At 73.8% G+C, this 112637-nt stretch carries 109 protein-coding genes, 6 tRNA genes, 1 pseudogene and 1 riboswitch (2 of these 117 cut by a window edge); of the genes and pseudogenes, 50 read left to right on the top strand and 66 right to left on the bottom strand.

The features are described 5' to 3' along the window. The 4 genes in view from QE405_RS01580 to QE405_RS01565 are tightly spaced (at most 35 nt apart) and all read left to right on the top strand, a layout consistent with a single transcriptional unit that may run on beyond the window. Positions 1-2038 carry the 3' portion of a hypothetical protein gene (locus tag QE405_RS01580; RefSeq protein ID WP_307198477.1) on the top strand. 482 nt of this gene lie to the left of the window's left edge, so 2038 of the gene's 2520 nt are visible here — the last part of the coding sequence; its start codon lies off the left edge, out of view; it ends in the stop codon at positions 2036-2038. 35 nt (positions 2039-2073) lie between these two features. Beyond that, positions 2074-3075, top strand: coding sequence for an AAA family ATPase (locus QE405_RS01575; protein ID WP_307198476.1), 1002 nt, complete (start codon positions 2074-2076; stop codon positions 3073-3075). A gap of 4 nt (positions 3076-3079) precedes the next feature. Beyond that, positions 3080-4306 carry a DUF58 domain-containing protein gene (locus tag QE405_RS01570; RefSeq protein WP_307198475.1) on the top strand — a complete coding sequence of 409 codons (1227 nt, stop codon included), beginning with the start codon at positions 3080-3082 and terminating at the stop codon, positions 4304-4306. Next, positions 4303-6459: a DUF3488 and transglutaminase-like domain-containing protein gene (locus QE405_RS01565; protein WP_307198474.1), complete on the top strand. Its 2157-nt coding sequence runs from the start codon at positions 4303-4305 to the stop codon at positions 6457-6459. The genes QE405_RS01570 and QE405_RS01565 overlap by 4 nt, the downstream gene beginning before the upstream one ends. Positions 6460-6486: 27 nt before the next feature. Here the strand turns inward: QE405_RS01565 and QE405_RS01560 are convergent, their stop codons facing one another. From QE405_RS01560 to QE405_RS01525, 8 genes are all read right to left on the bottom strand, one after another. Then, entirely contained in the window at positions 6487-8316 is a 1830-nt protein-coding gene (locus QE405_RS01560; protein ID WP_307198473.1) for a serine/threonine-protein kinase, read from the bottom strand. Between the two features lie 42 nt (positions 8317-8358). Further along, entirely contained in the window at positions 8359-9801 is a 1443-nt protein-coding gene (gene tig, locus QE405_RS01555; protein WP_307198471.1) for a trigger factor, read from the bottom strand. 48 nt (positions 9802-9849) lie between these two features. Then, positions 9850-9922 (bottom strand) — tRNA-Pro (locus QE405_RS01550). A 69-nt stretch (positions 9923-9991) separates the two neighbouring features. After that, positions 9992-10065, bottom strand: a tRNA-Gly gene (locus QE405_RS01545). Positions 10066-10162: 97 nt separating this feature from the next. After that, entirely contained in the window at positions 10163-11209 is a 1047-nt protein-coding gene (locus QE405_RS01540; protein WP_307198470.1) for a PP2C family protein-serine/threonine phosphatase, read from the bottom strand. 87 nt (positions 11210-11296) lie between these two features. Then, the gene (locus QE405_RS01535; protein WP_307198469.1) at positions 11297-12142 is read right to left on the bottom strand and encodes an Fpg/Nei family DNA glycosylase; all 846 of its coding nucleotides are present in this window, start codon (positions 12140-12142) and stop codon (positions 11297-11299) included. A 6-nt stretch (positions 12143-12148) separates the two neighbouring features. Beyond that, positions 12149-12667: a ribose-5-phosphate isomerase gene (locus QE405_RS01530; RefSeq protein ID WP_307198468.1), complete on the bottom strand. Its 519-nt coding sequence runs from the start codon at positions 12665-12667 to the stop codon at positions 12149-12151. 12 nt (positions 12668-12679) lie between these two features. Then, a complete protein-coding gene (locus tag QE405_RS01525; protein WP_307198467.1) occupies positions 12680-13564 on the bottom strand; it encodes an alpha/beta hydrolase in 885 nt (294 codons plus the stop codon). 242 nt (positions 13565-13806) lie between these two features. Here QE405_RS01525 and QE405_RS01520 point away from each other — a divergent pair, with 242 nt between their 5' ends. Next, complete coding sequence (locus tag QE405_RS01520; RefSeq protein WP_307198466.1) at positions 13807-14094, top strand: putative quinol monooxygenase; 288 nt, start codon at positions 13807-13809, stop codon at positions 14092-14094. Positions 14095-14181: 87 nt separating this feature from the next. Here the strand turns inward: QE405_RS01520 and metG are convergent, their stop codons facing one another. Together metG and QE405_RS01510 are read right to left on the bottom strand one after the other, a co-directional pair. Further along, the gene (gene metG / locus QE405_RS01515; protein WP_307198465.1) at positions 14182-15990 is read right to left on the bottom strand and encodes a methionine--tRNA ligase; all 1809 of its coding nucleotides are present in this window, start codon (positions 15988-15990) and stop codon (positions 14182-14184) included. Between the two features lie 52 nt (positions 15991-16042). Continuing rightward, positions 16043-17212, bottom strand: coding sequence for an N-acetylmuramoyl-L-alanine amidase (locus QE405_RS01510; RefSeq protein ID WP_307198464.1), 1170 nt, complete (start codon positions 17210-17212; stop codon positions 16043-16045). Between the two features lie 162 nt (positions 17213-17374). Here QE405_RS01510 and QE405_RS01505 point away from each other — a divergent pair, with 162 nt between their 5' ends. Genes QE405_RS01505 through QE405_RS01495 form a run of 3 tightly spaced genes read left to right on the top strand, consistent with a single transcriptional unit; the run spans position 17375 to position 20018 of the window. Further along, the gene (locus tag QE405_RS01505; RefSeq protein WP_307198463.1) at positions 17375-18427 is read left to right on the top strand and encodes an ABC transporter substrate-binding protein; all 1053 of its coding nucleotides are present in this window, start codon (positions 17375-17377) and stop codon (positions 18425-18427) included. Further along, positions 18424-19284, top strand: coding sequence for an ABC transporter permease (locus tag QE405_RS01500; RefSeq protein ID WP_307198462.1), 861 nt, complete (start codon positions 18424-18426; stop codon positions 19282-19284). The genes QE405_RS01505 and QE405_RS01500 overlap by 4 nt, the downstream gene beginning before the upstream one ends. Then, complete coding sequence (locus tag QE405_RS01495; RefSeq protein WP_307198461.1) at positions 19260-20018, top strand: ABC transporter ATP-binding protein; 759 nt, start codon at positions 19260-19262, stop codon at positions 20016-20018. The genes QE405_RS01500 and QE405_RS01495 overlap by 25 nt, the downstream gene beginning before the upstream one ends. A gap of 65 nt (positions 20019-20083) precedes the next feature. Here the strand turns inward: QE405_RS01495 and QE405_RS01490 are convergent, their stop codons facing one another. Continuing rightward, positions 20084-20710: a mycothiol-dependent nitroreductase Rv2466c family protein gene (locus QE405_RS01490; protein ID WP_307198460.1), complete on the bottom strand. Its 627-nt coding sequence runs from the start codon at positions 20708-20710 to the stop codon at positions 20084-20086. A 105-nt stretch (positions 20711-20815) separates the two neighbouring features. Here QE405_RS01490 and pepN point away from each other — a divergent pair, with 105 nt between their 5' ends. Continuing rightward, complete coding sequence (pepN, locus tag QE405_RS01485) at positions 20816-23386, top strand: aminopeptidase N (RefSeq protein WP_307198459.1); 2571 nt, start codon at positions 20816-20818, stop codon at positions 23384-23386. A gap of 78 nt (positions 23387-23464) precedes the next feature. Here pepN and QE405_RS01480 read toward each other — a convergent pair whose 3' ends face one another. After that, positions 23465-23842 carry a DUF5130 family protein gene (locus QE405_RS01480; RefSeq protein ID WP_307198458.1) on the bottom strand — a complete coding sequence of 126 codons (378 nt, stop codon included), beginning with the start codon at positions 23840-23842 and terminating at the stop codon, positions 23465-23467. Then, positions 23829-24215 carry a hypothetical protein gene (locus QE405_RS01475; RefSeq protein WP_307198457.1) on the bottom strand — a complete coding sequence of 129 codons (387 nt, stop codon included), beginning with the start codon at positions 24213-24215 and terminating at the stop codon, positions 23829-23831. Before QE405_RS01475 ends, QE405_RS01480 begins: the two co-directional genes overlap by 14 nt. 46 nt (positions 24216-24261) lie before the next feature. On the opposite strand from QE405_RS01475, the gene QE405_RS01470 reads away from it, so the two are divergent. After that, positions 24262-25233, top strand: coding sequence for a mechanosensitive ion channel family protein (locus tag QE405_RS01470; protein ID WP_307198456.1), 972 nt, complete (start codon positions 24262-24264; stop codon positions 25231-25233). A 46-nt stretch (positions 25234-25279) separates the two neighbouring features. Then, positions 25280-25687, top strand: a complete 408-nt coding sequence (locus QE405_RS01465) for a globin (RefSeq protein WP_307198455.1) — start codon at positions 25280-25282, stop codon at positions 25685-25687. Here the strand turns inward: QE405_RS01465 and QE405_RS01460 are convergent. Further along, positions 25641-27008, bottom strand: a complete 1368-nt coding sequence (locus tag QE405_RS01460; protein WP_307198454.1) for an aminotransferase class V-fold PLP-dependent enzyme — start codon at positions 27006-27008, stop codon at positions 25641-25643. The genes QE405_RS01465 and QE405_RS01460 overlap by 47 nt on opposite strands. Before the next feature lie 31 nt (positions 27009-27039). Beyond that, a riboswitch (SAM riboswitch) is annotated at positions 27040-27152 on the bottom strand. A 177-nt stretch (positions 27153-27329) separates the two neighbouring features. On the opposite strand from QE405_RS01460, the gene asnB reads away from it, so the two are divergent. Genes asnB through QE405_RS01405 form a run of 11 tightly spaced genes read left to right on the top strand, consistent with a single transcriptional unit; the run spans position 27330 to position 41470 of the window. Next, positions 27330-29183: an asparagine synthase (glutamine-hydrolyzing) gene (asnB, locus tag QE405_RS01455; RefSeq protein ID WP_307198452.1), complete on the top strand. Its 1854-nt coding sequence runs from the start codon at positions 27330-27332 to the stop codon at positions 29181-29183. Positions 29184-29216: 33 nt separating this feature from the next. Next, positions 29217-30650 (top strand): aspartate aminotransferase family protein, encoded by a 1434-nt coding sequence (locus QE405_RS01450; protein ID WP_307198451.1) that lies wholly within the window; start codon positions 29217-29219, stop codon positions 30648-30650. Positions 30651-30709: 59 nt separating this feature from the next. Further along, a complete protein-coding gene (locus tag QE405_RS01445; RefSeq protein ID WP_307198450.1) occupies positions 30710-31642 on the top strand; it encodes an ABC transporter permease in 933 nt (310 codons plus the stop codon). Further along, on the top strand, positions 31639-32442 hold the full coding sequence (locus tag QE405_RS01440; protein WP_307198449.1) for an ABC transporter permease: 804 nt from the start codon (positions 31639-31641) through the stop codon (positions 32440-32442). Before QE405_RS01445 ends, QE405_RS01440 begins: the two co-directional genes overlap by 4 nt. Further along, positions 32439-34064 (top strand): ABC transporter ATP-binding protein, encoded by a 1626-nt coding sequence (locus QE405_RS01435; RefSeq protein ID WP_307198448.1) that lies wholly within the window; start codon positions 32439-32441, stop codon positions 34062-34064. The genes QE405_RS01440 and QE405_RS01435 overlap by 4 nt, the downstream gene beginning before the upstream one ends. Positions 34065-34076: 12 nt before the next feature. Further along, entirely contained in the window at positions 34077-35663 is a 1587-nt protein-coding gene (locus tag QE405_RS01430; RefSeq protein ID WP_307198447.1) for an ABC transporter substrate-binding protein, read from the top strand. A 7-nt stretch (positions 35664-35670) separates the two neighbouring features. After that, positions 35671-36978: an LLM class flavin-dependent oxidoreductase gene (locus QE405_RS01425; protein WP_307198446.1), complete on the top strand. Its 1308-nt coding sequence runs from the start codon at positions 35671-35673 to the stop codon at positions 36976-36978. Next, entirely contained in the window at positions 36968-37663 is a 696-nt protein-coding gene (locus tag QE405_RS01420; protein WP_307198445.1) for a hypothetical protein, read from the top strand. The genes QE405_RS01425 and QE405_RS01420 overlap by 11 nt, the downstream gene beginning before the upstream one ends. Beyond that, positions 37660-38814: an AMP-binding protein gene (locus QE405_RS01415; RefSeq protein WP_307198444.1), complete on the top strand. Its 1155-nt coding sequence runs from the start codon at positions 37660-37662 to the stop codon at positions 38812-38814. The genes QE405_RS01420 and QE405_RS01415 overlap by 4 nt, the downstream gene beginning before the upstream one ends. Continuing rightward, positions 38814-40220, top strand: coding sequence for an aldehyde dehydrogenase family protein (locus QE405_RS01410; protein WP_307198443.1), 1407 nt, complete (start codon positions 38814-38816; stop codon positions 40218-40220). Before QE405_RS01415 ends, QE405_RS01410 begins: the two co-directional genes overlap by 1 nt. Next, positions 40217-41470: an MFS transporter gene (locus tag QE405_RS01405; protein WP_307198442.1), complete on the top strand. Its 1254-nt coding sequence runs from the start codon at positions 40217-40219 to the stop codon at positions 41468-41470. Before QE405_RS01410 ends, QE405_RS01405 begins: the two co-directional genes overlap by 4 nt. On the opposite strand, the gene QE405_RS01400 is transcribed toward QE405_RS01405, so the two are convergent. Further along, positions 41434-42312, bottom strand: coding sequence for an acyl-CoA thioesterase (locus QE405_RS01400; RefSeq protein WP_307198441.1), 879 nt, complete (start codon positions 42310-42312; stop codon positions 41434-41436). The genes QE405_RS01405 and QE405_RS01400 overlap by 37 nt on opposite strands. Positions 42313-42396: 84 nt before the next feature. Between QE405_RS01400 and QE405_RS01395 the strand changes: the two genes are divergently transcribed. Further along, a complete protein-coding gene (locus QE405_RS01395) occupies positions 42397-42879 on the top strand; it encodes a MarR family winged helix-turn-helix transcriptional regulator (RefSeq protein ID WP_307198440.1) in 483 nt (160 codons plus the stop codon). Positions 42880-43216: 337 nt separating this feature from the next. Here QE405_RS01395 and ettA read toward each other — a convergent pair whose 3' ends face one another. The 5 genes from ettA to QE405_RS01370 form a co-directional block, all read right to left on the bottom strand. Then, positions 43217-44899, bottom strand: coding sequence for an energy-dependent translational throttle protein EttA (ettA, locus tag QE405_RS01390; RefSeq protein WP_307198439.1), 1683 nt, complete (start codon positions 44897-44899; stop codon positions 43217-43219). A gap of 76 nt (positions 44900-44975) precedes the next feature. Then, a complete protein-coding gene (locus tag QE405_RS01385) occupies positions 44976-45515 on the bottom strand; it encodes a single-stranded DNA-binding protein (protein ID WP_307198438.1) in 540 nt (179 codons plus the stop codon). A gap of 495 nt (positions 45516-46010) precedes the next feature. Beyond that, a complete protein-coding gene (locus QE405_RS01380; protein WP_307198437.1) occupies positions 46011-47630 on the bottom strand; it encodes a GTPase family protein in 1620 nt (539 codons plus the stop codon). A 108-nt stretch (positions 47631-47738) separates the two neighbouring features. Continuing rightward, entirely contained in the window at positions 47739-49538 is a 1800-nt protein-coding gene (locus tag QE405_RS01375; protein WP_307198436.1) for a GTPase, read from the bottom strand. Next, positions 49535-50653, bottom strand: coding sequence for a PrsW family intramembrane metalloprotease (locus tag QE405_RS01370; RefSeq protein ID WP_307198435.1), 1119 nt, complete (start codon positions 50651-50653; stop codon positions 49535-49537). Before QE405_RS01370 ends, QE405_RS01375 begins: the two co-directional genes overlap by 4 nt. A 110-nt stretch (positions 50654-50763) precedes the next feature. On the opposite strand from QE405_RS01370, the gene QE405_RS01365 reads away from it, so the two are divergent. Continuing rightward, positions 50764-52200: an aminopeptidase P family protein gene (locus QE405_RS01365; protein WP_307198434.1), complete on the top strand. Its 1437-nt coding sequence runs from the start codon at positions 50764-50766 to the stop codon at positions 52198-52200. An 80-nt stretch (positions 52201-52280) separates the two neighbouring features. Here QE405_RS01365 and QE405_RS01360 read toward each other — a convergent pair whose 3' ends face one another. The 4 genes from QE405_RS01360 to QE405_RS01345 form a co-directional block, all read right to left on the bottom strand. Further along, entirely contained in the window at positions 52281-52598 is a 318-nt protein-coding gene (locus tag QE405_RS01360) for a hypothetical protein (RefSeq protein WP_307198433.1), read from the bottom strand. 30 nt (positions 52599-52628) lie between these two features. Further along, on the bottom strand, positions 52629-54071 hold the full coding sequence (locus tag QE405_RS01355) for an SDR family NAD(P)-dependent oxidoreductase (protein WP_307198432.1): 1443 nt from the start codon (positions 54069-54071) through the stop codon (positions 52629-52631). Between the two features lie 116 nt (positions 54072-54187). Then, positions 54188-54913 carry a septum formation family protein gene (locus tag QE405_RS01350; protein ID WP_307198431.1) on the bottom strand — a complete coding sequence of 242 codons (726 nt, stop codon included), beginning with the start codon at positions 54911-54913 and terminating at the stop codon, positions 54188-54190. A 1-nt stretch (position 54914) separates the two neighbouring features. After that, positions 54915-55844 (bottom strand): septum formation family protein, encoded by a 930-nt coding sequence (locus tag QE405_RS01345; protein WP_307198430.1) that lies wholly within the window; start codon positions 55842-55844, stop codon positions 54915-54917. 152 nt (positions 55845-55996) lie between these two features. Here QE405_RS01345 and QE405_RS01340 point away from each other — a divergent pair. From QE405_RS01340 to QE405_RS01320, 5 genes are all read left to right on the top strand, one after another. Further along, positions 55997-56070, top strand: a tRNA-Arg gene (locus QE405_RS01340). A gap of 14 nt (positions 56071-56084) precedes the next feature. Then, the gene (locus tag QE405_RS01335; protein WP_307198429.1) at positions 56085-56861 is read left to right on the top strand and encodes a hypothetical protein; all 777 of its coding nucleotides are present in this window, start codon (positions 56085-56087) and stop codon (positions 56859-56861) included. Positions 56862-56927: 66 nt separating this feature from the next. Further along, entirely contained in the window at positions 56928-57341 is a 414-nt protein-coding gene (locus tag QE405_RS01330; RefSeq protein ID WP_307198428.1) for a hypothetical protein, read from the top strand. Then, positions 57338-57757 carry a DoxX family membrane protein gene (locus QE405_RS01325; protein ID WP_307198427.1) on the top strand — a complete coding sequence of 140 codons (420 nt, stop codon included), beginning with the start codon at positions 57338-57340 and terminating at the stop codon, positions 57755-57757. The genes QE405_RS01330 and QE405_RS01325 overlap by 4 nt, the downstream gene beginning before the upstream one ends. A 269-nt stretch (positions 57758-58026) precedes the next feature. Further along, on the top strand, positions 58027-59487 hold the full coding sequence (locus QE405_RS01320) for an HNH endonuclease signature motif containing protein (protein WP_307198426.1): 1461 nt from the start codon (positions 58027-58029) through the stop codon (positions 59485-59487). Between the two features lie 169 nt (positions 59488-59656). Here QE405_RS01320 and QE405_RS01315 read toward each other — a convergent pair whose 3' ends face one another. The 3 genes from QE405_RS01315 to QE405_RS01305 form a co-directional block, all read right to left on the bottom strand. Continuing rightward, positions 59657-60022 carry a hypothetical protein gene (locus QE405_RS01315; RefSeq protein WP_307198425.1) on the bottom strand — a complete coding sequence of 122 codons (366 nt, stop codon included), beginning with the start codon at positions 60020-60022 and terminating at the stop codon, positions 59657-59659. Between the two features lie 205 nt (positions 60023-60227). Further along, positions 60228-60300, bottom strand: a tRNA-Lys gene (locus QE405_RS01310). Between the two features lie 54 nt (positions 60301-60354). Further along, positions 60355-61974 carry a phytoene desaturase family protein gene (locus QE405_RS01305; protein ID WP_307198424.1) on the bottom strand — a complete coding sequence of 540 codons (1620 nt, stop codon included), beginning with the start codon at positions 61972-61974 and terminating at the stop codon, positions 60355-60357. A 141-nt stretch (positions 61975-62115) separates the two neighbouring features. Between QE405_RS01305 and QE405_RS01300 the strand changes: the two genes are divergently transcribed. After that, complete coding sequence (locus tag QE405_RS01300) at positions 62116-64197, top strand: sensor histidine kinase (protein WP_307198423.1); 2082 nt, start codon at positions 62116-62118, stop codon at positions 64195-64197. A 79-nt stretch (positions 64198-64276) separates the two neighbouring features. On the opposite strand, the gene QE405_RS01295 is transcribed toward QE405_RS01300, so the two are convergent. Continuing rightward, a tRNA-His gene (locus tag QE405_RS01295) sits at positions 64277-64349 on the bottom strand. A 55-nt stretch (positions 64350-64404) separates the two neighbouring features. Beyond that, positions 64405-65058 (bottom strand): oligoribonuclease, encoded by a 654-nt coding sequence (gene orn, locus QE405_RS01290; protein WP_307198422.1) that lies wholly within the window; start codon positions 65056-65058, stop codon positions 64405-64407. A gap of 124 nt (positions 65059-65182) precedes the next feature. Between orn and QE405_RS01285 the strand changes: the two genes are divergently transcribed. Continuing rightward, positions 65183-66019 carry a DsbA family protein gene (locus QE405_RS01285; RefSeq protein ID WP_307198421.1) on the top strand — a complete coding sequence of 279 codons (837 nt, stop codon included), beginning with the start codon at positions 65183-65185 and terminating at the stop codon, positions 66017-66019. Positions 66020-66171: 152 nt separating this feature from the next. On the opposite strand, the gene QE405_RS01280 is transcribed toward QE405_RS01285, so the two are convergent. The 6 genes from QE405_RS01280 to QE405_RS01255 are packed head-to-tail and all read right to left on the bottom strand — an operon-like array spanning position 66172 to position 69769. After that, on the bottom strand, positions 66172-66645 hold the full coding sequence (locus QE405_RS01280) for an aminoacyl-tRNA deacylase (RefSeq protein ID WP_307198420.1): 474 nt from the start codon (positions 66643-66645) through the stop codon (positions 66172-66174). Further along, positions 66642-67079, bottom strand: coding sequence for a hypothetical protein (locus tag QE405_RS01275; protein ID WP_307198419.1), 438 nt, complete (start codon positions 67077-67079; stop codon positions 66642-66644). The genes QE405_RS01280 and QE405_RS01275 overlap by 4 nt, the downstream gene beginning before the upstream one ends. Then, positions 67063-67683, bottom strand: coding sequence for an LLM class flavin-dependent oxidoreductase (locus QE405_RS01270; RefSeq protein ID WP_307198418.1), 621 nt, complete (start codon positions 67681-67683; stop codon positions 67063-67065). The genes QE405_RS01275 and QE405_RS01270 overlap by 17 nt, the downstream gene beginning before the upstream one ends. Before the next feature lie 7 nt (positions 67684-67690). Further along, positions 67691-68554 carry an aldo/keto reductase gene (locus tag QE405_RS01265; RefSeq protein ID WP_307198417.1) on the bottom strand — a complete coding sequence of 288 codons (864 nt, stop codon included), beginning with the start codon at positions 68552-68554 and terminating at the stop codon, positions 67691-67693. A 22-nt stretch (positions 68555-68576) separates the two neighbouring features. Continuing rightward, entirely contained in the window at positions 68577-68912 is a 336-nt protein-coding gene (locus QE405_RS01260; RefSeq protein ID WP_307198416.1) for a hypothetical protein, read from the bottom strand. Then, entirely contained in the window at positions 68909-69769 is an 861-nt protein-coding gene (locus QE405_RS01255; protein WP_307198415.1) for a hypothetical protein, read from the bottom strand. The genes QE405_RS01260 and QE405_RS01255 overlap by 4 nt, the downstream gene beginning before the upstream one ends. 14 nt (positions 69770-69783) lie before the next feature. Between QE405_RS01255 and QE405_RS01250 the strand changes: the two genes are divergently transcribed. After that, positions 69784-70059, top strand: coding sequence for a PqqD family protein (locus QE405_RS01250; RefSeq protein WP_307198414.1), 276 nt, complete (start codon positions 69784-69786; stop codon positions 70057-70059). A 20-nt stretch (positions 70060-70079) separates the two neighbouring features. Here the strand turns inward: QE405_RS01250 and QE405_RS01245 are convergent, their stop codons facing one another. Continuing rightward, positions 70080-70712 carry an arsenate reductase/protein-tyrosine-phosphatase family protein gene (locus tag QE405_RS01245; RefSeq protein ID WP_307198413.1) on the bottom strand — a complete coding sequence of 211 codons (633 nt, stop codon included), beginning with the start codon at positions 70710-70712 and terminating at the stop codon, positions 70080-70082. An 86-nt stretch (positions 70713-70798) separates the two neighbouring features. Here QE405_RS01245 and QE405_RS01240 point away from each other — a divergent pair, with 86 nt between their 5' ends. Next, the gene (locus QE405_RS01240) at positions 70799-72280 is read left to right on the top strand and encodes a polysaccharide biosynthesis tyrosine autokinase (protein WP_307198412.1); all 1482 of its coding nucleotides are present in this window, start codon (positions 70799-70801) and stop codon (positions 72278-72280) included. Between the two features lie 25 nt (positions 72281-72305). Here QE405_RS01240 and QE405_RS01235 read toward each other — a convergent pair whose 3' ends face one another. From QE405_RS01235 to QE405_RS01210, 6 genes are read right to left on the bottom strand one after another with little or no spacing between them, the layout of a single operon-like run. Beyond that, entirely contained in the window at positions 72306-72605 is a 300-nt protein-coding gene (locus QE405_RS01235) for a GroES family chaperonin (RefSeq protein ID WP_307205429.1), read from the bottom strand. A 38-nt stretch (positions 72606-72643) separates the two neighbouring features. Beyond that, positions 72644-72892: a DUF3618 domain-containing protein gene (locus tag QE405_RS01230; protein ID WP_307198411.1), complete on the bottom strand. Its 249-nt coding sequence runs from the start codon at positions 72890-72892 to the stop codon at positions 72644-72646. 54 nt (positions 72893-72946) lie between these two features. Continuing rightward, a complete protein-coding gene (locus QE405_RS01225) occupies positions 72947-73717 on the bottom strand; it encodes an energy-coupling factor ABC transporter ATP-binding protein (RefSeq protein ID WP_307198410.1) in 771 nt (256 codons plus the stop codon). Further along, on the bottom strand, positions 73714-74427 hold the full coding sequence (gene cbiQ, locus QE405_RS01220) for a cobalt ECF transporter T component CbiQ (protein WP_307198409.1): 714 nt from the start codon (positions 74425-74427) through the stop codon (positions 73714-73716). Before cbiQ ends, QE405_RS01225 begins: the two co-directional genes overlap by 4 nt. Positions 74428-74431: 4 nt before the next feature. Continuing rightward, entirely contained in the window at positions 74432-74773 is a 342-nt protein-coding gene (locus QE405_RS01215; protein WP_307198408.1) for a PDGLE domain-containing protein, read from the bottom strand. Further along, a complete protein-coding gene (locus QE405_RS01210; protein WP_307198407.1) occupies positions 74770-75480 on the bottom strand; it encodes an energy-coupling factor ABC transporter permease in 711 nt (236 codons plus the stop codon). Before QE405_RS01210 ends, QE405_RS01215 begins: the two co-directional genes overlap by 4 nt. Before the next feature lie 121 nt (positions 75481-75601). Between QE405_RS01210 and bcp the strand changes: the two genes are divergently transcribed. Beyond that, positions 75602-76090: a thioredoxin-dependent thiol peroxidase gene (gene bcp / locus QE405_RS01205; protein WP_307198406.1), complete on the top strand. Its 489-nt coding sequence runs from the start codon at positions 75602-75604 to the stop codon at positions 76088-76090. A gap of 13 nt (positions 76091-76103) precedes the next feature. Next, positions 76104-76184, top strand: a tRNA-Leu gene (locus QE405_RS01200). A 185-nt stretch (positions 76185-76369) separates the two neighbouring features. On the opposite strand, the gene QE405_RS01195 is transcribed toward QE405_RS01200, so the two are convergent. Genes QE405_RS01195 through rph form a run of 3 tightly spaced genes read right to left on the bottom strand, consistent with a single transcriptional unit; the run spans position 76370 to position 78301 of the window. Then, complete coding sequence (locus tag QE405_RS01195) at positions 76370-76945, bottom strand: 1-acyl-sn-glycerol-3-phosphate acyltransferase (RefSeq protein WP_307198405.1); 576 nt, start codon at positions 76943-76945, stop codon at positions 76370-76372. Beyond that, positions 76942-77544, bottom strand: a complete 603-nt coding sequence (gene rdgB / locus QE405_RS01190) for an RdgB/HAM1 family non-canonical purine NTP pyrophosphatase (RefSeq protein WP_307198404.1) — start codon at positions 77542-77544, stop codon at positions 76942-76944. The genes QE405_RS01195 and rdgB overlap by 4 nt, the downstream gene beginning before the upstream one ends. Next, the gene (rph, locus tag QE405_RS01185) at positions 77537-78301 is read right to left on the bottom strand and encodes a ribonuclease PH (RefSeq protein WP_307198403.1); all 765 of its coding nucleotides are present in this window, start codon (positions 78299-78301) and stop codon (positions 77537-77539) included. Before rph ends, rdgB begins: the two co-directional genes overlap by 8 nt. Before the next feature lie 87 nt (positions 78302-78388). On the opposite strand from rph, the gene QE405_RS01180 reads away from it, so the two are divergent. After that, entirely contained in the window at positions 78389-78856 is a 468-nt protein-coding gene (locus QE405_RS01180) for a hypothetical protein (RefSeq protein ID WP_307198402.1), read from the top strand. Beyond that, positions 78853-79620: a type I methionyl aminopeptidase gene (gene map, locus QE405_RS01175; protein WP_307198401.1), complete on the top strand. Its 768-nt coding sequence runs from the start codon at positions 78853-78855 to the stop codon at positions 79618-79620. The genes QE405_RS01180 and map overlap by 4 nt, the downstream gene beginning before the upstream one ends. Here map and QE405_RS01170 read toward each other — a convergent pair. The 3 genes from QE405_RS01170 to QE405_RS01160 all read right to left on the bottom strand — a co-directional run bounded on the left by QE405_RS01170 (position 79534) and on the right by QE405_RS01160 (position 82327). Then, a complete protein-coding gene (locus QE405_RS01170) occupies positions 79534-80457 on the bottom strand; it encodes an SGNH/GDSL hydrolase family protein (RefSeq protein WP_307198400.1) in 924 nt (307 codons plus the stop codon). The genes map and QE405_RS01170 overlap by 87 nt on opposite strands. Positions 80458-80591: 134 nt before the next feature. Further along, positions 80592-81395 (bottom strand): ABC transporter permease, encoded by an 804-nt coding sequence (locus QE405_RS01165; RefSeq protein ID WP_307198399.1) that lies wholly within the window; start codon positions 81393-81395, stop codon positions 80592-80594. Then, a complete protein-coding gene (locus tag QE405_RS01160) occupies positions 81392-82327 on the bottom strand; it encodes an ABC transporter ATP-binding protein (RefSeq protein WP_307198398.1) in 936 nt (311 codons plus the stop codon). The genes QE405_RS01165 and QE405_RS01160 overlap by 4 nt, the downstream gene beginning before the upstream one ends. Before the next feature lie 129 nt (positions 82328-82456). On the opposite strand from QE405_RS01160, the gene QE405_RS01155 reads away from it, so the two are divergent. Then, a complete protein-coding gene (locus QE405_RS01155; RefSeq protein WP_307198397.1) occupies positions 82457-83611 on the top strand; it encodes a sensor histidine kinase in 1155 nt (384 codons plus the stop codon). Further along, the gene (locus QE405_RS01150; protein WP_307198395.1) at positions 83608-84288 is read left to right on the top strand and encodes a response regulator; all 681 of its coding nucleotides are present in this window, start codon (positions 83608-83610) and stop codon (positions 84286-84288) included. The genes QE405_RS01155 and QE405_RS01150 overlap by 4 nt, the downstream gene beginning before the upstream one ends. A gap of 205 nt (positions 84289-84493) precedes the next feature. On the opposite strand, the gene QE405_RS01145 is transcribed toward QE405_RS01150, so the two are convergent. The 9 genes from QE405_RS01145 to QE405_RS01105 all read right to left on the bottom strand — a co-directional run bounded on the left by QE405_RS01145 (position 84494) and on the right by QE405_RS01105 (position 90899). After that, entirely contained in the window at positions 84494-85495 is a 1002-nt protein-coding gene (locus QE405_RS01145) for a hypothetical protein (RefSeq protein ID WP_307198394.1), read from the bottom strand. A 386-nt stretch (positions 85496-85881) separates the two neighbouring features. Next, the gene (locus QE405_RS01140; RefSeq protein WP_307198393.1) at positions 85882-86055 is read right to left on the bottom strand and encodes an MBL fold metallo-hydrolase; all 174 of its coding nucleotides are present in this window, start codon (positions 86053-86055) and stop codon (positions 85882-85884) included. Positions 86056-86077: 22 nt separating this feature from the next. Further along, positions 86078-86686 carry an MBL fold metallo-hydrolase gene (locus tag QE405_RS01135; RefSeq protein ID WP_307198392.1) on the bottom strand — a complete coding sequence of 203 codons (609 nt, stop codon included), beginning with the start codon at positions 86684-86686 and terminating at the stop codon, positions 86078-86080. Then, on the bottom strand, positions 86683-87483 hold the full coding sequence (murI, locus tag QE405_RS01130; protein WP_307198391.1) for a glutamate racemase: 801 nt from the start codon (positions 87481-87483) through the stop codon (positions 86683-86685). The genes QE405_RS01135 and murI overlap by 4 nt, the downstream gene beginning before the upstream one ends. 85 nt (positions 87484-87568) lie before the next feature. After that, positions 87569-88456 carry a DUF3152 domain-containing protein gene (locus QE405_RS01125; RefSeq protein ID WP_307198390.1) on the bottom strand — a complete coding sequence of 296 codons (888 nt, stop codon included), beginning with the start codon at positions 88454-88456 and terminating at the stop codon, positions 87569-87571. After that, complete coding sequence (locus tag QE405_RS01120) at positions 88447-89394, bottom strand: PLP-dependent cysteine synthase family protein (RefSeq protein ID WP_307198389.1); 948 nt, start codon at positions 89392-89394, stop codon at positions 88447-88449. Before QE405_RS01120 ends, QE405_RS01125 begins: the two co-directional genes overlap by 10 nt. Positions 89395-89487: 93 nt before the next feature. Next, positions 89488-90117, bottom strand: coding sequence for an NYN domain-containing protein (locus tag QE405_RS01115; RefSeq protein ID WP_307198388.1), 630 nt, complete (start codon positions 90115-90117; stop codon positions 89488-89490). A 39-nt stretch (positions 90118-90156) separates the two neighbouring features. After that, positions 90157-90447: a MoaD/ThiS family protein gene (locus tag QE405_RS01110; RefSeq protein WP_163772271.1), complete on the bottom strand. Its 291-nt coding sequence runs from the start codon at positions 90445-90447 to the stop codon at positions 90157-90159. Beyond that, positions 90447-90899 (bottom strand): M67 family metallopeptidase, encoded by a 453-nt coding sequence (locus QE405_RS01105; protein WP_307198387.1) that lies wholly within the window; start codon positions 90897-90899, stop codon positions 90447-90449. The genes QE405_RS01110 and QE405_RS01105 overlap by 1 nt, the downstream gene beginning before the upstream one ends. Before the next feature lie 178 nt (positions 90900-91077). On the opposite strand from QE405_RS01105, the gene QE405_RS01100 reads away from it, so the two are divergent. The 4 genes and pseudogenes from QE405_RS01100 to QE405_RS01090 all read left to right on the top strand — a co-directional run bounded on the left by QE405_RS01100 (position 91078) and on the right by QE405_RS01090 (position 94067). After that, entirely contained in the window at positions 91078-91566 is a 489-nt protein-coding gene (locus tag QE405_RS01100) for an FMN-binding protein (protein ID WP_307198386.1), read from the top strand. 8 nt (positions 91567-91574) lie between these two features. Then, positions 91575-92027: pseudogene (locus QE405_RS20870) on the top strand (FAD:protein FMN transferase); the annotation flags it as partial. A gap of 100 nt (positions 92028-92127) precedes the next feature. Next, complete coding sequence (locus tag QE405_RS20865; protein WP_373459478.1) at positions 92128-92487, top strand: FAD:protein FMN transferase; 360 nt, start codon at positions 92128-92130, stop codon at positions 92485-92487. Next, positions 92484-94067 carry a ferredoxin--NADP reductase gene (locus tag QE405_RS01090; RefSeq protein WP_307198384.1) on the top strand — a complete coding sequence of 528 codons (1584 nt, stop codon included), beginning with the start codon at positions 92484-92486 and terminating at the stop codon, positions 94065-94067. The genes QE405_RS20865 and QE405_RS01090 overlap by 4 nt, the downstream gene beginning before the upstream one ends. A gap of 48 nt (positions 94068-94115) precedes the next feature. Here QE405_RS01090 and QE405_RS01085 read toward each other — a convergent pair whose 3' ends face one another. Next, positions 94116-95132: an AraC-like ligand-binding domain-containing protein gene (locus QE405_RS01085; protein ID WP_307198383.1), complete on the bottom strand. Its 1017-nt coding sequence runs from the start codon at positions 95130-95132 to the stop codon at positions 94116-94118. 232 nt (positions 95133-95364) lie between these two features. Here QE405_RS01085 and QE405_RS01080 point away from each other — a divergent pair, with 232 nt between their 5' ends. Continuing rightward, positions 95365-96627: an acyl-CoA dehydrogenase family protein gene (locus tag QE405_RS01080; protein ID WP_307198382.1), complete on the top strand. Its 1263-nt coding sequence runs from the start codon at positions 95365-95367 to the stop codon at positions 96625-96627. A gap of 16 nt (positions 96628-96643) precedes the next feature. Here QE405_RS01080 and QE405_RS01075 read toward each other — a convergent pair whose 3' ends face one another. Genes QE405_RS01075 through clpS form a run of 4 tightly spaced genes read right to left on the bottom strand, consistent with a single transcriptional unit; the run spans position 96644 to position 98637 of the window. Beyond that, positions 96644-97129, bottom strand: a complete 486-nt coding sequence (locus tag QE405_RS01075; protein ID WP_307198381.1) for an NUDIX hydrolase — start codon at positions 97127-97129, stop codon at positions 96644-96646. Then, entirely contained in the window at positions 97129-97716 is a 588-nt protein-coding gene (locus QE405_RS01070; protein WP_307198380.1) for a hypothetical protein, read from the bottom strand. Before QE405_RS01070 ends, QE405_RS01075 begins: the two co-directional genes overlap by 1 nt. Before the next feature lie 43 nt (positions 97717-97759). After that, complete coding sequence (locus QE405_RS01065; RefSeq protein ID WP_307198379.1) at positions 97760-98344, bottom strand: DUF2017 domain-containing protein; 585 nt, start codon at positions 98342-98344, stop codon at positions 97760-97762. After that, a complete protein-coding gene (clpS, locus tag QE405_RS01060; RefSeq protein ID WP_444939675.1) occupies positions 98341-98637 on the bottom strand; it encodes an ATP-dependent Clp protease adapter ClpS in 297 nt (98 codons plus the stop codon). Before clpS ends, QE405_RS01065 begins: the two co-directional genes overlap by 4 nt. 67 nt (positions 98638-98704) lie before the next feature. On the opposite strand from clpS, the gene QE405_RS01055 reads away from it, so the two are divergent. The 3 genes from QE405_RS01055 to QE405_RS01045 are packed head-to-tail and all read left to right on the top strand — an operon-like array spanning position 98705 to position 101401. Beyond that, positions 98705-100012 carry a nicotinate phosphoribosyltransferase gene (locus QE405_RS01055; RefSeq protein WP_307198378.1) on the top strand — a complete coding sequence of 436 codons (1308 nt, stop codon included), beginning with the start codon at positions 98705-98707 and terminating at the stop codon, positions 100010-100012. 44 nt (positions 100013-100056) lie between these two features. After that, positions 100057-100614 carry an isochorismatase family protein gene (locus QE405_RS01050; protein ID WP_307198377.1) on the top strand — a complete coding sequence of 186 codons (558 nt, stop codon included), beginning with the start codon at positions 100057-100059 and terminating at the stop codon, positions 100612-100614. Beyond that, positions 100604-101401, top strand: a complete 798-nt coding sequence (locus tag QE405_RS01045; RefSeq protein ID WP_307198376.1) for an enoyl-CoA hydratase-related protein — start codon at positions 100604-100606, stop codon at positions 101399-101401. Before QE405_RS01050 ends, QE405_RS01045 begins: the two co-directional genes overlap by 11 nt. A 345-nt stretch (positions 101402-101746) precedes the next feature. On the opposite strand, the gene QE405_RS01040 is transcribed toward QE405_RS01045, so the two are convergent. Continuing rightward, a complete protein-coding gene (locus QE405_RS01040) occupies positions 101747-106738 on the bottom strand; it encodes an NAD-glutamate dehydrogenase (protein ID WP_307198375.1) in 4992 nt (1663 codons plus the stop codon). Between the two features lie 103 nt (positions 106739-106841). Here QE405_RS01040 and QE405_RS01035 point away from each other — a divergent pair, with 103 nt between their 5' ends. Further along, positions 106842-107318, top strand: a complete 477-nt coding sequence (locus QE405_RS01035; RefSeq protein ID WP_307198374.1) for a DUF2505 domain-containing protein — start codon at positions 106842-106844, stop codon at positions 107316-107318. Positions 107319-107348: 30 nt separating this feature from the next. On the opposite strand, the gene pruA is transcribed toward QE405_RS01035, so the two are convergent. The 3 genes from pruA to QE405_RS01020 all read right to left on the bottom strand — a co-directional run bounded on the left by pruA (position 107349) and on the right by QE405_RS01020 (position 110984). Continuing rightward, on the bottom strand, positions 107349-108974 hold the full coding sequence (gene pruA, locus QE405_RS01030) for an L-glutamate gamma-semialdehyde dehydrogenase (RefSeq protein ID WP_307198373.1): 1626 nt from the start codon (positions 108972-108974) through the stop codon (positions 107349-107351). 61 nt (positions 108975-109035) lie between these two features. Further along, a complete protein-coding gene (locus QE405_RS01025) occupies positions 109036-109500 on the bottom strand; it encodes a DUF6912 family protein (RefSeq protein WP_307198372.1) in 465 nt (154 codons plus the stop codon). After that, complete coding sequence (locus QE405_RS01020; protein WP_373459435.1) at positions 109497-110984, bottom strand: wax ester/triacylglycerol synthase family O-acyltransferase; 1488 nt, start codon at positions 110982-110984, stop codon at positions 109497-109499. Before QE405_RS01020 ends, QE405_RS01025 begins: the two co-directional genes overlap by 4 nt. 151 nt (positions 110985-111135) lie before the next feature. On the opposite strand from QE405_RS01020, the gene QE405_RS01015 reads away from it, so the two are divergent. After that, positions 111136-111582 carry a hypothetical protein gene (locus QE405_RS01015; protein WP_307198370.1) on the top strand — a complete coding sequence of 149 codons (447 nt, stop codon included), beginning with the start codon at positions 111136-111138 and terminating at the stop codon, positions 111580-111582. Then, a protein-coding gene (locus QE405_RS01010) for a hypothetical protein (RefSeq protein ID WP_307198369.1) crosses the window boundary here: on the top strand, positions 111579-112637 show its 5' portion. The gene runs 333 nt beyond the window's last position; the window shows 1059 of its 1392 coding nt (coding positions 1-1059); the start codon lies at positions 111579-111581; its stop codon lies off the right edge, out of view. Before QE405_RS01015 ends, QE405_RS01010 begins: the two co-directional genes overlap by 4 nt.

The raw sequence follows: 112637 nt of genomic DNA, 5'->3' as shown, positions 1-112637 counted from the left end.
CGTCGACCGCTCGACCAGCTCGATCTCCCGCATCGACCCGTCGACCACCGACGCGATCGGCGAGCGCTGGGTCGCCACCGAGGGGCTCGCCGACGCGACCATCGACGGCCAGGGCCGGGTCTGGGCCATCGACGAGGTCGGTCGCCTGGTGGAGCTCCGCTGGTCCGACGCCGAGCGCCGCTTCGTCACGGAGAGCGAGGAGGACGTCGACTACGCGGGCGACGGCTCGGTGCTCGTCGGCCACGACCGCGGTGTCACCGTCTTCGGGCCCGACGCCGGCATCGTGGTGCAGGTGGGCACGGGCGACGACGTCGTCGGCGACGCGCCGTCCCTCGTCGGCAGCCTGCTGGCCCCGGCCTCCGCCCCGGACGACCTCGCGCCGGTCGCCTCCCCCGACACGGGCACGCTCGTGATCGTCGGCGCCGGCGAGCTCCGCGAGGTCGACCTCACGACGATCGACTGCGGCAAGCCGGGCCGGCCGGCCGTGCACCGCGACCTCGTCTACGTGCCCTGCGACGGCGCCGGCCGGATCGTCGTGCTCGACGGCTCCGGGCGCCGGGCCTCGGCCGACATCCCCGTGCCGGGTGAGCGCGACGCCGAGCTGGTCGTCGACGACGGCAACCTCATCGTCAACGTGCCCGGCTCCCAGGCCGGGCTCGTCGTGCGTCCCGACGGCCGCATCAGCGACCTCACGCGGTACGACGACCGGGTCACCCCCACGCGCCTGGCCGGCAGCCGCACACCGCCCACCCCGCAGCAGGTGCGCGACATCGCCGACGCCGACCGGCCCGACCCGGCGGACCTGCCGGACCCGCCGGCCACCACGCCCCCCACCGGGGCCACGACGCCCCCGTCGAACGGGACGCCACCGACGGGGGCCTCGGCGCCCACCGCACCGACGGCTCCGACGGTGCCGACGAGCCCGCCCACCGGCGGACCGACCGTGCCGCCCGTCGGCCCGCCAAGCACCGTCCCGCCCGGAGGTGGCGGCACCCCGCCCCCGAGCGACCCGGGCACTCCGGGCACGCCGGGCAACCCCACGAACCCGACCGAGCCACCGCCGAGCGAGCAGCCGGCGGAGCTCCAGGCCCCGACCGCCGTCACCGCGACGCTGGAGGGCACCACGGCCGTGGTCACCTGGCAGCACGCCGGCCCGGCCGCGACCGGCTTCGACATCACGGTGGTCGGCTCCGACAGCATCTACACGCGGTCGGGGCCGGCCGACCGGTCCGCCCGCCTCACCATCCCGGTAGGCCAGCCGGCGCAGTTCGTGGTGACCGCCGTCGACGGCGACCGTCGGGCCGCCTCGGCCCCCTCGGCCACCGTCACCGCCAGCACGCGGCCCGGCACGCCGGGCGGTCTCAGCGGCTCGGTCGGCACCGGTCCCCACACCGCCGGCATCGTCCCGGCCACCGCCTCGTGGCAGGCCGCGCCCGACAACGGCTCGCCCGTCACCGGCTACCGCGTCGTCTTCACCGGCGGCAACCCGCAGACCACCCAGACGCAGGACCTCCCGGCCGACGCCCGCACCGCTTCCTGGGCGGTCCCCTGCGCCGACACGGGCGGCGAGGAGTGCGACGCCGGCCGCACCACCGTGCGCGTGAGCGCCCTCAACGCCCAGGGCGAGGGGGACGCCGCCGATGCCGTCATCGGCGAGAGCGTGGCCAGCGCGCCCCGCCTCCCCGCGGCCGGCAACCAGCACGTGACCGGCGAGAGCGGCGGCAACCTCACCTACGAGGGGATCGGCGACGTCACCCTCACCCTCGCCCCGGCGGCGGACTGGGCGGCGTTCACCGGCACCTGCACCTACACGGCGGACTCCGAGAGCGGCACGATCCCGTGCGGGGAGACCTCGCTGACGCTCACCTACAGCGACGGCTACCAGTGGGTGAACTGCGACACGGGCACCAACCGCAACGTCACCCGCAACCGCTCCATCGTGTTCACCGCCGACAACGGCCGCACGTCGGTGCAGAGCCAGGTCTACACCTTCACCACCACGCAGACCGCGCTCTGCCAGGGCCAGCAGATCCCCTGACCCCCGACCCGAGCCGCTCCCCCGAGAGGACCCACGTGACCGCCATCGCCGACAGCCCCCGCGCCTCCGGCCCCGTCACCGAGACGGACGTCGCCGAGTTCCGTCGGCTCCACCAGCGGCTCGGCGACGCCGTCGAGGTGGCCGTGCACGGCAAGCGGGCGACGGTCGACCTCGTGCTCGTCGCGGCGATCGCCGGGGGCCACGTGCTGCTCGAGGACGTGCCGGGCACCGGCAAGACCACCCTCGCGCGGGCGGTCGCCCGCGCCCTCGGCGGCGAGATGCGCCGGGTCCAGTTCACGCCCGACCTCCTGCCGAGCGACGTCACGGGCACGACCGTCTTCGACCCGCGCAGCGGCGAGGTGCGCTTCCGCCCCGGCCCGGTGTTCGCGCACGTCGTGCTGGCCGACGAGATCAACCGGGCGGCGGCGAAGACCCAGTCCGCCCTGCTGGAGGTCATGGAGGAGCGCACGGTCACCGTCGACGGGTCGACCCGCGCCGTACCGGACCCGTTCGTCGTCATCGCCACCCAGAACCCCGTGGACCTCGACGGCACCTACCGCCTCCCCGAGGCCCAGCTCGACCGGTTCCTCGTGCGCACCGCGCTGGGCTACCCCGACGCCGAGCACGAGCTGGACGTGCTCCGGCCGGGCAGCCACGCCGGCCGGGTCGACGACGTGCCCGTGGTCTCGACGCCCGGCGTCGTGGCGGCCGCCGCCCAGCGGCTGACGATGCTCCACGTGGCCGATCCCCTGCTGCGCTACGTGCGCGAGATCGGGGTGGCGATCCGCACCGACCCGCGGGTGCGCCTGGGCGCCTCGACCCGGGGGCTGAAGGCGCTCGTGCGCTGCCTGCAGGTGTACGCCGCGTCGCAGGGCCGCCACTACGTGGTGCCCCACGACGTCCAGCGGCTGGCCGAGCCCGTCCTGGCCCACCGCACCGTCCTCACCCGCGACGCGCTGCTGGCGGGCCATCGTCCGGTCGACGTGGTGCACGAGGTGCTCGACACGGTGCACCCGCCGCAGCCCGACCAGTCCTGAGCCGGTGGCCACCACTCGGGCTCACGGGCCGTCCCGGGCGCTCGTCGCCTGGCGGGCCACCACGCCCCGCGGCCGCGGCGTCGCCGCGCTCGGTGTCGCGCTCCTCGTGCTCGGGCTGCTCGCCCGCTACCCGGTGGCCGCCGGGCTCGGGGCCTGCCTGCTCGCCCTCGTGGTCGTCGAGCTCGTCGCCGTGCTGCAGCCCGCCCGCGTCGCCCTGCAGCGCCGGGTCGAGCCCGCCGTCGTGGTGCGCCACGACCGCTGCCGGGCGACGCTGCGCTTCGCCGGCCACCGGCGGCGCGGCCTGGCCCGGCTCGAGGCCGCCGACCTCGTCGACGGCACCCTTCACCCCGTGCGGCTGCCCGACGTCCCGCAGGCCGAGGAGGTGGAGCTCGAGCACGACGTCCCGACCGTACGGCGCGGCCTCGTGACCGTCGGACCCCTCGTGCTGCGCCGGCACGGGCTGCTCGGGCTCGCGACCCACGCCGTCGAGCACGGCGACGTCGAGACCGTGCGCGTGCTGCCGCGGCGGATCCCCCTCCACGACATGGCGCGCGGCGTGCGACGTGCCGCGGCCGGGTCGACCGACTCCGTCGACGTCGGGGGCACCGACCTCGTCGGCCTCCACGAGTACACGCCCGGCGACGACCTGCGCCGCCTGCACTGGGCGACGAGCGCCCGCTGGGGCACGCTGATGGTCCGCGAGGACGCCGACCCGGCCGAGCCGCACGTCGGCGTGCTCCTCGACGACCGCGCCGCGAGCTACGTGCAGCGCGGCACCGACGAGCCGTTCGAGGACGCCGTCGAGCTCGCGGCCGCGCTCTGCCGCGTGGCCGTGGCGGGCGGCCACCCGTTGCGCTTCCGCGTGGTGAGCGGGCGCCACGCCGTCGACGTACCGGCGTCGCCGTCCGGGCTGCCCCACCCGGGTGGGGACGAGATCGAGCTGCTCCTCGCCGAGATCGGCACCGTCGGCGAGCACGGCGGGGTTCCCGGGGCTCCCGGGTCCCCCGGCGTCCACGGGCTCGGTGGGAGCGACGTGGTCGTCGCGGTCTCCGGCGCCGGCACGGAGGAGCGCGAGCTGGCGCCGCTGCTGGGCGGTGCCGCCCGCCGGGTCGTGCTCTCGCTCGACCCCCGCCCCCTCGTCGCGTCGGGCCAGCAGGGCGACCTGCTGGTGCTCCGCGGCGGCTCCTCGCTGGGGCTGGCCGCGCAGTGGGACCAGGCGTTGGCCGGGTGAGCACGACGACGACGGCACCGCCACGCACGACCGCCACCGGGCCGACGGTGCCCGGGGAGCCGCTGCCGGCGCCGCCGCGCCGTACCGCGGCCGCGGCCCTCGTGTGGGCCGCCAGCCTCCCGGCCGCCGGGGCGCTGTCGTTGGCGACGGCGTGGGGCGGGTGGCGCATGCCGCTCGTCGTCGTGGGCGCCGTGGTGCTCCCCTTCGTGCTCCTCACCCTCGTGCTGCTTCTCGGGGTGCCGCGGTGGCTGGCCGCGTCGGTGCTGTCGGGGTTGCTCGTCCTGGTGGGGTACGTGCTGGCGTCGGGGGCGGGCACGACGCTCGTCGGCACCGTCGGGGACGCCGTGCCCCGGCTCCTCACCGAGCCCCAGCCGTTGGCGTTCCGCGCCGACCTGCTCGTCGTGCCGGTGCTGCTCAGCGGCATCGTGGGGCTCCTGGTCGCGCTCCGCAGCCACCGCCCGACCCGGGTGGCACCGGTGGTGGGCGCGGTCGTGCTCTACGCGGCGGGAGCCCTGCTGACGCGCGGGGAGGGCGACCGCATCGGCCTCCTCGCAGCGCTCGTGCTCGTGCTCGCGGTGCTCGGCTGGGTGCTCCTCGACGAGACCGGCGAACCCCGGAAGCGACGGGCCGTCGTCGCCGGGCCGCTGCTCGTGGTCGCGATCGGTGTGGTGGCCTCCGCGAGCCTCGTGCCCACGCAGGAGCCGTTCGACCCGCGCTCCGTCGTGGACCCCCCGATGCTGCAGACGCAGGCATCGAGCCCGCTGCCCCAGCTCGCCGCGTGGTCGGCGAACCCCGACGTCGAGCTGTTCACCACCTCCGGCGACGTGGCGCCGCTGCGGCTCGTGGTGCTCGACGACTACGACGGGGCGCAGTGGCGGGCGGCGACGGAGTACGGCCCCCTGGGCATCGAGGCGACCGACGTCCTGCCGGTCGGCGACCAGCGGGCCCGGTTCACGACCGCCGTCCGCGTCGGCGACCTCGGCGGCAGCTGGCTGCCCTCCCCCGGCGACCCGACCGGCGTCTCGGGCACCGACGCCCTGGTCGACCCGCGCACCGGCACCCTGCTGCGTCCCGAGGGGACCGACGGGGTCGAGTACGAGGTCACCGCGCAGGTCGACGCCCCCGACCCCGCGACGCTGCCCGAGGCGGGGGTGCCGTCCCCCGACTCCCCGGACAGCGCGGACCTCCCGCTCGACCGCTACCTCCAGACCCCCGACCTGCCGTACGAGCTCGGGGTCTACGCCCAGGAGGTCGCCCGGGGCACGACGAAGCCCTACCAGCGGGCCCTCGCGATCGAGGACGCCGTCCGCGGGCAGCGCACGCTCAGCGAGCGCGCCATCTCCGGCTCGGCCCTGTGGCGGATCCAGGACTTCCTGCTCGGCACGCCCGGCACCTCCGGCGCCCAGGAGGGCACCTCCGAGCAGTTCGCGACCGCCTTCGCCCTGCTGGCGCGCCACACCGGCCTGCCCACGCGGATCGTGGTGGGCTTCCGCCCGGGCGACGAGCAGGGTGACGGCACGCGCGTCGTCCGCGGCGAGCACGCCCTCGCGTGGCCGGAGGTCTACTTCACCGACCTGGGCTGGGTGCCCTTCGACCCGACGCCGGAGCCCGGCCTCGTCGGCGAGCGGCCCACGGCGCCGCCCGAGGAGACCCCGGCCAGCGAGGAGCCCGTCACCCCGCCGACCGACCCGGACGCCCGCCCCCTCGACGACGAGCGACCCGGACCCGACGAGGGCTCCGGCCTGCCGGCGACCTTCTGGTACGCCGCGGGCGGCACCCTCCTGGTCGGGGTCCCGCTCGCCCTGCTCCTCGCCCGGTCCGTCCGCTCGTGGGCCCACCGACGCCGCGGCCCCCGCGGTGCCTGGGCGGAGGTGCTCGACGGGCTGGTGCTCGCCGGCGCCCCCGCCCGGGCCTCCGAGCCCGCGCCCAGCGTGGGCGACCGGGTGGCGATGGCCTACGGCGTGCCCGAGGCCACCACGCTCGCCCGGGCGGCGGACCGCTCCGCCTTCGCCCCCGACGACGACACCGGGGCCGGCGGGCTCGACGGGGCCCAGCGGGCCGCGCTCCGCGCCGTACGCCGCGGGTTGCGCCGCTCGCTGCCCTGGTGGCGACGACCGGCGTGGGCGCTCGACCCCCGGGTCTTCCGGCGCTGAGCGCCGGCGGTCACCCGTCGGCGGTGGTCACTCGTCGGCGGCAGGCGCGGTGATGCAGCGGACGTCGGAGACCCCGAACTCGCCCGTCGGCATGCGCAGGAGGATCGCGTAGCACTGCCGACCGCCGGCGGCGAGCGCGCCGGGCAGCACGTACTGGCGGGTGCCGGGCGGCAGCACCGCCTGGTAGTCGACGACCGTGCCCTCGGGGCCGGAGGTCTGCGCGACGTAGAACTCCGCCTCGCCCTCGCTGGGGTCGGTCCACGCCATCTCGATGTCGAGGCCGACGGCGTCGATGTCGGTGAAGAGCACGGCGAGGTCGGGGTTGGGCCGCGGCTCGAGGTCGGGCTCGGCGGGCGTCTCGGTCGCCGTGGGCACGCCACCGCCGGCCGTCGGGGTCGTGTCGGCCGGCGACGCCTCCCGGGGCTCGTCGTCGCCCCGCAGCGCGGAGCCGACGATGGTCAGCCCCATCCCCACGAGGAGCGCGACCACGGCGAGCAGGACCAGCAGGTTGCGGCGGCGCCGGCGCGCCGGGTCGGACGCCGGGTCGGGCGTCGGCTCGGCCGCGGGGACCGTGCCCGCCGGCGGCGCGGTGTCACGGGGCGGGCCCGCCGCGTCGGCGCCACCGGTGGGGCGGCCCGCCACGAGACCGCCCGTGCCGGTCGGGGCGGCGTCCGGCTCGTGCTGGACCGGCGCGTGGGCGAGCACCGACAGGGCGAGCGGCTCCGGGTCGGCCCCGGGCGCCCACGCGTCCTCGCGGGCGGGGGCAGCGGCGGGTACAGGTTGCTCGCGCGGCACCGGCTGCTCCTGCGGCGCCGGCTCGTCGACGGGGACCGGGGCGATCGCGGGTGCGGGCGACACCGGACGGGGGGCCGTGCCCTCGCCGCTCGCCGTCGACGGTGCTCCCGCGGACGTGGGCGTGGGCGACGGCGACGCGGGGGCGGTCTGGCCGCCGCCGGGCAGCCAGGCGCTCGTGCGGAGCGCCGCGAAGGCGTCGCGCAGCGAGGCCGCGTCGGGCCAGCGCTGCGCGGGGTCCTTCTGCAGGCAGCGGTCGATGACCTCGGCGACGCGCTCGGCGCCCTCGGCGGACAGCTGCCGGTGGGGCTCCGTCCGCGCCCGGCGGATGTAGGCGAGGGCCGAGTCCTCGTCGGGGTCGTCGCTGGCGAACGGCGGGCGGCCGTCGAGGAGGGTGAAGAGGGTGGAGCCGAGGGACCAGAGGTCGTCGGCCTGGGACGGCTTCTCGCCGTCGAGCACCTGGGGCGCCGCGTGGCGGTAGGTGAACGTCTCGACGGAGGCGGTGTGCTCGGACCCGGCGAGGCGGGCGATGCCGAAGTCGGCGAGCACCCAGGTGGTGGGGAGGACGAGCACGTTCTGGGGTTTCACGTCGCGGTGCAGCACCCCGCGCTCGTGGGCGAAGGCGAGGGCGTCGGCGAGGACGTAGCCGATCTCGAGGATCTCGTGCACGGGCAGCGGACCCTGCTGGCGCAGCCGGTCGTGCACGGTGCCGGCCTCGACGAAGTCCATCACCAGGAAGGGCCGCCCCGCTCCCGTGGTGCCGACGTCGAGGAGGTTGACGATGTGGGGGTGCTGGCGACCCAGCTCGATCGTGATGTCGACCTCGCGCCGGAAGCGGGCGACGCGACCGTCGTCGTCGGTGCCGAGCACCTTGATGGCGACGACCCGGTGCGGACTGACCTGTCGCGCCCGGTAGACCACCGAGTCACCGCCGCGGCCGACCTCGGTCAGCTCGACGTATCCCGGGACGTCCTCCGGCTCCCGACGCGGCGCGGCCGGCTCGGACGCAGCAGCGGGCGGGCGCCAGGCACCATCGGTGCTGTCGCCCGCCCGCTCGCGCGTCATCCGTGTCCCCCGCCGGACGTCAGCTCATCCCGGAGTGAGAGCTCACTTGGACTCGTCGGCCTGCTCGGCCTCGGCCGGGTCCGCCGACTCGACCGACTCGTCCGCCGACTCGACCGACTCGACCGCCGACTCGTCCGCCGACTCCGCCTCGGGCTCGCCGATGGAGCCGTCAGGGCGCAGGTTCTTGAGCTCGACGTGGTTGCCGGACGCGTCGGTCACGACGGCCGACTCGACGAGCGTCGCCAGCGCCTTGCCGCGCAGGATCTCCTGCACGAGCTCGGGGATGTGGTTGTGCTCGAACATGTGGTTCGCGAACTCCTGCGGGTCCTGACCGGACTGCTGGGCGCGACGCACGATGTGCTGGCTCAGGTCGTTCTGCTCGACGCCCAGCTCCTCGCGCTTGGCGATCTCGTCGAGGAGGAACTGCGCGGCGACGGCGTCACGCACCCGGCGCTCGAGGTCCGCCTCGAACTCCTCGATGGTCTGGCCCTCGTCCTCGAGGTACTTGTCCATCGTGATGCCGGCCATCGCGAGCTGCTGCTCGACGCCCTCGCGACGGGCGTTGAGCTCGTCGGTGACCATCGTCTCGGGCAGCGGCACGGAGACCTTCTCGAGCAGCGCCTCGAGCACCGCGTCGCGGGCCTCGGTCGCCTGCTCGAGGCGCTTGCCACGGGTGAGGCGCGTGCGCACGTCCTCCCGCAGCTCCTCGACGGTGTCGAACTCCGACGCGGTCTGCGCGAAGTCGTCGTCGAGCTCGGGGAGCTCCTGCTCCTGCACGCCGTTGACGGTGACCTTGACGGCGACGTCCTCGCCGACGAGGTCGCCACCGACGAGCTGCGAGGTGAACTCGGCCGACTCACCGGCGGAGAGGCCGGTGAGGGCCTCGTCGAGGCCGTCGAGCATGCCGCCGCGACCGACCTGGTAGGACATGCCCGCGACCTCGGCACCGGGGACGACCTCGCCGTCCTTGGTGGCCACGAGGTCGATGGAGACGAAGTCGCCGTCGGCGGCGGGGCGCTCGACGTCGGCGAGGGTGCCGAAGCGCTCGCGGAGGTTGTTGAGCTGGTCCTCGACGTCCTCGTCGGTGACCGTCAGGTCCTCGACCGTGGCCTCGAGGCCGTCGTACTCCGGCAGCTCGATCTCGGGCTTGACGTCGACCTCGGCGGTGAACTCGAGCAGCTCCTTGTCCTCGAGCCGCGTCACCTCGATCTCGGGCTGGGCCAGGGGCTCGAGCGAGTTCTCGCGCAGGGCCTCGACGTACACCTTCGGCAGCGCCTCGTTGATCGCCTGGTCGAGGACCGCGCCGCGGCCGACCTGACGGTCGATGACGGCCGGCGGGACCTTGCCGCGGCGGAAGCCGGGGACGTTGATCTGCTGGGCGATGGTCTTGTACGCCTTGTCGAGGCTCGGCTTGAGCTCGTCGAAGGGCACCTCAACGGTGAGCTTGGCCCGGGTGGGGCTCAAGGACTCGACGGCGCTCTTCACAGGTGGTTCTCCTCGTGGTCGGACTTCAGCGGTGCAGCTCGGTTGCGGTCGGGGCGACAGGACTCGAACCTGCGATCTCCTGCTCCCAAAGCAGGCGCGCTAGCCACTACGCTACGCCCCGCCAAGAGGGCCGGCGAAGGTCCACCGCACAGGCGCTGACCTGCACGAACGGGTCCACGTCGACCACACTTGGAGCGGATGACGGGAATCGAACCCGCGTAATCAGTTTGGAAGACTGAGGCTCTACCATTGAGCTACATCCGCGTGCGCGACAGCGCGCCCGGAGACCCCGGACGCACACACGCGAACGTCATCGTGCCACATGGCGCCCGGAGGCCCCCAACCCAGCCCCGGCGGGGGCTCACGCCGTCGGCGAGCGCCGCAGCACGAAGAGGGCGCAGTCGTCAGCGATCGGCCCGAGGTCGTCCAGCACCCGCTGCGCGAGGCCCTCCGTGCCGTCTCCCCGGTGCGCGAGCAGCAGGCTGCTGAGGCGGCTGATGCCGTCGTCCAGGTCCGTGCCCGCGTCCTCCACCACGCCGTCGGTGTAGACGACGACCGCGTCGCCGGGCTGCAGCTCGAAGGTCGCCGGCGGGTACGCCGCGTCGGGCACCACCCCGAGGAGCGGGCCCGAGAGGTCGACGCGCTGCACCTCGCCGCAGCTGCGCACCACGAGCGCCGGCGGGTGGCCCGCGGTGTGCACGGTCGTCGCGCCCGTCGCGAGGTCGACCGAGACGTGCACCGCCGTCGCGAAGCCCTCCGTCCACTCCTGGCGCAGGAGGAACTCGTTGGTCGCCGGCACCAGGCGGTCCGGGGTCACGGCGCCCACGAGGCCGCTCAGCGCGCTCGACAGCTGCAGCGAGCGCGTCCCCGCGCGCACCCCCTTGCCCGACACGTCGACGAGCACCGCCTCGAGGCTGCCGCGGGACTCCGACCGGGAGAAGCAGAAGAAGTCGCCGCTGAACGCCGTGCCGTCCGCCGTGCGCACGAGGGCGTCCGCCGACCAGCCCTCGGGCAGGCGGGGCAGTCGGCCCTGGGCCTGGATCCGCTCGCGGAGGTCGAGGAGCATCGCCTCCCCCTCCGCGCCGCCGAGGCCGAGCCGGACCCGCCGCAGGGAGATGACGAGCACGACCAGGCCGATGACGGTGTACGTCGCGACCGAGGCCCACAGCCGGGGCGTGAACTCCGGCTGCTGCGTGACCGCGAGGAAGAGGACGGCCATGGCGAAGCTGATGAAGCCGGCGAGCTGCCGCGGCCGGAGCACCAGCGCCGACAGGATCATCGGCACCGTCAGCACGTTGATCGGGACCCGGGTGGGCACGGTGGCGACGAGGACGCCCACGACCACGGTCGCGACGACGAGGAGCACCAGGGCGCGGTTGGCCGCGAGCTGGCGGCGCAGGTCACGCACCGTCCGCCTCCGCGGGGCCGGCGGTGGGAGCAGGCTCGACGGAGGCGCGTCGACCACCATCACGGCGACCTCCTCGTCTCGACCCCCTCACTGTACGGATCGGGACACGTGCGCGCGTTGGCATCGCGGACACCAGAAGAGGTTGCGGGCGACGAGCTCGGCGGTGCGCACGGCCGTGCCGCACACGAAGCACGGCTGGCCGGTGCGGCGGTAGACGTAGACCTCGCCCCCGTGGTCGTCACGTCGGGGCTCCCGACCCATGGCCTCGGGCGTGTGCTCGGGCCGCACGGTGTCGATGCGCCCCGTGCGCACGCCCTCGCGCATGAGGTCGACGAGGTCGGCCCAGACCGCGTCGTACTGGCGGCGGCGGAGGCTGGTGCCCGGACGGTACGGGTCGAGGCGGTGCCGGAACAGCACCTCTGCGCGGTAGACGTTGCCGCCGCCCGCCAGGACCTTCTGGTCCATGAGCAGCGCGGCGATCGGGGTGCGGCTGCGCTCGATGCGCGCCCAGGCGCGCGCCGGCTCGGCGTCGGCGCGCAACGGGTCGGGACCGAGGCGCGCGACGACCGCCGCCCGCCCCGCCCCCGTCACCAGCTCGCAGGCGGTGGCGCCGCGGAGGTCGGCGTACGCCGCGGGGCGGCCGTCACCGCCCGCCACCAGCCGCATGCGCACCTGGCCGACGGGCGGCGGGGCCTCGCCGGCGTGGACGTCGTGCTTGCCGTAGAGCCCCAGGTGGACGTGGACGTAGCGGTCCGCACCGAGGTCGCAGAACAGGTGCTTGCCCCACGCCTCCGCGCCCTCGAACGTGGCGCCGTCGAGGGCGGCCGCCTCCGTGGCGAACCGGCCCTGCGGGCTCGTCACGCGCACGACCCGGCCCCGGAACGCGTCGTCGAGCGCGCCGGCGAGACGGTGGAGGGTGTGCCCCTCGGGCACGGGGCGTCAGGCCCCGGTGTCGCTGCTGCCGCCGCCGAGCGCGGAGGCGGGCAGCGGGGGCAGCTCGCGGGTGACCTCGTAGTGGCCCAGCTGGGCGATCCGGCGAACGTGCCGCTCCTCGTCGCTGAACGGCGTCGAGAGGAAGACCTCGACGAAGCGCGTCATGTCCTCGAGGCTGTGCTGGCGGCCTCCGACCGAGATGACGTTGGCGTCGTTGTGCTCGCGGGCGAGCGTCGCCGTGGCCTCCGACCAGACGAGCGCGGCGCGGACGCCGATGACCTTGTTGGCGGCCATCTGCTCGCCGTTGCCGGAGCCGCCGATGACGACGCCGAGGCTGTCGGCACCCTCCGCCTGCTCGGCGGCCACCGCCTCCGCGGCCCGGAGGCAGAAGACGGGGTAGTCGTCGACGGCGTCGAAGACGAACGGGCCGTGGTCGACGGCCTCGTAGCCGTGGTCGGCGAGCCAGTTGAGGAGGTGGTCCTTGAGCTCGAGGCCGGCGTGGTCGGAACCGAGGTGAACGCGCATGGCGGGATCCTCTCAGGCGTGCTGGCGCAGGAAGCCCGCGACCTGCCACATGAGCGGCTCGGCCGCGTCGTACGCCGCGGTGTGGCGCCAGAAGCCGTGGAGCTGGCCGAGGTAGCGCGTCCCCACCACCGTCACGCCCTCCTCGGCGAGCCGGGCGGCGAGCTCCTCGCCCTCGTCGCGGAGCGGGTCGTGCTCGGCCGTCACCACGAGCGTCGGCGGCAGCGTGCCGAGCCGGTCGGAGCGCAGCGGGGCCAGGTCGGGGTGCTCGAGGTCGGCGGGGGTGGCGGCGTACTGCTCCCAGTACCAGGCCGCCTCCCGCGGGTCGAAGCCGTGGTTCTCGGTGCCGTAGCTCGCGAAGGAGGCCGTGGGGTCGAGGAACGGGTAGATCAGCACCGTCGCGGCGAACCGGCCCGGGTGGCGCAGCGCCGCGACGAGCGCGAGGTTGCCACCGGCCGAGTCGCCGTGGACGACCGTCGGACCGGCGAGACCCTCGGCCTCGGCGTGCGCGTCGAGCCATGCGACGACGGTGTCGACGTCGTCGGGCGCTGCGGGGAAGCGGTGCTCGGGCGGGCGTCGGTACTCCACGCTCAGCACCGCGATGCCCGCCCGGTTCGCGAACGTGCGCACGGCCGCGTCGTGCACGTCGACGTCGTTGAGGACGAACCCGCCGCCGTGGAGGTGGACCACCACGCCGGGCCGGGCGTCGGCGGGACGGTAGAGCCGGCACGGCACCCCGTCCGCGTCGACGTCGCGCACCTCGGCGACGTCCTCGCGCGGCTGGCGCAGCGCCTCGAGACGGGCCGCCTCGCGCACGTCGGCGATGTCGAAGGCAGGGTCGTGGACGGGGGTCTCGCCGGCGGCCGCCGCGAGAGCGGCCCGGGCCTGGGGATGCAGCACGGGTGGGAGCGTAGTGGAGCTCGCTGCTGCCCGGCCCGCCGTGGACGGGCCGGTCGCCAGCCCGCAGGAAAGTGCGCGCCGGGGAAAGAAAACGCGGACGAGTCCGGCCTGGACCTCGGCGTGTCGGGCGCCCGGGTCCGCGTTCTCTTTCCCGACCTCGGAGCCCGGTCCGCGTTTTCTTTCCCCGACCCACGAAATCGCGCCGCCGATGAGTCCCGGGCCGCCCCGCGGTCGACCCCGGCATGAGCAACCAGGTCGTGGTCATCGGACACCTGCGGGTCGCGGAGACCGACAGGGACGCCTACGTCGCCGACTGCCGCGAGGTCGTGCGCCGGGCCCGGGCAGCGCCGGGCTGCCTCGACTTCCTCGTCGCCGCCGACCCGCTCGAGCCCGACCGGGTCGCGATCGCCGAGCGCTGGGCGAGCCGGGCCGACCTCGAGGCCTTCCGCGGCAGCGGTCCGCCGGGCGACCAGCGGGCGCGGATCCGCGACGTACGGGTGGTGGAGCTCGACCTCCCCCAGGACGTGTAACGCGGTGTTCGGGTCACTATGGAAGTGGTCGACCACGTGCACAGTTGCCCGGACACCGCGTTACATCGGGAGAGGCCCCCGGCCCCCTCACCCCTCCAGCCGCGCGAGCTCCTCGTCGACGATCGCGGCGTCGAGCTTCACGAACACGGGCGTCGGCTTCTCGATCGTCGTGCCCACCTCGACCGGCCGGCGGCCCCAGGCCCGGACGTCGGTGTAGTCGCCCGTGATGATCGGGTAGCCGCGGCTGTCGTCGTCGAGGTCGGCGACGTCCTCGGCGCGGGGCATCGGCTGCAGGTCGCCCGCGCCGCCCAGCACCGCGTCGACGGCGTTCGCCGAGAACGGCAGGAACGGCGACAGGACCGTGTTGAGGTCGGCGACGGCCTGCACCATCACGTGCAGCACCGTGCCGAGGCGCTCGCGCTGGTCGTCGCCCTTGAGGGTCCACGGGGCGGTGTCGGTGACGTACTTGTTCACCTCGCCGACCGTCTTCATCGCCTCCGCGATCGCGGCCTTCTGGCGGTGACGCCCGATGAGGTCGCCGACGACGTCGAACGTCTCCTCGACCCGGGCCAGCAGGGCGACGTCGGCCTCCTCGAACGGACCGGCCGGCGGGATCGCGCCGAAGTTCTTCGCCACGAGCGTCGCGGTGCGGTTCACCAGGTTGCCCCAGCCGGCGACGAGCTCGTCGTTGGTGCGGCGCACGAACTCAGCCCACGTGAAGTCGCTGTCCTGGGTCTCCGGGCCCGCCGCCGCCACGAAGTAGCGGAACGCGTCGGGCTGGTAGCGGCTCAGCAGGTCCCGCACGTAGATGACGATCTTCTTCGACGACGAGAACTTCTTGCCCTCCATGGTCAGGAACTCGCTCGAGACCACCTCGGTCGGGAGCGTGAGCTCGCCGTACGGGCCGGGCGTCCCGCCCTTGTCGCCCTTCCCCGCGTAGGCCAGCATCTCCGCCGGCCAGATCTGGCTGTGGAAGGTGATGTTGTCCTTGCCCATGAAGTAGTAGGCGTCCTGCGCGGACCCGTCGGCCGGCGCGTTCCACCACTGCCGCCACGCCTCGGGGTCGCCCGAGCGCCGCGCCCACTCGATGGACGCCGACAGGTAGCCGATGACGGCGTCGAACCAGACGTACAGCTTCTTCGTCGGGTTGTCGCGCCACCCGTCGAGCGGCACCGGGATGCCCCAGTCGATGTCGCGCGTCATGGCACGGGGGCGGATCTCCTTAAGGATGTTCTTCGAGAAGCGGATGACGTTGGGGCGCCACAGGCCCGTCGCCTCGCGCTCGTCGAGCCACTCCCCCAGCGCCTCGGCCAGCGCCGGCAGGTCGAGGAAGAAGTGCTGCGTCTCGACGAACTCGGGCGTCTCGCCGTTGATCCGCGACACCGGGTCGATGAGGTCGGCCGGGTCGAGCTGGTTGCCGCACGCGTCGCACTGGTCGCCCCGGGCACCGGGCGTCTTGCAGATCGGGCACGTGCCCTCGATGTAGCGGTCGGGCAGCGTGCGGCCCGTCGAGGGCGAGATCGCGCCGTACGTCGTCTGCTCGACGAAGTAGCCGTTCTCGTGCACCCCGCGGAACATCTCCTGCACGACGGCGTAGTGGTTGCGCGTCGTCGTGCGGGTGTAGAGGTCGTAGGAGATGCCCAGGCCGACGAGGTCCTCGACGATGAGGCGGTGGTTGCGGTCGGCGAGCTCCTGCGCGGTCACGCCCGCCTCGTCGGCAGCGATGAGGATGGGGGTGCCGTGCTCGTCGGAGCCCGAGACCATGAGCACGTCGTGTCCGGCCATGCGCATGTAGCGCGAGAAGACGTCGGAGGGCACGCCGAAACCGGCCACGTGGCCGATGTGGCGGGGGCCGTTGGCGTAGGGCCAGGCGACGGCGGACAGCACGTGGGTCATGGGCCGATCCTAGGTTCTGCCCGGACCGCACCCGGACCGCGCCCCGACCCTCTCAGTAGTGGTCGATGCGTGCCTGCGTGCGCGTGCGGATGTCGTTCATCGCGGCGTACAGGTACTTGCCCGGGCAGGCCGTGTCGTTCGTGTCCCGGTGCGCGTCCATCGCCCACAGGTAGGCGACGGTGCCCTTGGGGTACTTGTCGCTGCCCTCCGACGCCGCGTGCAGCTTCCGCAGCGCCTTCTGCCCGCGCACGTCGAACTTGTACGCGGCCAGCGCCTCGAGCTGCTGCACCGCGGCTCCCGGCGGCTTGGCCGTCTCGTAGTTGCCCATCAGCGCGATGCCGCACGAGTTGTGGTTGAACCCGAGGGTGTGCGCGCCGCGGACGAGACGCTTGACGCCGCCGGCCCGTCCCTCGAAGGCCCGCCCGAAGCGGTCCACGAGCAGGTTGTAGCCGATGTCGGACCAGCCCAGGGTCTGCGTGTGGTACGCCAGCATCGACCGCAGGATCCGCGGGACGTCGTCGAGGGCGTAGCTGTTCGCCCCCGCCGTGTGGTGCACGTGGACCTGCTGGAACCCGGTGAGGTACGTCGGGTCCCCGGTCCGCAGCGACTCGTCGGCTCCCCACGTGGCCCGGTTGTAGACGCGCGACATCGGGGCGGAGCGGGCCGAGACGCCCGGCGGGGCGAGCTCGGTGGGGGTGGCGTCGAGCATCTCGACGCGCAGGTCCGACACCGGGCCGTCGGCGGCCACCTCGATCGCGTCGGCGTCGCCGACCCACGTGAGTCCGGTCGCCGAGGTGCGCCGCGCCGCTCGCCACTCCGCGGTGCCGACGCTCGGCCCGTCGTGGAGGTGGCCGATCGCCTGCCAGGGCTGCCAGACGCCGTCGAGGCTGCGCACCCGCACGGAGAGGGCCGGTGACCCCGCGCTCCAGGTGAGGGCCACGCTGGAGAAGGGGTCGCCCGCGACGGTGGCCGAGCGGCGTCCGCGGCCCGTCAGGCCGACGCGGACGGACGCGCGACGGAGCCCACCGTCACCGGCCGCCGCCATGTGCAGCGCGGCCGGACCCGCGGCCGGGCGGGGTGTCGTGAGGGCCGGCCCGCGGGCGACGGCGGGCGCGGCGGCTCCGGTTCCGGCGAGGCCGGTGCCGACGACGGCGCCCGCGACCAGGGCGCGGCGGGAGGGACGGGTGGTCCGGGTGGGACCCGAGAGATTGTCCGAGACCATCGCCCCATGGTGGGTCAGACGACGCGGCACGTCGACCCCCCGCGCGGGTGGGAGCACCGATGGCTCCGACCCCGGCCCACGTCTCGCTCCTCGAGAGGGCCGGGGTCCACGCGTTAAGTCAACTATGTTCATGGACTTAATGGCACCGACTCGGAGGTCACCATGAAGTCCCCCACCGCCCGTCCCCGCCGGCGCGCCCTCGCGGCCGTCGCCGGGCTGGCCCTCCTCCCGCTCGCCGCGTGCAGCGAGGAGGCGGGGCCCCACCTGGAGCTCACCGCCGCCCTGCCGGAGGACGTCCCCGACGACGTCGTGCTGCGCGTGGGCGACCCCACCACGCAGGTCGCGCTCGAGGAGTCCGGCCTCATCGACGAGCTCGACTTCGAGGTCGAGTGGGCCAACGTCTCCGGCGGCCCCCGCACGCTCGAGGCGTTCCGTGCGGACGCGCTCGACATCGGGGCAGTCGCCGACATCCCGCCCCTCTTCGCGCACTGGACCGGCACGGACGTCCGCATCGTCAGTGCCCGCACCACCGTCGACCCGCTGGAGCACCCGACCTACGAGCTCGGGATCAGCCCCGATGCCGACGTCACGAGCCTCGACGACCTCGCCGGCACGCGGATCGCCTACTCCCCCGGCCAGGCGCAGGGCGCCCTCGTGCTGCGCGTCCTGGAGAACGCGGGGCTGAGCCCGGACGACGTCGAGCTGGTCGAGATGACGAGCGTCGACGACACCTTCTCCAACGCGCTCGCGAGCGGGCAGGTCGACGTCGCCCCCCTGGGTGTCGCACAGTCGCGCACCTACCTGGCGAAGTACGAGCCCGACGGCGCCAGGACCATCCCGCCCGGCGTGCGCGACGACTTCTGGCACCTGTACACCCCCGTCGAGGTGCTCGAGGACGCGCACAAGGCCGCGGCCATCGCGCAGTACGTCGAGGTCTGGCAGCAGGCCGTCGCCTGGGTCAACGACCACCCCGAGGAGTTCGCGCAGGCCTACTACGTCGACCACGAGGGCCTCACGGCGGAGGACGCGGCGTACGTCGTCGACGCCCTCGGCACGTTCGAGGTGCCGCAGGAGTGGGCCACACTCGTGACGGAGCACCAGGCGACCGCCGACCTCGTCGCCGAGGCGCAGGGCCGGGACCAGATCGACGTCGACGGGCTCTACGACCACCGCTACGAGCCGGCGACGCTGGCGTCCGACGAGGCAGCCCGATGAGCGGCGGCACCCTCGTCCGCGTCCACACCGCCACGACCCCGCCCCGGTCCGGGACGACACCCGTCGACCGCCGCGTGCGCCGGCGCCGCCTGGGTCCCGGCCGGCGCGTGCCGTTCGCGATCCTGCTCGGGCCGCTCCTGCTGCTCGCCCTCTGGACCACCGGTTCCGCGACGGGCATCGTCGACCAGCGCGTCCTGACCGCCCCGTGGACCGTCGTCGAGACGGCGCGCGGCCTGCTGGAGTCGGGGCGTCTGACCGAGAGCCTGCAGGTCTCGCTCACCCGCGCCGGGCTGGGCCTGGCCATCGGTGTCGTCGTCGGCGCCGTCCTCGCCGTCGTCGCCGGCCTCTCCCGCCTGGGCGAGTCCGTCGTCGACGGCCCGGTGCAGGTCAAGCGCTCCATCCCCAACCTCGCGCTCATCCCCCTGCTCATCCTCTGGTTCGGGATCGGCGAGGAGATGAAGGTCATCACCATCGCGCTCGGCGTGCTCGTCCCCGTCTACATCCACACGCACAACGGGCTGCGCGGGATCGACCAGCGCTACGCGGAGCTGGCCGAGACGCTGGACCTCACCCGCGCGACGTTCCTGCGTCGCGTCGTCCTGCCGGGGGCGCTGCCCGGCTTCCTGCTGGGGCTGCGGTTCGCCGTCACCTCGGCCCTGCTGACCTTGGTCGTCATCGAGCAGATCAACGCGACCAGCGGCATCGGCCACATGATCACCCTGGCCTCCAGCTACGGCCAGACCGACGTCATCGTGGTCGGCCTCGTCGTCTACGCCGTGCTAGGACTGCTCGGCGACGGCGCGGTCCGGCTGCTCGAGAGGAGGGTGCTGTCGTGGCGACGCACGCTGGAGAGCTGACCCCCGCCGTACGGGTCCGGGGGCTGACCCGCTCGTTCGACGCGTCGCGCACCGTGCTCGACGGTGTCGACCTCGACATCGCGCCGGGCGAGTTCGTGGCGCTCCTGGGCCGCAGCGGCAGCGGGAAGAGCACGCTGCTCCGCGCGCTGGCGGGCCTCGACCGCGACGTGCGCGGCCACGGCGAGCTCGACGTGCCGGCCCGGGTGTCGGTGGTGTTCCAGGACTCCCGGCTACTGCCCTGGCAGCGGGTCGCGGCCAACGTGGCGGCCGGTCTGCCGCGACGTACGGCGCGTGCCCGGGTGGAGGAGGCGCTCGGGGAGGTGGGCCTGGCGGGCCGCGGCCGTGCGTGGCCCGGTGAGCTGTCCGGCGGCGAGCAGCAGCGCGTGGCGCTGGCCCGCTCGCTCGTGCGGACGCCCGAGCTGCTGCTGGCCGACGAGCCCTTCGGGGCTCTCGACGCGCTGACCCGGGTGCACATGCACCACCTGCTGCGCGAGCTCTGCCGACGCCACCGCCCGGCGGTCCTGCTCATCACCCACGACGTCGACGAGGCGATCGTGCTCGCCGACCGGGTGCTGGTGCTCGACGAGGGCCGCATCACGGCGGAGGTGACGGTCGACCTCGGCGGCGACCGGGCGGACCGCGACACCACGGGCGCGCGGTTCGCCGCCCTGCGTGCGCGGCTGCTCGGCGAGCTCGGGGTCGCCGACGACCTCGCGCCCCTCCGCGCGTCCTGACGCACCCGTGGGGTCGGTCCCGGTCGAGGCGACCGGGACCGACCCCACGTGCGGGTCACCGCGGGTCAGCTGAAGTCGAGATCCCCCGTGCGGGTCCGCTTCAGCTCGAAGAAGTACGGGTAGTCCGCCAGCACGACGGACGCGTCCCAGAGCTTGCCGGCCTCCTCGCCCCGCGGGATCTTGGTGAGGACCGGGCCGAAGAAGGCCGTGCCGTCGATGGAGATGACGGGCGTGCCGACCTCCATGCCGACCTGGTCCATGCCGGCGTGATGCGACTTCTTCAGCGCCTCGTCGTAGTCCGTCGAGTCCGCGGCGTCGGCGAGCTCGGTCGGCAGGCCGGCCTCGGTGAGGGCCGCCTCGATGACCTCGCGCGTGAACTCCTGCTTCTCGTTGTGGCGGCGGGTGCCCAGCGCCGTGTAGAGCGGGAGCAGCACCTCCTTGCCGTGCGCCTGCTCGGCGGCGATGCAGACGCGCACCGGGCCCCAGGCCGTCTCGAGCATCTTCCGGTAGTCCTCGGAGATGTCCTTGTCCGCGTTGAGGTAGGCCAGGCTCATCACGTTCCACGACACCTCGATGTCGCGGACCTTCTCGACCTCGAGGATCCAGCGGGACGTGATCCAGGCGAAGGGACAGAGCGGGTCGAACCAGAAGTCGGCGCGGGCGGGCGTCGCGGGCACGGGAGCGGTCGTCATGACCAGAGTCAACACCGGGACCGAAGCGGGGATTCCCGACGCGAGCCCGCGGCGTACCCGCGTCGTGCGCGACGACCGTGGGACCGGGGTGCGAGGATCGGCGGCATGCCTGGAACCAACCTGACCCGTGACGAGGCCGCCACCCGCGCGTCCCTCCTGGACCTCACGTCGGCGACCGTGGAGCTCGACCTCACCGTCGGCGAGACCCACTTCGGCAGCACCACCGTGCTGCGCTTCGCCTGCTCCGAGCCCGGCGCGACGACGTTCGCCGACCTCGTGGGCACGGAGGACCTGTCGATCACCCTCAACGGCGCGTCGCTGGACCCCGCCGCGGTCTACGCCGACTCCCGGATCACGCTCGCCGACCTCGCGGCGGAGAACGAGCTGACGGTGACGGCGCGGCTGCCCTACAGCCGCACGGGCGAGGGCCTGCACCGCTTCGTGGACCCGGCGGACGACCGGGTCTACCTCTACACGCAGTTCGAGGTGCCCGACGCGCGCCGCGTCTACGCGTCCTTCGAGCAGCCCGACCTCAAGACCACCTTCACCTTCACGGTGACGGCGCCGGAGCACTGGACCGTGGTGTCCAACGCCGTCACGCCCGAGCCCGCGCCGGCCGGCGAGGGCCGCGCGACCTGGGCCTTCGGCGCGACCGACCGCATGTCGACCTACATCACGGCCCTCGTCGCCGGTGAGTACGTCGCGGTGCACGACACCTACGCGGGCGCCCACGGCGACATCCCGCTCGGCCTGTTCTGCCGCGCCTCGGTGCAGCCCTACCTCGACGCCGACGAGCTGTTCGAGCTCACGAAGCAGGGGTTCGCGTTCTTCGAGGAGAAGTTCGACTTCCCCTACCCCTTCGGCAAGTACGACCAGCTGTTCGTGCCGGAGTACAACATGGGCGCGATGGAGAACGCGGGCTGCGTGACCTTCCGCGACGAGTACCTCCCGCGCTCGCGCCAGACCCACGCGTTCTACGAGCAGCGCGCCAACACGGTGCTCCACGAGATGGCGCACATGTGGTTCGGCGACCTCGTCACGATGAAGTGGTGGGACGACCTCTGGCTCAACGAGTCGTTCGCCGAGTGGGCCTCGCACTGGGCGCTCGTCGAGGCCACGAAGTACACCGACGCCTGGACCGGCTTCACCAACGCGCGCAAGAACTGGGCCTACCGCCAGGACCAGCTGCCCTCGACCCACCCCATCGCGGCCGACAACCACGACCTCGAGGCCGTGGAGGTCAACTTCGACGGCATCACCTACGCGAAGGGCGCCTCGACGCTCAAGCAGCTCGTCGCCTGGGTGGGCATCGACGAGTTCCTCGCCGGCCTGCGGGCCTACTTCAAGGCGCACGCGTTCGCGAACTCGACCTTCGCCGACCTCCTCGCCGCGCTCGAGCGCGAGTCGGGGCGCGAGCTCACCTCGTGGGCCGCCGAGTGGCTGCAGACCTCGGGGGTCAACACGCTTACCCCCGTCGTCGAGACCGACGCCGACGGCGTCATCACGTCCTTCGTCGTCGAGCAGACGGCCGCCGCCGACTACCCGACGCTCCGGCGCCACCGCCTCGGCATCGGCCTGTACGACGTGGTCGACGGCCGCCTGCAGCGCCGCGCCGAGGGCACCGAGGGCGCCGCGGCGGGGTACGTCGAGGTCGACGTCCGCGACGAGCGCACCGAGGTCGCCGAGCTCGTCGGCGTCCGACGCCCGGCGCTGGTGCTGCTCAACGACGGCGACCTGACCTACGCCAAGATCCGCCTCGACGACGTCTCGCTGGCGACCGCGGTCGAGCACGTCGCGAGCGTCGAGGACACCCTGGTGCGCGCCCTGCTGTGGGGCGCGACGTGGGACATGACCCGCGACGCCGAGATGCGCGCGACCGACTTCGTGGAGCTCGTGCTCCGCGGCCTCGCGACCGAGACGGACATGACGGCCGTCGGCCGCCTGCCCGTGTACGCCGGCACCGCGGTCGGCTACTACACCGCCCCGCAGCACCGCGCCGAGGTGGCCGGGCGCTGGGAGTCGGGCCTGCGGGAGCTGGCCGAGGGCGCCGAGGCGGGCTCCGACGCCCAGCTCGCGCTGGTGCGGGCCTTCGCGGCGGCAGCGCGCTCGGCGGAGTCGCTCGACCTGGTGGCCGCCTGGCTCGACGGCACCGCGACCCTCCCGGGGCTCGAGGTCGACGCCGACCTGCGCTGGGCCCTGCTGACGTCGCTGGCGGCCGCGGGACGCGCCGACGAGGTGGCAATCGCGGCCGAGCTCGAGCGGGACAACACCATCTCCGGCCAGGAGCGGGCCGCTGCGGCCCGTGCGGCCCGGCCGACCGCGGAGGCCAAGGCCGCCGCCTGGGCCGAGGCCGTCGAGCGGGACGACGTGCCCAACGAGACCCAGCGCCAGGTGGCCTACGCCTTCGCGCGATCCGACCAGGCCGAGGTGCTCGCGCCCTACCTCGAGCGCTACCTCACCGCCGCGGACACGCTCTGGGAGGCCAAGGGCGTCCAGCGGGCCTCGACCGTGCTCGTCGGGATGTTCCCGCTGCCGCTGGTCTCCAACGCGACGCTCGCCCGGGTCGACGAGTGGCTCGCGACCTCGAGCGCCAACCCGGCGGCCAAGCGGTACGTCGCGGAGGGCCGCTCCGACATGGCCCGGGCCCTCGCGGCCCAGGAGCGCGACGCGGGCTGACCGCTCCGTACGCCGTCTGAGACGTCATGCGCCCCGTGGGTCGGGACCCACGGGGCGCATGACGTTGCGCGAGGTGCGTCAGCTCGCAGGGAGCGAGCGGCGCGACATCTCGGCGAGCTTGGAGATGCCGCGCACGATGCCGCCGACGAGGTCGCCCTCGGCGAACTCGCCCTGCATGACCGCCACGACCGCGAGGACGTCGGCGTCGGGGAGGCGCTCGCGCACCTTGCGGCCGGTCACGACCTCGAGCACCCGCTGCTGCGGGTCCACCATGATCAGCAGGCTCTTCTGCGGTACCACGAGGGTGTTGTGGAGCTGCGTCGCGAAGGAGCGCGGGTCACCGGCGACGGAGCCCACGTAGGTCGAGAACTCGAACCGGGAGAGCTGCTCCGCCGTGCGGATCGTCGTGTCGATCTGCCGGCGGTCGTCGTCGGAGAACAGCTCACCAGCGGCCACTTGCGCCACCCGCCTGCGACTCGGCGTCGTCCGGGGCGGCGAGCTCGTCGTGACCCTTGCGGGGGCCGCCGAACCACTCCGCCTCGATCGCCCGGGCGGCGCCGGGGCGGATGTCCTCGCCACGGGCGGCCGCGGGGATGTAGACCGCGGCGACGATGAGCAGGATGCCGCCGACGATCGCGAGCACGATCCACAGGACGTGGAGGCCGTCGACCGGCTGCTGGTCGGGGTCCCACCCGAGGGGGACGTCGGCGTGGGCCGGGAGCGCCCCGGCCACGGTGAGGAGGGCGGTCGCCAGCGTGAGCGCGGCGACGCGGCGGACGGGCCCGCGCGGGGTCTGTCGGGCGGGGCGGAGCTCACGGTGCTGGTTCACGGACCCGAGGATATCGCTGGTCGGCGTGACGCCGATACTGGGAGTCATGTTGTCCGCGACCACGCCCCTGATCGCCGACGTCACCGAGTGCGCGCCCGACCAGACGCTCGCCTGCCGCGTGACCTTCCAGATGACCGGGAACGAGGTGGTCGCCGACCTGGCCAGCACCGTGCTGTCGGCGCTGCTCGCCCTCATCGGCATCTTCCTCGTCGCCGGGGTCGCCCGCTGGGTGGCGCACCGGGCCATCGACCGGATGGTCGCGCGGGCCGCCACCGGCGTGCTGCCCTCGGGGATGGGTCGGCTGAGCCGGGGCGACCGCACGGCGGGCACCAGCGCCGACAACCCGCTGGCCACCTCACGCCGCGCCCAGCGCACCCGCACGACGGGGTCGCTGCTGAAGAGCATCGTCTCCGCCATCATCGGCGCGATCGTCATCATCATGGCGCTGGCCGAGCTGGGCTTCAACGTCGCGCCGCTCATCGCCAGCGCCGGCGTCGTGGGCGTCGCGCTCGGCTTCGGCGCGCAGAACCTGGTCAAGGACTTCCTGACCGGCATCTTCATGATCTTCGAGGACCAGATCGGCGTGGGCGACGTCGTCGACGTCGGCACCGTGTCGGGCACCGTCGAGGCGGTCGGCCTGCGGATCACCCGCCTGCGGGACACCGACGGCACGGTCTGGTACGTGCGCAACGGCGAGATCCTGCGGGTCGGCAACAAGTCGCAGAACTGGGCCCGCGCGATCGTCGACGTGGCCCTGCCCTACGCGACCGACGTGCGTCGCTTCATCGAGGTGCTCCGCGACGCCGGCCACGACCTGTGGGAGGACGACGAGTACCGCGACGTGCTCATCGAGGAGCCGGAGGTGTGGGGCGTGCAGGAGCTCACCCACGACCTGTTGACCGTGCGCATGACGGTGAAGACCGCTCCCCTCGAGCAGTGGCGGATCGCCCGCGTGCTCCGGGAGCGCGTCAAGCTGCGCCTCGACGCCGCCGGGCTCGACGGCTCGCCGCTCGCCTGAGACCCGCCGCTCCGCGTCGCTCGGCCCGGGTGGGACCATGGTGGGGATGACCACCACCTTCTACGACGAGATCGGCGGCGAGCCGACCATCCGGGCGATCGTGCACCGCTTCTACGAGGGTGTGGCGACCGACCCGCTGCTGCGCCCGATGTACCCCGAGGAGGACCTCGGCCCGGCCGAGGAGCGCTTCCGCCTCTTCCTGGTGCAGTACTGGGGTGGCCCGTCGACCTACTCCGAGACGCGCGGACACCCCCGGTTGCGGATGCGGCACGCGCCGTACGCCGTCACGCCGGCGGCCGCCGAGCGCTGGCTCGTGCACTTCCGTGCCGGCCTCGACTCCGTCGAGCTGACCGAGGAGCAGGACGCGCAGTTCTGGGCGTACGTCACCCACGCCGCCCAGTTCATGGTCAACACGATGGAGGACCAGGCGCCCGCAGCTGGACCCAGGGCGTGAGCACCCGGGGGTCCTCGAGCGGCACGTATCCCTCGTCGGCCCCGGCGTAGCGCCACTGCGGGCCGTGCTGCACGAGGGCGGCAGCGCCCCGCACCAGCCTGTCGACCTCACTGCCCGCCGTGCCCAGCCCCACGCTCGCCCGCACCGCGGTCCGCCCGGGACTGAGGCGGTCGAGCAGCAGGTGGGCGCAGAACCGTCCGTCGCGGACCCCGATCCCGTGCTCGGCCGAGAGCACCTGCGCGACGAGCTCGGCCGGCACGCCGTCGACGGTGAAGCTGACGACCCCGATGCGATCGACCTCGCCAGGCCAGAGGTCGAGGAGGCGCACGCCCGGTACGGCGGCGAGCCCGGTGCGCAGGGCCGCGGTCAGCGCTTCCTCGTGGGAGGTCACCACCCCCGCTCCGAGCGCCTCGATGGCGCGGCAGGCCGCGGCGAGCGCGAGCGCACCGACGACGTTGGGGGACCCCGCCTCGTGGCGCGCCGGGGCCACGCCCCAGTCGACGTCGTCGGCCCACACGCGGCGGACGGCACCACCCCCCGACAGCTTCGGAGGCGCGGCGTCGAGCCAGTCGCGGCGACCGACGAGCGCCCCCGCACCGTAGGGCGCGTAGAGCTTGTGGCCGGACAGAGCCAGGTAGTCGACGTCCGTCGAGGCGAGGTCGACCCGACGGTGAGGCGCGAGCTGCGCGGCGTCCACCGCGATCCGGGCGCCGTGGCGGTGGGCCAGATCGGAGAGTCGGGCGATCGGCAGGATCTCGCCGGTGACGTTGGACGCACCGGTGACGGCCAACAGGGCCGCGGGCTCCCGGCGCAGCTCCCGCTCCAGCGCGGCCAGTGTCTCGGCGAGGGTGCTGCGCGCCGGCACCGCCGTGTCACCCGGGCGCCGCCACGGCAGCAGGTTGGCGTGGTGCTCGAGGTCGAGGTGCACGGCGCGTCCCGGCACCGCCCTGGCCAGGAGGTTGAGAGCGTCGGTCGTCTGCGCCGTGAGCACCACGACGTCGTCAGGACGCGCGCCGACGAAAGCGCCGATGGTGGCGCGGGACCGCTCGTAGGCGTCGGTCGCGACCTTCGAGGCGTAGCCAGCGCCGCGGTGGACGCTGGCGTACCAAGGGAGGAACGCTTCCACCTCGTCGTGGACGGCACTCAGCACGGGCGCGCTGGCCGCGATGTCGAGGTTCGCGTAGGCGACGCTGCCTCCGGTCACGAGCGGGGCCTCGAGACCGTGTCCCAGCACGGGGGCGACGGGGGCGACGAGGGTGACGGGGTCGGCGGGGGCCACGGCGGTGGCCGCGTCCGCGGGCGGGGTCGGCGTGGTGATCATGGGGCCTCCTGGCTCTGACCCGGTCGGGCCGGGTCCGCACTTGCCCGCGCCGGTCGGCACGAGCCACGTCCTCACCCGGGGCACCCCACCGCGGAGGAGGGTTGCCGGCCAGCGAGCCGGGGCTTGGCGCTGGCACTCGTGACGCCGGACGAGGCTACGACGCCCGGCCGCGACATCGGCCTCACGATCCGCATGTCCACGAAGTGAGACAATTCGCTAGCCCGTTCAAATAACACTAACTTGGTCGACATACATCGGAAACCGCACGACAGACGACCGGGAACCGGTCGCAGATCTGCGGGAGCTGGAGGGGGTACCTCGATGTGCGCGATCTCGGGCCTGGTCGACGTGACCGGACGCACGGCAGGGGCGACGGACGCCGTCGCCGCGATGAACGACGCGCAGGGGCATCGCGGGCCCGACGGGGCTGGCATCTGGTCGTCGTCGCAGGCCGTCCTGGGTCACCGCCGCCTGGCCGTCATCGACCCCGAGCACGGGCAGCAACCGCGGGTGCTGCCCCTTCCGGAGCGGCGCGGCGAGCTCGTGCTCACCTACAACGGCGAGCTCTACAACTTCCGCGAGCTGCGCGCCGTCCTGCGCCGTGCCGGACACGGCTTCACCACCGGGACCGACACCGAGGTGCTGCTCGCGGCATGGGCGCAGTGGGGCCCTCGGGCGGTCGAGCACCTCAACGGCATCTTCGCCTTCGCCGTCTGGGACTCGGCTGCCCAGGAGGTCTGGCTCGTCCGCGACCACCTCGGAGTGAAACCCCTGCACTACCACCGCGACGGGTCGCGTCTCCTGTTCGCGTCGGAGCCCAAGGGGATCCTCGCGCACCCGGAGGTGGCAACGGCACTCGACGCCGACGGCCTGCGACTGCTCTCGCTGCCGCTGCTGAAGGTGCCGGGCACCTCCCCCTTCGCCGGCATCGAGGAGGTACCACCCGGCAGCGTCCTGCGGTTCGGCCGGGACGGCACCCGGACCACCCGCTACTGGTCGCTCGCCGACGCGCTCGCCACACCGGAACCCGCGGGCTCGCCAGCGGCCGCCGCGGACGAGGTGAGGGCGCTCCTGGAGGACGTGGTCGCCCGGCAGACCATCTCCGACGTGCCGCTGGCCACGTTCCTCTCGGGCGGGCTGGACTCCTCCGTCATCACGGCCCTCACCCGCGAGCACCTCGGCGCCGACGCCGAGCTGCGGACCTTCTCGGTCGACTTCTCCGACGCCGAGGGCGATCCCGGCTCGCGGACGGCGCAGGACCGACTGCATGCTCGCCTGGCGGCGGACCACCTGCGCACCACGCACCACAACGTGGTGCTCGACGCGGACGCGCTCCTCGACCCGGCCCTGCGGCTGGAGGGCATCCGGGCCCGGGACCTGCCCAACGGGTTCGGCGACCTCGACACCAGCCTGCTGACCCTCTGCCGCCGGGTGAAGGAGCACGCGAGCGTCGCGCTGTCCGGCGAGGCGGCCGACGAGGTCCTCGGTGGCTACCTGTGGTTCACGCTGCCCGAGGCCGTCGGCGCCGACACGTTCCCCTGGATCGCGGACACGCCCGCCCACGGACGCCTGCACCCCCGTCAGCAGGCCCTCCTGCCCGAGCGACTGCGCAAGGAGCTCGACCTCGACGCGTTCGTCGCCGACGAGTACCGCAGTGCCCTCGCCTCCCTGGACCTGCCGGACTCGCTGAGCCCGAGCGCACGGCGCCAGCGCGAGATCACTTACTTGGCGACGACGTACTTCCTCCCGCTGCTGCTCGACCGCAACGACCGGCTCAGCATGGCTGCTGGGTTGGAGGCGCGGGTGCCGTTCTGCGACCACCGCCTCGTCGAGGCCCTCGTGCGGCTCCCCGAGCACGTGCGTCGCGGGGCAGGCCGGGAGAAGGCCGTGCTGCGCGACGCGATCGGCACCAGCTTGCCGACGCCGGTCCGGGAGCGGCGGAAGTCGCCGTACCCGACGAGCCCCGACCCGCGCTACGCCACCCGGCTGCGCACCCAGCTGACGGAGGTGCTGAGCGCCCCGCCGGACGACATCGACGCCTACCTCGATGCCGAGGTGCTCCGCCCCGACCGGGCCACGTCCGGCGCGGGGACGGGCCTGGTGAGCAACTACGAGGCCGAGGTCGTGCTCAACCTCGCTGCCTGGCTCGAGGCCTACCGCCCCGCCCTCGTCTGACCGCCCACCCGCCCCCGTACCAGGAGACCGACCATGACTCGCACGTCGTACTTCCCCGCACCTGGGGTGCACCCCGCACAGGTCCCGTCGCCCGCGGCCCGCAGCCGCCCGTACGACGCCGCCGCCGCCCGCGACCACCTCTGGCTGCACTTCACCCCACACGCGACGAGCACGCCGTACTTCCGCGGCGTGACCCGGGCCGAGGGCCACCACTTCTGGACCTCCGAGGGCCAGAAGGTGTTCGACGGGCTCTCGGCGCTGTTCGCGGTGAACGTCGGCCACGGTCGGGCCCGTCTCGCCGACGCCGCGGCCCGGCAGCTGCGCGAGCTCGACTTCTTCCCGGTGTGGAACCACGCACACCCGGCGGCCGCGGAGCTCGCGGCGGCGCTGGCCGAGCGGGCGCCGGGCGACCTCAACAGGGTCTTCTTCACCAACAGCGGCAGCGAGGCCGTCGAGACGGCGTGGAAGCTGGCGAAGCAGTACTTCAAGGCCGTCGGCCAGCCGACGCGGCACAAGGTGGTCAGTCGCGCACTGGCCTACCACGGCACCACGCAGGGTGCGCTGTCGATCACCTCCATCCCTGCGGTCAAGGCGCCTTTCGAGCCCCTCGTGCCCAGCACGTCCCGGGTGCCCACGACCGACTGGTTCCGCGCTGCACCCGACTTCGACGGTGACGAGGAAGCCTTCGGACGCTGGTCGGCCGACCGGATCGCCGAGGCGATCGAGCTCGAGGGCCCCGAGACCGTGGCCGCCATCTTCCTCGAGCCGTTGCAGAACTCCGGCGCGGCGATCCCGCCGCCGCCCGGTTACTTCCAGCGGGTGCGCGAGATCGCCGATCGCTACGGCGTGCTGCTCGTCGCCGACGAGGTCATCACGGCGTTCGGCCGGCTCGGGGAGTTCTTCGCGATCGAGCGCTACGGCGTCGTGCCGGACATCATCACCGGGGCCAAGGGCCTGACCTCGGGCTACGTGCCGGCGGGGCTGGTGCTGGCGAGCGACCGGCTGTTCGAGCCGTTCGCCTCGGGCCGGCACACCTTCCTCCACGGCCTGACGTTCGCCGGTCACCCGCTGGCCGCCGCCGTCGCGCTCGAGAACATCGCGGTCTTCGAGGAGGAGGGGCTCAACGCCCACGTCCGGACGCACGAGGACACCTTCGCGGCGCGGCTGGGTGCCGCCGCGGCCGACTCGCCGCTCCTCGGCACCGTGCGGGGCGCGGGCTTCTTCCAGGCAGTGGTGCTGAGCGCCGAGGCCGGTCGGCCCACGCCCTTCGAGCCGGCGACCCAGCGGCGCCTCGTCGACGAGCTGCTGCTGCCCGGCCTGGCCGAGCGCGGGCTCTACGCCCGGATCGACGAGCGCAGCCTGCCGGCGATCCTGCTGGCCCCGCCGCTCACGATCGGCGAGGCCGAGATCGACCTGCTCGCCACCACCGTCGCCGACGTCCTGGACGAGTCGTGGCGACGGCTGTAGAGCTCGGCGCCACCGTCCGGCGCCGACGAGGCAGAGGCAGGACGGGGGCAGCACGGGCCGTGCGCCGGCTCGGGTACCTCGTGCTGCTCCTCTGGGTCGTCTACACCGCGACATTCGTGCTGGTCTACGCCTTGCCCAGCGACCCGGTGGCCCTCATGGTCGAGCGGCGCTCGGGAGGGGCGGGCGGCCTCGCGCCCGACCAGCTCGCGGCGCTCCGGGAGGCCTACGGCACGGACCGGTCGCTGCTCGAGCGCTACGGCGCCACGCTCGGCGCGTTCGTCGTCGGCGACCTGGGCACGTCGTTCGAGCACGGCCAGCCCGTGACCGCACTGCTCGCCGCAGCGGCGCCGGCCACCCTCGAGCTCGCCGCTGCAGGATTCGCGCTCGCCACGCTCATCGCCGTCACGCTCGCCCTCGTCACGAGCTACCGCCCCGACGGGTGGGTGCACCGCCTCCTGCACGACGTGCCGGCGATCGCGGCCGGCATCCCCGCCTTCTGGCTGGCCCTGCTGCTCATGCAGGTCTTCGCCTACTCGCTCGGCTGGTTCCCGGCGACCCGGGGCACCGGCCCGGCCGCGCTCGTGCTGCCGGCGCTCGCCCTCGCCGTACCGGTCTCCGCGCCCCTGGCCATCGTGCTCGTCCGCACCCTCGACGCCACCTGGCGCAGCGACTTCGTGCTCCTGCTCCAGGCGCGGGGCCTGCCGCGCCGCTCGGTCTTCTGGGCCCACGTCGTGCGCGGCTCGCTCCTGCCGTTCGTGACGCTGCTCGGTCTCACCGTCGGCGGCGTGCTCGTCGGCACGGTCGTGACCGAGACGGTCTTCGCCCGCGCCGGCCTCGGCCGCCTGCTGGTCGGGGCCGTCGAGAGCCAGGACGCGCCGGTCGTGCTCGCGCTCGCCGTCCTCGGCGCAGTCGTCTTCGGGCTCGCCAACCTCGCGGTCGACCTCCTCTACCCGCTGCTCGACCCGCGGCTCGGCCGAAGGGAGAGCCGATGAGCACCCGTCTGCCCTGGGCGGCCGGTGCCGTGCTGGTGCTCCTCGCGGCGTTCGCGCTGGCGCCCCAGCTGTTCGCACCCGAAGGTCCCTACGCCGAGGACATCGCCCAGCGTCTCCAGGCGCCGAGTGCCAGCCACCCCTTCGGCACCGACGAGCTCGGCCGCGACCTCCTCGCCCGGGTGGTGCACGGCACTCGCACCACGCTGGGCACCAGCCTGCTCGCCCTCGCCGTCGCCACGACGCTGGCCCTGGCCGTCGGCGGCGTGGCCGGCTACGTCCGCGGCCGCACCGACCGGGTGCTCATGCTCGGCGTCGACGCGCTGCTGGCGCTGCCCGCGCTCCTCGTCTCCCTGCTCATCGTCTTCGCGCTCGGCAGCGGAACGCTCGCCCTCGCGCTCGCGGTCGGCCTCGCCTCGGTCCCGGCGTTCGCGCGGCTGACCCGCGCGGAGGTGCTGCGCGTGGACACCCAGCCGTTCACGGAGGCGGCACGTGCCTTCGGTGTGCCCGGTCGGGTCGTGCTCGCACGGCACGTGCTGCCGCACACCGTGCGCCCACTGGTCGCGCTCGCCGCTGTCGAGCTCGCCGCGATCCTGCTGACGGTCTCCGTGCTCGGCTTCCTGGGGTACGGCGCGACGCCGCCCCACCCCGAGTGGGGCACCCTCGTGGCGGAGGGCCGCCGCTACTTCGTCACCGCTTGGTGGCTGACCGCGCTGCCCGGCATCGTGCTCGTCGTCCTCGTGCTCTCCCTGCACCGCGTCGGCCGGTGGCTCACCGACCGCACCCCGGAGTGGGCGCCGTGACGGGCCCGACGCCCAGCACCGCGGCGTTGTCGGTGCGCGACCTGACGGTCGCCTACGCCGGGCACGGCCGCGCCCTCGACAGTGTCGACCTCGACCTCGCCGAGGGGGCCACGACGGCCGTCGTCGGCGAGTCGGGCTCAGGCAAGACCACGCTGTTGCGCGCCCTCGTCGGGCTCACCCCGCCCGGGGCCCGCGTGCACGTCGGTGCGCTGACGCTGCGGAACGCGGCGGGCGACGAGGTGTCGGCGCGACCCGACGACCTGCGCGGTCGCCTCGTGGGCGTCGTGCCGCAGGACCCGACGCGCGCGCTCGACCCGCTGCGCCGTATCGGCGCCCACTTCCGCGAGCTGCACCGACACTTCCACGGGGTGCGGTCACGCACCGAGAGCGCGGAGCTCACCGTCGCCGCGTTGGAGCAGGTGGGGATCTCCGAGCCCGGCCGACGTCTGGTGCAGCTTCCGCACGAGCTCTCGGGCGGGCAGCTGCAGCGGGTGCTGATCGCGCTCGCCCTCGTGCCCGAGCCGCGGATCCTCCTCGCCGACGAGCCGACCTCCAACCTCGACGCGACCGTGCAACGCACGCTGCTCGATCTGCTGGCCCGGCTGCAGGACGAGCGGGGTCTGACGCTCGCGATGGTGACCCACGACGTCGCGGTGGCGCACGAGCGGGCCGACCAGGTCGTGGTGCTCCAGCGGGGCCGGGTCGTGGAGCACGGCCCGGCGCGCGCCGTCATCGGCGCGCCGAGCCACGCCTACACGAGCACCCTGGTGCGGGCCGCACGCGACGAGGTCGCGCCGGTACCGGTGCCGGCCGGCGCCCCGGTGGTGCTGGCGGCGACGGGACTGCGGGCGACGTACGGCGGGCGCAGCGGCGAGCGCGTCGTGCTCGACGACGTCTCGCTCGAGGTACGGCGCGGCACCGCCGTCGCCGTCGTCGGCGAGTCCGGTGCCGGCAAGACCACCTTGCTGCGCATCGTCGCGGGTCTCGTCCGGCCCGACGCCGGCCGGGTCGAGGTCGGTGGCCTGCGCCTCACGGGCGCACCTGCGACGCGGGAGGTGGCCCGGAAGGTCCAGCTGCTCGGTCAGAACCCTGCCCGCAGCCTCGACCCGCGGCTGCGCATCGACCAGGTGCTCGCCGAGCCGCTGATGGCCCAGCGCACCCACGATCGCGCCGAGGTCCGCCGTCGCACCGGCGCTCTGCTGGAGCGGGTCGGTCTCGACGCCGCCCTCCTGCGTCGACGGCCCACCGAGCTCTCCGGCGGCCAGCTCCAGCGGGTCGCCCTCGCCCGCGCGCTGACACTGGAACCGGAGCTGCTCGTGCTGGACGAGCCCGTGTCCGCCCTCGACGCGGCCAGCCGCGGCACGGTCCTGCGGTTGCTGGCCGAGCTGCAGCGGGACCTGGGCGTGGCCTACCTGCTCGTCTCCCACGACCTGGCGATGGTGCGGTCGTCGGCCCACGAGGTGCTCGTGCTCGACGCGGGCCGGATCGTCGAGCGCGGGCGACCCGCCGAGCTCCTGGCCCACCCTCGCCACCCCCGCACCGCCGCGCTCGTGGCCAGCGTCCCCCGGCTCCCGGCCGCCGGGGCGACCCCTCGTCCTCTGCCCGTCCCGAACCGTCCCTGAAGGAGCCCGCCCATGCCCACGCCCCGCCGTACACTCGTCGCTCTCTCCTCGGGAGCGCTCCTGCTGACCGGGTGCACGCAGTCGGCTGCCTCTGCCGAGGACGAGCTGCACGTCGCCTATGGCTGGTACCCGACGTGCTTCGACTACGCGCAGTCCAACCCGTTCGCCCTCTTCAGCCGGCAGGTGCTCGACACGCTGGTCAGCCAGGACCCGGCGACGGGCGAGATCCAGCCGTTCCTGGCCACGAGCTGGGAGGTGTCCGACGACGCGCGCAGCTACGAGTTCACCCTGCGTGACGACGTCACGTTCAGCAACGGCGAAGAGCTCACCGCGGCGGTCGTCGCCGCCAACTTCGAGAAGCTGTGGGACTTCGCCGAGCAGGGCGTCTCGGTCACCCCGGGTGCCTACCTCCGCAGCTTCGAGGGTGCCGAGGCCGTCGACGACCAGGTCGTCCGCGTCACCTTCAGCCAGCCCAACGCCGGATTCCTCCAGGCCAACGCCGAGGGGCAGTTCGGCATCGTCGCGAGCGAGTCGCTGGAGAAGTCACCCGAGGAGCGGTGCACCGACGGCACGATCGGGACGGGCCCCTACGTGCTCACCGAGAAGGTCCAGGACGAGCGTGTCGTCTACACGGCGCGCGAGGACTACGACTGGGCGCCGGCGGCCTACGGGCACGAGGGGGACGCGAACGCGCAGACGCTGACGATCCACATCGTGCCCGAGGAGAGCGTGCGAGCCGCGGGCGTCGTCGCGGGCGACTACGACATCGCCTACTCCATCACCGAGAGCGGCCTGGCCCAGGCCGACGGTGTCGACAGCGTGCAGTCGCTGCTCGCGCCCGACCGCAGCGTCGTCAACACGTTCGTCGTCAACGCCACCGACCCCGTCCTCGCCGATCCGGCGGTACGCGGCGCGCTCCAGCACGGCATCGACCGCGCCGAGCTGACCTCCACCTTCTACGGCGACGGGGTCGAGCCCGCCACGGACGTCGTCAGCAGGGCCCACCCCTTCTACCGCGACCGCAGCGACCTGTTGACGTTCGACCCCGACCTGAGCCGCTCGCTGCTCGAGGACGCCGGCTGGGTCGAGGGGGCCGACGGCATCCGCGAGCGCGACGGGCAGCGGCTGCAGGTGGCGTTGACGTACGTCGCGCAGGAGATCGGCTCCGAGGATGCCGGCTGGGAGTACCTCCGCTCCCGCCTGGCCGACGTCGGGATCGACCTGGAGCTCCGTCCCGTCGCCGACGCCGAGCTGTCAGACCTCCAGGGCACCGACGAGTGGCAGCTCACCGTCTACCAGGGCGCCTCCCGCGGGGACGCCGACGGCATCGCCGCCTTCTACTCCAGCGACCTCACGGTGTGGGGCGAGCAGACCGGCAGCGACGAGATCGACGCGCTGCTCGCCGAGCAGAGCCGCACCGTCGACCCCGGGGCGCGGCGGGCGCTGGTCGACGAGGCCGTCGACCTCGTCCTGACAGAGGGGTACGGCATCCCGCTCTTCGACTCCTCTCAGGTGCTGCTCACCGCGTCCGACCTCACCGGACCCACCTTCCCGGTGAACTCGTGGGAGCCGCTGTTCTACGCGGTGGAGAGGAAGTGAGACGGCGATGACCTCCACCGCGGCCGCGTCACCTCCCCTGGTGCTGCTCAACGCCGCCTACCTGAGCTCCAGCCGCGACTGGCGCACTCCCGCCGGTCGCGACACCTCCCCCTTCGAGGTGTCCACCTTCGTCCGCGAGGCTCGGCAGGCCGAGGCGGCCGGGGTCGACGTCTTCTTCCAGGCCGACTTCTCGGGCGTGCAGCGGGCCAGCATCCGCAGCGGGCCGCCGGTCAACGCGTTCGAGCCGTTCCAGCTCGCCGCCCTCGTCGCCAGCGCCACGGACGCGATCGCCGTGATGCCGACGGTCTCGACGCTGCACACCCACCCGTTCACCTTCGCGCGCAACCTCGCGAGCCTCGACCGGATCGCACGCGGCCGGGCGTGGGTCAACGTGGTCTCGTCCTTCCGCTCCGGCACCGGGCTCGGCGTCACCCGCACGGACCGCCGCGGCGACCGGCACGCGCAGACCGAGGAGTTCGTGACGCTGGCCCGCAAGCTCTGGCGCAGCTGGCCGCCCGAGGCGCTCGTCGCCGACGCTGCGAGCGGCACGTTCGTCGCGACCGAGCTGATCGAGGACGTCGGGCACCAGGGCGAGTTCTATGCCCACGAGGGCCCCATCGACATGGCGCCGTTCTCGGCCGCCTTCCCCTTCACGCTGCAGGCCACCACGTCGCTGGCCGGGCTGGCGCTGGCCGCACGGACCGCCGACGGGGTCTTCGCCGGCACGCCGACGCGCCGGGCCGCCCATCTGCTGCGCACGGTGCTCCAGGACGAGGCGCGCGCCGCCGGACGACCGCCAGACGCCGTCCGGCTCCTGCCCGGCGCCTTCCTGCACCTCGTCGACGACCGCCGTGAGGCCGCCCGGCTCCGCCGCGCGCGGACCGGCGGGACGGTCGACCGAGCGGCCGCGGTGCTGGCGTTCGCGCAGCGCCACCCCCGGCTCGACCTGACGGACCTGCGACCACGTGCCCCCGTCCCGCTCGACCTGGTGCCGCCGACGCCCGCGGAGACCCTGGCGACGCTGGGCTCGGCGTACCTGCCCGTGTGGGACCTCGTCCACGGCACCGAGCCCGCCGCCGACCTCGGCGACCTCGCCGTGCGGTCGGCCGCCTGGGGCGAGCACGCCCAGTTCGTCGGGACGGTCGAGGAGGTCCTGGACGAGCTCACGGAGTGGATCACCGGCGGCGCAGTCGACGGCTTCCAGCTCATCCTCGGCAATCGGTTCGACCTGCTCACCGAGGAGGTCGTGCCGACCCTGAAGACCCTCACCACTTCTCCACCCCAGCTCATCTCAGGAGGATCTCGTGGCGCATGAGACGACGAACGATCGGAACGGACACGGCTCCGGCACCGCCGGCGGTCGGGAGGAGGACCGGCTGGGTCACGAACGTGCGGCCCTGTGGCGCCGTCGCCTCTTCGAGGCGGAGGCGGGCCTGACCCGCTTCGTGGCGGAGCTGCGCTCGGGCGCCAACCTCCACGCCCTCGTGCAGGTCAAGGAGCAGATCTTCGCGGACCTGCCGACCACGCAGGAGGAGCAGGAGTGGAAAGCGGTGTTCTTCCGCGGGCAGGCCCTGATGGAGAGGTTCGTGGTGCGGCACTTCGGGCTCGCCCACCTCGCCGAGTGGGCGCGGTCCAACTCCGCGATCTACGCCTCGGTCGACGACCGCCCCAAGCACGACGCGGCCGTGCCGCTCCAGCGGCTCTGCGCGCAGGCGTCGCTCTACGACTCGACGTTCGCGTGGGTGGCCGAGGGGCCCGAGCACGCGACGCTCGAGATCCACCACTGCGCGATCTGGGACTACCGCGAGCGGGCCCGCGCACGAGGCGTGCCGATCACGCTGCAGGCCCCGTGCGAGTACTGCGTGCCCGCCACCGAGGCCATGATCACCCACAAGGGTCTCGACGCGGCGTTCCAGCTGACCGCCAGCGGCGACGACCGCGGCTGCGTCTGGACCGCGTCGCGACCCGTCGCGGCTGCGGCCTCGGGGGCCACGCCATGAGCGCCGCGACGCACGGTGCAGGCGGCCTGCACCCGCTGCTCGAGCTCGAGGCGAGCGTGTCCCTCGACCGGGCAGCGGGCTCGGGTGGAGCCCTGGAGGCGACGGTGACGGGACCCGACCCGCACGAGTTCCTGGCGGCCGCGCTCGACTGGCACTTCTCCCCCGCCACCGGCTCACCGCTGTGGCTCGACCTGGCCCGCGGGCTGGACTTCGACCCGCGCCGGGACGTGCGGTCGTGGGCTGACCTGGCCCGCTTCCCGGACATCGCCGGGGCGCTGCGCGACCGCCCGGTCGAGGACCTCCTCCCGCGGGGTCTGCAGGGCGGTCCGGTGCCGTCGGTCTTCGAGACCGGCGGCACCACGGGGGCGCCGAAGCGCTTGCTCTACACCCCGGGCTGGGTGGAGCGGGTGCTGCGCTGGAAGGTGGCGGAGCTGCGTGCCGCCGGCTTCCCCGAGGGCGGGGGCTGGCTGGTCGCGATGCCGTCGGGGCCGCATGCCTACGGGCACACAGCGCGGCTCCAGGCCCGCGAGCTGGGATCGGTGCTGTTCACCGTCGACCTCGACCCACGGTGGGTCAGGAAGGCGATCGCGGCCGGCTCGGACCCACGCGGGTACGTCGGCCACCTCGTGCAGCAGGTGCGGCACGTGGTGACCAGCCAACGCGTGCGCGCACTGACCACCACACCGCCGATCCTCGCCGAGCTCCTGCTCGACGACGAGGTCGCCCAGCGCCTGGCCGAGGTGGAGTACGTCGCGCTCGCCGGCGCGCACCTCGACCAGGACACGTACGAGCTCCTCACGGAGGCACTGCCCACGGCGGTCGTCCAGAACATCTACGGCAGCACGATGGTGCTGACCACCGCGCGCCTGCGGGACCCGGCCGCCCCACCCGCCGACGCCGTGTACGACGGCTACCCGCCCTTCGTGTCGTTCTCCGTCGTCGACCCCCAGACCGGCGAGCCGGTCGCGGCGGGCGAGCGGGGGCAGGTGCGGATGGCGCACGTCAGCAGCGGGGTGTTCATCCCGAACAACCTGGAGCGCGACTCGGCGGTGCGGGTCCCGGGCCTCCGTCCCGAGATCAGCGACGCGCTCGCCCAGCCCGCCCCGCTCGCCTCCTTCGAGGGCGAGCAGGTCGTCCAGGGGGTGTACTGATGATCGTCGTCCACGCCACCCGCCCGCGGCAGCAGGTGGTCGACCTGCCGCTGCTCACGACCCGCGGGGAGCGGTCGACCCACGAGGTCGAGGTCGTCACCGGCCCCGACGGTGCGCTCCTGGCGCGGTTGTCGCTGGCGCCACCCCTCCTCGTCGCCCAGACCCTGCGCCAGCAGGAGCGCGCCGTGCGTCCGGGACCCGTCCGCGATCCGGACCGCTTCGCCCGTGCGGCCGAGCTGTTCGCCGACGACGTGCTCGGAGGGCTCTCACCGGCCGAGCACGTCCACCTCGTCGGTGAGGCCAGCGGCCACGGACCGGCCGTCACGCGACGGCTCACGGAGGCGGTGGTGCGGCAGGTCGCCGAGGCGCCCGCGCGGGTCGACCGGGGCCGTCCGCACGGCGCGGTCCCGGACGCGCGCGCGGGCAGCGCGGCCCCCGAGCGCGCGAGCGGCGTGTGGGTGCGCCGCGGTCGCACCCTCGGCGCCGTGCTGTCCGGCAACTCGCCGGCTGCGCACAACGGGTGGCTGCAGGCCCTGGCACTGGGCTACGCGGTGACGGTGCGGCCCTCCCGGCGCGAGCCGTTCACGGCCTCGCGCCTGGTGCACGCGCTGCGGGCAGCGGGCTTCGGACCGGACGAGGTGACCTACCTGCCGACCAGTCAGGCGGTCGCGGCGGAGGTGCTGCGCCGCGCGGACCTGGGCCTGACCTACGGCGGGGCCGACGTCGCCGCGGCGTACGCGGGCGACCCGTCGGTGCTCGTCGGTGGTCCGGGCCGCTCCAAGACGCTCGTGCGCGAGGGGTACCGCTCTCCCGCCGTCGTCACCGCCGTGGCCGACGCGGTCGCCGACAGCTCGGGGAGCGCCTGCGTGAACACGACCGGCCTCCTGGTCGAGGATCCCGGGACCGGGGCGACGGCATCGTTCGCCGCAGCCCTGCGCCACGAGCTCGCGCAGCGCCACGACACCGCGCTCGCCGCCGGTGACCACCTCGGACCACGGGTGACCGCGGAGACAGCGCGGGCGTGGGCGGCCGGAGTGGAGCGTCTCGGGGGACCGCCCCGGGCGCTGGAGCCGCATCCTGACGGCGGATACGTCGTCGCCCCCGTGGTGCTCGAGGTGGAACCGGGCTCGGACGCTCTCGGCACCGAGCTGCCCTTTCCCTTCGTGGCACTCGCGCCGTGGACCGAGGGCGAGGGCGTGGCCCCGCTGCGCGACTCGCTGGTGGTGACGGCGTACACCGCGCCCGACGACCCGCTGCTGGACGCGCTTCTCGACGAGCCGAGCGTGCGCAACGTGCACCACGCCGTGCCCACGACGCACAGCGACGGATTCGTCCCGCACGAGGACTACCTGGGGCGGTTCCTGATGAGCAGCAAGGCGTTCGTGACGGCGGGGGGCCAGCAGTGAGCGAGGACGTGGCAGACACCGCGCCGGGGTCCCCGGCCGACGTCGCCGGAGAGCGGACCAGCCGGGCACAGTGGTCGACGGTCGCGGTACTGACAGCCAGCACGTTCGTCGTGGTCACTGCCGAGATGCTGCCGGTGGGCGTGCTCACGCCCATGGCCGCGGGCTTGGGCATCACGTCCGGGGCCGCGGGCACGAGCCTGACCGTCACGGGCCTCGTGGCGGCCGTGACCGCCCCCGTGGTGCCGCGGCTGCTCGGCGACGCCGACCGCCGGCACGTGCTGGCCGTTGCGATGCTCGCGCTCGTCGTCGGCAACGTCCTCACTGCGCTGGCCGACGGGTTCGCGACGCTGATCGGTGCGCGGGTCGTCCTGGGCGTCGGCATGGGCACCGTGTGGGGCCTCGCCGCCGCCGTCGCGACGCGGCTCGTCGCACCTCGCGACGTGGCCCTCGCCGTCTCGTTCACCGTCAGCGGCGTGGCGGGGGCCTCCGTGCTGGGTGTCCCGCTCGGCACCTTTGTGGGCAACGCCTTCGGCTGGCGCACGGCGTTCGGGGTGCTGGCGGGGGCAGGGCTGGTCCTGGCACTGGCCCTGCTGCTCGTCCTCCCCCGCCTCGAGCCGCAGGCATCGGCCGTCGACGCCCCGACAGTGGCGCGCGCCTCGCTGCTGCGCCCCGGGGTCGTCACGGGCCTCGTCGTGGTGGTGCTGCTCGTGACGGCGCACTTCGCGGCCTACACCTACGTCCGCCCCGTCCTCGAGGACCTGCCCGCCTTCTCCGGAGACACGATCGCCTTGCTGCTGCTCGTGTACGGCGCGTTCGGCCTCGCCGGCAACTTCGCCGCGGGGGCGCTGGCAGCCCGGCGGGCGCGCGGCACCGTCGTGGCCCTCGCGGCGGGCATCGCCGCGTCGGTCGCGTTGCTGGCAGGCGCCGGGGGCGTGGGGTGGGTCGCGGTGGTGGCCGTGTCGCTGTGGGGCGTCGCGTACGGCGGGCTCTCGGTCGCGGCGCAGCTGTGGATGACGCAGGCGGCACCCGATCGCACGGAGCACGTGACCGGTCTCTACGTGGGGGTCTTCACCGCGGCCATCGCCCTGGGCGCCTTCGTCGGCGGTATCGGGGTGGAGGCGTTCGGCGTCGTGGCGCTGCTGTCGGCGGCCGCCGTGGTCGCCGCGCTCGCCCTCGTGGTCGCCGCGCTCGGTCCGGGCGCGGCGAGACCGCCTCAGGCGCGCAGCTCGCCCAGCAGCACGTCGCGGTAGGCCTGCGGCGCACGGGCCGCGCGCTGGGTCGCCGTGTCGAAGGTGACGAGCGTGGCGCGGGCCCGCGCCATCACCGTGCCGTCGTCGACGATGTCGGAGTCGATGTCGTAGGACGACCCACCCACGCGGGAGACCCAGCTCCGCACGACGTACGGCGCGGGGCGCAGCACGATCGGACGCCGGTACACGACGCTCATCTGGGCGACCACGACGCTCGGGAAGTCGTCCGAGGCGACCTCGCCGAAGAGCCGGCGGAAGGTCGAGATCCGGGCCTCCTGGAAGTACTCGAAGTACGTCACGTTGTTGACGTGCTGGTAGGCGTCGACGTCGGTGAAGCGGACCCGCGTCTCCCAGGGGTGGGTCCGCTCGGGGGCCACGGACCGCAGCGCACGGTCCTGCTGGGCCGACCGGGACGGGAGCTCGGGCTCCCCCGGCTCGAGGAACCGCGTCAGCACCTCGACCTCGGCCGGCGTCAGGCGGCGCGGCCGCGCCTCGCCGAAGAGGAAGGGCGCCGTCACGGACGTGGCCCGGAAGTAGACGACGCGCTCCCCGGCGGCGTCCACGTCGAACACCTCGTAGGCCAGGGTGAACGACGCCGCCTTGATCTCGGTGACCCACACCTCGATGGCGACGCTCTCCTGGAGCAGGAGCGGGGCGACGAAGGTCGCGTCGTTCCGCACGATGAGCGCGCCCTCGACGAGCGCGTCGCGCTGCTCCGGCGCGTGGGTGCGCAGCATGTCGATCCGCGCCTCCTGCACGTAGTCGAGGAACGACACGTTGTTGACGTGACCGAGCACGTCGAGGTCGGCCCAGCGGACCTGGCAGGCGTAGAGGTGGCGCACGGGAGGGATCGTGCCAGAACCGCGGGCCCGCCCAGGCCCCGGATCCGCGCGGGCGACGTGCCGCGCGCGCGTAGGATCGGGGGCGTGGGCGACGAGACGACCTGGCTGAACGCCGACGAGCAACACTCCTGGCGCGCGCTCCTCATCGCCACCACGCTCCTCATGGACAAGCTGGACGAGGAGCTGCGCACCGAGTTCTCGTTGTCGCTGACGGAGTACGAGATCCTGGTGCGCCTCTCCGAGCGACCCGACCAGGCCCTCCGCATGGCCGTGCTCGCCGACTCCCTGCGCCACAGCCGCAGTCGCATCACCCACACCGTCGCCCGGATGGAGAAGATGGGCCTGGTGCAGCGCAGCACCTGCCTCGAGGACGGCCGCGGCGTGCTCTGCAGCATGACCCCCGAGGGCTGGGACCTGCTCCGCCGCGCCGCGCCCGTGCACGTCGCCGGTGTGCGGCGCCACCTCGTCGACCGCGTGACCACCGAGGACTTCGCCGCCGTCGGACGCGTGATGGACGCCGTCGCCGACAGCCTCATCGGCGCCCGCCCGGGGCTCGACATCCGCTAGGCCCTCCCCCACCCCGCCCCGGACGTCATGCGCCGCGGTGGTCGGGGGCACCAGGACGCATGACGTCCCGTGGGGTGGAGGCGGGTGCGAGGGCAGGTCAGGCCCGGCCGGCCCGGAATGTGCAGCTGGGGCAGCCCGCGCCGGCTCGGACCCGCCCCGCCTGCACAGTTCCGACACCGCGCGACCGGGCGGCACCACGCGGACGTCATGCGCCGCGGTGGCCAGGGGCACCGGGCCGCATGACGTCCCGCGAGGGGTGGCGGAGACGCAGCAGGGCTCGGCTCCCCCTCGGGACAGCCGAGCCCTGCTGCGTTGTGGCGCGCTCGGCGCCGGTGGCTCAGTCGCGCGTCAGGCGGCGGTGGGTCACGCGGTGCGGACGCGCGGCCTCGGCGCCGAGGCGCTCGATCTTGTTCGCCTCGTACGACGCGAAGTTGCCCTCGAACCAGAACCACTTGGCCGGGTTCTCGTCGTCGCCCTCCCACGCCAGGATGTGGGTGGCGACGCGGTCGAGGAACCAGCGGTCGTGGGACGTGACCACGGCGCAGCCGGGGAAGTCGAGGAGCGCGTCCTCGAGCGAGGACAGGGTCTCGACGTCCAGGTCGTTGGTGGGCTCGTCGAGGAGCAGCAGGTTGCCGCCCATCTTGAGCGTGAGCGCCAGGTTGAGCCGGTTGCGCTCACCACCCGACAGCACGCCCGACTTCTTCTGCTGGTCGGGGCCCTTGAAGCCGAACGACGCGACGTAGGCCCGCGAGTTCATCTCGAAGTTGGCGACCTTGATGAAGTCGAGGCCGTCGGACACGACCTCCCAGACGTTCTTCTGGGCGTCGAGGCCGCCGCGGCTCTGGTCGGCGTAGGAGATCTTGACGGTCTGACCGACCACCAGCTCGCCCGCGTCCGGCTGCTCGCCGCCGGTGATCATGCGGAACAGGGTCGTCTTGCCGACGCCGTTGGGGCCGATGACGCCGACGATGCCGGCCCGGGGCAGCGTGAACGACAGGTCCTCGATGAGCGTGCGCCCCTCGAAGCCCTTCGTCAGCTTCTTCGCCTCGAGCACGATGTCGCCCAGGCGCGGGCCCGGCGGGATGTTGATCTCGCTCGTGTCGATCTTGCGGGCGCGGTCGGCCTCGGCCGCCATCTCCTCGTAGCGCGCCAGGCGCGACCGGCTCTTCGTCTGCCGGGCCTTGGCGTTGGAGCGCACCCACTCCAGCTCCTTCTCGAGCATCTTGGCGCGCTTGGCGTCCTTCTGCCCCTCGACCTTGAGACGCTCGCGCTTCGTCTCGAGGTAGGTCGAGTAGTTGCCCTCGTAGCCGTGGATGCGGCCACGGTCGACCTCGGCGATCCACTCGGCGACGTTGTCGAGGAAGTACCGGTCGTGGGTGATCGCCAGAACGGCGCCCTTGTAGGTCTTCAGGTGGCCCTCGAGCCACTGCACGGACTCGGCGTCGAGGTGGTTGGTGGGCTCGTCGAGGAGCAGCAGGTCGGGCTCCTGGAGGAGGAGCTTGCAGAGCGCGACGCGACGGCGCTCACCACCGGACAGGTTGTCGACGATGGCATCGGCCGGCGGGCACCGGAGCGCGTCCATGGCCTGCTCGAGACGGGAGTCGATGTCCCAGGCGTTGGAGTCGTCGAGCTCCGTCTGGAGGTTGCCCGCCTCCTCGTTGAGCGCGTCGAAGTCGGCGTCGGGGTCGCCCATCGCGGCGTACACCTCGTCGAGGCGGGCCTTCTTGGCCAGGGTGTCGGCGACCGCCTCCTGCACGTTCTCCAGGACGGTCGCGCCCTCCGTGAGCGGCGGCTCCTGCTGCAGCATCCCGACGGTCGACTCGGGGTCGAGGAAGGTCTCGCCGTTGTTGGGGTGCTCCAGGCCCGCCATGATCTTGAGGAGGGTCGACTTGCCCGCTCCGTTCGGACCGACGACGCCGATCTTGGCGCCCTTGAGGAACGACTGGGAGACGTTGTCGAGCACGACCTTGTCGCCGTGGGCCTTGCGGACGTTGCGCAGGGTGAAGATGAAGTCGGCCATGGGTCCGAGCCTAGTTGAGGCCGCCCTGCGGCCGCCTGCCGGTCTCCCCCGCCCGGCCGGCGACCACGGCCGCCCGTCAGGCCGCCGGAGCCTGCGGTTCCTCCCCCGACGCGGCACCTGCGACCTCGTGCGGGTCCAGCGGCCGGGCGTCGGCCGGCCGGGTGTCGGGGAAGACCGTCGAGAACATGGGGCGGGCCTGGTCGGCGAGCACGGGGTCGTGCGGTGCCGCAGGAGTCCCCGGGGTCGCCGGTACGGCGCGCGCCGCGCGCATGAAGGCGGACCGGCCCTTGGTGAGGTCGTGACCGAGCGCGGTCGCCTCGATGACCTGCCGCTCACCGATGGACCCGTCGGCGCGGTCCCAGCGCTCGACGACGAGGCGACCCGTGACCACGACCGGCTCCCCCTTGTGGAGCGAGGCCCCGACCTGCTCGGCGACCTGGCGCCACACGCGCACCGTCCACCACGCGGTCTCGCCCGGCTGCCACGTGCCGTCGCGGTCCTGCCGCGACGGGGTCGAGCCCAGCCGGAACGTCGCGACCGTGCGGCCGCTGCTCGTGATGCTGCTCTCGACCTCCGTGCCGACCCAGCCCTGCACCGTGATGTGCGTCGTGCTCACGTCCGTCCCCCTTCGTCACGGCCCGACCCGGTGCCGGGCACACGACGAGCCAACCCGACCGGAAGCACCACGGCGAGGGGCGATGCCGGGCCTGGGGAGGACCGAGCCCCTGGAGTCAGTTGGGGACGGACAACGGGCCGGGTCGGGTGGGGCCGGGTCCGGCGCCGGGCGCACCTCGCGGGCCAGTCCACGCCGAGGCCCGGGCCTCGGCGTGGAACTGTGCTCTTGGTGCGGACCACCTCGAGCCGGACCCACCCCAGCCGCACATTTCGCTGCCCAGCTCACGGCGCCAACGTCAACGGCACCCGACGGGCCACCAGCGGCCCACCTGGCCGTCCGACCCCGACCCCGACCCCTACACCTGGGCAGAACTGCGCGCTTGGTGCGGATCTCACCGAGGCGGACCCACCCCAGCCGCACATTTCCGCCCCGCGCGAACGGACGGACGCGCGAACGGACGGACAGGCAGACGAGCGCCTCAGGCAGACGAGCGCGTCAGTCGCGGCGTACCTGCGCGACGGCGAGCCGCTCGCGGACCGCGCTGTAGGCCTCGATCTCGGCGCGCACGGGGGCGAGCACCGTCGTGTCGAGGGCGCTGTCGGTCGCCTGCCGGAGCTCGTCGTCGACCTGGGCGGCGGCGTCCCGGCCCGCGGCGGCCGCTCTCGCGCGGCCCGCCACGCCGAGCACGAGCGAGAGGACCAGGGCCCCGAGCGCCACGCCGAAACCGACGCCGGCCGAGGGGACGGCGTCCACGCCGGCCACCGCAGCGATGCCGACGACCAGGCCGAGCACGAGCAGCAGGAGCAGCACCCACTGCACCGCCCGCAGGGCCTTCGCCCAGCCGGGCAGCCAGCCGGCGCGGAGGTCGGTGCGCTGGAGCGCGTCGTCGACGCGCTGGACGAGACCGTCCACGTCACGCGTGGCTGCCCGCTGGATCGCCTCCGCCCAGGCCGGCACGAGGCCGTCGGACACCCGGTCGCCCAACGCCCGGGCCGCCATCTCGAGCCGCGAGCGCTGCACGTGCCCGGCCTCCGGCGGACGGTTGCCGGTCAGGAGCGCGGCGGCCTCGCCGAGGTCCACCTCGACCCGGCGGAGCGGGTCGCGCGTCACCCAGGTCAGGGGGGTGGGGGCGACGGCCCGACGGGTGCGGCCGGCGACGACCTGCTCGACGCTGTCGACCAGCGGCGGGACCCCGGCCGCGGCGGCGACCGCGCCCCGCAGCTCCGTCGCCGCGTCCTCCGTGAGCTCCGGGGCACGGGCGTCGCCCGACGCCGCGGCCAGACGGTCGGCGGCCTCCACGATGTCGGCGTCGAGACGCGCCACCATCGCCTGCTTCGCCGCCACGCGCTGCACGATCTCGGCGCGCAGGTCGGCGATGCCCCAGCCCTCCTTGGCGCTGACCGGGAAGATGCGGACCCGCTCGAGGCCGTCGTCGTCGAGGAGCCGGCGCACGTCGGAGAGCATCGCGTCGCGGCGCTCCTCGGGCACGGAGTCGATCTGGTTCAGGACGACGAGCATGACGTCCTGCTGCGCCGCGAAGGGCGCGAGGAAGCGCTCGTGGATGGCCGCGTCGGCGTATTTCTGCGGGTCGAGCACCCACACCAGGAGGTCGGCCTTCGTGACGAGGCGCTCGACCTCGTCGTGGTGGGAGACCTCGGTGGAGTCGTGGTCGGGCAGGTCGAGGAGCACGACGCCCTGCATGTCCCGGGTCTCGCTGCTCGTGTCGAGCATGGAGTCGCGGCTCGTGCGGTAGCGCGGCGGGATGCCGAGCCAGTCCATCAGCTCCTCGGCGCCGTCGCTGCCCCAGATGCACGCGCTCGCCCACGACGTGGTGGGGCGCCGCACGCCGACCGACGACAGCTCGAGCCCGGTGAGGGCGTTGAACGTCGAGGACTTGCCGGAGCCGGTGGCACCCGCGATGCCGATCACCGTGTGGGACGCGGAGAGCCGGATGCGCGTCGTGGCCCGGGAGGCGACGCCCTCGACGTGCGCCACCAGGGCCTCGTCCAGACGGCCGCGGGACGTGGCGGCCGCCTCCTCGAGGGCGGTGACGCGGGTGCCGAGGTCGGCCCGGGGGGCCGAGCTGGAGGCGTCGGGGGCGTGGGACAGGGTCATCGTCTCCCTCGGGTGCGCGGGTGCGCGGCGGATCGGCGGGCAGGCGCGGCCCACCCTAGTGGAGCAGCCGCACCGTGGGGGCGGGACGGCCGCAGGAGCCGGTCGGGATCAGCGGCGCGCGGTGCCCGGTGCCGTACCGGCTGCAGCACTGCGCAGCGCGGAGCGGTCGGCGAAGCGGATGTCGTCCACGCGCCGGGAGGCGGCACGGACCCGCAGGCTCGCGTCCTCCCCGACCTCGAGCCGGTCGACGACCCCCGCGTAGCGGGCACGCTCCGCCTCGAGGACCGCACGCACGCGCTCCCGCAGCGACGCGGTCGCCGTGGTGACGAGTCGCCCGGTGGTCTCGGGCCCGAGCACGGCGTCGAGCAGCTGCCGCCCGCCCGAGGACGAGGGACCGCCCAGCACGACGACGGCGAGGGTGGACCCGAGGCCGTCGACGCCGAAGGCCATGAAGCGGGCCGAGGTGCGCTTGTCCCCCGACTCCTCGCGCACCAGGTCGGTGATCTCCCGCTGCCACTCCCGCACGGTGCGCTCGGCCGCGCGGGCCAGCTCGCGGGACGGGCGCTCCAGGCGGTCGCCGGTCGCGACGAGGGCTGTTCCGGCGTCCGACGACCGCCAGCGCTCGACGAGCTCGGTGGTGGCGCGCTCGGCCTGGGCGACGACCTCCGCCCCCGCGGTGGCCGCCACCGCCACGGCGACCTGCTCGGCCTGCTGCGGCTTGCCCTTGACCGCGTTGACGATGCGGTCACGGATGAGACCGACGCGCGTCTCCAGCGAGCGGAGCAGCTCGCCGTTGCCGACGAACTCCTGCCAGCGGGCGAGCAGCTCCCCCGCCATGAGCGAGCCGTCGACGACCTGCTGCTCGAGGTCGAAGACGACCTCGTCGTAGACGCTGTCCACCGCCGCGCGGAGCCGCCGGGCCTCGTCGACCTGCTTCTCGGCAGCGTCGGCGATCTGGTGGCTGTGGCGCGACAGCGTGCGGATCGTGCCCGACAGGGTCTGGCGCACCACCGACTCCCGCGCCTTCTGGTCGGCCGCGAGGCTGGCCAGCCAGGTGACGACGTCGTTGACCTCCGCCGGCGGTAGCACGCCGTCGGTGCCGGGGTCGCCCTCGTGCACGATGAAGAGCGGGGAGTCCTTGAGGCCGCGGCTCGCGAGCATGCGTGCGAGGTGCGCCGCGACGGTCTCGACGGCGTCGGCCGGGGTGCGGTCGAGCACGATCGCGACGGCGGTCGAGCGCTCCCCCGCCTCCTTGAGGAACTCCCACGGCACCTGGTCGGCGTACCGCGCCGCCGAGGTGACGAAGAGCCAGAGGTCCGCTGCCGCCATGAGCTGCGCGGCGAGCTCGCGGTTGTGACGGTCGACGGAGTCGATGTCGGGCGCGTCGAGGATCGCGAGGCCCTTCGGCACCGCATCGGTCGCCACCAGCTGCAGGCACCCCGGGTCGGTCGTGGGGTCCTCGACCCGGCGCAGCTCGGGCAGCAGCCGGTCGGGGCCGAACCACGAGCGGTCGTCGGGGTGGTGCACCAGCACGGCGGAGCGCGTGGTGGGGCGGAGCACGCCGGCCTGGGAGACGCGGTGGCCCACGAGCGAGTTCACGAGGGTCGACTTCCCGGCCCCGGTGGACCCCGCCACGACCGTCAGCAGCGGCGCCTCGACCGCCATGAGGCGCGGGATCGCGTAGTCCTCCAGCTGGTCGATCATCTCCGTGCGCGCCTCGCGCACGGCCTCCACACCGGGCGTCTCCAGCGGCAGGTGCGCCGCCTGGAGGGCGCTGCGGAGCTGCACGAGCGCGGTGAGCATCGGGGCGTTGCCCGTCTGGGCGACACCGCCCGCCTCGGTCGCTCCGGACCGCGCGCCGCGGCGCGGCGGCCCGTCGGCTCGTCCACGGTCGTCGGAAGTGCTCATCTGACGGTCACCACCTGTGCAGGAATCGGGATGAGGGGGCGGGTGGCCCGCATGCGCCGCAGGTGCACCTGCCCCCGTTGGACGAAGTCGTCGGGAGCCGTGCCGCGGAGCACCCGGTGGTGGAGGAAGCCGAGCTCCACCGCCGCCTCCTGATACTCCCGCACGATGCCCGCCGCTCGCGCACCGCCTCCCCGTCGGGCGTCGGCACGCACCTGCCGCCGCAACCGGAGGTCGGCGATCCACGGGATGTCGGCGGCCGGCAGCAGGCCGCGCTCGGCCGCGTCCTCGAGCGCGGCGGTGAGCACCCGGCGCTCCAGCGCCCGGCACCAGACGGCCACCGCCACGAGGAGGAGGAACGCGGGCAGCATGAGCAGCCCGTAGGTGCCGAAGAAGCCCGTCGGGAGCATGGTCGAGGCGTTCCAGAGCGCGTGCCAGCCCACGGCCACCCCGTACCCCACCACCGGCGCACCCAGTCGCACCACCCGGGAGCGTGACGTCACGGCCAGGCCCACCCCGATGCCGAGGAAGGCCGTGAAGAAGGGGTGGGCGAACGGGCTGAGGAGGCAGCGGAGGACGAACGTGACCGTGACGGCCTCGACGCCCCCGGGCCCCAGCCCGTCGGCCCCGTCGTAGGCCGCCGCGAGGTAGAGGATGTTCTCGGTGAAGGCGAAGCCCACCCCCACCATCCCCGCGTAGACGATGCCGTCCAGCACCCCGTCGAGCTCGTGGCGCCGCCACCACAGGAGCAGCACGAGGAAGAGGCCCTTGGTCGCCTCCTCGGTGACCGGCGCGACGAGCACCGCGGACGCGGTCCGGTCGAGGGGCGCCACCAGGCCACCGACACCGCCGAGCACGATCGCCGCCGACGTCGCCACGCAGGCACCCCAGAGGAGGCCGGCGACGAGGAGGCCGCGCGGCTCCGGCTCGTAGCGGTCCAACCACAGGTAGGTCGCCACCACCGGCCCGACGGGCAGCGCGGCGAGCGCCGTCGCGAGCACGAGCGTGCCGGCCGCGCCCGAGAGCGCCAGCACCAGCAGGACCGCCGCCGCGCCGAGCGCGACCAGCACCCACACCACCACCGTGAAGGCGATGTTGTCGCGATGGCGGGCCGGCATGGGCGTCACCCTAGTGGAGGGCGGCGACACCGCCGGGCCCGTTCAGGGGCTTCTCCACAGGCCCGGATCGCGGGCCGTCGCGCGGCGTCGCCGCGGCGTACTGTGGCGTCATGACTGCGGAGACGGACGCCAGCGCCCCGACCGGTCCCGAGAAGGGCACCGAGTCCCACGACCCGGCGGTGCCGGCGGCGTACGCGGCGTTCATGCGCACCGGCTGGGCCGAGGTGGAGCGCGACGTGCCGGCGCACCCGATCCAGCCGTGGGCCGCAGCCCGGCGCGAGCGCCTCGCGACGGCGTTCCCCGGCGAGCGGCTCGTGCTGCCCGCGGGGTCGTTCAAGCAGCGCTCCAACGACACCGACTACCGCTTCCGCCCCGACACCGCGCACACCTACTTCAGCGGCAACCACACCACCGACGCCGTGCTGGTCCTCACCGACGGGGAGCCCGTGCTCTACGCGCGGCCCCGCTCGGGGCGGGACTCGGACGAGTTCTTCCGCGACCGCCAGTACGGCGCGCTCTGGGCCGGCGAGCGGCCGTCCCTGGCCGAGCTGGAGGCGTCCCTGGGCCTGCCGGTCCGTCACCGCGACGAGCTCGACGCCGAGCTGCGCCGCGGCGGGAAGACCCGCGTGCTGCGCGGGGTCGACGCCACGGTCGACGCCACGACGGCGGCGGAGGGTGACGCGGCGGCCGACGGCGAGCTCGCGCGCGTGGCGTCCGAGCTCCGCCTCGTGAAGGACGCGTGGGAGGTCGAGGAGCTGCAGGAGGCCTGCGACATCACCACGCTGGGGTTCGAGGACGCGGTGCGCGAGTGGCCGCAGGTGCTCGAGCACGGCGAGCGCTGGCTGGAGGGCACGTTCTTCCGCCGGGCGCGGGCGATGGGCAACGATCTGGGGTACGACTCGATCGTCGGCGCCGGGTCCCACGCCACCACGCTGCACTGGATCGACAACACCGGCCCCGTGGTGCCCGGCCAGCTCATCCTGCTCGACATGGGCGTGGAAGGCCGGAACCTCTACACGGCCGACGTCACGCGCACCCTGCCGGTCGACGGCCGGTTCACGCCCCTGCAGCGCGACCTCTACCAGCTCGTGCTCGACGCCCAGCAGGCCGGGATCGACACGGTCCGGCCCGGCGTGGCGTTCACGGCCGTCCACCAGGCTGCGATGACCGTCCTCGCGCACGGTCTCGGTGACCTGGGGCTGCTCCCCTGCTCGCCGGAGGAGGCGCTCGACCCGGACAGCCGCGTCTACGCGCGGTGGACGCTGCACGGCACGAGCCACATGCTCGGCATGGACGTCCACGACTGCGCCCAGGCCTCGGTCGACGTCTACCCGCGGGGCGACCTGGCCGAGGGCATGTGCCTCACGGTCGAGCCGGGCCTCTACTTCCAGGCGGACGACCTGCTCGTGCCCGAGGAGCTGCGCGGGATCGGCATCCGCATCGAGGACGACGTGCTCGTGACGGCGGACGGCTGCCGCAACCTGTCGGCCGCGCTCCCCCGCACGGTCAGCGACGTCGAGGAGTGGATGGGGCGGCTCGTCCCCTGAGCCTGCCGCTCAGGACGCGGAGGCCAGCCCGACGGTGCCGTTGCGCCACGCCTGGCTGACCTGGAGGGCCACCGGACGGGTCAGACGGCCCGGCGGCGCACTGCCGCGCAGAACCGCGCCACGCCGACCTCGGTGGCGAGCGCGAGCCGGTGGCGCGTCGACGCGTCGACCTCCGGCTCGGCGAGCTCGCACAGCACGGAGGTGGCCCAGCGCGACCGTCGCGCGACGTCGGGGCCGTCGGCGACGCGACCGTCGTCGGTCACGACGTCGCAGGCCAGCGCCCCCTCCACGCAGAGGTCGACCAGCCGGGAGCGCCTCGTCGCGGTCGGGCGCACGAGCTCGTCGACCGCGCGGCCGACCTGCTCGACGAGGCGGACGTGGAGGGCGATGGCGTCCATGCCCCCGTCAACGACGCGGTCCCGCGGAGGTCACCAGGGGCTGGGCTCGTAGTCCTTCACGAAGCAGCCGAACAGGTCCTCGCCGGCCTCGCCGCGCACGATGGGGTCGTAGACCCGCGCGGCCCCGTCGACCAGGTCGAGCGGCGCGTGCCACCCCTCGGCGGCGATGCGGAGCTTCTCCTGGTGGGGGCGCTCGTCGGTGATCCAGCCCGTGTCCACGGCCGTCATGAGGATCCGGTCGGTCTCGAACATCTCCCCCGCGCTCGTGCGCGTGAGCATGTTGAGCGCGGCCTTCGCCATGTTGGTGTGCGGGTGTCCCGGCCCCTTGTAGCGCCGGGAGAACTGGCCCTCCATCGCCGAGACGTTGACGACGTAGGCGCGGCGGGCCCCGCGACGTACGGCCTCCCGCATCGCGGGACGCAGCCGGCTGATGAGCAGGAAGGGCGCGATCGAGTTGCAGAACTGCACCTCGAGGAGCTCCAGCGGGTCGACCTCGTCGACGACCTGGGTCCACGAGTTGGTGGTCTGGAGGTCGGGCAGCAGGCCGCCGGCGTCGACGGCCGTGCCGGCGAGGTGCGCCTCGAGGGAGGCGTTGCCGGCCTTCAGCGCGAGGGCCGTCAGCGACGCGGCGTTGTGCACCGCCTGGGCGTGCTCGACCGACTCGCCCTCGTGGTGGGCCACGGCCACGTCGGCGAGCGCGCCGGCGATCGCGGCCGGGTGGGCCTCCGAGACCCGGTCGAAGGTGACCATCTCGGGCAGCACCCGGTCGTTCGGCAGCGGCGCCGACTCCATCTCGACGAGCTGGGAGTAGGCGCCCGGGGAGCGCCGCACCGTCTGGCAGGCGTTGTTGACGATGATGTCGAGCGGGCCGCCCGCCGCGACGTCGTCGGCCAGGGCGAGCACCTGGGTCGGGTCGCGGAGGTCGATCCCGACGACCTTGAGGCGGTGCAGCCAGTCGTCGGAGTCCTCGAGGGCGGCGAAGCGCCGTACGGCGTCCCGCGGGAACCGCGTCGTGATCGTCAGGTCGGCGCCGTCGCGGAGGAGGCGGAGCGCGATGTACATGCCGATCTTCGCCCGGCCGCCCGTCAGCAGCGCCCGCTTGCCGGTGAGGTCGGTGCGCTGCTCCCGCTTGGCGTGCGACTTCGCGGCGCAGGAGGGGCACAGCCAGTGGTAGAAGGCGTCGACGAGCGTGAAGTCCTGCTTGCAGATGTAGCAGCCGCGCGCCGTGATGAGCTCGCCCGCGAAGGCGCCCGGCGCCGTCGAGACGAGCGGGATCCCGGCGGTCTCGTCGTCGATCCGCATCCGCGACCCGGTCGCGGTGCGCTCGATGATCTCCTGGTCGTGGGTCTGCCGCTCCATGCGGATCTCGGCGCGACGGGTCTTCTTGATGAGCTTGTACATGTACGACGCGGCGCGCTTCACCGTCGTGACGTCGGGGTGGTCCGGGTGGAGCGCCGCGACCTCCTGCAGCACGCGGAGCGTCGTGGCGAGGTCGTCGGGGGTCGATGCCGTCCGGGCGGGTGGCGGCGGGTGCAGCGGGGTCGATCACCGGTCGATGGTAGGCGGAGCCGCGGCGTACCGCGGAAACGTCAGGCGGCCCCCGAGCCGCGGACGAGGGACCCCCGCACCAGCCGATCGGTCGCGGCCACGCAGGTCACGAGCCGGTCGCCCTGGTCCCACGACTGCCGGGAGGGCCAGTAGAAGTTGATCCACCGGTCGTCCGACGCGACGCCCGGAGCCACGTTGTCGTCGAAGGCCGACCAGCAACGCTCCTCGAGGTCGCTGAAGAACGCCTCGTTCTGCCGCGGGAGGCGCTCGCCGGTCAGCTCGAACTCGCCCACGACCTCCAGCGCGTGCTCGTCGGCGCAGTCGACCAGGTCGACCTCCCAGCTGGTCCCGAGGTCGTCGTCCGCGACGTACGGGCCGTCGAAGAAGCAGTCCCCCACGGCCAGGTCCTCGACCCGGACCGGCGTGGCGTCGAGGTCCTCGACGAACCACGGGTCGCTCTCGTCGACGCCCTCCATGGTGGTGCCGGCGTTCGGGCTCTCCAGGGCGTCGTCGACCAGCATCAGACCCACACCCAGCGCCGCGGCCGCCACGGCGATGCCGACGACGACGGCGAGGCCCGTGCCGGACTTCCGGGGCGGCGGCACCGGACCGCCCCAGGGGGCGGGGTACGGCGGGGGCGCGGGGTACGGCGAGGACGGGGGCGCGACGTACGGCGGCGGGGCGGCGGCGCCGTCCTGCGGCGGGACGGGCGTCGGCCGCAGGAACTGCTCCGGGGGCGGCCCGGGCGGGACGTCGTGGTCGCCCACGTCAGCCGGCCTCGACGGCGCGCAGGGAGCCCGTCGTCAGGACCTCGCCCGACGCGAAGCAGTGGACGGTGCGGTCGCCGGCGTCCCACGCCTCCTCCGACGGGGGGACGAAGGCCGTGTAGACGTCCTCCGCCTCCCAGTAGCCGCTGTCGCCGGCGTAGTCGTAGAAGGCGTCGTCGCAGGTGTCGTAGGCGAACTCCCAGAACGGGTCGCTGTCCCAGCCGTCCTCGGCGGCGCGGGAGGGCACGGTGATCGTCCCCACCAGCTCGGCGTCGTGCGCGTCGGCGCAGTCGACGGTGGCGAGGACCCTCGGGAGGTGCTCCCCCGTCCACAGCACCTGGTTCAGCGCGGGGTCGAGGACGCACGTGCCCGGCGCGAGATCGGTGACGGGCACGTCCTCGTCGAGGACCTCGACCGCCGCACGCTCCTCCTCGTCGTCGAGCTCCGCGAACACCTCGGTCTCGGAGTAGGCGCCGCCGGGTCCCAGCGCGTCGAACACGTCGCCGCGCAGGTCGTCGACCTCGTCGCCCAGCTCCGCGACCCGGGCGGCCGTGTCGGGGTCGGCGTCACGGTCCGCCGTCCACACGGCGACCCCGATCCCGGCTCCCGCCGCCATCCAGAGCGTGCCCACGACGACGGCGGCGACGGACATGCCCCACCGCGGCCGCACCCGCGGGCCGGCGGCCATGCCGACGGCGCCGAGCACGACCCCGAGCACGTTGGTGACGCCGAGCGGCAGGCACGCGAGGGCGAGCGCGGCGGAGGCGAGGCGGCTGCCCTCGGCTGAGGGGGGCGCGTCGGGTCCGGGGTACGTCGGGAGCGGCGGAGCGAGCCGCTCGGGGACGAGCGGTCCCGCCGGGTACGACGCGGCGTGGGGTGCGCCGTACGGGCCCGGCGCCCCGGGGTCGGGGGTGGACGGTTGCTCGGACACGTGCTCTGCTCCCTCGTCGACGCTCCGACGACGCGGGCGCTCCTGCTCTTCTCGGCGAGCATCCTCCCAGTCGCTGGCCGACGGCACAGCAGATCGGGGCAGACGACCCCTACAATCACACCGGTGACCGCGGCCGTGCCGCGGGTCGCCGCGCCTCCGTAGCTCAGCTGGATAGAGCAGCGGCCTTCTAATCCGCCGGTCGCAGGTTCGAATCCTGCCGGGGGCACCGTCCAGCCCTGCGTGGCACAGGTCACCGACGCAAGCGCAGTTTCGCTGGGCTCCGAGGAAGGTAAAGACCTCCTCGGCGCCGCGGGGAGGCGGTGCCTCCCCGAGCAGAACTGGAGCACCCCCATGCGTCACCGCCGCAAGCTGGCCACCGTCGCGGTCGCGACCGTCCTCACCGCTGCCCTCAGCGCCTGCGGGAGCGACGACGCGGACGACTCGTCCGACGCGACGAGCGAGTCGACCCCGTCGACCTCCGACGACGAGACCAGCGACGACGAGGAGACCGACGACCCCACCGACGACGCGACGGAGGACGAGAGCGACGACGCCGCCACGTTCGACGGCGAGCTGACCGAGCCCGGCTCAGACCTGGCACTCGGCGACACCGCCACGGTGCCCTTCGACTACGCCGGCAACGAGGGCGTCATCGAGATCACCGTGGTCGAGATCCGCGAGGGTGACCCGGCCGACGTCGCCGATGTCGACGGCGCGGAAGGGATGACGCCGTACCACGTGACCTACGAGGTCACCGGCGTCGAGTCCCCCGAGAACCTCGGCGGCATGGTGATCAGCCTCGACGGCCTCACCGCCGACGGCAACGACACCTCGCAGCTCATCAACTTCGGCAACGGCGTCGGCGGCTGCGACGAGGAGAGCCCCGACACCGACTGGGACGGCTCGACGTTCGAGACCTGCGACACCTTCCTCTCCGACCAGGCCGTCACGCAGGTCGCGTTCGCCGAGGGCGACGACTACAGCCTGTGGGACGACACGCAGGTCATCTGGTCCTGATCCACCCACGAGACGCCCTCGCCCTTCGGGGCGGGGGCGTCTTGTGCTGTCCGGCACCATCGACCCATGGACGACCACCAGCGGCCCGACGGCGTCACCGATGCCACCGTCAGCGCACTCGGCAAGCTGTCCGAGGCCCTCGAGGCGGTGGAGGTCGCGCGCGGCCACCTCTACACGTTCCACCGGCTCTCCGGCACCGCCGACCTCACTGTCGGCCAGGCCGTCGACGAGCTCCGGGAGGCCGGTCACGGCGAGCTGGCGGACCGCGTCGAGCGGGAGGTCGTCGGCCGCAACCTGCTCTACGGCCGCTGGTCGTTCCAGATCGTCGAGGAGTACGACGACGGCTACTACGCCACCTTCCGCCGCATCGAGAAGGAGGCGCGCGACGAGCTCGTCGAGGGACGTCGCCACCTCTTCGAGGCGGAGATGAAGGAGGACCGGCGCACCCACGGCCACCCCGGTCACGAGCAGCACCCGTGACCCTGGCCCGCCACGCGCTCCGGGTCGCGCTCGGGGTCTTCCTCGTCGCGGCCGGCGTGCTGCACCTGACCTCGCTCCGCACGGAGTTCCAGGCCCAGGTGCCGTCGTGGTTCCCGGTCGACGCCGACCTCGTGGTCGTCGTCTCCGGGGTCGTGGAGATCGCCCTCGGGCTCGCACTGCTGCTGGCCCCGGCGCGGCTCCGCCGCCTCACGGGCCTCGTGGTGGCGGTCTTCTTCGTGGCGGTGTTCCCGGGCAACGTGGCGCAGTACGTCGAGGGCACCTCCGCGTTCGGGCTCGACACCGACGGCGCACGGCTGACGCGCCTGTTCTTCCAGCCCGTGCTGGTCCTGGCGGCCCTGTGGGCGTGCGGATGGTTCGGGCCGAAGCGCGCCGAGTTGGGTCGGACGGCGCGGTAGGTGCGTCGAGGTGGGTCGGACGGCGCGGCGGGGACGTCGAGTTGGGTTGAACGGTGCGGCGCGGTGCGTCGAGTTGGGGTGTACGGCGCGGCGGGAGCGTCGAGGTGGGTCGGACGGCGCGGCGGGTGCGTCGAGTTGTCACGTACGCCGCGGTGCAGCCGGGAGCTCGTCGCTGCGTACGTGACAACTCGACGCCGGCCTCGGATCGGTCATCCACAGATCACCACCAAAAGGTGGTGATCGAATGTCTGTTCGATTAGAGTGGGGTCATGGATCGGGGGACCCGGCACACGGCGGCGACTGCGGCGACTGCGTTGATCGACGCGGTCCGCGAGCGCACACACGCTGCTCGTGTCGCGGAAGCGGCTGCGTTCGTCGCCGTGGGCGACTGGGCAACGGCGCACACCTCCGACGAGGTCGTCGGGGATCCCATCACGGTGCTGGGCGAGTGGCACGAGGAGTCCTACGCCGAGAAACTGGCCGGGGACCAGTTCCTCGAGCTGGGGGGCCCTGGAGCGCCCGTGGTGGCGGAGTTCTGCATCGGCGAGGTCGCCGCTGCTCGGGGGTGCTCGTTCGATGCCGCACGGCGGCTGGTCGGGGATGCGGTGGAGCTGCGCTACCGCCTGCCCCGTGTCCACGCCCGGATCGCCGCGGGCGAGGTCGATGTCTGGCGAGGACGCCGGATCGCACAGGCGACACGGACGCTGACCTTCGAGGGCGCGGGGTTCGTGGATCGCCATGTGGCGTACGTCGCTGGCAAGGCCACCGGTCCCGAGGTCGACCGTCTGGTGGTCGAGGCCGCGGCGCGGTTCGACCCCGAGACCACCGAGGCCGAGCGGGCCGAGGCCGACGGGGGCCGGCACCTGACGATCGAGCTGGGCGACGTGGGCTACGCGGACCCGCTCACGGGCACGCTGCGCGGGACCGTGGACGTCCACGGCACCCTCGACCTGGCCGACGCGCTGGACTTGGAGCGGACGGTGGCCCACGTCGCGCGGCAGCTCGTCGAGCTGGGGTGCGATCAGGACCTCGACGTCCGCCGCTCGATGGCCCTGGGCGAGGTGGCGCGGCGCTGCGACGGAATCAGCACGCTCGAGTACGACGAGGGCCAGCCGCCCACGCCGACACGCACTCGGCGGGAGGTGGTGCTCTTCGTGCACCTCGACCAGGCCGCCATCACCGGCACCCTGACCGGATTCGGCCCCGGGATCGACGCCTGCACCGGCACCACCGGCATCGACCTCGCCCGGCTCGACACCCCCGGCCTACCCCGCGGCACAGTCACCGCAGAGCAGGTCCAGACCTGGTGCGCCAGCCCCGACACCACCGTCACGATCAAGCCGGTCATCGACCTCAACCAGCACGACGCTGTCAACGGCTACACCCCACCGGACTGGATCGCTGACCACGTCCGTGTCCGCTGGCCCAGGTGTGTGTTCCCGTACTGCACCCGCAGCTCACGCACCGCCGACCTCGACCACCGCCAGGCCTACGACGAGAACGGCCCACCCGGCCAGACCTCGACGACCAACCTGTTCCCGCTCTGCCGCCGCCACCACCGCATGAAGACCCACCGCGAGCTACGCACCGGGAAACGCTGGACCTACCGACCCACCAACCCGGACAACGGGGAACCACCGAACGCCCTCATCTGGACCAGTCCGACGGGCCAGACCTACCTCGTCGACCCCGACGGCACCCACCCCTGGCCACCACCAGAAACGACCTAGCCCCCACACCGCCGCCCGTCCTCACCCAGTGGCCGGGCGGCGCAGCATGCCCGGCGGAAGCCAGCAATCAACAGGCCCCGCACCAGCACGGTGCGGGGCCTGTCGACGTCACCCGGGAGAGCGTCACTCGGGAGGCGTTACTCGGGAGGCGTTACTCGGAAGACATTCCTCAGGAGGGGAACCCGGTGCCCTGGTGCTGCGCGTGCCCCGCCGACCCGGCCGATCCCGCCGACCCGACCGACCCGCCCGACCGCGAATCGCGGCCGTCCTCGTCGTCGTAGAAGTCCCGCGAGCCGGACTTCGCGAGGCCGCGGCTCACCATGTAGCCGATGGTCAGGAGCGTGACGTAGAACCACGCCTCCTGGGCCCCGAAGTCGGAGGCGTCCACGACGGCGGAGGCGATGAGGATCCCGAGGGCGACCACGACGAACGCGACGAGCTCGGTCGTCTTGAACGAGGCCTTGGTCTCGGTGCTGATGCGACGGCGCGCGGCGCCGACGCCCTGGTACGACGGAAGGGACTGGGAGGGGGACATGACTGCTCCTGACGGCGACGACCGAGCCAGCGGGCTGGCTCCGTCACGCCCGGTGGGGGGAGGGAGTGGTACGCGGCGACGAGAACGGCGCCGTACTTCCTCGGTACCCGGCCCGCTGCCACTCAGGCGCCGCCCCGGGGCAACGGCAGCGACGCCACCAACGCAGAAGGCCCCGCACCGAACGGTGCGGGGCCTTCTCGATCTGTACGCCATCAGGGACTCGAACCCCGAACCCGCTGATTAAGAGTCAGCTGCTCTGCCAATTGAGCTAATGGCGCCCGGTGAAGCGGGTGCAACATTAGCAGCGGGTGACGCCCCAGAAAAATCGAGGCTCAGATGGCGTCCAGCACCGCGTGCGCGGCGTTGTGCCCGCCGAGGCCGGAGACCGCGCCACCGCGGCGTGCACCGGAGCCGCAGAGGAGCACGCCGTCGTACGCGGTCTCCACGCCCCACGCCGCCGCCGGCGCGTCGAGCGCGGCGCGCGAGGGCGCCCAGGGCCACTCGAGGTCGCCGTGGAAGATGTGCCCGCCGGGCATCTGGAGGTCCGCCTCGACGTCCAGCGGGGTCTTCGCCTCGATGCACGGGTTCCCGTCGGCGTCCCGTGCCACCACGGAGGAGATGGGGTCGAGGAGCACCTCGTCGAGGGAGGCGATGGCGCGTTCGACGGCGACCTTCGCGAACCCCGGGTCGCCGGCGAAGAGCCCCGCGGGCGTGTGGAGCCCGAAGTAGGTGAGCGTGTGCGCACCGGTGCCCGCGAGCGGGCCGAGGATCGACGGGTCCGTCAGCGAGTGGCAGTAGACCTCGCCCGGCATGCGGGTCGGCACCCGGCCGGCGACGGCGTCGGCGTGGGCCGCCTCGAGCTCGCCGGCCCCTTCGGCGAGGTGCAACGTGCCCGCGAACGCCACGGCCGGGTCCACGCCCGAGCGGAGGCGCGGCAGCCGGTCGAGCAGGAGGTTGATCTTCAGCTGCGACCCCTGCGGCTTCACGACCTCCTCGAGGGGTTCGCCGACGAGGCCGGCCAAGGTCCACGGCGCCACCCCGGACAGCACGAACCGCGCCCCGACCCTGTGGGTGCCCTCGGCGTCGACGAAGGTGACCTCGGCCCCCGACCCGCCGGCGGTCCCGCTCGCGGAGGCGGCGTGCACGCGGCGTACGTCGGCGTGCGTCAGCACCTCCGCACCGGCGCCGACGGCGGAGGCGTGCAGGGCGTCGGTGACCGCCCCCATGCCGCCGACCGGCACGCGCCACTCCCCCGTGCCGTTGCCGATGAGGTGGTAGAGGAAGCAGCGGTTCTGCACCAGCGACGGGCTGTGGAGCGAGGCGAAGGTGCCGATGAGCCCGTCCGTGGCGACGACGCCGCGCACGAGGTCATCGGTGAACCGCCGCTCGATGGCCTCGCCGAGCGGCCGCTCCACGACGTCCCGCCAGATCGCGGCGGGCACCTGCGCCGCCAGGTCGTCCACCCGCGGCAGGGGCCGGGTCAGCGTCGGCGCGACGACGCGCGCCAGCTCCTCCACCTCGCCGTAGAAGGACGTCCAGGCCTCGTACGCCGCGTCCGACCCCGTCAGCGCCGCGAACGACGCCCGCGTCGCCGGCCCCTCGGGTCGTTCGACGAGCAGGCCGCCGTCGACGCCGTCGCGGCGGTAGGGCGAGTACGACGCGGTCGAGCGCGACACGAGGCGCAGGTCGAGCCCGAGGTCGGTGACGACCTGGTCGGGCAGCAGGCTCACGAGGTAGGAGTAGCGCGAGAGCCGCACCGGCACGCCGGGGAACGCCTCGGTGGAGACGGCAGCGCCTCCGGTGCGGCCCAGCCGCTCCAGGACCGCGACCGACAGACCACGGCGTGCGAGATAGGCGGCGGCCACCAGCCCGTTGTGGCCGCCGCCCACCACGACGACGTCGTAGTCGGTGCTCGCGAGCCGGGTCGACCGGGTCTCCGTGCGCTCGTCCATGCGGTTCACCCTAGGACGATCCTCCGCGGGCCCCGGCCGACGGGCAGGTGGCCGTTCACCTGCCAAGTCCGTCCCGACGGGTCACAATGTGCGGCGACGAGGGGCAGGCGACGTCGACGCCTGGCCCAGCAGGGAGGACGCGTGAGCAGCACCGACGTGGCGGGCGCGGCACGCCCGGAGGCAGGGGGTCTCCTCGCGGGCACCCGGCTCCCGGCGCTGCTGCTCCTCGCGGTGCTCGGCCTCGGCTTCGTCGCCGCCTACTGGGGCGAGACCTGGGTGGTCGCCTTCACCCAGTGGCCGGTCGGCCTGGTGACGGCCGCGGCCATCGTGGCGCCGCTCCGTTGGGCGCCGGTGCCGGTCGTGCTCGGCGGGCTCGCCGGTTGGTGGACCATGTCGCTGGTCGACGTCCGGCCCCTCACGGCCGTCGGGTTCGGCGTCAGCGTGGCCGTCCAGGCGCTCGCCGCGACGATCGTGCTCCGCCGGCGGGACCGCGGGCGACCGGGGCTGCGCAGCCAGGGCGACCTGGGCCGCTGGCTCGTCGCGGGGACCCTCGGACCGCTGCTCGGCGTGCTCACGCTCGCCGGCTTCGTGGGGGCCGCCGGCGTGCAGCCGCGGACGTCCCAGTCGGTGCTGGTGCTGCTCGCCACGACGTTCTCCCAGCTCCTGCTGACGCTCCCCTTCCTGCGCTTCGACCGGACCACGCAGCGGGTCACCGATCCCGAGCGATGGGCCCAGTGGGTCGCCGTGCTCGCCGCGACCACCGCCGTCTTCACGTTGCAGGACGAGGTCGCCTGGGCGTTCACGCTCGTGCCGCTCCTGGCCTGGGGTGCGCTCCGCCTGACGCTGACCGACATGATCGCGCAGCTCTTCGTGATCACGGTGACGGTGCTCACCTTTGCCTCGATCGGCGTCGGCCCCTACAGCATCGCCCTCCACGAGCGGACCGCCGTCCCCGACACGACGGTCCTGCTCCTGTTCCTCCTGAGCGCGGTGCTCCTCGTCGTGCCCTACACCCTCGTCGCGCAGCTGTTCCGCGCTCGGTCCGCCGAGGCCCACCGCGAGCGTGAGCTCGTGGGCCGGATCATGGACTCGGCCACCCGGACCGCGATCATCGGCACCGACCGTGACGGCCGCATCACGGTCTTCAACGTGGGCGCGGAGCTGCTGCTCGGGTACGACGCACGCGACATGCTCGGCCAGACCCCGGCCGCCTTCGTCCCGCGGTCGGAGCTGCGCGCACTGGCGGAGGCCGTCGGCACGGCGCCCGAGTTCCACCGGATCGCCCGCGCCCTCACGAAGCGCTCGAGCGAGCCGCGGGACTGGCGGATGCGCCGCAAGTCCGGCGAGATGCGCTCCCACTCGGTCACCATCACCCGCATGCACGACCAGCGCGGTGAGGTCGTCGGCTACGTGTGCACCTCGGAGGACGTCACCGCGCGGGTGCAGCGCCAGGACGCGCTCCTGGCGGCGCTGCTCAGCGAGCGCGAGGCCGTGGAGCGCCTCGAGCAGGCCGACCGCATGAAGGACGCCCTGGTCTCGACCGTCAGCCACGAGCTGCGCACACCGCTGACGAGCGTCCTCGGCTACGCCACGATGCTCGCCGACGGCGACCTCGGGGAGATCCCGCCACTGGTGGCGCAGACGCTCGAGCGCATCATCAACAACGGCGAGCGCCTGCGCTCCCTCGTCGAGGACCTCCTCGTGCTCTCCCGCGTCAACGCCGGCCAGCTCGACCTCGCCAGCGAGCCGCTCGACCTGCGCGACGTGGTGCGCTCGGCGTACGACGTCGTCGCGCCCCAGCTCGAGACGCGCGACCTCGAGGTGCGCGTCGCACTGCCCGACGACGAGGCCCTCGTCGACGGCGACGCCGGGATGCTGGAGCGCGTCGTGCTCAACCTGCTGACCAACGCGCTCAAGTTCACGCACGACGGCGGCCAGGTCGACGTCTCGCTCCGGCTCGAGTCCGACGAGGTCGTGATCGAGGTGAGCGACACCGGCCTCGGCATCCCCGTGGACGAGCAGGACCAGCTGTTCACGCAGTTCTTCCGCTCCTCGATCGCGAAGCGCGAGGCGATCCAGGGCACGGGGCTCGGGCTGTCGATCGCGCACGCGATCGTCGAGCAGCACGGGGGCGTCATCGGCGCGACGTCGGAGCCCTCGATCGGCTCGACGTTCCTCGTCGTGCTGCCGCGCCTCGGCGTACGGGCGCAGCAGCCGGCCTGAGGCGGCGAGCGCGGGGCGGCGCCTTGCCGGGAGCGAAATGACGAACGCGCGAGGCCCGAGGGCCTCGCGCGTTCTCCGGGGTGAGTAACGGGACTCGAACCCGCGACATCCGCCACCACAAGGCGGCGCTCTACCAGCTGAGCTATACCCACCACGACCTCGTGCGCGACTCTCATCGCGACGGGCCGGGCAGAAGTGTAGCGGGTGTCAGGGAGTGCTCTGACCACCCGGGTCGGATGCGGGCTCCGGGGCCCCGATCCCGGTCAGTGCGCCACCGTGACGGCGGGCGATCTCCCCGGCCTGCGCCGAGCTCGGGCCGGGCGACGGGACGAAGACGGCGTCCCGGTAGTAGCGGAGCTCCTCGATGCTCTCCTGGATGTCGGCGAGCGCCCGGTGGTTCCCGCGCTTCTTCGGAGCCTGGTAGTAGGCCCGCGGGAACCAGCGGCGCGACAGCTCCTTGATCGAGGAGACGTCGACGATGCGGTAGTGGAGGAACCCCTCGAGCTCCGTCATGTCCCGCGCGAGGAACGAGCGGTCCGTGGCCACCGTGTTGCCGGCCAGCGGGGGGCGGCTGCCATCGGGGCAGTGGCTCTTCACGTAGGCGAGCACCTCGGCCTCCGCCTCGGCGAGCGTCATGCCCGTGTCGAGCTGCGCGAGCAGGCCCGACTTCTCGTGCATGTCGCGGACGAAGTCGCCCATCTGCGCGAGCGCCTCCGGCGCGGGCTTGATGATGAGGTCGACCCCGTCACCCAGCACGTTGAGCTCGAAGTCGGTGACCAGCGCGGCCACCTCGATCAGCGCGTCGGCGCCCAGGTCGAGGCCGGTCATCTCGCAGTCGATCCACACCAGTCGGTCCGTCACGACGTCGCAGCCTACGCCCCGCCCCGCAGACGGCGGGCGCGACTCAGGATGGGTTCAGGAACGCTGCCTAGCCTCGGGAGGGAGCAACGGTCCCCAGCACCCCGACGAAGTGAGGCGTGGACGCATGGCCCAGGCGCCCGGCAAGCCGGACGGTCCGAAGCAGAGCAGGGCGGAGGTCGCTGCCCGCGCCCAGCGCGAGGCGCAGCGCAAGGAACGCCTCCGGGAGTGGCTCATCGTCGGCGGCGTCGTCGCCGTCGTGGCCGCGGTCATCATCGGCGTGCTGGCGCTCACCGGTGGTGACGACGACGGAGCCGGCGAGGCCGACGCGCCCGGGGTGGGCCGCACCACCGACGACGCTGGCTCCGACGACGGAGGCTCGGCCACCGCTCCCGGCAGCGGCGACAGCGTCAACCTGGCGGGCGAGGTCACCTCCGACTACGGGTTCGCGTTCGGCGACCCCGACGCCGAGCACCGCGTGGTGATCTACGAGGACTTCCTCTGCCCGTTCTGCGGCGCCCTGGAGGCCGCGAGCAGCGACCGGCTGACCCAGCTCGTCGACTCGGGCGACGTCGTCGTGGAGTACCGCGTCTTCAACCTGCTGGGCCGGGTCAGCGACTACTCGCTCCGCTCCGCCAACGCGATGGCCGTCGTCATGGACGCCGCCGGCCCCGACGCCGCGAAGACGTTCCACGACCTGCTCTACGACCAGCAGCCCAGCGAGCGCGGCCCGTTCCCCGACGACGACTGGCTGGTCGACCAGGCGGTCGTCGCGGGCGCCGACGAGGACGCCGTGCGCCCCGGCATCGAGGACCTCGCCTTCGAGGACTGGGTCGAGGAGGCCGGCACCGCCGCCACCGACAACGGCGTCCAGGGCACCCCGACCGTCCTCGTCGACGGTCAGCAGGTGGGCGGCGCGAGCATCGACGAGATCACCCAGAACATCCTCGACCAGGTCTCCTGACCTCAGGCGGGGTCGGCGGTTGCAGCGCGCCTGCCCCTCCTCGTGTAACGCGGTGTTACTGCTACTGGAGAAGTGGTCGACCGCCGCTCCAGTAGCCCGGACACCGCGTTACACCGGGCAGACACCGGGCAGGCAGGGAGGCGTCGCCCACCTCAGGCGGGGTCGGTGACGTCGGCGACGACCGCGTCGTACGCCGCGAGCAGCGCCTCCGCCTCCACCGTCAGCCCGACGCCGTGGTCACCGCCGCCGATCGAGATCGTGCCGGTGACCCGGGTGTCGGCGACGACGGGCCAGGGTCCGTGCGGCCCCGGCGACGCGCCGAACGGCGTGATCGTGCCGCGGGCGTAGCCGGTGGCGCGCTGCGCGTCCTCGGCCGACGGCATGGAGAGGCGCGAGACCCCGAGCAGCGCTCGTAGCCGCGGCCAGCTGATCGTGCGGTCGCCCGGCACCAGCACGAGCAGGTGGTCGTCGTCCCCGCGCCGTACCACCAGCGTCTTCACCAGCCGCTCCGGCGCGACGCCGCGCGCGGCCGCCGCCTCCTCGAGCGACCGGACGGGACCGTGCCGGGTCACCGCGACGGGTACGCCGAGGGCCCGCGCGGCCGCGACCGCCCGCTCCTCGCTCACGCGGGTGCCCCCGCGCCCTCCGAGGCCGTCCACCCCAGCGCGGGCGCCAGGCGTTCGGCGATGTCGGTGAGGATCTGCACGTAGTCGTCGTGCTCGAACGAGAAGGGCAGCGCGAAGACGACCTCGTCGACGGCCTGGAAGCCCGCGTGCGCCCGGAGCTGCTCGGCGATCTGCTCCGAGGTCCCGACGAGGTCGGGGGCGAAGAGCAGTCGCGCCGGTCCCTGGGGCTCCGTGGTGCGGGGCAGCCGCTCCGCGGCGTACCGCTCGTAGCGGCGCCGCTGGTCGGCCGTCGCGCTGTCGGTCGGCACGACCACCAGTCCCTGCGACAGGCGGGCCGCCCCGGGGTCCGGGTGGGCGGCCAGGAACGCGTCCATCTGGGCGCGCTGGGCGCGGGCGAAGTCGACGGGCTCACCCGACTCACCCTCGTGCTTCACGACGCTGCTGCTCAGCAGGGCCCAGGCCCTGCGCGCCGGCCCAGGTGGCGGAGCGGACGGAGCCGGCGCCGTACCAGACCCGGTCCGCCAGACCGGGCACGTGCGGCTGGACGCGCTCGGAGAACACCTCGATCCCCTGCTGCCCGCTGAACGTGCTCGCCGGCTCGCCGCGGAGGTGCCGCAGCAGGCGCTCGACCCGTGCGTAGGAGAAGTCCTCCGCGTCGGCGGTGTCGGGGTAGAGCGCGTCCCGCACGTGCTTCCACTGCATCGGCGGGCCGACGCTGATCCCGGGCTGCAACCGTCCGCCGGAGAGGACGTCGACGGTGGCCAGGTCCTCGGCCAGGCGCAGCGGGTTCTCCCAGCCCAGGGGCATGACCGCCGTGCCGAGGTCGATGCGGCTCGTGCGCTGGCTGGCGGCGGCCAGGAACGTCAACGGCGAGGAGATGCCGTGCTGGAGGTGCCGGTGGCGCACGTAGGCGCTGTCGAACCCGAGCCGCTCCCCCAGCTCGATGACGCGGAGGGTCGCCTCGTGGCCCGCGCGGGGCTCGTCGGGGTCGAAGAGCCCGATGGTGAGGAAGCCCAGGCGGCGCAGCGGTCGTGCCACGGACGGCTCAGCGCACCGCGTCGAGGGCGGCGTACTCCTCGTCGCTCAGCTCGATGCCGGCGGCCGCGACGTTGGTCTCGAGGTGCGCGACGGTCTTCGTGCCGGGGATGGGGAGCACGACGGGCGAGCGGCGCAGCAGCCAGGCCAGCGCCAGCTGCGACGGCTCGGCGCCGTGGTCGCGGGACGCCTGCGCCAGCGGGCCGTCGGCCCCGGCGAGCTCGCCGGTGGCGAGCGGGAACCACGGGATGAACCCGATCCCCTCGGCGTCGCAGTAGTCGAGGAGGGGCTCGGCGTCGCGCTTCACCAGGTTGAACAGGTTCTGCACGGTCGCGATCTCGGCGACCTCGCGGGCCTCCTGCAGCTGGCCCAGCGACACCTCGGAGAGCCCGATGTGGCGCACCTTGCCCTCCTCCTGCAGCTTCTTCAGCTCGCCCACCTGGTCCTCCAGCGGGAAGGCGGGGTCGACGCGGTGGAGCTGGAACAGGTCGAGGGCCTCGACACCGAGACGGCGGAGGCTGAGCTCGGCCTGCTGGCGCAGGTACGCCGGGTGCCCGACCGGGATCCACTCGCCCGGACCGGTGCGCACGAGGCCGGCCTTGGTGGCGATGACGAGGTCGTCGGCGTAGGGCCGCAGCGCCTCGGCGATGAGCTCCTCGGAGACGGTCGGGCCGTAGGAGTCCGCCGTGTCGATGAAGGTGACACCCAGCTCGACGGCCCGCCGGAGCACGGCGATCGCGCCCTCGCGGTCCTCGGGCCAGCCCCAGACCCCGTCGCCGGTGATCTGCATGGCGCCGTAGCCGAGGCGGACGACGGGGAGCTCGCCCCCGATGCGGAAGTGGCCGGATGCTGCTGCGGAGACGTGGTCGCTCATGGTCTCCAGCGTCCCACCGGGGTCAACCCGCGACCGGTCCCGACGGCTGCTCCGTCTCCACCACGCCCTGCTCCGCGAGGTCGGTCAGCACCGACGCCGTGGTGGCGTGCACGTCGACCCCGTCCGGCGCACCGAAGAGCTCCACGAGACCGGCCGTGACGACGGCGGCGTCGGTCCAGGCACCGGCGCCCGCACCGGACCCGGCACCGGACCCGGCACCGGACCCGTCGAGGATCTCGAGCACCGCCGTGGCGAGCGCCGACAGCACGACGACGGTGGCGCCCACCATGACGGCGGACTCCTCGCCCGCGACGTACCAGTCCGCCACCGGCGCCCGGCGCACCCGCAGGCCGCTCACGCCAGCCACTCCGCGAGGAGCGGGGCGAGGCTCGCGGACTCGCGGTAGCGCACCCGCCGCAGCCCGCCGCCCTGCTCGATCGTGGCCGCCAGGGCGTGGAGCGGGCGCTCGACGCGGGTGAGGTACGACGTCTGCCCCGCCAGGGTCGCGAGCGCCCGCACCGTCGACTCCGACGTCACCTCGGGCTCCTCCGGGCCGTCCGGGGACCGCTCGAGGAGGACGACCGCGGCGAGGCGGGGGTCGGCCGGCACCGGTGCGAGGCCGCACGCGGCGGGCGCCAGCTGGTCCTTGACGGGCTCCCCGGGCACGGGGATCACCGACAACGGCTTCGGGTAGGGCAGCAGCCGGCCGGTCGCGTCGATGCCGGCCGTCTCGTCGGTGAGGTAGCCGAACGACGTGCCCAGCGTGCGCGCGAGGGTCGTCTTGCCCGTGCCGGACGGCGCCACGAGCACCGCCGTGCGCCCCGTCTCCGGGTGCGCCAGCGCGCAGGCGTGGAGCATCATCAGCGCACCGGCGCGGCGCTCGATGAGCCGCAGGGTGACCGCGGGCGAGAGCTGGTGCATCACGTCGGCGAGCGCGGTGCCGACCACCGCCCCCGCCGCGACCGCGGCGTGGCGCTCGGCGGGATCGGCGGACGGCGCGTCGAGCACGACGTCGAGCGTGCCGCCGTCGACGGGGCCGTCCTCCCCGCCGTCCCCGTCCTCCCCGGGGACCGGGAACGGCGCGAGGCACCGCTCCCAGGCCGCGCGGACGGTGTCGACCAGCGTGGCGCGCTCGGTGCCGCGCAGCCGCAGCGTCACCACCGCACCGAGCCCGTGGACCGGGACGAGCACGGCCTCGTCGGGGACCGCGCTCATGGCACCATCACCCCGTGCGCATCGACGACACGACCACGCTCCGCCGCAACCCGTCGGCCCTCGGCACCAGCACCGGGGACACGATGGTGCTGCTCGACGAGCGCGGCGAGTACCTCGAGCTCAACCCCGTCGGCGTCTCCGTCTGGGAGTGCCTCGAGCAGCCGACGACGTTCGGCGCGCTCGTGCTGCTCCTCGCCACCGAGTACGGCGCGGCCGCCGCCCAGGTGCGGGGCGACGTGCTGCCCTTCCTCGACGAGCTGGCCGAGCGCGGGCTCGTCCTGCTGACCTGAGACGCGCCGGGAGGCCGCTCTCACGCCTCCCCTGCCCGGGCCTCCTGGGCCTCCTCCTGGGCCTCCTGGGCCTCCAGGGCCTCCGCCTCGGCCGCCTGCCGCTCCTCGACGAGCACGGCCACGAGCGGGGCGAGCACCTCGACCGTGGCGGCGATCTGGTCGGCCGCCTCGCGGTGGCGCGCCGCGTCCCGCCCCATGGGGTCCGGCACGTCGAGGTCGTTGCGCGAGACAGCGCCCCGCCGGGCCGAGAGGGCCCGCATCGCGCGACGTACGTCGGGCAGCACCTGCACGTGCTGCGCCTCCTCCTCGACCACGAGCGCGAGCTCCTTGAGCGTGAAGGTGCGGTGCAGCACCGCGGGGGTGATGCCCACGACCTGCTTGCGCACCTCGGTGGTCGCCGTCAGCACGAGGTCGGAGGCCCGGAGCATCTCGTCGGTGACCGCACGGGCGACGAACCCGTCGGCCGATCCGCCGAGCCGCGCCAGCTCGGCGGCGGCGTCCGGCTCCATGGCCCGACCCTCCAGCGCGCCCGTGCCGGCGCTCGTCACCTCGACGAGACCGGCGGCGACCTCGTCGGCCAGCGCGAGGCGCAGGAGACGTTCTCCAAGAGGCGAACGACACACGTTGCCGACGCATACGATGAGGATCCTCACGGGCTCAGGCTCCCACGAGAACGCGCGGTCACGGAGCCGAAATCCGCATTCCGTGAGGCGCGAGACCCTCCCGATGGAAGGACCCCATGTCCCTCAGCGACTACCTGCGAGCGTTGCGCAACCACTGGCTCGGCGCCGGGGTCATCGTCGTCGCGTGCCTCGTGCTCGCGTTGGCCTACTCGCTGAGCCAGCCGGCGGTCTACGCCGCCAACGCCACCGGTCTCGTCACCTCGGCCAACCCCGATCCGTCCATCGCGGGTCAGTCGGTCGCCGACTCCCTGGCGAAGTCGCAGGCCAAGTCGTTCGTCGAGGTCGCCGGCAGCCGTCCCGTCGCGGAGCGGGCCATCACGGCCCTCGGCCTGGACTCCTCCCCCCAGGCACTGATCGGTCGCATCTCCGTCGAGCAGCCCGTCGACACGTCCCTCATCCGCATCACGGCCGAGGCCGGCGACCCCCAGGCCGCCCGCGACCTCGCCGACGCGTGGGTGCAGGCGCTGGCCGACGAGATCGACGAGATCCAGAACCCGGACGCCGTCGCCGGCAGCACCGGCCTCGTCGTGCGCCCCGTCGAGGGCGCGGCGCTCCCGAGCACGCCCGTCTCCCCCGTGCCGGCGCGCGACGGCGGCATCGGCCTCGTCCTGGGTCTCCTCCTCGGCGTCGCGTACGCCGCGGTGCGGTCCCAGCTCGACCGTCGCCTGCGCACCGCGCAGGAGATCGAGAAGAAGTTCAGCGTGGCCGTCATCGGCGCCATCCCCGCCACGAAGGCCCTGGAGCACGAGCGCGGCGAGGCGGCCGACCTGGCGGTGACGGAGACGGAGCAGAACTCGGCCTTCATCGCGGGCGAGGCCTTCCGCAAGCTGCGGACCAACCTGTCCTACATGGACGTCGACAACCCGCCCCGGATCATCGTCGTGACCAGCTCGCGGCAGTCGGACGGCAAGTCGACGGTGTCGACCAACCTCGCCGCCGCGATCGCGACCTCGGGCCAGCCGGTCATCCTGGTCGACGCCGACCTCCGCCGTCCCGTGGTCGCCCCGACGCTCGGCCTCGTCGAGGGTGCAGGCCTGACGGACGTGCTCATCGGGCGGGCCGAGCTCGACGACGTCCTGCAGGACCACCCCGCCGTGCCCGGGTTCCAGGTGCTCGCTGCCGGCGGCGTGCCGCCCAACCCCAGCGAGATGCTCGGCTCGCAGTCGATGCGCAACCTGCTCAAGCAGATGGCGGAGTCGGCGCTCGTCGTGCTGGACGCCCCGCCCCTGCTGCCCGTGACGGACGCCGCCGTGCTCTCCACCGTGGCCGACGGCGCGATCGTCGTCGTGTCCTACGGCAGCACCGTCGACACCGAGCTGGAGACGTCGCTGGGCAACCTCACCGCGGTGCGCGGCCGCGTGCTGGGCGTGGTCTTCAACCGCGTGCCGCGGCGCAACTCGGCGGGCGGCTACTACTACGGCGGCTACTACCGCGAGGAGGCCGACGCGGGCGGCGGGGACGGGAAGAAGGCCCGCAGCCGCACGGTGCGGGAGTCCCGACCCGACGGCAAGACCCGCCGGTGGTGGCGCCGCGGGTGACCGCGGTGTCCTCGGCCCAGGGGCCTCAGAGGTAGAGGCCCGTGGCCGAGTCGCCCAGCCGACCCGCGGCCACCGCGTGCACGTCGCGCTCGCGCAGCACCACGTAGGTGTCGCCGTGCACCTCGACCTCGGCCCGGTCGTCCGGGTCGAAGAGCACGCGGTCCTCGACCTCGACGGAGCGCACCTGCGGGCCGACGCCGACGACCCGCGACCAGGCGAGGCGCTTGGCGCCCATCGCCGCGGTCGCCGGGATCACGATGCCGCCCGACGAGCGCCGCTCCCCCGCCTCGCGGTCGAGCTCGACGAGGAGGCGGTCGTGGAGCATGCGGATCGGGGTGCCGTCACCGGCACCGCCGCCGGAGGTCACTTGACGAGCTTGCGGACGACCACGACCACCGCGACCGCGCCCGCGACCCCGCCGACGACCTTGAGGATGTTGTCGGTGCGGGGCGCGCCCGTGGTCGCGTCGACGAAGTAGCCCTTGACGGCGTTCGCCTCCTTGCGGGCGATCGTCTTCGGGTTGGTGCGGTGCAGCAGCTCGTCGATGGTCGAGGCCAGACGTTCCCGGGTCTGCTCGATCTCGCCCTCGAGGGAGTTGAGGTCGTTGCTCACGTACGCACCACTTTCGACAGGCTCAGGTCAACACTTCGGCGGTCGGGCTGAACGTTACCAACGCGCGCCTGGACGGCCCGCCGTGCGGGGATCGAACCCGAACGGCAGCTCCAGGCGGTGGGCGGTCATGGTCGCCTCGTCGGTGAGCACGTCGTACGTCGCGGCGTCCGCCACGACGACCCCGTCGGACAGCACCACCGAGCGTGGGCAGAGCTGCAGCGCGTAGGGCAGGTCGTGGGTGACCATCAGCATGGTGACGTCGAGACCGAGCAGGATCTCGGCGAGCTCCCGGCGCGACGCGGGGTCCAGGTTGGAGGAGGGCTCGTCGAGCACCAACAGCTCGGGCTCCATCACGAGCACCGTGGCGATGGCGACCCGCCGGCGCTGGCCGAAGGACAGGTGGTGGGGCGGGCGGTCGGCGTACCCGGCCATCCCGACCTGCTCGAGAGCCGCCTCCACGCGCCGGTCGAGCTCGGGGCCCCGCACCCCGGCGTTGCGGGGCCCGAAGGCGACGTCGTCGCGCACGGTGCCCATGAACAGCTGGTCGTCCGGGTCCTGGAAGACCACCCCGACCCGGCGGCGCACCTCCGCCAGGGTGCGGCGGCCCACCGTCAGGCCGGCGACCTCGACCGTCCCCGCACCCGGGCTGAGGATGCCGTTGAGGTGGAGGACCAGCGTCGTCTTGCCGGCACCGTTCGGGCCGAGCAGCGCGACGCGCTCGCCGCGGTCGAGGCGCAGGTCGACGCCGAAGAGCGCCTGGTGGCCGTCGGGATAGGCGAACGCGACGCCGTCGAGGGCGAGGACGGGCGCCGGCTCGGCGGTCACGGCGCCACCTCGCGCGTGGGCCGAGCGCCGACGTACCCGCGGGAGAGCATCGCCAGGTGCACCCGCTCGCCGCGCTCGTAGGACCGCACGAAGAGGGCACCGAGGGCACGGCCCAGCGCGGGCCAGTGCCGCGGTGACCGGGGCTCGCAGCCACGGGAGCGCAGGGCCACGAGCATGCGGCTCCACTCCCCCGTGACGACCTCGGCGTAGCGCAGCATGAAGCCCATGATCTCCAGCAGGAGGGCGGGGACGCGCAGGCGCGCGAGCCCGGCGAGGAGGTCGCGCGCGGTCGTCGTCGCCGCGAGGGTCAGGGCCGCCGCGACGCCGATCGTGCCCGTGGCCAGCAGGTGGCCGGCCTCGGCGAGGCCCGGGGCCGACACCTCCACCCCGAGCACGGGCAGCGTGGTGCGGGGACCGTGGGCGACGAACGGCACGAGCAGCGCGAACACCACGAAGGGGACCTCGACCACCATCCGCCGCAGGACGAACAGCAGCGGCACGCGCGCGACGAGCACGGTGGTGACGACGAGGGCCGCGGCGGCGCCGTACGCCTCCGGTGCCCACGCCGCGTCCCGCGGGATGGCCACGACGAGCAGCATGAGGCCGAGCAGCGCCAGCACCTTGAGGTGGGCGGGCGCCCGGTGCACCCGGCTCGCACCGGGGTGGTGGAGGGTCGGCCCGGCGCCCGGGCGGCCGTGTCCCGCGCCCACGGCGTCAGTCCTGCGCGGAGCCGCGGCGGCGCACGACGAGGGCGAGGCCACCCGCCAGCAGGAGGACGACCGCGACGCCGACGACGCCCGCGATGGCGCCGCTGAGCCAGGCGTGGTCGACACCTGCGGTGCCGTAGTCGGCGAACGGGCTCCTCGACGCCGCGGAGTCGCGGGCGGTGTCGCCGAAGCCGGTCGTGGCCGCGACGTGCTCGAGGCCGTCGGGGTGGGCGGACGCCAGGTAGCTGAGGCCGCCCGCCACGAGCAGCGTCACGACGAGGACGGCGGCGAAGAAGCGGCCGCGGGAGAGGCGGGGACGGACTGGCGTGGTCGTGGTCGTGGTGCTCATCGCGCCACCTCCGCCCCGGCGGGCGCTCCCGGCCGGCGGATCTCGAGCGTGGAGGCCGCGAGGAGCGGACGGGCGCCGTGGACGAGGTCGGGGCGCGTGGCCACGACGGCACTGACGACGAGCGCCGTCACCGCGGCCTCGCCGAGCCCGATCACGGTGTGCCAGCCGAGCATGGCGACCGCGACGTCACCGATGCCGACCGAGGCCTGGCCGCCGACGGCGAAGAGGAGGGTGAAGACGGCGGCCGCGGCGGGCACGCTGGCGAACGCACCGACGGCGGCTGCGGGCACGACCATCGCGGGGCGCCGGGGCAGGACCGCGCGCACGGCCACGAACACGAGGTAGCCGACCCCCACGCCGACGAGGCCCATGAGGGTCACGTTGGTGCCGAGCGCGGTGATGCCGCCGTCGGCCATGAGCAGTGCCTGGACGAGCAGGACCGTGCTGAGGCAGAGGACGGCCGACCACGGCCCCACGAGCACCGCGGCAAGGGCGCCGCCGAGCAGGTGACCGCTCGTGCCCGCGCCGACGGGGAAGTTCACCATCTGCGCGGCGAAGACGAACGCGGCCACCAGGCCGACCATGGGCGCGGTGCGGTCGTCGAGCTCGCGGCGGGCGCCGCGGAGCGCGAGACCGATGCCGGCGGCAGCGACCACGCCGGTCGCGATCGACGTCGGTGCGTCGAGAAACCCGTCAGGCACGTGCATGCCTGCCTCCTCTAGGTTGGGGCCAACCAGTGCGTCCGGACCCCCGTGCCGGGCTGCCCACGAAGAGTACGTTGTTGCAGATCGATTGCAATAGCTGCCCGACCAGAGAGGTGCCTGCCCGATGAGCCAGTCCCCGGCCCCCGCAGAGCGGCTCGCCCCCGGCGACGTCGCCCCCGATTTCACCCTCACCTCCGACTCCGGCGACGAGGTGACGCTGTCGGGCCTCCGTGGGCGCAAGGTGATCGTGTACTTCTACCCGGCCGCGATGACCCCGGGCTGCACGACGCAGGCCTGCGACTTCCGCGACTCGCTCGACGCCCTGAAGGCCGAGGGCTACGAGGTGCTCGGCGTCTCCCCCGACCAGCCCGAGAAGCTGGCGAAGTTCCGCGAGCGCGACGGCATCACCTTCCCGCTGCTCGCCGACCCGTCGAAGGAGACGCTCGCCGCGTGGGGCGCGTACGGCGAGAAGAAGAACTACGGCAAGATCGTCCAGGGCGTCATCCGCTCGACCGTCGTGGTCGACGAGGAGGGCACGGTCGCGCACGCGGCGTACAACGTGCGCGCGAAGGGCCACGTCGCCAAGCTGCGCCGCGACCTCGGTCTCGACTGAGGCACGGCGCCGCGCCGGAGTGGTGGAACGGCAGACACGCAGGTTTTAGGTACCTGTGCCCCAGGGCGTGCGGGTTCGAGTCCCGCCTCCGGCACCCCCGAGTTGTCACGTACGCCGCGGCAGGCGCGTCGAGTTGTCACGTACGCCGGGGCGCGGATCCCGCCGGGCCGGGAAATGGGACGGTACGACGCGTGCCGGGTCCGGCGACCCGCACCAACCGCACAGTTCAGCGCCTCGAGCCGAGCCGGGCCGAGCCGGAACAGAACGGGACGAACCGCCCTACCCCTCCTCGCGCAGCCGCGGCGGCGTCGCGAGCTCGGGCTTGAAGCCCCGCTTGTCGGCGTAGAAGGCGCGCACGCGGTCCATGTCGGCGCGCACGTCCTCCGTGGCCGGGAAGGTCGGGCCCCAGCCCACGGTGCGGCTCGGCGCGTCGAGGAACGCGAGCGTGACGGGGATGCCCGTCTGGCGCGAGATGCGGTGGAAGCCGGACTTCCAGTACTCGGCGCGACCGCGGGTGCCCTCGGCGGCGAGGCCGAGGAGGAACGACTCGTCGGTCTCGGCGTCGGCCAGCAGCTCGCGGATGGTGGCGCCCGGGTTGGCGCGGTCGAGCTCGACCGCGCCGGTCGCGCGCAGGAGCGGCCCGAGCGGGCCGCGGAACAGCGAGTGCTTGACGAGCAGCCGGATGCGCACGCCGGAGTCCCACGCGAGCAGGAGCGTGAGCACCCAGTCCCAGTTCGAGGTGTGGGGAGCGCCGACGAGGATGCCGCGGCGCGGCACCTCCCCCACCGTGCGCCACCGCACCGCCCGCAGCACGAGGCGGGCGATGCGGCGGCGGAGCCGCGTGCCGGCGCTCACGCGAGCGTCGCCGCGACGACGGGGCCCAGCTCGCGCATCGCCTTGCCGCGGTGGGAGATGGCGTCCTTCTCCTCGCGCGACAGCTCGGCCGTGGTGAGGCCGGGGCGATCGTCGGCGACGAACAGCACGTCGTAGCCGAACCCGCCCTCGCCCCGGACCTCGCGGATCACCCGGCCGGGCATCCGGCCCTCGACGACGACCTCGCCGCCGGGGTGCACGAAGGCGACGGCGCAGCGGAAGTGGGCGGTACGGCGCTCGTCCGGCACGTCCGCGAGCTGCGCGAGCAGCAGCTCGTTGTTGCGGGTGTCGCTCTTCGGCGGGCCGGACCAGCGGGCCGACAGCACGCCCGGCATGCCGTTGAGCGCGTCGACGCAGATGCCGGAGTCGTCGGCCACGCTGGGCAGGCCGGTGGCGGCGAGGCCCGCGCGGGCCTTCAGCAGCGCGTTGCCCTCGAACGTGGGCTCGTCCTCGACCGGCTCGTCGTAGGCCGCGACGTCATCGAGCCCGAGCACCCGCACGCCGGGCAGGTGCTCCGCCAGGATGCGCTCCATCTCCTCGAGCTTCTTGCGGTTGCGCGACGCCAGGAAGACCTCAGCCACGGGTGGCCTCCTGCGCGAGCGCCTCCTGCTGGAGCCGGGTCAGGTCGGCACAGCCACCGGCGGCCAGGTCGAGCAGCGCGTCGAGCTCGGCCCGGTCGAACGGCACGCCCTCCGCGGTGCCCTGCACCTCGACGAAGCGCCCGTCGCCCGTCATCACGACGTTCATGTCGGTCTCGGCGGCGACGTCCTCGACGTACGGCAGGTCGAGCCGGGGGCGGCCCCCCACGATGCCGACCGAGACGGCGGCCACGGAGCCGGTGAGCGGCTCGCCCTTGAGGGCGCCGGTCGAGCGCAGGTGGGCGATCGCGTCGGCGAGCGCGACGTAGGCCCCCGTGATGGAGGCCGTGCGCGTGCCGCCGTCGGCCTGCAGCACGTCGCAGTCGAGCTGGATCGTGTTCTCGCCCAGCGCCTGGTAGTCCACCACCGAGCGCAGCGAACGCCCGATGAGGCGGGAGATCTCGTGGGTGCGGCCACCGATCCGACCCTTGACGGACTCGCGGTCGCTGCGGGTGTGGGTGGAGCCGGGGAGCATCGCGTACTCCGCCGTGACCCAGCCCAGGCCCGAGCCCTTGCGCCAGCGCGGCACGCCCTCGGAGGCCGAGGCGACGCACAGCACCTTCGTGCTGCCGAACTCGACGAGGACCGAGCCGGCGGCGTGGTCGAGCCAGCCGCGCGTGATCTTCACGGGGCGCAGCTCGTCGTCGGCGCGACCGTCGGGACGCGGCTCGGCCGGGGGCGTGGCGGGAGTGGCGGTCATGCCCGTGAGGTTAGGCCATCCGGGACGGTCCCTCCGTCCCGACGGCCGTGGCCTGGGGACGAGCGGCCGACCGATACCCTGGCCCCCATGCCCAGCAGCACGTCCGCCCCGTCGCGCCGTGGACCCGTCGAGCCCGCGCCCTCCCGCGGACAGGTCGTCGCCGCGCTCGTCGGAGCCGGGCTCGTGGCGGCCGTGCTCGCGGCGGACACCGCGGGCGCGCTCGACGACAACCGGTCCGTGGGGGTCGTGCTCGCCATCGCCGGCGCGGCCCTGACCGCAGGCATCACCTACTCGTTCTGGGGTGCCGCACCGGTGCGCACGCTCCGGATGCACGCCGCCCTGCTCGCCGCCATGATCGGCGGCTTCACCACCGTCGCGGCGTCGACGACGAAGACCGACGGGGTCTACAGCCACGTCGCGCTCGGCACGCTCGGGCTCGCCGGGCTCCTGCTCGCCGTCGTCGGCCTGCTCGCCCAGGCCCGCGCGGCCGGGCTCCCCACCAGCCGCACCAGCACCCCCCGCCCCGGCGGGTCCGCCCGAGGAGGCGACCGATGATCGAGCTGCTCTCACCCCGCCAGATCGACGAGATGCGCCCGGCGGGCGAGTTCGTCGCCAGCGTGCTCACCCGCCTCGCCGAGACCGCCGACGTCGGCATGAACCTCCTCGACCTCGACGCGCTCGCGCACGAGATGATCAAGGAGCGCGGCGCGGAGTCCTGCTACATCGACTACGCCCCGTCCTTCGGCCGCGGCCCCTTCGGCAAGGTGCTCTGCACGTCCGTCAACGACGCGGTGCTCCACGGCCTCCCCCACGACTACACGCTCGCCGACGGCGACCTCGTCAGCTTCGACTTCGCCGTGAGCGTCGACGGCTGGGTCTGCGACTCGGCCGTCAGCGTGGTCGTCGGTACGCCGCGGGAGGAGGACCTGCGCCTCATCCGCACCACGGAGGAGGCCCTGGCCGCGGCCATCGAGGTCGCGCGCTCCGGCAACCGCCTCGGCGACATCGGCGAGGCCATCGGCACCATCGCCCGGGCGAACGGTTACTCCGTGAACACGCAGTTCGGCGGTCACGGCGTCGGACGCACCATGCACGGCGAGCCCCACGTGCCCAACGACGGGCGCGCCGGACGCGGGTTCAAGCTCAAGCCGGGCCTCGTCATCGCCATCGAGCCGTGGCTGCTCGCCACGACCGACGAGATCAGGATGGCCGACGACGGCTGGACGATCCTGTCAGCCGACGGCTCCCGCGGGGCGCACAGCGAGCACACCATCGCCATCACCCACGGCGACCCGATCGTCCTCACCGCCCGCGGCTGACCGGACCGTCCGCCGGGCACCGACCGGCACCGGCACCCGCTCCCAGGCGGTCCGTGCCGCCCAGGGCCCGAGGTCGCGCGCCCGGCGCCCCATCCACGGCACGGCCTCGGTGACGACCCACCCGAGGTCCTCCCGCCAGGTGACCGCGCGGTCCGCGTCGGGCTCGGCCCGTGGCGGCTCGACGACGATCCCGGCGGCGGTCAGCTCCTCGGCGAAGCACCGCGCCAGCGCCCGGTGGCCACGCTCGGAGGGGTGCAGACGGTCGACCGACCACGACGCCCGGTCCCGGACGGCCTCGCACGTCGCGAGGTCGACCCGCACGCCGCCGTACGTCGCGTGCACCTCGTCGTACACCCCGTTGACGACCTCGATGCGCCGCTGCATCGGCCGCCGCAGGAACCCCGGCAGGCCCAGCACCGCGCCGTGGTCGTGGAAGCGCGCCGTCATGAGCAGCGCACCACCCGCGGTGAGACGGTCGGCGGCGTGCAGCAGGTCCGCGCGCAGCTGGGCCGGGCTCCAGGTGGAGCGCATCGTGTCGTTGAGACCGACGACGAGCGACACGAGATCGGGGTGGTGGTCCACCGCGTCGGCCAGCTGGCGCTCGACGACGTCGCGGGCGGTCGCCCCGGAGACGGCGAGGTTGCAGAAGGAGACGTCGTACGACGCGTTCAGCGCCCGCGCGAGGAGGGTGGCCCACCCGCGCCACGTGCCGTCGCGGCCGGTCGCGCCGGCGCCCAGGCCGAGCGGGGTGCCGGGCATCGGGTCGCCGACGCCGACGGTGGTGGAGTCGCCGACGGCGGCGAAGCGGAGGTAGCTGCGTCCGGTCGCAGTGGTCACGGGACGCAGCGTGGCGGCGCAGCGGGAACGCTGCGCCGCCACGGGGGTGACAGGCCGGTCAGGGCTCGGTGAACACTCCCCTCAGATGTCACCGAGCCCCGACCGGGGTCAGGGGGCCGCCGGAGCGGCCGGGCTCACTTGATCTCGGCGCGCAGCATGCGGGCGACGCCGAGCACGAGCGGGAGCACGAACCAGAGCAGGCCCGAGGTCGCGAGCTGGCCCCACTCGACGCCGTCGAAGCCGGTCGCCAGCCGGCCGCTCGCCGAGACGAAGTCGATCCAGGGGCGGATGTCCTCGAACCAGCTGAAGTAGGCACCCGCGAGCAGCAGCAGGCCGGGGATGATCGTGTAGTACGCGAAGAACGTCACGATCGCGGCCGGGGTGTTGAGCAGCAGGGTGGCCAGGGCGAAGCCGACCAGCAGGCTGATCACCTGGAGGAGGGTGAAGCCCAGGATGCCCTCGACGTTCGGGTCCCAGTCGACCTGGGCGCCGAAGCCGGCCGCGAGGGCGGCACCGAGCGCACCGATGGCGACCGCGACGGCGACGGACACGACCGCCGCGATGACGGTCGCGACGAGCTTGGCGGCGACGACGCGCACGCGCCGCGGCTCGAGCGTGAACGTCGCCATGTTGGTGCGCTGCGACCACTCGGTCGTCACCGACATGATGGCGAGCACCGGCAGGAGGATGCCCGTGATGTTGCCGGCGACGGCCGTGAAGCCGAAGAAGTCGACGGACCCGTCACGCGTGGCCCAGGCGTAGATGACGCTGCCCAGCAGGATCAGGCTGACCATGATGATGAGCAGCCAGCGGCCCGAGCGGGTGTCGACGAGCTTGCGCAGCTCGACGCCCACGAGGCGGGTCAGCGGGATCGGGGCGGTGCCGGAGATGTCGAAGCTGCCCGTGCCGGCGTGCGGGGCGGGGGCGGTGGCGCTCATGCCGAGGCTCCTTGGTGGTAGGGCGATCCGGGCGGGAAGGCGGCGGCCGCCTCGCGCTGGGTGTCGGCGGTCAGCTGGAGGAACAGGTCCTCGAGGCCGGACGCGTCGGCGGCCCGCAGCTCGAGGAGCACGGCCTGCGCGGCGAGCGCGAGCTCGCCGATGACCTGCGGCTCGGCGTCGACGACGAAGCCCTCGCCCGACGGCGTCACCGCGAGCCCCTTCGCCTCCGCGGCGGAGGCGAGCGCAGCCGTGTCGACGGCCTTGACGAAGGTGCCCGGCGAGGCCAGCAGCTCCGCCTTCGTGCCGGCGGCCACGATCTTGCCGCGACCGATGACGAGCATCTCGTCGGCGATCTGCTCGACCTCGTGCAGCAGGTGGCTGGAGAGCAGGACGGCGCCGCCACGCTCGGCGTACCCGCGGAGCAGGCCGCGCATCCAGCGGATGCCGGCGGGGTCGAGGCCGTTCGCCGGCTCGTCGAGGATCAGGACCTGGGGGTCGCCCAGGAGGGCGTGCGCGATGCCGAGGCGCTGCCGCATGCCGAGCGAGTAGTTGCGCACCCGGCGCTTCGCCTCCTCGTCGGAGAGGCTGACCAGCGCGAGCATCTCGTCGACGCGCGAGCCGGGGAGGCCCATCGTCTTCGCGGCCAGCGTCAACACCTCGCGGCCCGTGCGACCCGCGTGCTGCGCGGAGGCGTCGAGCAGGATGCCGACGTGCCGGCCCGGGTTCGGGATGTCCTGCAGGCGGTGACCGCCGACGGTGGCGATGCCTGAGTCCTGGTGGGTCAGCCCGGCGAGGATCCGCATCGTCGTCGTCTTGCCGGCGCCGTTGGGGCCGAGGAAGCCCGTCACCTGGCCGGCCCGCGCCACGAAGCTGACGTCGTCGACGGCGGTGAACCCGCCGTACCTCTTCGTGAGTCCTTGGACAGTGATCATGGTGACGATGCTGCCCGTCGTCGCCCGGCGGCACATCGTCCGGTGGGCCTGATCGGGTGCGACGAAAGTAGGTGTCGTCCACGCCCCCGGTCCGCTGTCGTGCGACCCCGGTCGACCTACGCTGATCGGGTGACGGACCCCACCGAGTACCAGCCGCCGGTCGGCACGTGGGGACGCACCTGGCGGGTGCTGCTGATGCTGCTCATCAGCGGTCTGGTCGTGATCGAGCCGTACCCGCTGCTGGTGGAGCGCGGCCACGGCTGGTGGATCGCCGTCGACCTGCTCCTGGGGCTGGTCGGGTTCGTGGTCGTCCACTTCCGGCGGCGCCGGCCGATGCTCGTCGTCGTGGTGACGATCGCGCTCGCCTGCGTCTCCTCGTTCGCCGCCGGACCGTCCGTGCTCGCGCTGGTCTCGCTCGCCACGCGACGGGTCTACTGGGAGATCGCGGTCGCCAGCGTCCTCAGCGTCGTGGGCGCCGAGATCTACTTCCGGGTCGCGCCCTCGACCGGCTCCAGCCCGATGTGGTTGAACTTCACCGCCAACGTCGCGGCAGCCGGGGCGATCGCGGCCTGGGGCATGTACATCGGCTCGCGCCGCGAGCTGCTCTGGACCCTGCGGCAGCGCGCCGAGCGGGCGGAGGGCGAGCAGGACCTGCGGCTCGCGAAGGCACGGGTCGACGAGCGCTCCCGGATCGCGCGCGAGATGCACGACGTGCTGGCCCACCGGATCAGCCAGGTGTCGATGCACGCCGGGGCGCTGTCGTACCGCACCGACCTCGACGCCGACGCGCTGCGCGAGGGGATCGGGGAGGTGCAGGTGCGGGCCAACGAGGCGCTCGACGACCTCCGCGGCGTCCTCGGCGTGCTGCGGGACCCCGCGACCGGAGAGGTCACGCACCGGCCGCAGCCGACCTACGAGGACATCGACGCGCTCGTCGCGGAGGCGACCGAGGCGGGCGCGCGGATCGCCTTCGACGACGAGCTGGAGGAGGCGCCACCGACCTCGGTCGGGCGCGCGCTCTACCGCGTCGTGCAGGAGGGCATCACCAACGCCCAGAAGCACGCCCCCGGCGCCCTGCTGTCCATCTGCCTCCGCGGCGCACCCGAGGACGGCGTCGAGGTGCGGCTGCGCAACCCCTACGGCTTCAGCACGCCCGGGGTGCCCGGCGCCGGCCTCGGTCTCGTCGGCCTCACCGAGCGGGTCGACCTCGCGGGCGGCCACCTCACGCACGGCCGTGACGGGGATGCGTTCGTCGTCCACGCGTGGCTACCGTGGGCCCCGTGACCGCCCCGACGCCCGAGCCCTCCGCCACGCCGATCCGGGTGCTCGTCGTCGACGACGATCCCCTCGTGCGCTCCGCGCTCGGTCTGATGCTGGGCGGCCAGCCCGACCTCGAGGTCGTCGGCGAGGGCCGCGACGGTCGCGAGGGCACGACCCTCGCCGCCTCCCTGCGGCCCCACGTGGTGCTCATGGACATCCGGATGCCCGTCATGGACGGCCTCGAGGCGACGGCGGCGCTGCACGCCCGTCCCCAGCCCCCGCGTGTCATCGTGCTGACGACCTTCGACGCGGACGACTACGTCGTCGGAGCGCTCGCCGCCGGGGCCGACGGCTTCCTGCTCAAGGACACCCCGCCGCCCGAGATCGTCGCCGCCATCCGCAAGGTCGCCGACGGCGAGCCGATGCTCTCCCCCTCCGTCACCCAGACGCTGATCCGTCAGGTCCGCCAGGGCAGCGACCCCCGCACCGCCGAGGCCGAGGTCAAGCTCGCGACCCTCACGGAGCGCGAGCGCGAGGTGGCCGTCGCCGTCGGCCGCGGGCTGTCGAACGCCGACATCGCGGCCGAGCTCTACCTGTCGGTGCCGACGGTCAAGGCCCACGTCTCGCGGCTCTTCGACAAGCTCGGCGCGACCAACCGCGTGCAGATCGCCATCTGCGTGCACGACGCCGGGTTGGTCTGAGGGGGCTCCTCGGGCACCCGGCACCCGGCACCCGGCACCCGGGAAAGAAAACGCGGACGCGGCTCCGCCCCGGTGAAAGAGAACGCGGACTCCAGCCCCTGACACGCCGAGGCCGCGGCCCGACCGGTCCGCGTTTTCTTTCACCCGAGGCACCCGCCCGCGCACTTTCCTCCCCCAGGCGGCGCCGAGGTCCCGGCGCAGGAGCTCACGCGGCGTACGGCGGGGTGAGCGGCTCGTCGTGACCCCGGGGCCGTTCGGCGCGACGCCCGGAGCGGCCCTGCGAGGCTCGCGCCCACCGCTCCGCGTGCCGGGCCCGTCCGGCCGGGGTGAGCAACGAGTGCTGCAGCTGCGCCTCCCAGAACCTCAGTCGCCGAGGGTCGTGCTCGCGGCCGAGGGCGACGTCGATGTCGCGCAACAGGTCGCGGGTGCGGCCGAGGAGGTCGTGGCTGGTGTAGCCGTTGCGCTCGTACCCCTGGCCGACCAGCAGTCGACCGCGCCGCAGGTCCCTGCGCTGCTGCTCGCGATCGAGGTGGTGGGCGCCGTCGTACTCGTGCAACCGCCGCGTCCCCCGCAACCACAGGTCGGCGTAGGCCGTCGTGCCGTCGGCCAGCGCGATCGGGTGCTGGGGCACGACATCGACCCCCACCGCGACGTGGAAGACCCGGTTGACCACCTCCCACAGCGACTCCGCACGGGTGTCCGCGAGGAGGAGTGCCTGCCGCAGCAGGGGCGCGCCGCGCCGGCGGAGACGAGCGGTCGCGACCATCTCGGCGAGGTCCTCCCCCACCCCCAGCGCACCGTCGACGAGGACGACGAGGTCGAGCAGGCAGAGGTCCCAGCAGCCGAGCAGCACCTCCCCGGGGGACCCCACGCGGAGCGCTTCGCGAGCTTCGACGACGGGAGGTACGGCGTGGCGCGTGACCACCAGCCCACGCCGCTCCGGGTGCGGCGCGGTCTCGGGGACGGCCGCGAAGACGGGGACGCCGTCCGGCACGGGGAGCGACCACCACCCGCGCACCTCCGCGCCCGTGAGCCCCGTCAGGCAGCCGCTGGGCGGGAGTGCCTCGAGCACCCGGGCGAGCTCGGCTCGGCGATCCTCGTCGAGCGGGCGGCGGAGCACGAGGGGCCGCGCCCGCGGGTGGATCGCAGCAGCGAGCGTGGTGCCCGGGGGTGGGAAGGCGGTGCGCGGCACGTACGGCGAGGACATGGCCCGCGGCGTACCCCGTGGTGGCCACGCGTCCCGGCCGTCGCCCCGCCGGTGGATGAGCGTTGCGGCGTGGTCGACTGTGGACGGTTACCGGGCCGTTCGATCGTCGAGAACTCCGGACCCGGCCGGCGGGGAGGACGAGAGTGCGCGGAGGGGAGAGGAAAGTGCGCGAGGCCCGTCACGGGGTCGAGAAGAGTGCGGGATCCGGGACGCGACACGCCGAGGTTCCGGCCATCCGCATCCGCGTTTTCTTTCCCCGGCTCGGGTCCAGGCACGAGCCCGTCCGCGTTTTCTTTCCGAGACGGCGACGCCCGTCCGCGTTTTCCTCGACCCCGCGCCGAGCCGCCGAGCCGCCGAGCCGCCGAGCCGCCGAGCCGCCGAGGGCCTCAGACCTCGAAGACCGCGCCGGTGGTGGCGAGCCAGGTGGGGCCGTCGTACTTCTCGACCGCCTCGCCGTGCGCGTCGAGCGGGTCGAACCAGGCCGGCACGTGGGTCAGCACCAGCTGGCCCGCGCCGGCCCGGGTCGCCAGCTCGCCCGCGTCCGCGCCCGTGAGGTGCACGCCCGGCGGGTTGTCGTCCTGGCTACGGAACGCGGCCTCGGCGAGGCAGCAGGTCCGCGCCCGCCGCGGCCTCGTCGAGGCCCGCGCACGGGGCGGTGTCACCGGAGTAGGTCAGCGTGCGGCCGGCGGCGGTCACCCGCAGCGCGTAGGCCGTCACCGGGTGGTAGACCTCGAACGGCTGGACCGTGAAGGGCCCGACCTGCACCGGGGCGCGGTCCGCGGCGTACTCGGTGAAGTCGAACTCCTCGGTCATCCCGGGGTCGAGCGGCAGGTCGTAGGCGCGGGCGAGCCGCTCCGCCGCCCCGGCCGGTGCCCACACGGGGATGCGCGGCTGGGCGCCGGTTGGGTGGTACTTGCGCAGCACGTAGTAGCCGCACAGGTCGAGGCAGTGGTCGGCGTGGAGGTGGCTGACGAAGACCGCGTCGATGGCCAGCGGGTCGGCGTGGTTGTGGAGGGCGCCGAGGGCGCCGTTGCCGAGGTCGAGCAGGATGCGCCAGCGGCGGGTGCCGCCCGCGCCGTCGTCGCCGTCGGCCTCGACGAGGTAGCAGCTGGCGGGCGACGTGGGACCGGGGTAGGACCCGGCACACCCCACGACGGTGAGGCGGAGGCCCGCCGGGCCGTCGGCGGTCACGCGAGCCCTCCCGCGAACTGGCTGGCGATCGCGAGCTCGGGCCCGAGGAAGCGGCGGCCGATCCGCTCGAACTCCCCGGGCTCGCCCGTCGTCACGAACTCGTACGACGCGTCACCGCCCGCGCGCATCAGCCCGGTGGTCGCCAACATCCGGTACACCGCCTTCGCGCTCTCCTCCGCACTGCTCACCAGCGTGACACCGTCCCCCATGATCGACGAGATCACACCGGTCAGCAGCGGGTAGTGCGTGCACCCCAGCACGAGGGTGTCCACGTCGGCCGCGATGAGCGGTTCGAGGTAGGCGTGCGCCGCCTCGAGGAGCTCCGGGCCGGAGGTCACGCCGTTCTCCACGAACTCGACGAACCGCGGGCACGCCTGCGTGACCAGCTCGACGTGCGGGGCGGCGGCGAACGCGTCGTCGTAGGCCATCGAGGCCGCCGTCGCGCGCGTGCAGATGACGCCGATGCGTCCCGAGCGGGTGGCGGCGACCGCGCGACGGGTCGCGGGGTAGATGACCTCCACGACCGGCACGTCGTAGCGCTCGCGCGCGTCCCGCAGCATCGCGGCGCTCGCGGAGTTGCAGGCGATGACGAGGGCCTTCACGCCCCGGGCGACGAGGTGGTCGAGGCACTCCAGCGCGTACTCCCGCACCTCGCCGATCGGCTTCGGGCCGTAGGGCTGACGGGCCGTGTCGCCCAGGTAGAGCACCGACTCGTGGGGCAGCTGGTCGATCACCGAACGGGCCACCGTCAGGCCGCCGAACCCCGAGTCGAAGATGCCGACCGGTGCGTCAGCCACGTCGTCCACCACAACGAGCCAATCTACGGGGTAACACGCACGCAACGCGACGACGCGTCACGGACGTCACGCAGGTGTCGAGGGCCTAACGCTCGCTGGGCAGGGGCCACGGGTTGAAGCGGCACCCCCCGAGCCCCTTGGACTGCTGCATCATCACGGGGGCGAGCGCGCCCTGCCGCGAGCAGCCGACGTGACCGCGGCCGAGCCAGTGGCCGGTCTCGTGGTTGACGACCATGTGGCGGTAGTCCCGCAGCGATCCCCCGGCCGCGTTCCACGCCGGCGAGGCGGTCTTCCACCGCGTCCAGTTGATGATGACGTTGCGGCCGACGCGGCAGCTCCACTGCGCGCTGCACACGCTGGAGTAGGACGTCATCCGGTCGGAGGTCGCCAGCACGAGCGTGAACTGCGACTCCGAGCGCGAGGTGCGCACGAAGGCGGTGCCCCCGGCCCGCCACCCGCGGGCGTCGTCGTAGGTCTGCTGCGCCTGGGCCACGAACGTCTCGATCTCGGCGGCCGGGATCGTGCCCGTGGCGTTCACCCGCACGTCGTAGCGGACCGTGCGCTTCAACGGGCTCGCGTGCGCGATCGGCGGCGTCGGCTGCGACACGGCGCGCTGGGTCTCGTACCCGCTGCGGGTGAGCATCGCGACGAAGCGGATCTTCTGCCCCACGTCGGCCGGCGTCGGCTTGTAGGTGCGGCCGGTCGCGCCGGGGATGGCGGTGCCACCCCGGTACCACTGCAGCGTGCCGCCGGTGAACTGCGGCTGGCGGGCGGCGACCATCGCGGTGAGCGTGCCGCCGTAGCTGGCGGAGCCCTTCATGTAGTCCGGACCGGTCGCCACCATCTGCGGCGCGGCCGCGGACGAGGCGACCGCCGCACCCGACGGCGCCGGGGAGGCGAGCGCCAGCCCCGCGACCAGCGCGACGAGGACCGCCGCGACCCTCGACAGGACGCCCGATCGTCCTACGCCCACAGCTGACCCTCCAAGCGCTCCTCGGCCTCGTCGACCGTGCCCTCGTAGGCGCCGGTCGAGAGGTACTTCCACCCACCGTCGCACACCACGAAGGCGATGTCAGCCCTCTCGCCGGCCTTGACCGCCTTCGCCGCCTGGCCCAGCGCGGCGTGGAGGATCGCCCCCGTCGAGATGCCCGCGAAGATGCCCTCGAGCTCGAGGAGCTCCCGCACGCGGCGTACGGCGTCGCGCGGGCCCACCGAGAACCGGGCGTCGATCAGGTCCGCGTCGTACAGCTCCGGGACGAAGCCCTCGTCGAGGTTGCGGAGCCCGTAGACGAGCTCGCCGTAGCGGGGCTCCGCGGCGACGATGCGCACGTCGGGCTTGGCGCGACGGAAGAAGCGGGAGACGCCCATGAGCGTGCCGGTGGTGCCGAGGCCGGCGACGAAGTGGGTGATCTCCGGGAGGTCGGCGAGGATCTCCGGGCCGGTGCCCTCCTCGTGGGCGAGCGCGTTGGCGGCGTTGCCGTACTGGTAGAGCATCACCCAGTCGGGGTGCTCCTCGGCCATGCCCTTGGCGACGCGCACGGCCTCGTTGGAGCCGCCGGCCGCGGGGCTCGAGTAGATCTCCGCGCCCCACATGCGCAGCAGCTGGCGCCGCTCCTCCGAGGTGTTCTCCGGCATGACGAACACGGCGCGGTAGCCCTTCAGCTTGGCCGCCATGGCCAGCGAGATGCCGGTGTTGCCCGACGTGGGCTCGAGGATCGTGCAGCCGGGCCGCAGCAGGCCCTCCTTCTCGGCCTGCTCGATCATCTTCATCGCCGGACGGTCCTTGATCGAGCCCGTCGGGTTGCGGTCCTCGAGCTTCGCCCACAGGCGGACGTCCGGGCTCGGCGAGAGCCGGGGCAGCCCCACGAGGGGAGTGTTGCCGACGGAGGCGACCAGGTCGTCGAAGCGCATGACCGCCATCCTCCCACCGTCGTGGGCAGCCCCCCGACCGTGCCCACGGGCACGGCCGGGGCGGACGCCCCGCTCGGGGACGCCGCGCACGCCTCAGCGCAGGAAGACCTCGGGGTCGAAGTCGTCGAGGGAGATGATGCGCACGCGCGGGAGCGGCACGTTGAACGCCCGCACGTCCTCCTCGAGGTCGTGGATGGGCACGCCGAGCGCGGTGAAGCCCGAGCTGGCGTACTCGCGCAGCGCCAGCAGCGCGACCCGCCGCCCGTCGTCGGAGACGAGGGGGCGGAGGTCCTCGACGAAGTCGCCGTCGTGGCTGACGAGCAGCACGTCGGCGTCGTGGCCGACGAGGGCCTGCAGGGTGCGCTGGATACCGAGGTCGACGACCTTCTGGTCACTGCGGCCCGCCAGGGGCACGGGCCGGTAGCCCAGCGCGAGCAGCGCCTGCACGAACGCGCTGGGGAGCGTGCCGTGGCTGGCGTTGAGGAAGAACAGCCCCGTGACCGGCTGGTCCCAGAGCTTCTCGGCGTACGCCGTGACGCGCTCCCAGCGCGGCCGCTCCTCCGGCGTGGGTCGCCGGTTGAGCAGCGAGTTGCCCAGCGTCGCGTCGATGTTCTCGCCGTCGACGAGGATGATCGTGCGCCGGGGGGCCGGCTCCGCCACGGGCTGGGTCGGCTCGGTCGTTGGGGTGGGCTCGATGACCTGCTGGTCGCCCTGCTCCGTCATGACCGGAACCCTACCCACCCGTGGCGGGTCACGGTCGGCTCAGCAGCCGCCGGCGACGGCCGGCAGCACGACGACCTGGTCGCCGTCGGACAGCTCGGCCTCGAGGCCACCGATGAAGCGGACGTCCTCGTCGTTGATGTAGACGTTGACGAAGCGGCGCAGGTCGACGCCGTCGCCCTCGCCGCTCTCGACGAGGCGGTCCCGGATGCCCGGGTGGTTCGCCTCGAGGTCGTCGATGAGGCTCGCCAGCGTGGCGCCCTCGGCGGAGACCGCCTTCTCGCCGCCCGTGTACGTGCGCAGGATCGTCGGGATCCGGACCTCGATGGCCATCAGGACTCACTCTCCACTGTGTTCGTCGGCAACTGCTCGACGACCTCGACCGGTTCCTCGGTGACGACGCCGTCGACGATTCGATAGGACCTGAACTCCACGGGACCGTCGTTATTCCCGTGCTCGCGCGTGCTCACCAGCACGTAGTGCGCGTTCGGCTCGCTGGCGAGACCGATGTCGGTGCGGCTGGGGTAGGCCTCCGTCGCCGTGTGCGAGTGGTAGACGACGACCGGTTCCTCGTCGCGGTCGTCCATCTCGCGGTAGAGCGCCAGCAGGTCCAGCGAGTCGAACTCGTAGAACGTGGGGCTGCCCGCCGCGTTCACCATCTCCACCAGGCGCTCCGCGCGGTCGCTGCCCGCGGGGCCGGCGACGATGCCGCACGCCTCGTCGGGGTGGTCCCGCTTGGCGTGGGCGACGATGGCGTCGCGCGTCGCGCGCTCGATCCTCAGCACCCGGCCAGGGTACGGCGCGCTGGACCGCTCCCCGGACCGGGTGCATCCTGTGAGATTCGTGTGAGGATGCCACCGGGCCTGGCGTGGGCCGCGCCGATCGTGTTGCATCGGGATGGTTGCACCGTCAACCATCGCTTGCAGGCCGCAAGCAAACGCCATCTCGGACCAGGAGCCCCGCATGTCCTCGCACTCCCCCGCCCGCCGCTGGCTGATCACCGCCGCCGCCGTCGCGACCCTCTCCCTCACCGCCGCCTGCGGCGTCGGCCAGAGCAGCGACGAGTCCTCCGGCGGCTCGTCCGACACCGGCTCGAGCTCGCAGGAGCAGACCTCCGACGGGTCCTCCGACGGGTCCGGCAGCGAGTCCGGCTCCTTCACCGCCGGTACCTACGACGCCGAGGGCGGCTACACCAGCCCCGGTGGCCAGCAGTCGGTCGGCGTCGAGGTGACGCTGGACGCCGACGGCACCGTCACCGAGGTCGAGGTCACCCCCGAGGCCTCCGACGGCACCTCCGAGCGCTACCAGTCGCAGTTCGCCGGGGGCATCGCCGACGAGGTCGTCGGCAAGAAGATCACCGAGCTCGACGTGTCGACCGTCGCGGGCTCGTCGCTCACCAGCGGCGGGTTCAACGACGCGATCGACGACATCATCAGCCAGGCGCAGGCCTGATCCAGGCCATGGACGGCGACTGGGTCTTCGAGGCGATCGGCACCCGCTGGCGCCTCACGACCGAGGCGCCGCTGACGGACGCGGTGCGCCGCGCCGTCGCACTCCGCATCGACGCCTTCGACCGGGCCTGGTCCCGCTTCCGTGCGGGGTCGGTGGTCGACGCGGTCCGGGCCACCGCGGGTCGGCACCGGATGCCCGACGACGCCGGCCCGCTCCTCGCGCTCTACGACCGGCTGCACACCGCCACCGCCGGGGCCCTGTCCCCGGCGGTCGGCGACGGCCTCGAGCACCTGGGGTACGACGCGGGCTACACCCTCACGGCCCGTCCCGGGCACCGCCCGGCGGTGGACTGGGGCGCGGTGGGCTGGGACGCGCCGTACCTGGAGACCGCGAAGCCGTTCGTGCTCGACGTGGGAGCGGCCGGCAAGGGCTACCTCGTCGACCTCGTCACCGACGTGGTCCTGGGCTTCGCCGAGCACCGCACCGGCGGGGTCACCGTCGACGCCAGCGGCGACCTCGTCCACGTGCCGGGGGGCCGGCGCCGCGCCCTACCGGGTCGCCCTGGAGCACCCGGAGCGACCCGGCTTCGCCGTCGGCGTCGCCGCGCTCGACGGCGCGCCGGCACGTCGGGCGCTCTGCGCGTCGGCCACCAACCGGCGCGCCTGGGGCGACGGTCTCCACCACGTGCTCGACGCGCGCACCGGGCGGCCCGTCACCGACGTGCTCGCCACCTGGGTCGTCGCCGGCTCCGCGCTCGTCGCCGACGGTCTCGCGACCGCCCTCTTCCTGCTCGAGCCCGACGCCGCGGCTGCTCTCGCCGCCGCGGAGGGTGCGTCGTACGTCCGTCTCGACCGCGGCCCCGGTGACAGCGGCCACCGGCTCCACGTCTCCCCCGACTTCCCCGGAGAGGTCTTCGCATGACCACCACGACCACCGCCCCCAGCGCCGTGACCGGACGGGTCGACGCCGCGCTCGGCCGCCTGCCCATGTATCGCGTGGTGACGCTCCTGCTGGGCCTGCTCGCGGCGTACGCGCTCCTGCTCATCGGCACCGACCGGCTGCTCGTCGGCTTCACGACGGTCGGCGACTCGGCCCTGACGCTCGTCGTCGCGGTCGCCGCGGCCGTGCTGTCGAACGCGGCGATCGCGTGGCCGCTCGGCGTGCGACCCCACACGGAGTCGTCGGTCATCACTGGCCTGCTGCTGTGGTTCCTGCTGCTCCCGGCCGTCGACGTCGAGGGCCTCGTGTGGGTGGCGGCGACGGCGGTGGCGGCGAGCGCGTCGAAGTACGTGATCGCCGTGCGCGGCCGCCACGTCGTGAACCCGGCGGCCGCCGGGGTCGTCATCGTCTTCACCGTGCACCACCTCGCGGGCCGGGGCGTCGGCATCGCCAACGGCTGGTGGATCGCGAACGAGGCCATGGTGGTGCCGGTCGCGGTCGCCGCGCTGGTGGTGCTCTGGCGCACCCGCAAGGTCGCCCTCGGCGTCCTCTTTGCGCTGCTCGGCTCGGGCCTCGTCGTGCTCGGGCAGGTCAACATCGGCAGCACGTTCTCCGATGCGCTGACCTTCGCGTTCGTCTCCTCGCCGGCGATCTTCCTCGCGGGCTTCATGCTGAGCGAGCCGCTGACGCTGCCGCCGCGGCGGGCCCAGCAGCTCGGGGTCGCCGTGCTGGCGGCGGTCGTCTACGCGTGGCCGAGCTTCCAGTCGATCTTCATCCTGGATCCGCCGACCTACTGGTTCTACACGCTCAAGTCGGAGCTCGCGCTCGTGCTCTCGGGCGCCGTCGGCTTCTGGCTCGGGCAGCGCGGCGGCGTGCGGCTGCACCTCACGGGCCGCCGCCGCGTGGCCGGCGACGTGTGGGAGCTGACCTTCGCGCCGCGGCGCCCGGTGCGGTTCGCCCCGGGCCAGTACCTCGAGCTCGCCGCGCCGCACCGCGGTGCCGACCGCCGGGGCGTGCGGCGCGCCTTCAGCATCGTCAGCCCCGCCGGCGCCGACGAGGTCGCCGTCGCGCTGCGCGTGCCCGAGCCGTGCTCGTCCTTCAAGTCCGCGCTGCTGGCCACCGAGGTCGGCTCCCACCTCACCGCCACCGCCGTCGGCGGGGACTTCGTGCTCCCCCGCGGCGACCGCCCGCTCCTGCTCGTGGCGGGCGGCATCGGCGTGACGCCGTTCCTCTCACAGCTGCGCTCGCCCGGCGCCGCCGGCCGGGACGTCGTGCTCGTGTACGGCGTGCCCGACGCCGACGACGTCGCCTACCGCGACGAGCTCGTGGCCACGGGCGTGCCCGTCGTGCTCGTCGCCCCGGGCGCACCGTCGGACCTGCCGCCGGGCTGGCGGCACGTCGACGCTCCGTACGTCAGCGCCGACCTCGTCGCGGACGCCGTGCCCGACGTGGGTGGGCGCGCGGCGTACGTCTCGGGGCCGCCGGCCATGGTCGCCGCCCTGCGCGGCGGCCTGCGCGGCCGGGCGGCGAAGGTGCGGACCGACGCGTTTGCGGGTTACTGAGGGGGCGACAACTTCCCCGGTCGACCGGGGAAAGTGCCGCTTCGACCATCAATGTTGATGGTCTAAGCGACATGTTCCCCGGTCGACCGGGGAAAGTGCCGCCTCGGCGTACTCCGCCGCGCGGCACCCGACGTGCCGCCGGAACGCCTTGTTGAGGTGGGAGAGGTCGGCGAAGCCCCACCGGTGGGCCAGGGCCGTCAGCGACCCCGCGCCGCCTCGGCGCACCAGGTCCTCCGCGCACTGCTCGACCCGGATGCGCATGACGGTCTGCCCGAAGGAGGCGTCCGTCCCGGCGTAGAGCTGGTGCAGCTTGCGCAGCGAGATGCCGAAGTGCGCCGCCACCGCGGGCGGGGTCACGTCGGCGTCCGCGACGTGGAGACGCACGTGGTCCTCGATCCGGTGCCGCAGGGCCGTGGCCGCGGCCGGGCCGTCGAGGGCGGCCGGTCCCGCGCCGTCCGCCGACGGACCGAGGGCGAGGAGCAGCGTGGTCACCGCGGCGCCCGCGCTCTCCGCCTCGTCGGGGCCGAGCCGCTCCTCGTTCCGCCAGATCGCGTCCAGGGTGCTCGCGAGCACGCTCGACAGCCCGTGCCGCGCGGAGAAGGTGACGGCCGTGGCCGGCGCGAGCACCGCCGACGGCACCGCGGACGGCACCGCGCCGACCGGCACCCGGAACGACAGGGTCCGCCACTCGTCGAGGTAGTCCAGCCGGAACGGGCGCGTGGCGTCGACGACCGAGAACGTGCCCGGCCCCGACAGCGTGCGGCGGCCGTCCTGCTCGACGACGCAGCGCCCGCCCAGCATGACGTTGACGAAGGCGACCTCCTGCTCCACGCGTCCGACCTCGCGGCGGCCGTGGTGGATCACCTGGTCGCAGCTGGCGACCTCCGCCGCGTTCACCGCCCCCAGGGAGCGGCTGGCGACCCAGCCGGGCAGGCCCCCGCGGCACCAGCGGTCCGCGTGGCCACGCTCGGCGGGGCGCAGGGGCGTGAAGGCCTCGCACACGACCTCGCGCCAGTAGCTGTACTGGTCCGCCTCGGGCCGATCGAGGGTCGTCCAGGTGCGCACGGCGACCTCCCTTCGGTCTCCGAGTATGCGAAACGGTGGTGCGATCGCGCTACGGCCGTGCAACGTCTTCGTGACGGTCGGCGCACGCGCTCACGCGGAACACCGCCCACGGCGCGCCGCGCCCCGACGTGCACGGAGGTACCAGGTCGCGTGCACCCTCGTTCGCGCGCCACCCCGCTCTCCGCTCCCAGGATTCCTCACACCCCCGTCACCGACTGTGAGGAGCACCACCATGGCCATCGACTTCACCCTGTCCCCCGAGGAGCTCGGCCTGCGGGCCCAGGCCCACGAGTTCGCCGAGAAGGTGCTGAGCGGCGTGCCCGAGGCGATCGCCCCCCTCGCCGACCCGCTCGACCGGTTCCGTGCGCTGCAGCCCTTCTACCAGCAGATGGTCGACGCCGGCTTCGTCAAGGGCCTGGTGCCGGCCGAGAACGGCGGCGGCCGCTTCACCAACCTGCAGTTCGCCCTCGCCTGCGAGGAGCTGGCCCGGGTCGACGTCAACGTCGCGTCGGCGGTGCTCGGCACCGGGCTCGGGCTCTACCCGATCGTCGTCGGCGGCACGCCGGAGCAGAAGGAGCGGTTCTTCGCCCCGTTCCTCGACGGCAGCCCGGCGCTGGGCGCGATCGCGTTCAGCGAGGCCGCGGGCGCCGCCAACTTCGACTCCCCCGACCCGAGCGTCGGCGTGCAGACCTTCGCCGTGCGGGACGGCGACAGCCTCGTCATCAACGGTCGCAAGGCCTACACCACCAACGCCTCGGGCTGGGACGACCGCGGCGCCGACCTGATCAGCGTCGTGTGTCGCACCGACCCGTCCAAGCCGCCGGCCGAGTCGCTCGCCGTCGTGGTCGTCGAGCGCGGGACGCCGGGCGTCGAGATCACCGGCATGATCGACACGATGGGCCACCTCGCGACCAACTCGCCCATCGTCGAGTTCCGCGACGTGCGGGTGCCGCTCGACAACATGATCGGCACGCCGGGCGAGGAGGGCATGGCCCTCGTCAAGGGCGCCTTCTCCTGGACCTGCTCGAGCATCGCCGCCGCCTGCGTCGGCCGCATGCGGGCCGCGTTCGACATCGCCTACGAGTTCCTCCGCACCGAGACCCGCGGCGCGCCCGTGCCGGTCATCGAGCACCAGAACGCCGGCTACATGCTGGCCGACATCAAGACCCGCATCGAGGCGGGCCGCTACCTGGCGTGGAAGGCCGCCGACCAGTTCGACAAGACGGGCGGTCTCGACCGCGAGCTGTCGAACATGTCGAAGATCTACAACTCCGAGCTGTCGGTGCAGGTCGTGTACGACGCGATGCGGCTCGTCGGCGTCGACGCCTACGGCGACCGCAGCTCGATCGCGCCGATCATGCAGGACGTCCTGTGCTTCCCCGTCTACGACGGCGGCAACATGGGCGTCCGCCGCCGCCACCTCCACGAGATGCTCAAGACGCCCGGCTACGACCCGCTCGCGGTGAGCGAGAGCCGCAACTCGTTCCCCGCCTGACCGGGGGACGCCGGGGTCAGCGCGTGAACCGCGCCGCGGTCTCGTCGCTGGCCCCGGCGTCGATGCGCTCGCGCATCTCGTCGGTCATGGGCGGCAGCGCGTCGAGCGCGAACCAGCCGACCTCGGAGGACTCGTCGTCCGCGACGTACGCCTCCCCGGACACCCAGCGGCACGCGAAGGTGTGGTCGAGGTAGCGGTTGCGGTCGCCGTTGGGGTAGACCACGAGGCCCGTCGTCCGCACGAGCGCGAGCCGGTCGACGACGATCTCGACCCCGGTCTCCTCGAGCGCCTCGCGGCGGGCCGTGACGGCGGGTTCCTCGCCGGGGTCGCAGATGCCGGTGACCGGGGTCCACGCGCCGTTGTCGGAGCGGCGCACCAGCAGCACCTCGCGAGCGCCGGGACGGGGCGCCGGACGCACCACCACGGCGGTGACGCCCGGGAGCCACAGCTCGGCCGTGCCGATGCGGGCGCGCAGCGCCGCGATGAAGTCGGGGACCGGCATCAGCAGGTGAAGGTCGCGACGAGGCGCACCGGGTCGCCCTCGAGCTCGGGGGCCACGAGCTCGACGTCCACCTGGGCACCCCCGCCCGCGGGGTCGATCTGCACGTCGCCGGAGCCCGGGACCGAACCGAAGAACGCGTCGCCCGACGTCAGGTACGCCGCCGCGTCGAACCCCTCGCCGGCCGCGACGAGCGTGACGCCGTGGTCCTCGTGCGTCGACTGGTAGGTCACCGTCGGCCCGTAGGCACCGTCCTCGGCGACGACGCCCTCCCCCTCCCAGCTCGACGCGACGGCACCGCTCAGCGTCACGTCCGCGGTGCAGGGCTCACCGTCGACGGGCGGCAGGGCCTCTCCCGTCGAGGCGGTGTCGGGCGGTGCGGTCTCCGGGCTCCCGGTGGGGTCCGTCGTCGCGGAGCCGGACGGCTCCGTCGGCTCGGACGTCGTGGGAGCCGCGGAGGTCGTGGACGAGGACGGGGACTCCTCGGCCGTGTCGTCGGGGTCGGAGCCGCTGCAGGCGACGGTCGACGCGAGCACGAGCCCGGCCCCGAGGCCCAGGGCGGCGGCACGAGCGGATCGCTTCAAGGGCATGACCCCATCGAAGCATCCTCGGCCTGAGGGGTCGACCCGCCCCTCAGCGCGTCAGGGCACCGACCAGGGTCTCCTGGAGGTAGCCGACCCACTCGTAGATGTCGTGCGCCTGGGCCCGCGGGTCGTCGTCGGGCAGGGCCATCCACCGGGCCTCGTCGCCGTCCTCGACACCGAGCCGGGTGGCGAGGGCGAGCCGGATGTCGGTGAACGAGCGCATCCACGTGACGGCGACGTCCTCGGTGAGCTCGACGTCGATCATCAGCCCGTCCTCGGTCAGCTCGTCGGGCAGCCCGGCCTCCTCGAGGTCCTCGATGATGCGGCAGGCGGCCGCCGACTTGCCGTCGCGGAGGTGGCCCTCGGTGAAGCGCCGGAACTCGGCCGCCGCCTCCTCGTCGTCCTGGTACGCCGTGGGGAACAGCCGCGCGAGCACCGGGTCCTCCGGCGCGGTGGTCGGACCGTCGAAGTCGAGCATGGCCTCCAACGGGTCGACCGGGTCGCGGGGCGCGGCGGCCTCGTTGCGGAGCAGCTCGACCAGCTGCCCGGCCAACGAGCGCAGCAGGTCGGCCTCGAAGCCGGTGAACGCGGCGATGACGCGGCCGCTCCTCCGGTGCCGGGTGAAGCCGGTCACTCGGCACGCTCCATCGTGGCCCAGAGCCCGTACTCGTGCATCGCCTGCACGTCGCGCTCCATCGCCTCGCGGCTCCCGGTGGACACCACCGACCTGCCGTCGTTGTGCACCTGGAGCATCAGCTCCTCGGCCTTCTCGGTGGAGTAGCCGAAGTAGGACCGGAACACGAAGGTCACGTAGCTCATGAGGTTGACCGGGTCGTCCCAGACGATCGTGACCCACGGGCTCGCCAAGGTCGGCGAGTCGTCCGGGGTGAGCGTCGGCTCGACCTCGACGGGGCTGGCAGCAGACACGCGCCCATCGTGACACAGCGGCGGGGACTCTCTTGCGGGGCAACACCCCACCCCCTATATTGTCATCATGACTATTACAGAGGCGCCGGCCACCGCGCTGCTGACGGACCACTACGAGCTCACCATGCTCCAGGCCGCGCTCGCCTCCGGCACGGCCCACCGCCGCTCCGTCTTCGAGCTCTTCGGCCGCAAGCTGCCGGAGGGCCGCCGCTACGGCGTCGTCGCCGGCGTGGGCCGGGCGCTCGAGGCGATCGAGGCGTTCCGCTTCGACACCGCGACGCTCGACTTCCTCGCCGAGGAGCGGGTCGTCGACGACGCGACCCTCGCGTGGCTCGCCGACTACCGGTTCTCGGGCGACGTCCGGGGGTACGGCGAGGGCGAGGCTTACTTCCCCGGCTCCCCCCTCCTCGTGGTCGAGTCGGCCTTCGCCGAGGCGGTCCTCCTCGAGACCGTGCTCCTCTCGATCTACAACCACGACTCCGCCATCGCCAGCGCCGCGTCGCGGATGACCGCCGTGGCCGGCGGCCGCCCCTGCATCGACATGGGCTCGCGGCGCACCCACGAGGAGGCCGCGGTGGCGGCCGCGCGGGCGGCGTACGTCGCCGGCTTCGGCGCCACGAGCAACTTGGCCGCCCGGCAGCGCTACGGCGTGCCGAGCACCGGCACCTCCGCCCACGCCTTCACCCTGCTCCACGACACCGAGGCCGACGCGTTCCGCGCCCAGGTCTCCAGCCTCGGCGTCGGCACGTCGCTGCTCGTCGACACCTACGACGTGCGGGAGGCCGTGCGCCTCGCCGTCGAGGTCGCCGGTCCCAGGCTGGGCGCGGTCCGTCTCGACTCGGGCGACCTCGGCGCGCTGGCGGTCGAGGTGCGCGAGCAGCTCGACTCCCTCGGCGCGCGCGACACCCGCATCATCGTCACGAGCGACCTCGACGAGTTCGCCATCGCGTCGCTGGCCTCCGCCCCGGTGGACGGCTACGGCGTGGGCACCCGCCTCGTCACCGGCTCCGGGCACCCCACGAGCGCGTTCGTCTACAAGCTCGTCGCCCGCGAGGACGACGAGGGCCGCATGGTGCCCGTCGCCAAGAAGAGCACCAACAAGCTCTCGGTCGGCGGCAGCAAGCGCGCGGTGCGGCGCCTCCAGGACGGCGTCGCGGTCGCCGAGGTCATCGCGGTCGACGCCGAGCCGGAGCCCGGCGACGGCACGACCGACCGTCCGCTGCACCGCGACCTGGTCGTCGGCGGCGAGGTCGTCGGGCGCGAGCCGCTCGAGGCCGCGCGCGAGCGCCACGCCGCCGCCTTCGCGGAGCTCCCGATGGCCGCCCGGTCGATGACACGCGGCGAGCCGCTGCTGCCGACCGTCTACCAGTCCTGAGCAGTCCTGAGCACCCACCCCACCCGTCTGGAAGGCTGGACCCCATGACCCGAGCACTGATCGTCGTCGACGTGCAGAACGACTTCTGCGAGGGCGGCTCGCTGGCCGTCACCGGCGGCGCGGCCGTCGCCGCCGGCGTCTCCGCCCTGCTCGCCGGCGACCACGGCTACGACGCCGTCGTCGCCACCAAGGACCACCACATCGACCCGGGCGCCCACTGGTCGGAGAACCCCGACCTCGTCGACTCCTGGCCCGTGCACTGCGAGGTCGGCACCCGCGGCGAGGAGTTCCACCCCGACCTCGACACCTCCGCGGTGGAGGCGGTGTTCCTCAAGGGCCAGTACGACGCGGCGTACTCCGGCTTCGAGGGCGCGGCCGACGACGGCACCACGCTCGTGGACTGGCTGCGGGCCCGGGGCGTCGAGGAGGTCGACGTCTGCGGGATCGCGACCGACCACTGCGTGCGGGCGACCGTGCTCGACGCGGTGCGGGAGCACTTCACGGTCCGCGTGCTGACCGGGCTCACGGCCGGCGTCGCGCCGGAGAGCACCGATGCGGCGCTCGCCGCGATGCAGGACGCCGGGGTGTCCCTTGTCCGCTGAGTGGATCGTCCGTGCCCCGGGCGTCGAGGTCGACCTCGATGCCCGGGGCATCCTCACCGTCACGCTCGACCGCCCGGAGTCCTACAACGCGCTCGACGCCGCGATGGTCGAGTCGACCGCGGCGACGCTGGAGCGCGCGGTGGGTCGCGACGACGTGCGGGTCGTCGTCCTCACCGGGCGCGGGAAGGCGTTCAGCTCGGGGGCCGCGCTGGCCGGGGACTCGCCCCTCGACGGGTTCGACGACGACGCCGTGCACCGGGCCAACCGGCTCGTCCGCGCCGTCGTCCGCCTCGACAAGCCGGTGGTCGCCGCGGTCAACGGCGTCGCCGCCGGCGTCGGCGCCTCCCTCGCCCTGGCCTGCGACCTGCAGGTGACCTCGAGCGAGGCCTCGTTCGCCTTCACCTTCACCCGCATCGGGCTCATGCCCGACGGCGGGTCGACCGCGACCATCGCGGCCGCCGTCGGCCGGGCTCGCGCCCTGCGGATGGTGCTCCTCGGCGAGCGGCTCCCGGCCGCCGACGCCCACGCCGCGGGGCTCGTCAGCCACCTCGTGCCCGCCGAGGGCTTCACCGAGGCCGTCGCCGACCTGGCCGCGACGCTCGCCGCCGGGGCGCCGCTGGCCTACGCGGCCACCAAGAAGGCCGTCAACGCCGCGACCCTCCGGGAGCTCGAGCCGGCGCTGGAGCGGGAGAACCTCGGCCAGCTCACCCTGTTCCGCACGGCCGACACCGCCGAGGGCATGACGGCCTTCGTGGAGAAGCGCGCACCGCGGTTCGAGGGGCGCTGACCGCTCGATCCGGTCCGCGCCCCGCCCGGGTCCGGGGCTACCCCCGCCGCCACCACCATCACCGGAAATGTGCGGATGGGGCGGGCCGAGAGCAGCCCGGGGTGCACCAACGTCCCAGTTCGGCGCACCGGTCGGGCCGAGCCTGACCTGACCCGGACCGGCCCCATCAACTGCCGCTGCCGCTGCCGCTGCCGCGAAATGTGCGGCTGGGGCGGATCCGCCTGGCCCGGGACCCGCACCAACGTCCCAGTTCGGGGCTTCGGCCGGGCCGCCGGTCCCGAACCTGCTCCACCCCGGCCCCAGCCCATCCCGGCCAGGCCGACCCGGCCCCAGGCCGACCCGGCCTCAGGCCACGTCGGCCCCGCCGCTCGGCGTCGCGACGAGCCCGCGCACGACGCGCATCCCGACGGAGAGCCGGGCCAGGTCGGGCTCCTCGGCACACACCTCCTCGAGCGTGCTCGCCGCGCGCGCCACGACCTGCGGCTGCGTCTCCTCCCAGGCCGCCACCCGAGCCGGTGCCGGCTCGTCGTCGGACGACACGGCGAGCGCCTGGGCGGTGAGCAGCGCGTGCACCGCGTGGAGGTCGTCGCGGAGTGCGGCCCGCGCGGTCGTCTCCCACCGGTCGGAGCGCGGGAGCGCCAGGATCCGCGCCAGCAGGCTGGAGAGCCCGAGCCGCTCGCCGAGCGCGAAGTGCACCCGGGCCACCGTCTCGGCCGGGAGGCCCTCCGAGGCGGCGGTCTCGACGACCGACAGCAGCGCGTAGGACGGCGGCAGCGCCGCGATCCGCTCCGCCAGGTCGCGGGGCACCTCCACTTCCAGGAGCGCGTCGCGCCGTTGCTCGTACGCCGCGAGGTCGCGCCCGCTGAGCAGCCCGGCCAGTCCGGGCTCGCCCGTGAGCACCTGCTGGATGCGCTCCCCGAAGAAGTCGACGACGCCCTCCGCTCCCCGGTCGGAGCGGCGCAGCACGAGCCAGCGGGCCGCCCGCTCGACCAGGGTGCGCAGCTCGATGCGCATGCGGGTCTGCACGGCCGCGTCCAGCTGGTTGTCGAGCGCCTCGATCTCGCGGCGGAGCGCGACGGCGCCGAAGATCTCCTCCGCAACGAAGTGCGCCCGCGCGAGCTCGGCCGGGCCGGCGCCGGTCTCGTCGGCCAACCGGGGCCAGAACGTCATGCCCGCCGTGTTGACGAGGTGGTTGACCACCGCCGTCACGACGATCTCCCGACGCAGCGGGTGGACGTCCATCTGGGCCCGGAACCGGTGCCGCATCGGCGTCGGGAAGTAGCTGTAGAGCAGCCCCCGCAGGTAGGGGTCGTCCGGCAGGTCGGACGCGAGCAGCTCGTCGGCCAGCACGATCTTCGTCCAGCTCATGAGCACCGCGAGCTCCGGCTGGCTCAGCCCCTCCCCCGCCTCGAGGCGGCGGCGCACCTCGGCGCGGTCGGGCAGGCCCTCCACCGCGCGGTCGAACACGCCGTCGCCCTCGAGCCGTCGCATCCAGCGCTCGTGCACGTGGAGCAGGGCCGGCGCGTTGGCGTCGGCGTTGGCCAGCGCCCGGTTCTGCTGGTCGTTGTCGCGGAGCACGAGCGCGGCGACCTCGTCGGTCATCGAGGCCAGCAGCTCGTTGCGCTGCTTGCCGGTCAGGTCGCCCGCGGCCACCACCCGGTCGAGCAGGATCTTGATGTTGACCTCGCGGTCCGACGTGTCGACGCCCGCCGAGTTGTCGATGAAGTCGGTGTTGAGGCGTCCGCCCGTGCGCGCGAACTCGATGCGGCCGCCCTGGGTCAGGCCGAGGTTGCCGCCCTCCCCGACGACGCGGACCCGCAGGTCGCCGCCGTCCACGCGGATGGCGTCGTTCGCCTTGTCGCCCGCGTCCGCGTGCGACTCGTGGGCGGCCTTCACGTAGGTGCCGATGCCGCCGTTCCACAGCAGGTCCGCCGGCGCCGCGAGGATGGCCCGGAGCAGGTCGTGGGGGGGCAGGGAGGTGACGTCGTCCGGGAGGCCGAGCACGCGGCGTACCTGCGCGGTGACCGGGACCGACTTCGCCGTGCGGGGGTGCACGCCCCCGCCCTCCGAGATCAGCGCGCGGTCGTAGTCGCGCCACGAGGAGCGCGGCAGGCGGAAGAGGCGCTCCCGCTCCTCGTACGACGCGGCGGCGTCCGGGTCCGGGTCGAGGAAGATGTCGCGGTGGTCGAAGGCGGCCACCAGGCGGATGTGGGGCGAGCAGAGCATGCCGTTGCCGAACACGTCGCCCGACATGTCGCCGATGCCGACCACGGTGAAGTCCTCGTGCTGGGTGTCGAGACCCAGCTCGCGGAAGTGGCGCTGCACGGAGACCCACGCCCCGCGCGCGGTGATGCCCATGGCCTTGTGGTCGTAGCCCACCGAGCCGCCCGAGGCGAACGCGTCGCCCAACCAGAAGTCGTAGTCGGCCGACAGCGCGTTCGCGATGTCGGAGAACGTCGCGGTGCCCTTGTCGGCAGCCACCACCAGGTAGGTGTCGTCGCCGTCGTGGCGCACCACCCGCTGCGGCGGCACCACCGTCCGCCCCGCGGCCGACTCGACGAGGTTGTCGGTGACGTCGAGCAGGCCGGAGATGAAGGTGCGGTACGCCGCGACCCCCTCCGCCATCCACGCCTCGCGGTCGCTCGGGTCGGGCAGGCGCTTGGCGTAGAAGCCGCCCTTGGCGCCCACGGGCACGATCACCGTGTTCTTGACCATCTGGGCCTTCACGAGGCCCAGCACCTCGGTGCGGAAGTCGTCGCGCCGGTCCGACCAGCGCAGGCCACCGCGGGCCACCGACCCGAAGCGCAGGTGGACGCCCTCGACCCGCGGCGAGTACACGAAGATCTCGAACGCCGGCCGCGGCGCCGGCAGGTCGGGGATCGCGGAGGGCCGCAGCTTCAGCGCCAGGTGGGAGCGCACCCCGCCCGCGTCGGGTTCCTGGAAGAAGTTGGTGCGCAGCGTGGCGCGCACGTGCGTGAGGTAGGCCCGCAGGATGCGGTCGTGGTCGAGGGAGACGACCTCCTCGAGCGCCGAGGTGATCTGCCCGACGAGACCCTCCTGGGTCTCCTCGCGCGTCGCGTCGTCGGCGTCGGGGTCGAAGCGCGCGTCGAACAGCGCGACGAGCAGGCGGGTGATGTCGACGTTCGCCGCCAGGGCGTCGGCCATCGTGCCCGTGGAGAACGGCGAGGCGCCCTGCCGCATGTAGCGGCCGTAGGCGCGCAGCACGCTCACCTGTCGCCAGGTCAGGCCGCCGCCCAGCACGAGCGCGTTGAAGCGGTCCACCTCGGCGTGGCCGTCCCACACGGCCCGCAGCGCGCTGCCGAACAGCTCCACCGCCGCGGAGGGCACGGGGCCGTCGTGGCGGAGCGCGAACTCGTAGACCCACGACGGCTCGTCGAGGCCCTCGAGCTCGTAGGGCCGCTCGTCGAGCACCTCGACGCCCATCGAGGAGATCATCGGCAGCACCGTGGACAGGGAGATGGGCGGCCCGATGCGGAAGATCTTCAGCAGGGCCTCGCCGGGCGCGGCGTCGACCGGCTGGTGCAGCGCCACGTCGACACCCCCGTGGGTGGCGGCGTCGCGGCGTACCTGCTCGAGGCGACCGATGTCGGAGGCGGCCGTGCGGGCGTCGAAGTCCTCCTTGTAGGCCTCCGGGAACGCCGCGCCGTAGCGGCGGGCGAGCCGCGCCCCGTCGACCTCGCCGTGGCCCGCGATGAGGGCCGCGCGCAGGTCGTCGCGCCACGACCGGGCGGCCTCGTCGAAGCGGTGCTCGAGGTCGGCCACCAGCGCGGCGTCGCTGGGCGCCACCGCGATGCCCTCCCGCGGACGCACCACGAAGTGGACGCGCACCATCGCGGCGTCGGAGAGCCGCACCGCGTACTCGATGCCCCCCGCGTCGAGCCGCTGCCGCAGCACCGCCGTGAAGCGCTCGCGGACCGTCGTGGAGTAGCGGTCGTGCGGCAGGTAGACGAGCACGGACAGGTAGCGCCCGTAGGTGTCGCGGCGCACGAACAGACGCAGGGCCCGCCGACGCTCGCGGGCGTACATGACCGCCTGCGCGATCGGTGTCAGCTCGGCGACCGGCGTCTGGAACAGCTCGTCGCGCGGGAAGTTCTCGAGGGTGTCGAGGAGCGCCTTGCCCGCGTGGCTCGACGGTGCGAAGCCGAGGGCGTCGAGCACCGCCTGCGCCTTGTCCCGCAGCAGCGGGATGCGGGTGAGGGACTCCGTGTACGCCGCGGAGGAGAACAACCCGAGGATGCGGCGCTCGCCGGTGACGGTGCCGTCGGGGGCGAACGTCTTCACGCCGACGTAGTCGAGATAGGCCGGGCGGTGCACGGTGGCCCGGGAGTTGGCCTTCGCCAGCACGAGCAGGTGGGGCTCGCGGAGGCGCGCCCGCACCTCCTCGGTGAGCCGTCCCGACCCGCCCGCGACGCGTGGCGCGGGCGGCGGGTCGCCGGGCGCGGGCTCGCGGAGGATGCCGAGCCCCGTGCCCGGCACCACCTCGAGGGAGTCGGCGTCGAGCACGTACTCGCGGTAGCCGAGCAGGGTGAAGTGGTCGTCCGCGAGCCAGTCCAGCAGGTCGGCGCCGCGGCGCACCTCGGCGCCGTCGACACCGGGGGCCGTCTCGTCCGGGCGCTCGCGCAGGTCGGCGACCACCTGCTCGACGGCGTCCCGCATGGCCGGCCAGTCGGCGACCGCGGCGCGCACGTCGGCGAGCACGGCCAGCACCGCAGCACGGATCTCCTCGGGGTCGTCGTCACCGTCGTCGCTCGCGAGGCGGCCGATCTCGACGTGGATCCACGACTCCCGCAGCACCTCGCCCCCGTCGTCGGGGCCGGGCACCTCGTCCTCCCCCGGTGCCGGTGCGGTGCCCTCCTCGACGGCCCGCACGTCGAGCAGCTCACCGGTCGCGTCCCGCCGCACGAGCAGCTGGGGGTGGAGCACCACGTGGACGTCGCGTCCCTGGCGGTCGAGCTCCATCGTCACGCTGTCGACGAGGAACGGCATGTCGTCGGTGACGACCTCGACGACCGTGTGACCGCCCGCGGTCCAGCCGTTCTCGGCCGCGGCCGGGGTGCTGACCCGCACCACCGCCTCGCCCGCCGCGCGGGTCTGCGCCAGTCGGCGGTGGGACGCGAACGCCCCGTAGAGGTCCGAGGGCGAGCGGTCGAGGATGTCCTCGGGGGCGACGTGGCGGAAGTACGCCGTCATGAGCCCGTCGACGTCCCCCGGGTCCACGCCGAGCGCGGCGCAGCGCGACCGGGCGTGGTCGGCCGCCTCCGCCACCAGGTCGGTCTTGCTCCGGTCGAGGTTCCTGCCGTCCAGGGTCGTCGCCACCCTGCGACCCTAGGGTCGCCCGGCGAGCCCGGACAAGGGACGCGCGCGGCGCTGGGGACGGGACGGGGGACGGCGCTGGGGACCGTGCGCCATGATGACGCCCATGGCGAAGCGCATCTCCCACGACCTCACCTACGACGCCCCCATCGAGGACGTCCGCGCGATGCTCCTCGACGAGGAGTTCCGACGCACCGTCGCGACCGAGCAGCGGGCCCTCCGCTCCACCGTCGACATCCAGGGCACGAAGGTGCACCTCGAGACGGTGCAGCCCGCAGCCGGCATCCCCTCGTTCGCGAAGAAGTTCGTCGGCGACGAGATCGTCATCGACCAGCGCGAGACCTGGACCGGCGACCAGGCCGACGTGCACGTGACCATCCCCGGCAAGCCCGGCGACATGAAGGGCACGGCCACGCTGAAGAGCGTGGACGGCGGCACGGTCGAGACGGTCGACCTCGAGATCAAGGTCTCCATCCCGCTGGTGGGCGGCAAGATCGAGGGCCTCATCGGCGACATGCTCGTCAAGGCCCTCAAGGCCGAGAACCGCGCCGGCCGCGCGTGGCTGGCCCGCGCCGAGGGCTGAGCACCATCACGCGCGCCGACGCGGCGCCGCTCACCCCTGGTGGGGGTAGCGGTGGTCCGTCGGCGGCACGAACGTCTCCTTGATCGAGCGGGGGCTCGTCCAGCGCAGCAGGTTGGACGCAGCCCCCGCCTTGTCGTTGGTGCCCGACGCCCGCCCGCCGCCGAAGGGCTGCTGCCCGACGACCGCTCCGGTGGGCTTGTCGTTGACGTAGAAGTTGCCGGCCGCGAACCGCAGCGTCGCGCTGGCCCGCGCCACCTCGCGGGGGTCGCGCGCGAAGACCGCACCCGTGAGCGCGTACGGCGCGAATCCCTCGAGCTGCTCCGTCACCCGTTCGGCGTCGCCGTCCTCGAAGACGTGCAGCACGAGCACGGGCCCGAAGTACTCGGTGCGGAACATCTCGTCGGTCGGGTCGTCCGCCACGACGAGGGTCGGGCGGACGAACCACCCGGTGCTGTCGTCGTACGTGCCGCCGGCGACGACGTCGAGACCCGGAGTCGCGTGCGCCCGGTCGATCGCGGCCTTCTGCTTGGCGAACGACCGGTCGTCGATGACGGCGCCGAGGAAGTTCGAGAGGTTCGTCGGGTCGCCCACAGCGAGGCCGTCCACGTCCGCGACGAGCTGCTCGCGGAGGCGCTCCCAGACCGAGCGAGCGACGTACGCCCGCGAGGCGGCGGAGCACTTCTGGCCGGCGTACTCGAACGCGCCGCGCACGAGCGCGGTGCGCACCGCGTCGGGGTCGGCCGACGGGAGCGCGAGCACGAAGTCCTTGCCGCCGGTCTCGCCGACGAGACGGGGGTAGGACCGGTAGCCCGCGATGTTGTCGCCCACGGTGCGCCACAGGTGCTGGAACGTCGGGGTCGAGCCCGTGAAGTGGATGCCCGCGAGGTCGCGGTGCGGCAGCACGACGTCGGAGACCTCGATCCCGTCGCCCGGCAGCATCGAGATGACGCCCGGCGGCAGCCCGGCCTCCTCGAGCAGCTCCATGGTGAGCGACGCGGCGAGCTGCTGCGTCGGCGACGGCTTCCAGACCACCGTGTTGCCCATGAGGGCGGGCGCGGTCGGCAGGTTGCCCGCGATGGCCGTGAAGTTGAACGGCGTGATCGCGTAGACGAACCCCTCGAGCGGACGGTGGTCGGTGCGGTTCCAGATCCCCGGCGCGTTCGCGATCGGCTGCTCGGTGAGGATCTGCCGTCCGTAGTGCACGTTGAAGCGCCAGAAGTCGATGAGCTCGCAGGCGGCGTCGATCTCGGCCTGGAACGCCGTCTTCGACTGGCCGAGCACCGTCGCCGCGTTGAGGCGCTGGCGCCAGGGGCCGGCGAGGAGCTCCGCGGCGCGCAGGATCACCGCGGCCCGGTCGTCGAACGACAGCGCGCGCCAGCCGGGCGCGGCCTCGCGGGCCGCCGCGACCGCGGCCTCCGCGTCGGCGCGCGTGGCGGAGCGGAAGGTGCCGAGCACGTGGGCGTGGTCGTGGGGCTGCACCACGTCGACCTCGGCGCCCCCGCCGGTGCGCCACCCCCCGACGTACGCGCGCAGGTCGCGGCGCTCGGACTCCTGCCGCTCGATCTCCTCGAGCAGCGCGAGGCGCTCGGGGGACCCGGGGGCGTAGTGGAGGTTCGGCTCGTTGACGGGCGTGGGCGGCGTGGTGATCGCGTCCATGGCGTCGATCGTCGCAGGCCCCCGGTCGGGGCTCAACCGGGCCCGGCCGCCCCGCTCGGCCTCAGAGCAGCGTGCGGATCTCCTGGGTCGCGAACCACGCCAGGTCGTGGTCCACCTCGATGCCGTCGACGACGTCGGGCAGCTCCTCGTCGGACAGGTACGCCGCGACGACCGCCGGGCTCAGGTCCTCGACGTCGACGTGGGCCGACGCGATGCGCTTCCACGGGAGGTCGGCCTCCACCTCGACGAGCGTCGGGTCGGCCTCGTCGCCCACCGGCCGCACCGCGGGGACGTCGGCGGCGAGCACCAGGCGGCGCGGCACGTCGCCCTCGCCGCGCGCGGCGAGCGAGGCGACGCCGGCGGCCGCCTGCGCGGCGTACTCCCACTCCTCGTCCTCGGCCTCCGGCCACGCCTCCTGCAGCGCGGCGGTGACCGCGTGGGCGCGGAACGGCCCGTCGATACGTCCCTCGGCGACGACGTGGGCCAGCCGGCCCGACGTCACCGGCACGAACACGCGCACGGTCATCGACCGGCCCCCGTCCCTCGATCGGTGCCCGTCCCCGCCTCGCCGGCGCGACCGCGGGCGGCGGTGCGACCGCGGGGCGCGCGGCGGCGGGACTCGTTGGTGGTGTCGACGAGCTCGTCGAGCGCGTCGGTGAGGCACTGCCCGAAGAGCTCGAGGTCGGTGATGGCGTCGCGGTCGCCGGTCACGCCGTAGTGCACGTGGCCGTCGTACGACGTCACCCCGATCGCGAGGGCGTGCCGCGGCAGCAGCGGCGGCACCGGGTAGGTCTCCAGCATCCGCGCGCCCGCCGCGTAGAGCGGGAACTGCGGGCCCGGCACGTTGGTCACCGTCAGCTGGAACCGCTTGCTGCGCAGCTCGGAGAGGGCCACCCGCGACCCCAGGGCGTGGAACGTCGTGGGCGCGAACCCGGCGATGCCGGCCAGCCGGTTCGCCGCGACCGCGCGCCCGGTCTCGCTGTGGGCCTTGAAGGAGTACGACACCTGGTGGAGCCGGACGACCGGGCTCGGCTCGCCGATCGGGAGGTCCACGAGGTGGCCCTGGATCTGGGTGCCGAGCGAGGTGGCCTCGAGCTCGTCGTCGATCACCGACATGGGCACGAGCGCGCGCACCCGCCGCGAGGGGCCGAAGCGCTGGTCCCGGGCCATCAGCCACGTGCGGAGCGCTCCCGCGACCGTGGCCAGCACGACGTCGTTGACCGTGCCGCCGTGCACCTCGCGCACGCGGCGGTGGGCGGCGAGGCTCGTGCGGACGCCGACGACCCGGCGCTGCTGGCTGAGCGTGGCGGGCGTGATGGGCGACTCCGCGACCGGCGGCGGGGCGACGAGGGGACCGCCGAGGCGCGCGAGCGGGCCGGCGACCCCCGTGAGCCGGCGCCGCAGGCCGAGCGTGCCCCGCGCCACCGCGTCCCCCGCCGTGCGGGCGGTCGCGAGCACCGTGGCGCTCGAGGTCAGCGATTCCTTGAGCGCGTCGACGACCAGGGCGGGGTTGGTGGGGCGCCGCCGCGCGTGCCACTCGTCGGCCTCCATCACCTTCGGCTGCGGCTGCGCGTCGAGCAGCACCTGGCCGATGTCGACGGTCTCCACGCCGTCGACCAGCATCTGGTGGGACTTCGACAGCACCGCGACGCGACCGTCGGCGAGACCCTCGACGAAGTAGACCTCCCACAGCGGTCGCGACCGGTCGAGCGGGCGCGAGACGATCCGGGCGACGAGCTCGAGCAGCTCGGCCATGCCACCCGGACGCGGGATGGCGGAGCGACGCACGTGGTAGCCGAGGTCGAAGCGCTGGTCGTCCACCCAGACCGGGTTGGCCACGGAGCCGGGCACGGTGAGGATGCGCTGCCGGTAGCGCGGCACGAAGGCGATCCGGTCGGCGATCAGCTCGACGAGGCGCGGGTGGTCGAAGCCCGAGTCGCCCGGGTCGAAGATCTCCAGCGTCGTGTTGTGGAGCGGGGTCGTGGTGGAGTCCGTGGCCAGGATGGTCATGTCGCGGGACCTCAGACGCTCGGTCACAGACCCACCCTCCCTGCTGGCGCGTTACGACGGTACGTAACCTCGGAGGCGATTCTGACAGAGTGGGGTGACGGGCGTCTCGGGCCGTCCGGAGCCACCGTTGCGACGAAGGAAGAGACGACTGATGCGACCCGCCGTGCGCCGGTGCGCCACCACCGCGGCCACCGCCCTCCTCGTGCTGTCCGCCGCCGCCTGCGGCGGCCGCGCCGACGACAGCGACGCCAGCAACCCCAGCCCCGAGCCGGGCGCGGCGTCCTCGTCCGCGAGCACCCCCGGCGAGGCCCCGTCCAGCAGCATCGCGAGCGACGCCCTCGTCATCGAGGTCACGGTCGCCGGCGACTCGGTGAGCCCCGACGCCGAGCGGGTCGAGGCGACCGTCGGGCAGCAGATCGTGTTCCGCGTCAGCACCGACGTGCCGATCGAGATCCACGGGCACACGAACCCCGAGTTCACGATCGAGGCGCAGCCCGGCACGAGCGACCACACGACGACGATCGACCAGGTCGGCAGCTACGAGATCGAGCTGCACGACCCGGACCGCCTGCTCGTCCGCCTCGACGTCCGCTCGTGACGACCGACCCGCTCGGGGGTCCGTCCGGGGGCCGGCCCGGTGAGGCCGTGCTCGCCCACAGCGGCATCGGTGCCACCGCCGACCTCCCCATCCCGTTCGAGGCCGTGGTCATCGGCTCCGCGCTCGCGCTGACCGCCTCGTTCGTCGTGCTCGCCGTGGCCTGGCGGCGCCCCCGGTACGACGGGGAGCGGCCCGGCACGACCCGCATGGCGCCCTGGCGGGCCGACGCCGTCGCGCGGCTCGGGACGGTGGTGGACCACCCGGCCACCCGCCTCGTGCTCCGCCTGCTCGGCGTCCTGTTCTTCGGCTACATGCTGTTCGCGCTCGTCGCAGGCCGGGACGTCGTCACCAATCCCGGTCTCGGCATGTTCTACGTGTTCCTGTGGGTCGGCATCGTGCCCGCGTCGGTGTTCTTCGGCCGCTTCTACCGCGCGGTCAACCCGGCTCGCGCCATCCACGCCGGTCTCGCGCGGCTCGCCGGCAACGACCCCGCCGTCGGGGCCCGTGAGCTGCCCGCCTGGCTGGGCTACTGGCCGGCGGCGCTCGGCCTGTTCGCGTTCGTCTGGCTCGAGCTCGTGAGCGCCTCGGGCACCACCACGAGCAGCGTGCGGCTCTGGCTCGCGGCGTACCTCGCCGTCATGCTCGTCGGCGGTGCCCTCTTCGGCGACACGTTCTTCGAGCGCTGCGACCCGTTCGAGGCGTACTCCACCCTCGTCGCCCACGTCTCGATCTGGGGCCGCGACGAGGACGGCACGCTGGTCGTGCGCAGCCCCCTGGCCAACCTCGCGACCCTGCGCCCCGACCCCGGGCTGGCCGCCGTCGTCGCCGTGCTCTTCGGCTCGACGGCCTACGACTCCTTCCGCGAGTCGATCCCGTTCGCGAAGTTCATGAACAACACGACGATCGACTCCGACCTCATCCTCAACGTCTCCCTGCTGGCGCTCATCGGGATCGTCGGCGTGCTGCTCGCGGGCGCGGCCATGGCGACACCGGCCGTCGGCGAGGTGCCCCGGCGGGACCTGCCGGCGCGGATGGCGCCCTCGATCGTGCCGATC

The organism is Nocardioides zeae (genome assembly GCF_030818655.1).
In the GTDB taxonomy this organism is placed as follows: Bacteria; Actinomycetota; Actinomycetes; order Propionibacteriales; family Nocardioidaceae; genus Nocardioides; species Nocardioides zeae_A.
The sequence above is the reverse complement of the archived record's forward strand: the minus strand, read 5'-3'. Positions and strand labels throughout refer to the sequence as shown.

Excerpts from the sequence above, each read along its gene's own strand:
- QE405_RS01560 (WP_307198473.1), bottom strand. The coding sequence starts at position 8,316 with ATGACGCGCGAGCGGGCGGGCGACAGCACCGATGGTGCCTGGCGCCCG.
- QE405_RS01530 (WP_307198468.1), bottom strand. The coding sequence starts at position 12,667 with ATGCGCGTTCACCTCGGTTCCGACCACGCCGGCCTCGAGCTCAAGGAC.
- QE405_RS01520 (WP_307198466.1), top strand. The coding sequence starts at position 13,807 with ATGAGCAACCAGGTCGTGGTCATCGGACACCTGCGGGTCGCGGAGACC.
- metG (WP_307198465.1), bottom strand. The coding sequence starts at position 15,990 with ATGACCCACGTGCTGTCCGCCGTCGCCTGGCCCTACGCCAACGGCCCC.
- QE405_RS01510 (WP_307198464.1), bottom strand. The coding sequence starts at position 17,212 with ATGGTCTCGGACAATCTCTCGGGTCCCACCCGGACCACCCGTCCCTCC.
- QE405_RS01505 (WP_307198463.1), top strand. The coding sequence starts at position 17,375 with ATGAAGTCCCCCACCGCCCGTCCCCGCCGGCGCGCCCTCGCGGCCGTC.
- QE405_RS01500 (WP_307198462.1), top strand. The coding sequence starts at position 18,424 with ATGAGCGGCGGCACCCTCGTCCGCGTCCACACCGCCACGACCCCGCCC.
- QE405_RS01490 (WP_307198460.1), bottom strand. The coding sequence starts at position 20,710 with ATGACGACCGCTCCCGTGCCCGCGACGCCCGCCCGCGCCGACTTCTGG.
- pepN (WP_307198459.1), top strand. The coding sequence starts at position 20,816 with ATGCCTGGAACCAACCTGACCCGTGACGAGGCCGCCACCCGCGCGTCC.
- QE405_RS01470 (WP_307198456.1), top strand. The coding sequence starts at position 24,262 with ATGTTGTCCGCGACCACGCCCCTGATCGCCGACGTCACCGAGTGCGCG.
- QE405_RS01465 (WP_307198455.1), top strand. The coding sequence starts at position 25,280 with ATGACCACCACCTTCTACGACGAGATCGGCGGCGAGCCGACCATCCGG.
- QE405_RS01460 (WP_307198454.1), bottom strand. The coding sequence starts at position 27,008 with ATGATCACCACGCCGACCCCGCCCGCGGACGCGGCCACCGCCGTGGCC.
- asnB (WP_307198452.1), top strand. The coding sequence starts at position 27,330 with ATGTGCGCGATCTCGGGCCTGGTCGACGTGACCGGACGCACGGCAGGG.
- QE405_RS01450 (WP_307198451.1), top strand. The coding sequence starts at position 29,217 with ATGACTCGCACGTCGTACTTCCCCGCACCTGGGGTGCACCCCGCACAG.
- QE405_RS01440 (WP_307198449.1), top strand. The coding sequence starts at position 31,639 with ATGAGCACCCGTCTGCCCTGGGCGGCCGGTGCCGTGCTGGTGCTCCTC.
- QE405_RS01430 (WP_307198447.1), top strand. The coding sequence starts at position 34,077 with ATGCCCACGCCCCGCCGTACACTCGTCGCTCTCTCCTCGGGAGCGCTC.
- QE405_RS01425 (WP_307198446.1), top strand. The coding sequence starts at position 35,671 with ATGACCTCCACCGCGGCCGCGTCACCTCCCCTGGTGCTGCTCAACGCC.
- QE405_RS01415 (WP_307198444.1), top strand. The coding sequence starts at position 37,660 with ATGAGCGCCGCGACGCACGGTGCAGGCGGCCTGCACCCGCTGCTCGAG.
- QE405_RS01410 (WP_307198443.1), top strand. The coding sequence starts at position 38,814 with ATGATCGTCGTCCACGCCACCCGCCCGCGGCAGCAGGTGGTCGACCTG.
- ettA (WP_307198439.1), bottom strand. The coding sequence starts at position 44,899 with ATGGCCGACTTCATCTTCACCCTGCGCAACGTCCGCAAGGCCCACGGC.
- QE405_RS01380 (WP_307198437.1), bottom strand. The coding sequence starts at position 47,630 with ATGACCCTGTCCCACGCCCCCGACGCCTCCAGCTCGGCCCCCCGGGCC.
- QE405_RS01375 (WP_307198436.1), bottom strand. The coding sequence starts at position 49,538 with ATGAGCACTTCCGACGACCGTGGACGAGCCGACGGGCCGCCGCGCCGC.
- QE405_RS01370 (WP_307198435.1), bottom strand. The coding sequence starts at position 50,653 with ATGCCGGCCCGCCATCGCGACAACATCGCCTTCACGGTGGTGGTGTGG.
- QE405_RS01365 (WP_307198434.1), top strand. The coding sequence starts at position 50,764 with ATGACTGCGGAGACGGACGCCAGCGCCCCGACCGGTCCCGAGAAGGGC.
- QE405_RS01360 (WP_307198433.1), bottom strand. The coding sequence starts at position 52,598 with ATGGACGCCATCGCCCTCCACGTCCGCCTCGTCGAGCAGGTCGGCCGC.
- QE405_RS01330 (WP_307198428.1), top strand. The coding sequence starts at position 56,928 with ATGGACGACCACCAGCGGCCCGACGGCGTCACCGATGCCACCGTCAGC.
- QE405_RS01320 (WP_307198426.1), top strand. The coding sequence starts at position 58,027 with ATGGATCGGGGGACCCGGCACACGGCGGCGACTGCGGCGACTGCGTTG.
- QE405_RS01315 (WP_307198425.1), bottom strand. The coding sequence starts at position 60,022 with ATGTCCCCCTCCCAGTCCCTTCCGTCGTACCAGGGCGTCGGCGCCGCG.
- QE405_RS01305 (WP_307198424.1), bottom strand. The coding sequence starts at position 61,974 with ATGGACGAGCGCACGGAGACCCGGTCGACCCGGCTCGCGAGCACCGAC.
- QE405_RS01285 (WP_307198421.1), top strand. The coding sequence starts at position 65,183 with ATGGCCCAGGCGCCCGGCAAGCCGGACGGTCCGAAGCAGAGCAGGGCG.
- QE405_RS01265 (WP_307198417.1), bottom strand. The coding sequence starts at position 68,554 with ATGAGCGACCACGTCTCCGCAGCAGCATCCGGCCACTTCCGCATCGGG.
- QE405_RS01255 (WP_307198415.1), bottom strand. The coding sequence starts at position 69,769 with ATGAGCGCGGTCCCCGACGAGGCCGTGCTCGTCCCGGTCCACGGGCTC.
- QE405_RS01240 (WP_307198412.1), top strand. The coding sequence starts at position 70,799 with ATGTCCCTCAGCGACTACCTGCGAGCGTTGCGCAACCACTGGCTCGGC.
- QE405_RS01235 (WP_307205429.1), bottom strand. The coding sequence starts at position 72,605 with ATGCTCCACGACCGCCTCCTCGTCGAGCTCGACCGCGAGGCGGGGGAG.
- QE405_RS01215 (WP_307198408.1), bottom strand. The coding sequence starts at position 74,773 with ATGAGCACCACGACCACGACCACGCCAGTCCGTCCCCGCCTCTCCCGC.
- QE405_RS01210 (WP_307198407.1), bottom strand. The coding sequence starts at position 75,480 with ATGCACGTGCCTGACGGGTTTCTCGACGCACCGACGTCGATCGCGACC.
- bcp (WP_307198406.1), top strand. The coding sequence starts at position 75,602 with ATGAGCCAGTCCCCGGCCCCCGCAGAGCGGCTCGCCCCCGGCGACGTC.
- rph (WP_307198403.1), bottom strand. The coding sequence starts at position 78,301 with ATGACCGCCACTCCCGCCACGCCCCCGGCCGAGCCGCGTCCCGACGGT.
- QE405_RS01180 (WP_307198402.1), top strand. The coding sequence starts at position 78,389 with ATGCCCAGCAGCACGTCCGCCCCGTCGCGCCGTGGACCCGTCGAGCCC.
- map (WP_307198401.1), top strand. The coding sequence starts at position 78,853 with ATGATCGAGCTGCTCTCACCCCGCCAGATCGACGAGATGCGCCCGGCG.
- QE405_RS01165 (WP_307198399.1), bottom strand. The coding sequence starts at position 81,395 with ATGAGCGCCACCGCCCCCGCCCCGCACGCCGGCACGGGCAGCTTCGAC.
- QE405_RS01160 (WP_307198398.1), bottom strand. The coding sequence starts at position 82,327 with ATGATCACTGTCCAAGGACTCACGAAGAGGTACGGCGGGTTCACCGCC.
- QE405_RS01145 (WP_307198394.1), bottom strand. The coding sequence starts at position 85,495 with ATGTCCTCGCCGTACGTGCCGCGCACCGCCTTCCCACCCCCGGGCACC.
- QE405_RS01120 (WP_307198389.1), bottom strand. The coding sequence starts at position 89,394 with ATGCGCTTCGACGACCTGGTCGCCTCCGTCGGCAACACTCCCCTCGTG.
- QE405_RS01115 (WP_307198388.1), bottom strand. The coding sequence starts at position 90,117 with ATGACGGAGCAGGGCGACCAGCAGGTCATCGAGCCCACCCCAACGACC.
- QE405_RS01110 (WP_163772271.1), bottom strand. The coding sequence starts at position 90,447 with ATGGCCATCGAGGTCCGGATCCCGACGATCCTGCGCACGTACACGGGC.
- QE405_RS01100 (WP_307198386.1), top strand. The coding sequence starts at position 91,078 with ATGTCCTCGCACTCCCCCGCCCGCCGCTGGCTGATCACCGCCGCCGCC.
- QE405_RS01090 (WP_307198384.1), top strand. The coding sequence starts at position 92,484 with ATGACCACCACGACCACCGCCCCCAGCGCCGTGACCGGACGGGTCGAC.
- QE405_RS01080 (WP_307198382.1), top strand. The coding sequence starts at position 95,365 with ATGGCCATCGACTTCACCCTGTCCCCCGAGGAGCTCGGCCTGCGGGCC.
- QE405_RS01075 (WP_307198381.1), bottom strand. The coding sequence starts at position 97,129 with ATGCCGGTCCCCGACTTCATCGCGGCGCTGCGCGCCCGCATCGGCACG.
- QE405_RS01070 (WP_307198380.1), bottom strand. The coding sequence starts at position 97,716 with ATGCCCTTGAAGCGATCCGCTCGTGCCGCCGCCCTGGGCCTCGGGGCC.
- QE405_RS01055 (WP_307198378.1), top strand. The coding sequence starts at position 98,705 with ATGACTATTACAGAGGCGCCGGCCACCGCGCTGCTGACGGACCACTAC.
- QE405_RS01050 (WP_307198377.1), top strand. The coding sequence starts at position 100,057 with ATGACCCGAGCACTGATCGTCGTCGACGTGCAGAACGACTTCTGCGAG.
- QE405_RS01035 (WP_307198374.1), top strand. The coding sequence starts at position 106,842 with ATGGCGAAGCGCATCTCCCACGACCTCACCTACGACGCCCCCATCGAG.
- pruA (WP_307198373.1), bottom strand. The coding sequence starts at position 108,974 with ATGGACGCGATCACCACGCCGCCCACGCCCGTCAACGAGCCGAACCTC.
- QE405_RS01025 (WP_307198372.1), bottom strand. The coding sequence starts at position 109,500 with ATGACCGTGCGCGTGTTCGTGCCGGTGACGTCGGGCCGGCTGGCCCAC.
- QE405_RS01020 (WP_373459435.1), bottom strand. The coding sequence starts at position 110,984 with ATGACCATCCTGGCCACGGACTCCACCACGACCCCGCTCCACAACACG.
- QE405_RS01015 (WP_307198370.1), top strand. The coding sequence starts at position 111,136 with ATGCGACCCGCCGTGCGCCGGTGCGCCACCACCGCGGCCACCGCCCTC.